Source organism: Pseudomonas sp. C11, assembly GCF_034683865.1.
Lineage (GTDB): Bacteria > Pseudomonadota > Gammaproteobacteria > Pseudomonadales > Pseudomonadaceae > Aquipseudomonas.
In genome coordinates, this window is record NZ_JAWIIP010000013.1 from 1 (window position 1) to 111311 (window position 111311).

Sequence of the window (111311 nt, forward strand, 5' to 3'; positions counted from 1 at the left end):
GGGAATAGCTCAGTTGGTAGAGCACGACCTTGCCAAGGTCGGGGTCGCGAGTTCGAGTCTCGTTTCCCGCTCCAAATAAACGAAAACGCCGCTCAATCGAGCGGCGTTTTCGTTTCTGTCGTTTGCGTTCAGGCCGTTCGTGCCAGATACAGCAGGGCATAGCCCAGCCCGCACAATCCCCAGCCCAGCCAGGGCGAGAACAAGGCGCGCCACAGCCAGTGGCGCGGGGTGAAGCCGACGCCATGGATGAAGGCGCAGGATACGCCCCACATCACCAACATCAGCAGCGAATGGCTGTAGCGCCCCTGGCTGTCGAGCATGGCGCCGGGGTGGATCAACAGCAGCAGCGCCAGCGGTGTGGCCAGCAGCCAGGAGAGCACGCGCATGGGCGCGCGCTCGCTCAGGGCGAAATCACTCATGTTCGCCATCGGTATCGAGATCCTGTGTGGTTTCCAGCCACAGTGCGTTGATGATGCCGAAGCTGCTGGCCAGCAGCACGCCAAGAATCCAGGTGAAGTACCACATCGCGTTTCTCCTCAATACAGGCCGTGGGGGTTGGCTTCGATGCTGCGGTCGTTGAGCTTGCCCCACATCTTCACATAGCCCCAGAGGGTGTAGATGAGGATGATCGGCACGAAGATGCAGGCGACGACGAACATGATGCCCAGGGTCTTGTGGCTCGATACCGCGTCCCACACCGTGAGGCTGGAGGCTGCATCGAGGCTCGACGGGAAAACGAAGGGGAACAGGGCGAAGCCGGCGGTGCAGATGGCGCCGACGATCATCAGGCTGCTGCCGATGAAGGCCAGGCCGGCGCGCCGCCAGGTGCTGGCGAGGATGGCCAGCAGTGCACCGACCACGCCCAGCACCGGGGCGATCAGCGTCAGCGGATAGCGGCCGTAGTTACCGAGCCAGCCGGCATTGTCGGCCAGTACCTGCTTGTTCAGCGGGTTCAGCCCGGCGCCGGTATCGATGGCACTGACCAGGCTCATGCCTTTGATGCCAAGGGCCAACCAGCTACCCGCCAGCAGGAAACCGATCAGGAAGACCAGTGCACTGATATAGGTGGCACGGCGCGAGCGTGCGGCCAGGTCACCTTCGGTGCGCATCATCAGCCAGGCGCCGCCGTGGCTGCAGAGCATGCTCAGGCTGACCACGCCGCAGAGCAGGGCGAAGGGGTTGAGCAGGGCGAAGAAGGAGCCGTGGTAGCTCGAGCGCATCATGTCGTCGAGCTGGAACGGCAGGCCGAGGAACAGGTTGCCGAAGGCCACGCCGAATACCAGTGACGGTACCGCGCCGCCAACGAACAGGGCCCAGTCCCAGGCGCTGCGCCAGCGGGTGTTTTCCAGTTTGCTGCGGTAATCGAAGCCCACCGGGCGGCAGAACAGGGCGAACAGCACCAGCAGCATGGCCCAGTACAGCCCGGAGAAGGCCACCGCGTAGACCATCGGCCAGGCGGCGAACAGCGCGCCGCCGGCGGTGATGAACCACACCTGGTTGCCGTCCCAGTGCGGGGCGATGGTGTTGATGGCGACGCGGCGCTCGTTGTCGGTCTTACCGACGAAGGGCATCAGCGCCATGGCGCCCATGTCGAAGCCATCGGTGAGGGCGAAACCGATCAGCAGCACGCCGATCAGCACCCACCAGACGAGTTTCAGGGTTTCGTAGTCGAACATGACAAAGTCCTCAGGCGTGGGCCGGCTGCTGTTGTTCGAAGTGGTAGCGTCCGCTGTGCAGGCTCGAGGGGCCGAGGCGGGCGAACTTGATCATCAGGTACATCTCCACCACCAGCAGCAGGCTGTAGAAGGCGATCAGCGCGGTCAGCGAACCCCAAATGTCGCCGGTCGACAGGCTGGAGGTGGACAGGTGAACGGGCAACACTTCACCGATCGACCAGGGTTGGCGGCCATGTTCGGCCACGTACCAGCCGGTCTGCGCGGCGATCCACGGCAGCGGCAGGCTCCACAGCGCCCACTTCAGTAACCAGGGCTTGCTCTCTTCGTTCTTCTTCGCCGAGGCCCAGAAGGCGCAGGCGAACAGCAGCAGCATGAGGAAGCCACTGGCGACCATGATGCGGAAGGTCCAGAACAGGCTGAACACGTTGGGGATGGTGTCCAGTGCTGCCTGACGGATCTGCGCTTCGCTGGCATCGACCACATGCTCCGTGTACTTCTTCAGCAGCAGGCCATAGCCCAGATCGCCCTTCACCTGATTGAAGGCGGCGATGGTTTCGGCCGACTTGTCGCCACCACGCAGTTGCTCCAGCAGCGCATAGGCCTGCATGCCCGTGCGGATGCGCGCCTCGTGCTCGACGAGCAGATCCTTGATGCCCTTGACCTCCTTGTCCAGCGAACGGGTGGCGATCAGGCCCAAGGCGTAGGGGATCTTCACCGCATAGTCGGTGCGTTGTTCTTGCTGATCGGGCAGGCCGAACAGGGTGAAGCCGGCCGGTGCCGGATGGGTGTCCCATTCGGCCTCGATGGCGGCCAGCTTGGTCTTCTGCACGTCACCGATCTCGTAACCGGACTCGTCGCCGAGGATGATCACCGAGAGGATCGAAGCCAGGCCGAAGGCCGAGGCGATGGCGAAGGAGCGTCGGGCGAAGCCCTGGTCACGCTTCTTCAGCAGGTAGTAGCTGGAGATGGCCAGGACGAAGATCGAGCCGGTGACGTAGCCAGCCGCCACGGTGTGGACGAACTTGACCTGCGCCACCGGGTTGAACAGCAGCGCGCCGAAGTCAGTCAGCTCCATGCGCATGGTCTCGAAGTTGAACTCGGCACCGACCGGGTTCTGCATCCAGCCGTTGGCGATGAGGATCCACAGTGCCGAGAGATTCGAGCCAATCGCCACCAGCCAGGTGACGGCCAGGTGCTGCACCTTCGACAGGCGATCCCAGCCGAAGAAGAACAGGCCGATGAAGGTGGATTCGAGGAAGAAGGCCATCAACCCTTCGATAGCCAGCGGAGCGCCGAAGATGTCGCCGACATAGTGGCTGTAGTAGGCCCAGTTGGTGCCGAACTGGAATTCCATGGTCAGCCCGGTGGTGACGCCCAGGGCGAAGTTGATGCCGAACAGCTTGCCCCAGAACTTGACCATATCCTTGTAGACCTGTTTGCCGGTCATCACATAGACCGACTCCATGATCGCCAACAGGAAGGCCATGCCCAGGGTCAGCGGCACGAAGATGAAGTGATACATCGCTGTCATGGCGAACTGCAGGCGTGACAGGTCGACGACTGATTCCGAGATCATCTCGGTTTCTCCTCGGTGGGTATTGAAGACGGGGCGGGCTGACCGAACAGGTGCTGTTCAACGCGCTGCTGGCCGTCCTGGGGTACGGTCGGCGCGTTGAACCAGATGGCCTTGATGCCCAGCAGCAGGGTCAGCTTGATCAGCAGGATGACGGCGATTTCGCGTACCAGCGGAATGCGCCAGGGGGAATTTGGGGTGGGCTCGGACATCTCGACACTCCGGTTTTGCCAGTGCTCGTAGTGATTCGGCACCGGCAGAGTGGATGTGTCTTAATGTTACTGGGTACTCGTGGGGGTATATAGGGGCGACTATTGATGCAGGTCAGGGGAATGGCAGTTAGTGGATAAAATCCCGCATCGGTTGGCCTTGGGTGTTCATTCGAAGACGGGCAGGTTAGGCGTCAGCAGCTCGAGACCGGCCGCTTGCCAGGCTTCGATGCCGCCGGACAGGGAGAGCACGTTGCGGTAACCCATTTCCCGTAGCGCGTCGGCAGCCAGGGCCGAGCGGCCGCTGGTCTTGCAATAGAGCACCAGTTTGAGCGTGCGGTCGGCCAGTTGCGGATCGTTGCTCAGTTTGAATTCCAGCAGGCCGCGGGGAATGTTGATGGCGCGGGGGATGTGCGCGCTGGCGAATTCGTCCGCCTCGCGCACATCGATCAGCAGGTCGGCATCACGGATGGCCGCTGTGGCCTGCTGAATGCCAACTTCAGCGATGCGGGCCTTGGCGGCGAGTACCAGATCATGAGCGCTTTTCATGGGTATTTCCTTGCAGGGGCTGTGGTTGAGCGTCTGGCGCTGGAGAGAGCTGCCTGAGTGCCTCGAACTGGCTGATGAACACCTGTCCGCCGAAGCTCTGCAGGAAGTCGGAACGGCGTAGCTGATCCATGACCGGCCCCTTGACCTCGGACAGGTGCAGTTGCACCCCGGCTGCATGCAGGCGCTCGGCTATGTTTTGCAGCGAATCCAGGGCGCTGGCGTCGATCAGGTTGACGCCCGAGCACATCAGCACCAGGTGGCGTACCTGCGGTCGGCTGGCGATCAGCTCGCCAATGCGCTCTTCCAGGTAGCGCGCATTGGGGAAGTACAGGCTCTCGTCGACGCGCAGCGACAGCACGCTGGGGGACTCGATCACGGCGAAGCGCTCGACGTTGCGAAAATGCTCGCTGCCCGGCACCTGGCCGACCACAGCGATGTGTGGCTGGCTGGTGCGCCAGAGAAACAGCAGCAGCGACAAGCCGACGCCGAGCAGGATGCCGGCCTCGACGCCGATCAGCAGCACGCCGAGCAGGGTGGCGACCTGCGCGGCGCCGTCCTGGCGTGAATAACGCCAGGTGTGCCGGAGTGACTTGAGGTCGACCAGACTGAGCACGGCGACGATGATGGTTGCGGCTAGCACGGCTTGTGGCAGGTCGTGCAGCAGGGGCGTCAGCAGCATCACGCTGACGCCGATGCCGAGGGCGGTGAATACGCCAGCCATGGGTGTCTGCGCGCCGGCATCGTAGTTGACCACCGAACGGGCGAAGCCGCCGGTGACCGGGAAACCACCGCTGAACGCCGCGCTGATATTGGCGGCGCCGAGGCCGAGCAGTTCACTGTCCGGCTGGATACGTTGGCGCCGCTTGGCCGCCAGGGTCTGGCCGACCGATACCGATTCGACGAAGCCGACCAGGCTGATCAGCAGCGCCGCGGGCAGCAGCTGCACGGCCAGGTCGAAATCCAGCGTGGGCAGGGTCAGCCCCGGCAAGCCCTGGGGCACCACTCCGACTACCCGGACCCCGGCTTGCTCCAATTGCAGCAGGCCGACAGCGGTAATGGCCACGATGATCGCCAGCACCGGCCCGGCCTTGGCCAGATTGCCCGCCAGTTGTGGCGACAGGCCAAGGCGTTGCAGCAGGGGCTTGAGCTGGGTTCTGGCCCACCACAGCCAGGCCAGGCTGAGGGCGCCGATAAGCAGAGTCGGGCCGTGCGTGGCGGGCAGCGCAGCGAAAAGCTGTGGCAGCAGGTGCGGCAGGTTTTCCCCGGACGCCGAGACGCCGAGCAGGTGCTTGAGCTGGCCGACGGCGATGAGAATGCCGGAGGCGCTGATGAAGCCTGAGACCACCGGATGGCTGAGGAAGTTGGCGATAAAGCCCAGGCGCAGCATGGCCATGGCCGCCAACAGCAAGCCGGACAGCAGGGCCAGGAGCATGGCCGCGCCGGCATATTCGGCGCTGCCACTTGGGAACATGGGCGTGAGCGTGGCAGCCGTCATCAACGACACCACCGCCACCGGGCCAACGGCCAGGGTGCGGCTGGAGCCGAACAGGGCATAGGCCAGCAGCGGCAATATGCTGGCGTAGAGGCCCGTCACCGGTGGCAGACCCGCGAGCATGGCATAGGCCAGGCTCTGCGGAATCAGCATCAGGGTGACGATCAGTGCGGCGAGTCCATCCTGCGCTGCGCTGCCTCGGTCGTAGCGTCTGCCCCAGTCCAGGCAGGGCAGCCAGTGGCTCAGTTTCATTTCTGTTCCTTGCCGAAATCACAGGCAGCGGGCGCCTCGACCACCAGTGGCTGGTGCGGTAGGTGCTTGGGCTCGGCCATCCACTCGCGGCCGCGCAGCATCAGGTCGAAGTAGATGCTCGGCATCATCCGCACCTTGAGATCCCAGGCCATGCGCCGTGGCACCGCCGGATCCAGCGGGAAGGTGGGCAGCAGTTTGCCGCCGTAGCCGAATTCGGCCAGTACCACCTTGCCGCGTTCCACGGTCAGAGGGCAGGAGCCATATCCATCGTAGATCGCCTGTGGGCCCTTGCCGGCCAGAACAGCCAGTACGTTCTCGGCAACCACGGGCGCCTGTTTACGCACCGCTGCAGCAGTCTTCGCATTCGGTGCGGCGCACACGTCGCCCAGACTGAACACGTTGCCGAAGCGCGGGTGGCGCAGGGTTTCGTGATCGGCCTCCACCCAGCCGTCGGCGCCGGCCAAGGGGCTCTGGCGGACGAATTCGGGCGCGCGCTGCGGCGGTACTGCGTGGAGGAAGTCGAAGGACTTTTCCAGCGTCTTGCTTTCGCCGCTTGCATCGGTCTGCTTGAACCAGGCGCGGCGGCCCGGGCCATCGACGGCGATCAGGTTGGTGCTGAAGTTGAGGTGGGCGCCGTAGCGCTCTACGTACTGCATCAGCGGCGGCACGAAGGTCGGTACCCCGAACAAGACGGCGCCGGCTGAACACAGTTCGACATCGATCTGTGGCAGCACACCCTGCTTCAGCCACCAGTCGCAGGACAGGTACAGGGCCTTCTGCGGCGCGCCAGCACACTTGATCGGCATGGGTGGCTGGGTGAACAGTGCGCGGCCCTTGCGCAGGCTCTGCACCAGTTGCCAGGTGTAAGGTGCCAGTTCGAACTGGTAGTTGGATGTCACACCGTTCTTGCCCAGGGTTTCCTTGAGGCCTTCGATACCGTCCCAATGCAGGCTGAGGCCGGGGCAAACGATCAGGGCGCGATAGTTCACCCGGTTACCGTCTTCCAGCACCACGCGCTGCTGATCCGGCTCGAAGCCGGCCACCGCTGCACGGATCCAGTGCGCGCCATGGGGGATGCAGCGCGCCATCGGCCGTTCGGTGCGGGCGCGGTCGAAGATGCCGGCGCCCACCAATGTCCAGCCTGGTTGGTAATAGTGCTGCTCACGGGGTTCGATCACGGCGACGCGCAAGTCGGCATTGCGCTTGAGCAGGCTGGCGGTCACCGCGCAACCGGCGGCGCCACCACCTACCACCACCACATCATAACGTTGGGTCGGTGTGTTGCTCGGTTGCGCCTGGATAAGCGGTGCCTGCTGCCAGCGTTGTTCCAGGCGCGGCGCCAAACCGCTGAGGTCGTAACCCTGTGCGCCTGCCGTGCTCAGCAACACCTGCGGGTCCAGATGGTGGGCTTCGCTCAGCGCCCACAGGCTGGTGGAGCGGGTACCTGTCCGGCAGAACGCCAGCAGTGGGCCACGTATTTCCCCGAGCAGGGCGCTGAAGGAGCTGACATCTTCATCGCTGATCTGCCCGGACGTTACCGGCAGGTAGTGGTAGTCGAGGCCGCTGGCCTTGGCCGCGGCAGCCATTTCGGCGGAGCTGGGTTGGCCTTCACCTTCACCATCTGGACGGTTGTTGATCACGCTGCGAAAGCCGGCAGCGGCGAGCATGCCCATGTCGCCAGGTTGTAACTGAGCAGCCACGGCAATGAAGGGCGTCAGACGCTTGAGTGATTCCATGGTGATGACCTCAGAGGACGTCCAGGGGGATCTTCAGGTAGCGGGTGCCGTTGTCTTCGGCAGGCGGCAGCTTTCCGGCGCGCATGTTGATCTGCACCGAAGGCAGTATCAGGTTGGGCATGCCCAGTGTGGCGTCACGCTGGCGCCGCATGGCGACGAAATCAGCTTCGGCGATGCCCTGGTGAACGTGGATGTTGTGCGCGCGTTCCTCGGCCACCGTGGTCTGATTGCGAAAGTCATCGCGGCCCGGCGCCTTGTAGTCGTGACACATGAACAGACGGGTTTCGCCGGGCAGGGCGAACAGTTTCTGGATCGACTGGTAGAGGATGTGCGCATCGCCGCCGGGGAAGTCGCAGCGCGCGGTGCCGTAGTCGGGCATGAACAGGGTGTCGCCGACGAAGCCCGCATCACCGATCAGGTAGGTCATACAGGCTGGGGTATGGCCGGGCGTATGGATGGCTCGCGCCTGCAATTCGCCGATGTGGAAGGAGTCGCCATCGTGGAACAGGCGGTCGAACTGGCTGCCATCGGTGGCGAATTCGCTGCCGGCGTTGAACAGCTTGCCGAAGGTGTTCTGCACCACGGTGATGTGCTCGCCGATGGCCAGCTTGCCGCCCAGCTCACGCTTGAGATAGGGCGCGGCGGACAGATGATCGGCGTGTACGTGGGTCTCCAGCAACCATTCGACGTGCAGGCCGCGCTCCTTGACGAAGGCGATGATGCGGTCTGCGCCGGCGTGTGAGGTGCGCCCGGAGGCCGGGTCATAGTCAAGCACCGAGTCGACGACCGCGCAGTGCTGCGTGGCAGGATCGATGACGACGTAGCTGTAGGTGTAGGTGGCAGGGTCGAAGAATTCGACGACATCGGGATGCATGGTCAGGCTCCTCTCTTATACCCATGGGGGTATTTTAATTAAGAGTAAGCGTAACTGTTTTTTGGTTCTATGCTTAGATTAAAAATGAATAATAAAAGAGGCCTTGTTCGGGACGGCTATAACCGTCGGGCCAACTTGCCGCGGCGTCTGGCGCGTGAGGGATGGGCCAGATTCGGCGCGCGCGAGCGGCGCGCCGGGAGGGCATCAGGTGTACTTGGTAAAAATCTCGCGTACGCGCTGCAGTGAGGCCTCGGTGTCCTGCTCAGGGTCGAGCATGGCTTCTTCGATCAGGCAGGTCAGCATCAGCCGGTAGGACTTGTCCAGCGCGCTACGCGCCGCCGAGAACTGCTGGGCGATGGCGGCACAGTCCTCGCCGCGCTTGATCATCGCCTGGATGCCACGGATCTGTCCCTCGACCCGGGCCAGGCGCTTGAGCATCGCCTGCTGCTGTTCGAGCATGCGTGCGTGCAGGTCGGTAGTCTCGGTCATTGCGTTTCCTGTGCGAGGGGGTGAGTCAGGGTAAAGGCGCCGCGAAGTTCGCCGACCTTATAACCGCGGGCCTGATCGTGCGGATAATACTGGTCAATGGCCTCTTGTACCTCTGCTTTGATCGAGGTGCCATGACAGGCCATGCAAGGCTCGCCAACGGCAATGGCTTGCATGTAGCGATATTCGCCGTCGACTTCTTCGCCGTAGCGTAATTCCTTGATCGGCGTTCCGGCTGACGCGGCTTCGGCAAAACGCTCGAGCACATTGCGCTCCCAGGCATCAGGGGCATTGTTCGGGTTGCGTACCTTGAGTGAGGTGCGGCCCAGTTGCCAGGCTTGCTGGCTGTGCTCGCTGGCGATCTGTGGCGCCAGCGCCTGGCAGGCCTGTACTGCTGCAATCGGCCCGCCATCGGCGATGGCCTGGCGTACCGTGCCCAGCAAATGCTCGGCGAATGGTGGGATCTGTGCCGCGGCTTCGTCTTGCCAGGGGGCGGCGGCGTGTGCGGCGGTGCAGGCGAACAATGTGGCGAGCAGGATTGGGCGCATGATCAGGTCTCATAAATACTGGTGGGGGTATTTATGCATGAAAATGCAAAGCCTGTCATCGCAGTTGCCTGCGACATTCTGACCAGTGGAATGGTTAGCGGTTGATCAGTGCTTGGCGCCGTCGGTAGACAGCGCCAGCAGCTGTTTTTCCTGATTCCAGTCGAAGGGTTCGTCGTTCTCTTCGGCTTCGAAGCGGCGCTCGTCGAGGGCCTGGTACAGGGCGATTTCCTCGTCGGGCATGAAGTGCAGGCAGTCGCCGCCGAAGAACCACAGCAGGTCGCGTGGCACCAAGTGGGCGATCTGTGGGTAGCGGTGGAATACCTGGCTGATCAGATCCTGGCCTAGGTATTGGCTGGATACCGGGTCGCGCGGCAGTTCGGCGAGCAGTTCGTCGTAGCGCTCGAGGAACAGGGCGTGGCTATCGTCGAGCACCTGTTCGGCTTCGCCCAGGGCGACGAGAATGCCGCGCAGGTGGTTGAGCAGGGCGAGGTGGTGGTCGAGGTGGCTGGCCATGGTGCAGATTCCTGAAGGGTAAAACGGGCGCAGGAGTATAGAGTTCCTGACGCCCGCTGTCCCGTTTGGGTGGCTTTCGTGGGAGAGGGCTTCAGTTGCGACCAAAGAAAATCGCGGCTGAAGCCCCTCCCACGAAGCGCTGGGTTAGCGCACCTTGCCGCGGCTGAGCTTGAGCTCGTCCTTGGCGAAGTCGTCGACGTCGATGACCCGACGGCGCGCCGCTTCGGCTGCTTGCAGATGCTGACCCTGTTCGCTGTCGAGGATGCCGGCGGCAATTGCCGCTTCGATGGCGTCCTGGCCCGGCGCCGGTTGCAGGCTGCCGTCCTTGAGGGCCTGGTGCAGACGCTTGCGTGCGGCCTGGCTGGCCTGCACCAGGTTCAGCGCATGCTGCAGGGCGCCGACCGAATCCTGATCGGCCTGCGGGCGATAGCAGCCTTCCAGCACCGACTCTAGTGCCGGGTCGCCGGCCTGACGGCCGATGATCGCGGCCACTTCGGCGTCCAGCGCATCGCTCGGGCCGTTATGACGACGGCCAAGCGGGAACACCAGCACCTTCAGCAGGCAGCCGAATAGGCGGTTGGGGAAGTTGCTCAGCAGGTCATCCAGCGCTTGCTCGGCCTGGTAGAGGTTTTCTTCCATGGCCCAGCGCAGCATCGGCCTTACGGCTTCCTGATAGTCCAGGTCGTGGTAACGCTTGAGCGCGGCTGAGCCCAGGTAGAGGTGGCTGAGCACGTCACCGAGGCGTGCGGATAGGCGTTCGCGCCGCTTCAGGTCGCCGCCGAGCAGCATCATGCTGCTGTCGGCACACAGGGCGAAGGCCGCCGCCAGGCGATTGAGCGCGCGGTAGTAGGGCTGGCTGAGATCGTCGCCGGGCACCGCGCCCAGGCGGCCCAGGGTCAGGCCGAGCAACAGACTGCTGGCGGCGTTGCCGACGGCGAAGCCGATATGGCTCATCAGCAGCGCATCGAATTCGGCCAGCGCCTGATCCTTGTCGTCGCGGTCGGCCAGGGCCATTTCCTTGAGTACGTACGGATGGCAGCGAATGGCGCCCTGGCCGAAGATCATCAGGTTGCGCGAGAGGATATTGGCGCCCTCGACGGTGATGAAGATCGGCGCCCCCTGCCAGGAGCGGCCCAGGTAGTTGTTCGGGCCCATGATGATGCCCTTGCCGCCGTGCACGTCCATGGCGTGGCCGATGCATTCGCGGCCGCGTTCGGTCAGGTGGTACTTGAGGATTGCCGACAGCACCGAGGGTTTCTCGCCCAAGTCGACGGCGTTGGCGGTGAGAATGCGCGCGCTGTCCATCAGCCAGGCGTTGCCGCCGATGCGCGCCAGCGCTTCCTGAATGCCCTCGAAGGCCGCCAGCGGCACATTGAACTGCTCACGCAGTTGCGCGTACTGACCGGTGACGAGGCTGGTGAACTTGGCGGCGCCAGTGCCGACCGCCGGCAGGGAAATGGAGCGGCCGACCGACAGGCAGTTCATCAGCATCATCCAGCCTTTGCCCAGATACTCCTGGCCTCCGATCAGGTAATCCAGCGGAATGAACACGTCCTTGCCCGAGTTCGGCCCGTTCATGAAGGCGGCGCCCAGCGGCAGGTGGCGACGGCCGATGTCCACACCGGGGGTATCGGTGGGGATCAGCGCCAGGCTGATGCCGAGGTCTTCCTTGTCGCCCAGCAGGTGATCCGGGTCGTAGGCCTTGAAGGCCAGGCCGAGCAAGGTGGCCACCGGGCCGAGGGTGATGTAGCGCTTTTCCCAGTTCAGGCGCAGGCCAATGACTTCTTCGCCGTTGTACTGGCCCTTGCAGATGATCCCGGTGTCCGGCATGGCGCCGGCGTCGGAGCCGGCCAGCGGGCCGGTGAGGGCGAAGCAGGGAATATCTTCACCGCGTGCCAGGCGTGGCAGGTAGTGCTGGCGTTGCTCGTCGGTGCCGTAGTGCAGCAGCAGTTCGGCCGGACCGAGGGAGTTGGGCACCATCACGGTGGAGGCCAGATCGCCGCTGCGGGTCGCCAGTTTCATCGCCACCTGCGAGTGGGCGTAGGCCGAGAAGCCCTTGCCGCCGTACTCCTTGGGAATGATCAGGGCAAAGAAACCGTGCTGCTTGATGTGCTCCCAGGCCTTCTCCGGCAGATCCATCTGCTGGCCGACCTGCCAGTCGCTGATCATGGCGCAGAGTTCTTCGGTGGGGCCGTCAAGGAAGGCTTGTTCCTCTTCGCTCAGCTTGGCCTTGGGGTAGGCCAGCAGCTTGTCCCAGTCGGGCTTGCCGCTGAACAGCTCGCCATCCCACCACACGGTGCCGGCTTCGATGGCGTCGCGTTCGGTGGCGGACATCGGCGGCAGCACGCGCTGGAACCAGGCGAACAGCGGGCTGGTGAACAGTTGCCGGCGCAGGTCGCTCAGCAGAACGAAGGCAGCGACGGCGCCGGTGACGATCCACAGCAGCAGTTGCAACCAGCCCGGTACCGGGCTGAACAATGCCATGGCCACCAGGTAGGCTGCGGTGATGCCGAGGGCAGGTAGGGCAGCGGTGCGGCTATGGGCCAGGTAGGCGACCCCGAGCAGCAGAACCAGCAACCAGATGACGAGCATGTGCATTCCTCCATGATTCGAACGGGCGACGCCCCGAGCATAGCCTTAATTGGCGGCAGGGGCGCTGAGCTAGGCTGGAACGTCGTCAACGTGGTGCAATCGACGGGGTCAGGCTGAAGCGAACTCCAGGAGTACCCGCAATGCGGACCTACCTACGTCCCGGCCGCTTCATTGACAATGACCATTCCGCGGTAAGCGAGTTCGCCGAACCTTGGTGTGGTGCGTCACGGGAACCCAGCAGTCAGGCCATGGCTTGCTGTGCATCGGCCATTGCGGCATGCCGTGCGGGCCGAGCGTTTTATCGACTCAGTCGATAATCAACATCGCCAGGACGGTCTTTTCTCCGCACGTGCGGCTCGGTAGGGTGCATGCCAGCAATACTTGGTGGGGAAACACGTGGTTGCAATCGTGCGTCTTCGCCCTCATCTATAACGATCTCATTCTCGCGCGGGAAACCCCATCTTCATGAGCTCCGCCCTGACCATTCGCCAGTTGACCAAGACCTACGGAAACGGCTTCCAGGCCCTGCACGGCATCGATCTGGACGTCGCCGAAGGTGACTTCTTCGCCTTGCTCGGCCCCAATGGTGCCGGCAAATCCACCACCATCGGCGTGCTCTCCACGCTGGTGAACAAGAGCAGCGGCACGGTCAGCGTGTTCGGTTATGACCTCGACCGTGAACCCTACGCGCTCAAGCGCTGCCTCGGCGTGGTGCCGCAGGAGTTCAACTTCAACCAGTTCGAGAAGGTGTTCGACATCGTCGTCACCCAGGCCGGCTACTACGGCATTCCGCGTTCGATCGCCAAGCAGCGCGCCGAGCAGTACCTGACCCAGCTCGGTCTGTGGGAAAAGCGCAATGTCGCCTCGCGCGAGCTGTCCGGCGGCATGAAACGACGGCTGATGATCGCCCGCGCCCTGGTGCACAAGCCGCGCCTGCTGATCCTCGACGAGCCGACCGCCGGCGTGGACATCGAGCTGCGCCGCTCGATGTGGAGCTTCCTCACCGAGCTGAACAAGCAGGGCACCACCATCATCCTCACCACCCATTACCTTGAGGAGGCCGAGCAACTGTGCCGCAATATCGGCATCATCGACCATGGGCGCATCGTCGAGCTGAGCAGCATGAAGGATCTGCTGAAGAAGCTGCATGTCGAGACCTTCCTGCTCGACCTCAAGGACTCCTACAGCGAGGCGCCGAACCTGACCGGCTACCCGGTGCGCCTGGTCGACCACCACACCCTGGAGGTGCAGGTGGAGAAGAGCCAGGGCCTCAATGCGCTGTTCCAGCAACTGGCACAGCAGCAGGTGCAGGTGCTGAGCCTGCGCAACAAGAGCAATCGCCTGGAGGAGCTGTTCGTCTCCCTGGTGGAAAAGAACCTGGCCAAGGTGGCGCAATGAATACCCCGTACCTCAACAGCGAATTTGCCGCCAACCTGGTGGCCCTGCGTACCATCGTTCACCGCGAAATCCGTCGCTTCGTACGCATCTGGCCGCAGACCCTGCTGCCGCCAGCGATCACCATGGTTCTGTACTTCGTCATCTTCGGTAACCTGATCGGCCGGCAGATCGGCGACATGGGCGGTTTCACCTACATGGAGTACATCGTGCCCGGGCTGATCATGATGTCGGTGATCACCAACAGCTATGGCAACGTGGTGTCGAGCTTCTTCGGCAGCAAGTTCCAGCGCAACGTCGAGGAACTGCTGGTCTCGCCGGTATCGCCGCACACCATCCTCATCGGCTTCGTCGTCGGTGGCGTGCTGCGCGGGCTGGCGGTGGGGGTGATCGTCACCTGCCTGTCGCTGTTCTTCACCCATCTGCAGGTGCATCACCTGGGTATCACCGTGCTGGTGGTGCTGCTGACGGCGACCATCTTCTCCCTCGGCGGCTTCGTCAACGCCGTGTATGCACGCAACTTCGACGATATCTCGATCATTCCCACCTTCGTGCTGACGCCTTTGACCTACCTGGGCGGGGTGTTCTACTCCATCAGTCTGCTGCCGCCGTTCTGGCAGACGGTGTCGCTGGGCAACCCGATCCTGCACATGGTCAACGCGTTCCGCTACGGCATCCTCGGCGTGTCCGATATCCGTATCGGCGTGGCCATCGGTTTCATGCTGCTGGCGACTGCTGCGCTCTATACGCTGTGCATCCGCCTGCTGGTCAGCGGTCGTGGCATGCGCCAGTGATGCTTTTGTGGGAGCGGATTCATCCGCGATTTTCGCGGCGCAAGCCGCGGCTACAGGTTGGCGTCATCCGGGCTACGGTTGACGCTCGCGGCTGAAGCCGCTCCTATGGGGCGTGCTGGCGACCGAAAAATATAGCGAAATAACTTGCGCACCTGTCAGTGACGCAGCGGCCAGTTAGACTCCGCCTCTACCAAGAAAAAGGGGCTGATCATGACCTTGCTGTTACGTGCTCTTCCATGGCTGTTGCTGGGGGCATTCGCCCTGCCAACGAGCGCCGCCGAAGGGCCGATGGTCGAGGTGGTGCCGGTGCGGCAGATGGAGGTGCGCGACGAGCTGATCACCTTCGGCTCACTGCGCTCCGACGAGTCGGTGATGATCCGCCCGGAGGTGGAAGGGCGCCTGGCCACCCTGCATTTTCGTGAAGGTCAGGCGGTAACTGCGGGCGATCTGCTGGTCAGTCTCGACGATGCCATTGCCCGTGCCGAATTCGCTCAGGCCCGCGCCAACCTCGATCTGGCCGAGAAGAACCACCAGCGTGCGCAGATGCTGTTCCAGCGTGGCGCCAGTAACGCCCAGGCGCTGGACGAAGCGCAAAGCCAATTGCAGGCCGCTCGAGCCGCGCAGGCGTTGGCCCAGGCACGGCTCGACAAGACCCAGATCAAGGCGCCCTACGACGGCACGCTCGGCCTGCGCCAGGCCAGCGTCGGCGACTACCTCAGCGCCGGGCAGAACATCGTCAACCTGGAAGTGCTCGACCCGCTCAAGGTCGACTTCCGCATTCCGCAGAAAGCCGTGGCCCAGGTGCGCCTTGGCCAGACCGTGGAAATCGCCCTCGACACCTTTCCAGGCGAGCGCTTTCGCGGCGAAATCTACGCCATCAACCCGCGCCTGGACGAAGCCGGGCGCAGCCAGGCGATCCGCGCGCATATCGGCAACGCTGATCGCCGCCTGCGTCCGGGCCAGTTTGTCCGCGTTTCGGTGATTCTCGAGGTGCGCTCCGATGCACTGGTGATCCCCGAGGAAGCGGTAATGCCGCAGGGCGACAAGCTGCTGGTCAATCTGCTGGTCGATGACAAGGTCGAGCGCCGCGAGGTGAAACTGGGCAAACGCTTCGATGGCCTGGTCGAGGTGCGCGAAGGCCTGCAGGGTGACGAGACCATTATCAGCGCCGGCTGGCAGCGGGTGCGCGAAGGCTTGGACGTGCGCAGCAAGAGCGGGGAGCGCCAGCCGTGACGCTCTCCGATGTCTGCATTCGCAGGCCGGTATTCGCCACCGTCCTGTCGCTGATCGTGGTGCTGTTGGGCCTGATGGCCTATGACCGCCTCAACGTGCGCGAATACCCCAATATCGATGTGCCCATCGTCACCGTGCAGGTCACCTATCCAGGGGCCAGCCCGGAGATCATGGAGTCGCAGGTGGCGCAGCCGGTGGAAGACGTGCTCTCCGGCATCGAGGGCCTGGATTTCGTCGCCTCCATCAGCCGCGCGGAAAACACCCAGATCACCGCGCAGTTTCGCCTCGGCCGCAGCGCCGACGAGGCGGCCAACGATGTGCGCGACCGTCTTGGCCGGATACGCAGCCTGCTGCCAGACGAAGTCGACGAACCCATCGTGCAGAAGGTCGAGGCCGATGCTCAGCCGGTGATCTGGATCGCCTTCCACAGTCAGCAGCACAGTGCCATGGAGATCACCGATGTGCTGGAACGTGTGATCAAGGATCGCCTGCAGACCATCCCCGGCGTTTCCGAAGTGCAGGTACGCGGTGCACGCACCTTCTCCATGCGCATCTGGCTCGACCCGGAGAAGCTCGCCGCGCACAACCTCACCGTGCAGGACGTGGAAGACGCCCTGCGCCGGCAGAACGTGGAGATTCCGGCCGGGCGCATCGAGTCGCGTGAGCGCGAATTCAGCGTGCTGTCGGAGACCGATCTGCGTACGCCGGAGCAGTTCAACGAGCTGATCCTCGACGACTCGCAAGGCTATCTGCTGCGCCTGTCCGATGTTGGTCGCGCGGAGATCGGGCCGCGTGACGAACGTAGCGTCGTGCGCTTCAACGGCCTGCCGGCGGTGACTCTGGGGCTGGTCAAGCAGGCTACCGCCAACCCGCTGGATATTTCCGATGGGCTCCAGGCCGCCTGGCCCGAGATCAAGGCGTTGCTGCCCGATGGCATGAAGATGACCGTGGCCAACGACAACTCGCAGTTCATCCGCGAGTCCATCGACAACGTCTTCACCACCATCTGGGAAGCCGTGGCGCTGGTCATCCTGATCATCTTCATCTTCCTGCGCTCGCTGCGTGCCACGCTGATCCCGCTGGTGACCATTCCGGTGTCGCTGATCGGCGCCTTCGCTCTGATGTCGCTGATGGGGTTCACCATCAACACCCTGACCCTACTGGCCATGGTGCTGGCCATCGGCCTGGTGGTGGATGACGCCATCGTCATGCTGGAGAACATCCATCGCCATATCGAGGCGGGTATGAAGCCCATGCAGGCAGCCTTCAAGGGCAGCCGCGAGATCGCCTTCGCGGTGATCGCCATGACCTTGACGCTGGCCGCCGTGTTCGCCCCCATCGGTTTCATGCAGGGCACCACCGGCAAACTGTTCACCGAGTTCGCCTGGACGCTGGCAGGTTCCGTGCTGGTCTCGGGCTTCGTCGCCCTGACGCTGACGCCGATGATGTGCGCGGTGTTGCTCAGATCGCACCAGCACGAGCCGCGGCATGGCCGGGTGTACAACCTGATCGAAGGCTTCCTGAATGGCCTGACTTACAGCTACAAACGCAGCCTGGAGCGTGCATTGCAGGCCTGGCCGCTGGTGCTGGGCGTGCTGCTGGCGGCTTTCGTGCTCTGCGCCTGGCTGTTCGGCGGCCTGCGTTCCGAGCTGGCACCGACCGAGGATACCGGCACCATCGTCGGCGTGTTCAATGGCCCGGATGGCGCCACCATCGACTACACCGCGCGCTATGCCCGCGAGGTCGAGGCGGCCTACGCGAGCATTCCGGAGGTCAATCGCTATCTGGTGGTGGCGGGGTTCCCCACGGTGGCACAGGGCATTTCCTTCATGAAGTTGGAGGACTGGGGGGATCGTGTGCGCACCCAGTTCGAGATCCGCAATGAACTGCTGCCGAAACTGCAGGACATCGCCGGTATGCGCGTCACGCCAGTCAACCGCCCGCCGCTGGGGCAGAGCGCGCGCAACCAGCCGATCAACTTCGTCATCCGCTCGTCGATGGAATATGCCGAGCTGCAGGGTTACGTCGACCAACTGATGGAGCGTGTACGTGACTATCCGGGGCTGGAAGGGCTCGACAGCGACCTCAAGCTCAACTCGCCGCAGCTCAAGGTCAGCGTCAATCGTGAGCAGGCGGTGGCGGTCGGCACCGATGTGTCGGTGATCGGGCGCAGCCTGGAAAGCCTGTTCGGCAGCCGTCAGGTGACGCGCTTCAAGCAGAACGGTGAGCAGTACGACGTGCTGGTGCAACTGCAGGACATCGACCGCAGCAACCCGCAGGATCTGGATCGCGTCTACGTGCGTGACCGCGATGGCGGCATGGTGCAGTTGTCCAACCTGATCGAGGTGCATGAAACCGTGGCACCGCGCGAGCTCAACCACTTCAACCAGTTGCGCGCGGTGACCATCAGCGCCAACGTAGGTACCGGTTACACCCTGGGCGAGGCCCTGAATCATCTGGAGGCGGCTGCACGCGAGGTGTTCCCGCCGGAGACGCAATACGACTACACCGGCACCTCGCGGGATTTCAAGGAATCCAGCTCGGGCATCCTGCTGATCTTCGCCCTGGCGCTGGCCTTCATCTTCCTGGTGCTGGCCGCGCAGTTCGAGAGCTTCAGCGATCCGCTGATCATTCTGTTCAGCGTGCCCCTGTCGATGGCTGGCGCCTTGCTGGCGCTGACGCTGTTCGGTGGCACCTGGAACATCTATTCGCAGATCGGTCTGGTGACCCTGATTGGCCTGATCACCAAGCACGGCATCCTTATCGTCGAGTTCGCCAACCACCTGCTGCGTGAGGGTAAGGCGTTGCACGAGGCGGTGATCGAGGCCTCGGTGCAGCGCCTGCGGCCGATCCTGATGACCACCGGCGCCATGGTGCTGGGTTCGCTGCCGCTGGCTATCGCCACAGGCGCTGGGGCCGAAAGCCGCCAGCAGATTGGCCTGGTGATCGTCGGAGGGCTGCTGGTCGGTACCTTCTTCACGCTTTATGTGATCCCGACGCTATATCTGCTGCTACGTCGCTGGGCGCCGCTGCGCAAGATCGAGGAAGAACCAGTGGCGGTTTGAATCCTGTAGGAGGCGCTTGAGCGGCGAGCTTTTGCAGCTGTCGTGGCTGCGACTGCAGGGATGCAGCAGGTAGAGCGAAGCAGGATACCCGAGCCGAAAGCCCCTCCCACGGGGCACAGCACGACTGATTGCTGTGGTAGGAGCGAGCTCTGTTCGCGAATCGCTCTAAAGCCAGAAGCTTCGCGAGCAGAGCTCGCTCCTACAGGTGGCCGGCGTCATGCTTCGCGGGTGCGACGTCGCACTCAACCCGCTAAACTCGGCCGGTTTTTCGCCACCCTGGATTGCGCACCATGCAGCACCCCGCCGAACATTCCCCGCTGGGCAAGTCCAGCCAGTACATTGCCGAGTATAGCCCCGAGTTGCTGTTCCCCATTTCGCGCACCACCAAGTGGGCCGAGCTGGGCCTCGACGGCGCCAACCTGCCGTATCAGGGCGTGGACTACTGGAACTGCTACGAGCTGTCCTGGCTGCTGCCGTCCGGCAAGCCAGTGGTGGCCATCGGCGAGTTCGCCATCCCGGCCGATTCGCCGAACATCATCGAGTCGAAGTCCTTCAAGCTCTACCTCAACTCGCTGAATCAGTCGGCCTTCGCCGCCTGGGACGACGTGCAGGCGACTCTGGTGCGAGACCTCTCGGCAGTGGCCGGCAAACCGGTGGCGGTGCGTCTGCGTTCGTTGAGTGAGGTATCTGCTGAGGGCGTGGCGACACTGCCGGGGCAGTGCATCGATGAGCTGGATATCAGCGTCAGCCAGTACGATCACCCGCAACCCGAACTGCTGCGCTGCGATGCTGAGCGGGTGGTGGAGGAGAGCCTGCACAGCCATCTGCTCAAGTCCAACTGCCCGGTCACTGGCCAGCCGGACTGGGGCAGCTTGGTCGTCGAATATCGCGGTGTCGCTCTGGATCACGCCAGCCTGCTGGCCTATCTGGTGAGCTTCCGCCAGCACGCCGATTTTCACGAGCAGTGCGTGGAGCGCATCTTCCTCGACCTGCAGCGCCTGCTACAGCCGCAGTCGCTGACCGTCTACGCGCGCTACGTGCGCCGCGGCGGGCTGGATATCAACCCTTACCGCAGCACTGAGGCGATCACGCTGGAGAATGGACGCCTGGCCCGGCAGTGATCCATGGAAAATGCCGCTGGACAATGCGGCCATTGTAGGAGCCCCGCACGGGGCGAGGCTTTTCCCGTCAGTTCCGGCCTGGTTCGCGGCGGGGCGCCGCTCCTACACCTTCGATGCGTCGAGGCTTGGCCAGGAGGCATTGGCTAGGCGGCGACATTGGGCTTGAAACGCCAGGTCTGAACCGGAGCAGGGCATTCAGATGCCCATGTTGGCCAGGCTCTGCATGATGTTGCGCAGGGTGCCGGCGAGGGTGGGGTGGCTGGCTTCGAAGCGTTCCACCGCCAGATTGACGCCATCGACCAGCGTCGCGTCGGGCGCTGCCGCCGCTTCGCGTGCCAGTTGCACTTCGATTTCCTGCGTCAGCAGGTAAAGCGAGGCGCGTTCTTCTTCACTGAGCGGCGTGTCCTGAGCCAGGTGTTGCTGGAGGGCTTCCAGTTGCTGCTGCAGGTCGCTTGCTGGCATAGATGTTCTCCTTGTCGAATCGGCATAGGCATTGACCCCCGGCACCGCCGGAAGTTTTCAGCCCGTACCTGAAGGTTAATCCAAGCCCGCCGGCTTTGCCTGATCCCGATCAAGCCCTCAGGGCTTTTCGCCCTTGCTTCTGCGCAGGCCGATGTCGCCCAGGCTCGCCTCGATCTCGCCCAGATGATCGACCACCGAGTGCACGCCAAGGCGGTAAAGATGCAGCGTGGCTTCGGCCCGCAAGCGTTCCTGCTCGTTACTGGCCAGTGCCTGCCAGTCGGCTGCAGCATGGCCGCCCAGCAGGCCACTGATTGCCAGGCCGATCGTCCAGCAGCCCGCATTGAGCCCCGCTTGCAACAGCAGCGGATTACCGCTGACCAGGATGCAGCCATCCAGGCGTTCAACCCCCAACTGGCTCAGCGCCTGCCAGCAGCTGTCCGGCGCCGGCCAGGCCCTGGCTTGGCGCGGCAGCACCGGCATGATCGAGCCCGGTAGCGCCTCGGCCAGGCAGGTGCTGGCGTCCGCAGGCAGGCTGTCGAGCCAGGCGCAGGGTATGCCTTGGGCGGCCAGGGCATCGAGCAAGCGTTCGGCGCCCGGTGTCGGCTCGGCATGTTCACTGGCCACTTCGCTCAACGCTTGCAGCAGCAATTGCAGTTGCTCGGCGGTAGCGGGTCTGCCCAGCGAGGCATTCAGGGCTTGTTGCGGGGTGAGCAGAGGGTCGGTGAGCGTCGCCTCGGGATAGCGGCGCTGCAGGGCGACGGGCAGCGTGCGCGCACCGAAGTCGACCAGGCAGCCGGAAAGCTCGAAGAGTAGGGCGGTCGGAGGGCAGAGCATGGCATCGTCCGTGGCAGTGGCACGATCCAAGTTACTGCGCCTGGATGACCGAAAGATGACGGTCAGATGACGCTGAGCTGGGCACGCAGGTGTTCCGGCAAGGCCACGGACTTGCCGCTGGCATGGTCGATCCACACCAGTTTGCAATAGCCCTCTCCGTACAGGCTGAGAGGATCCTCCCGGGTGCTCAGCCGATGTTCGATCACCAGGCTGCTGCGCCCCACGGCGCCGGCCCTCAACTCGACCACCACGGTTGCGGGATGCACCACGGGTTTCAGGTAAGTGTGCTGGGTCTGCAGGATCACCGGGCCACAAGCGGCACCGCCCATCGCCACTCGAGCCTGTTCGAACCAGGCGACGCGAGCTTCCTCGAGGTACTGCATGTAGAGGATGTTGTTGACATGCCCATAGCTGTCCATGTCGCCCCAGCGAACGGGGATATGCGCGGTATGCAGAAGTGTCTTATCGGTCATCACAAATCTTCGCTATGCTGCCCAACCATGGCGCCTGGCTATATACTACGCGGCCTTCGGCCCGTTGGCGGTGGCCACATTATTCCCTCAAGGAGAGATTTCAATGCATGTGATCGGTGCTCGCTGGATCGCGCGCCTTGGCGGCCTGATGGCCCTCGTTGGTCTGAGCCTGTTGCCTGCGATGAGTCAGGCTGCTTCCGAGGACGATCCGTGGGAAGGCTTCAACCGCCCCATCTTCCGCTTCAACGATACGGTCGACACCTATGCACTGAAGCCGATCGCGCAGGGCTACCGTGCGGTCACTCCGCAGTTCGTCGAAGATGGCGTGCATAACGTATTCGGCAACATCGGCGACGTTGGCAACCTGGCCAACAACCTGCTGCAGGGCAAGCTGCACAACGCCGGCGTCGACACCAGCCGCCTGATCTTCAATACCACCTTCGGCTTGCTGGGCTTCTTCGATGTGGCCAAGCACATGGGCTTGCGCAAGAGCGACGAAGACTTTGGCCAGACCCTTGGCGTCTGGGGGCTCGACAGCGGGCCTTATCTGGTCATCCCGTTCCTTGGCCCCAGCACCGTGCGTGACGCCGCTGGTCGAGTACCGGACAGCTTCCTGACGCCTTATCCGCACATCGATCATGTGCCGACGCGCAACGTCACTCGTGGCGTGCAGGTGGTCGACACCCGTGCCAACCTGTTGCAGGCCGAGCGTCTGATCAGTGGCGATAAGTACATCTTCATCCGCAACGCCTACCTGCAGAGCCGCGAGTTCAAGGTCAAGGATGGTGAAGTCGAAGACGACTTCTGATTCCTGCGGGCATGAAAAAGGCGGCTTTTAGCCGCCTTTTTCGTTGCCATTGGTTTCAGCGCATCGACAGGATGGCCAGCCCCAGCGACTGCCGTCCGTCGTCCAGATCGGTCACGCGCACCACCTCGGCCTCGGCGTCCAGCCCGGACAGCTCGTTGTGGTCGGAGGGAATATGAACGCGCACCTTGTCACCCATCTGCAGGCTGACCTGCGCCTCGACTTGCATGCCGGTACTCGATAGATCCAGGCACATCGCGGGTGTTTCACCACCGGCATGGTGCAGTGTGACAGGGGCCTCCAACCGCATGCGGATGAAGTCGCGCTTCTCGCTGTACGCTCGATCATTCTGACTCATGGACGGCCATCCTCTTCTTGTGATCTATCCCGCGGCCCTTATACCCCCCGCCGATTTACCCTGTAAAGCCGCCTAACGACGACCGGCACCGGCTTGAATCGCTCGGCGGATGGGAGTACCGTCTGCCCCTTGAAATTGCCCTGGCCCCCTTCGTGGCGCTGCGCCACGGCTGCAACCCAATTGCTCCGGCGCAGTTTGCCTGGATTACCCATGCACAAAACCAGTGCCACTTTGCTGATCATCGACGACGACGATGTCGTGCGTGCTAGCCTCGCGGCTTATCTCGAAGACAGCGGTTTCGAGGTGCTGCAGGCCTCCAACGGCTTGCAGGGGCTGGAAGTGTTCCAGCAGTTCCATCCCGACCTGATGATCTGTGACCTGCGCATGCCGCAGGTCGATGGACTCGAGCTGATTCGCCGAATCAATGCCCTGGGTATCGAAGTGCCGGTCATCGTCGTGTCCGGTGCCGGCGTGATGAACGATGCCGTCGAGGCCCTGCGCCTGGGCGCTGCCGACTACCTGATCAAGCCGCTGGAAGACCTTGCCGTGCTCGAGCACTCGGTGCGCCGTGCGCTCGATCGCTATCGTCTGCGCCAGGAAAACCAGCGTTATCGCGAGAAGCTCGAAGCCGCCAACCGCGAACTGCAGGCCAGCCTGCATCTGCTGCAGGAAGACCAGAACGCCGGTCGCCAGGTGCAGATGAACATGCTGCCGGTGACGCCCTGGCAGGTCGATGACCTGAACTTCGCCCACCAGATCATTCCTTCGCTGTACCTATCCGGTGATTTCGTCGATTACTTTCGCATCGACGAGCGTCGCATTGCCTTCTATCTGGCCGATGTCTCCGGGCATGGCGCGTCCTCGGCATTCGTCACCGTGCTGCTCAAGTTCATGACCACGCGCTTGCTCTACGAGTGGCGTCGGGGCGGCACGCTGCCGGAGTTCAAACCGTCGGACGTGCTGGGCCATATCAACCGTGGCCTGATCAATTGCAGGCTGGGCAAGCACGTGACCATGCTCGGTGGCGTGATCGACCAGGAAAGCGGCACGCTGACCTACAGCATTGGCGGGCATCTGCCCTTGCCGGTGTTGTTCGAAAACGGCCAGGCACGTTATCTGGAAGGGCGTGGTTTGCCCGTCGGGCTGTTCGAAGAGGCCGAATATGGCGACGCAGTCATGGCGCTGCCGGAGTCGTTCAGCCTGACCCTGCTGTCCGACGGCATTCTCGATCTGCTGCCAGGTGACACGCTCAAAGCCAAGGAACTGGCGTTGCCACAACTGGTTAGCCAGGCTGGTGGGACGCTCGATGGCTTGCGTCAAGTTCTCGGTCTGGCCAATCTGGGCGAGATGCCGGATGATATCGCCTTGCTGGTGTTGAGCAGGAACCTTGCATGAATCCTGGGATAAGCCCCGGTCGTATCCAATTCGCGGAACAGGACGGCACCTTCGTCCTGAAGTTCGTCGGGGAAGTTCGCCTGACGCTCTGTTCGGCGCTGGATGCCACGATTGAAAAGATTTTCACCGCGTTGAATTTTTCGGCCATCGTCATCGACCTGACCGAAACGCGCAGCATCGACAGCACGACCCTCGGCCTGCTGGCCAAGCTGTCGATCCTCTCGCGGCAAAAGGTCGGCTTGCTGCCGACCGTCGTCACCACCCATGACGACATCACGCGCTTGCTGCAATCCATGGGCTTCGATCAGGTGTTCAACATCGTCGAAGGCCCGGCGCCGTGCCTGGAGTGCCTGGATGACCTGCCTTCGCAGGATCAGTCCGAGGAGGTGGTGCGGGCCAAGGTGCTGGAGGCCCACCGCATTCTCATGGGGCTCAATGACTCCAACCGTGCCGCCTTCCATGATCTGGTCAGTGCTCTGGAACGACACTGATCGACACGCTGAACATGAAACATGAAAAAGGGGCGCCCGCATCAGCGGCGCCCCTTTTTCGTTTCGTGCATCAGGAGCGGCACTGCTGCTCCTGCACATCGGTTCAGGCTTTGGCGGTGAGTAGCGCCTCGAGCTTTTCCTGATCGCGGGCAAACAGGCGGATGCCCTCGGCCAGCTTCTCGGTGGCCATGGCGTCCTCGTTCAGTGCCCAGCGGAAGGCGCTTTCATCGAGGCTCTGGCGTGGCTGGCTGGCAGCGCCGGGGGTCAGTTGGCGGCTCAGGGAGCCATCGTCTTCGGCCAGCTTCTGCAGCAGATCGGGGCTGATGGTCAGGCGGTCGCAACCGGCCAGCGCCTCGATCTGGCCGAGATTACGGAAGCTTGCGCCCATCACCACGGTGTCGTAGCCGTTGGCCTTGTAGTAATCGTAGATGCGGCTGACCGACTGCACGCCAGGATCCTCGGTGCCTGCGAAGTCGCGCCCTTCGGCCTTCTTGTACCAGTCATAGATACGGCCGACGAACGGCGAGATGAGGAAGACGCCGGCGTCGGCGCAGGCCTGCGCCTGGGCAAAGGCGAACAGCAGGGTGAGGTTGGTCTGCACGCCGGCTTTTTCCAGTTGCTCAGCAGCGCGGATGCCTTCCCAGGTCGAAGCGATCTTGATCAGCACGCGCTCACGGCCGATGCCGGCCTGTTCATACAGACCGATCAGGCGTTCGGCGCGGCGCAGCGTGGCCTCGGTGTCGAACGACAAACGTGCGTCGACCTCGGTGGAAATACGCCCGGGGATGACCTTGAGAATCTCCTGACCCACGGCGACGGCGAAGTGGTCGCAGGCCAGGCCCAGATCGCCCTGGCCGGCGCCGACGGCCTGGCTCAGCAAATCCGCGTAGCGGGGCAGGGCAGCCGCCTTGAGTAGCAGCGAAGGGTTGGTGGTGGCATCCACCGGTTGCAGACGGGCGATGGCGTCGAGGTCGCCGGTATCGGCGACTACGGTGGTGAACTGCTTGAGTTGTTCCAGCTTGGAGGTCATGACGTGGCCTTGTCGTTGCAGATTGAGCGACCTTACCCGAGGCGCCGCAGGCGCTCAACGGGTAGGGCATTGACACAAGATTTAGCATTTGCTGATGCGTTTTTTCCTGTCTCGTTCGTCTCTATTCAAGAGATTCGAAAAAAACGCTCGAAGTCGGCGGAGTCCGGCTTTGTTACACAGCCAAGGAGCCTGAACATGTCGACCCAGCACAACCCGTCTCGTTCACTGAACTCTGCCGAGCAGGCTCCGGACAGTCTCCAGTGCCGCGCCTTGCTGCAGGCCGTCGGGCTGCGTTTCAGCTTGCCGCGACAAAAGGTGGTGGAGGCCCTGTACGGCGCTGACGAGGAGGAAGGGATTTCCAGCCGCGAACTGCATCGGCAATTGAATCAGGCCGGCGAGCCGCTTTCCCTGGTGAGCGTGCGTCAGGTGCTGCGGCGCATGGAGGAGGGCGGCATGATCCAGGCGACGGGTCGTAGTCGCTACCGCCTGACCGGTGCTGCTCAGTGCCCGCGCAGCAGTTCGGCGGCCTGATCTAGCAGACCGAGCGGATCCTGAACCTTGTGGATGTCCACTGACAGCAACTGACGGAAGCGTCGCGCGCCAGGAAAACCCTGAGCCAGCCCAAGCACGTGGCGGCTGACGTGATGCAGGGTGCCGCCCTCGCGTAGATGTTGTTCGACGTAGGGCTTGAGGGCGAGCAGGGCGTCCATGCGCGTGATGGGCGGCGTATCTGCCCCGAACAGACGGTTGTCCACCTGGGCCAGGAGGAAGGGGTTGTGGTACGCCTCGCGGCCGAGCATCACACCGTCGAAGGTCTGCAGGTGCTGCTCACATTCCTCCAGCGTCTTGATCCCTCCGTTGAGGACGATCTCCAGATCTGGGAAGTCCTGCTTGAGCTGCGCCGCCACGTCGTAGCGCAGTGGCGGAATCTCGCGGTTTTCCTTGGGCGACAGCCCTTCGAGGATGGCGATGCGGGCATGCACGGTGAAGCTGCGGCAGCCAGCTTCGCGCACCTGGCCGACGAAGTCGCACAGCTCGGCATAGCTGTCGCGGCCGTTGATACCGATGCGGTGCTTGACCGTGATCGGAATATTCACGGCGTCCTGCATGGCCTTCACGCAGTCGGCCACCAGCGCCGGATGGCCCATCAGGCAGGCGCCGATCATGTTGTTCTGCACGCGGTCGCTGGGGCAGCCAACGTTCAGGTTCACCTCGTCATAGCCATGCTCTTCGGCCATCTTCGCGCAGGTCGCCAGATCCTGCGGATTGCTGCCGCCCAGTTGCAAGGCGATGGGGTGTTCGCAGTCGCTGTAGCGCAGGAAACGCTCGCGATCACCGTGAATCAGCGCGCCGGTGGTGACCATCTCGGTGTAGAGCAGGGCATGACGCGAAAGCTGGCGCAGGAAGTAGCGGCAGTGACGATCCGTCCAGTCCATCATCGGCGCCACGGAGAAGCGGCGGGACAGGGATGCGGGCTTGCGAGGATCGAGAGGGTTGTTCATGGTGATGTCATGACGAAGGTTGAGAAACGGCGCGAGAGTCTACCAGCAAAGGGGAGATGCCGGCAGGAATAGGCCGCTGTCGGCCCGTGCCAATGAAGCGCCGTCTTGCGACCAAAGAAGGATGGCGGTCGACGGGCTATGATCGGGAACCTGTATGGGAGTTTCTTGAGCTGCCTCGATGACTGCTTTTGCTCCACCTCGGCACAGCAGACGCATGGACAATGGCGCCGTGCTGCATGTCGTCCAACAACCCTGGGCACGACAGGCCGGCGTGTGTCTGCGTGTGACCGCTGGCAGCCATGACGAGCCTGAGGGCTATCCCGGGCTGGCGCACTTTCTCGAACATCTGCTGTTTCTCGGCAGTCACGACTACCCCGTCGACCAGGGGCTAATGGCGTATGTGCGCCGTTGTGGCGGGCTGGTCAATGCCTCGACGCGCGCCCGACATACCGATTTCCTCTGCCAGGTACCGGCAGCCCGCCTGGCGCCAACCTTGCAACGGTTGCAGAGCCTGCTGGCCAGGCCACTTTTCGAGATAGAGGCCCAGCGCCGCGAGCGTGAGGTGCTCCACGCCGAATACCAGGCGCGCAGCCAGGATGCCGACAGCCGTATCGAGCATGCCCTTGGCCAGGCGTTGGCGGCGGGGCATCGTTGTGCCGATTTCCTCGCTGGCGAGCGCGAAAGCCTGCCGGTGGAGCAGGGGGCTTTTCAGCAGGCCTTGCGGCGCTATCACCGCGGGCACTATCAGGCATGCAACATGAGCCTGGTGCTGGTCGGGCCGCAGCCGGTCGAAGAGCTGCTGGCTCTGGGTGAGGCCTGCCTGCTGGCGATGCCGGTGGTGGAGAGCCCCACGGTTCGACCCTGTGCGTCCTTGCTGCCGTTACGCGCGCCTCGCTTGCTGCTGCAGCAGGCGGATACCGGCTTGATCCTGGGGCAGGCGCTGGAGCTGGACGATCTGGGCCTGGAGCCCGCACTGCAACTGTGGCTGGATGCCTTGCACGATCCGGGGCCAGGTAGCCTGCAAGATCAGCTGCGTCGGGCGGGACTGTGCCAGGGGCTGCAGGCGCGGCTGCTGTATCGCCATCGAGGCCAGCGCTTGTTGCGCATCGATTGTCCGGGGGCTAACGCGCAGGGCGCTGCGGCGTTGCAAGCCGAATGGCTTGCCTGGTTGCAGCGGCTGCGTGGGCATGCCGCCTGGCCCGAGCGGCTGCAGGCCTGGTCGCGACTGCAGGCGCTACGCGGCGATGCGCTGGCACCCTTGGCCCTGGCGCAGCACCTGCAGGATCAGCAGCCAGAAGCAGATGCGAGGGTGCTGTTGGCCTTGGACAAACTGCTGGAGCAGCTTGCCAGCGGTACCGGGCTGATCGAACTGCTGGGCTCGCCGGAGCCACAGCCCAACTGGACCGCGGTCGGGCTCGACTTGCCGTTACTTGCCCTGCCTGCTCAGACATTGCCGCCAGCTCGGCTGCAGAGCACCTTGGCTGACGTGGCGGTTTTGCCATCGCCATCGGCGAACCGGCAATCGCTGCCACAGGTGGCCTTGCGCTGGCATCCGGGCCCTGCCCAGGGTGACCCGGCCGCGCTGTATTGGCGGGCACCTATAGTCGCGGATGACGCATCGCTACCGGCACGCCTGGCCATGCTGCAGGCGCGTATCGCGGAGCAGGCCAGCCTGTGCCAGCGCCATGGCGTCGAGCTGCACCTGCAGGTGGAGCCGGATGCCTGGTCGCTGGCGCTCTCCGGCGCGGGTGAGTGGCTGGCAGCTAGCAGTGCATGCCTGTTGCCGCTGCTGCTGGCGCCTCTGTCGGCCGGTGGAGCGCCCGCGCCATCCGGGCAGCTGCTGCGCCAGTTGCTGCAGCAGCTGCCACTCCTGGGGCAGGGCGAGACAGCCAGTTGCCTGCAAGGCTTGGGGGTTGGCCTGGACGGGGCCGCGCAGCGCCAGGTCGAGGCGCTGTTCGTGCAGGTCGATGCGCTGGCGGATGCCGGTATGCCGATACCACTGGCGGAGGCTATGCGCTGGCGTGAGCTGGCCTTGCTAGGCGAGGAGTGGGCGCTGTTGCTGTTTTGTCCATTGCCTGTCGCCGATGCCGCGCATGAGGCCGCCTGGCGCCTGCTGGATCAATGTCTGCAGGAAGCCTTCTACCAGCGCCTGCGTGGCGAACTGCAGTTGGGCTACGCGCTGTTTTCCGGCTTTCGCCAGGTGCGCGGGCAGCGCGGGCTACTGTTCGGTGTGCAGTCGCCGCACTGCGAGGCGAGCGGTCTCTTTGCGCATATTCGCCACTTCCTCGAACAGCAGCCGGCGCGCCTGGCCGAGCTGACGCCGACGGCGTTCGCCAGCGCGCGCGCGGCCCTGCAGCAGTCGCTGGAGCTGCCGCGCAGCCATGTCGAATGGGCCGAGCAGCTGTGGCTGGCGCACCGCGCCGGGCTGCCGGCCGATCATCCCCTGCATCTGGTGCAGGCCGTGGCCAGCCTGGATCAGGCGGCCTTGCAGCGCGCCTGTCGCGACCTGCTGCTGGAGCGCGGCTGGCAGGTACTGGCCAGCGTCCCCAGCACCCGCTGAATCCCTGATTTCTCATGTCACCGGCCTGGAGCCGGCGCAGGTGTGTGCCCGTGCATACGACCTTGGATGGCGTCTGCGCCTTCAGACGTACGACCTGCGCCTATGCCACCTTGGTCGCCGGTGGTAGCGCGACCTTGCGCCTGCAACCGGTAGCGGGCCGGTAGCGCAACGCTTGATGCAGGCCGGCTGCCCTGCGCCAAAGCAGCGCAGATCCGCTGCCAAGGCAGCGTATGGCGGGGCTGGACGCCTTCCGATAATCGCCTCCGACACGACTGCCCCGGCGGTCGCCACTCAAGCGGAGAGCGTTATGCACAACAACAAGATCGCCATCACCCGGTTTCTGCCCCTGACCCTGGCCACCACCGTCGCCCTGGCGACCGCTCAGCAGGCCGCCGCCGAGATCGTCCTGTACGACAAGGACGACACCACGTTTTCCACCGATGGCTACGTCAATGCCTTCTACGTCAACAGCGACGTCGACCGTGACGGCGAGCAGTTCGACCGCCGCCAGTCGCGGGTGAAGATGGGCTTTCTGCCCAACTGGATCGGTTTCAACTTCGGCAAGCAGGTCGACGATCTGAAGCTGGGCGCACGGGCTTCGTTCTGGGTGACCATTAACGACAGCGAAACCAACGGCACCGACACCGCCATCGACGTGCGCCAGTTCTATGGCACCGTCGCCAACCCTGAGTGGGGCGAGGTGCTGGTGGGCAAGGACTTCGGCCTGTTCTCGCGCTCCAACATCTTCCTCGACGAACTGCTGGCCGGTTATGGCAACGTGTCCGACACCCTTGGCCTGGTGGATGGCACGGGCGTGTCCTTCGGCAACATCGGCACCGGCTACCCCTATCCGTTCCCGACCTCGCAGATCACCTACCGCAACAACAACCTGGCCGAAGGCCTGCGTGTCGCGGTCGGCATCATGGATCCGGTGGACACCAACGACGACAGCGCCACCGGCAAGGCCTACCAGGAGAACCCGCGCTTCGAGTCGGAAGTCAGTTACCAGTTCGATGTCGGCGGTTCGACCATCTACACCTGGGTCAATGGCGCCTACCAGACCTCGGAGAACACCGACGACACAGTCGATACCGTCACCTCCAAGGGCCTCGGCTATGGCGTGCAGGCCAAGTTCGGCGGCCTGTCGCTGACCGGCTCGGGCTTCCAGGCCAAGGGTATCAACCCGTTCTTCACCAACAACCTGGGCGAGCCGACCTTGCGTGACATCGACAGCGACGGTTATCTGCTGCAGGGCTCCTACACCTGGGGCAAGAACCGCGTGGCGCTGTCCTACGGCAAGACCGAGGACGACGGCAACGGCCTGGGCGTGGCGGCGGACTACGAGACCCGCGGCATCGCCTACTTCCGCACCATCAACGACAACCTCAAGCTGGTCGCCGAGTACAACCAGTACCAGATCGATGCTGCCGAAGGCAGTGGCCTGAACGAAGACACCAATACCCTCGCGCTGGGTGCGGTGGTCAGCTGGTAATCATTGCAATAACGCGGGCCGGGCAGGGGGTGACCTCTGCCCGGCCTTTTCGTTTGTGGCCGTAGGGCGGGTGCAACCCGCCAGAGGGATAACGGCGGGTTTCACCCGCCCTACAGTTGTCGCCTGATTGATCGCGTACTGCTTCGCGAGTACGCCCTACGGAGCGACTACCCAGTACTCAAGTAGCATGGGGCTGCCTGCGCCTGCTTCGTAGAATTTCCCCATGATCAGCAGGTGCATTGGGGCGTGATATGGCCTTGCAACAGTCCGAGGGCGTTCTTCGCGCCGTTTCCAGTACGAAGGACGTGGAGCAGGCCGCTCAGGAACTGGCGCGCCAGTTGATCCACCCTTATCTCGGCTTCGTGCTGTTCTTCTGCTCTGCTGAATACGACCTCGAAGGCCTCGGCCAGGCGCTGGAGGCGCACTTCGGCGGGGTGAGCCTGGTCGGCTGCACCAGTGCCGGCGAGATCACCCCACAAGGCTACGGCCGTGGCTGTGTGGTGGCGCTGGGCTTCGACCTGCGCTGCTTCTCCATCGCCAGCGCGCTGATCGACGAGATGGAACGCTTCAACCTGCTCGATGCACAGCATCTGGTCGATGGTCTGGTGAAGGACTGTCGCAGCAACGAGCTGGCCTCGATCAAGGGCCACAGCTTCGCCCTGACCCTGCTCGACGGCCTGTCCAGTCGCGAGGAACTGGTGCTCGGCGCACTCAGTGCGGCACTCGGCAGCATCCCGCACTTCGGCGGCTCGGCTGGCGACGACAATCACCTGACCCATACCCACGTCTACCACGACGGGCGTTTCCACAGCGGGGCAGCGGTGGTGGTGCTGTTCAATACCTGGCTGGACTTCGAGGTGTTCAGCACCCACCACATCCAGCCCAGTGGCGAAAAACTGGTGGTCACCCGCGCCGACAGCGCCAGCCGCCGCGTGTACGAGCTCAATGCCGCGCCGGCTGCGCAGGAGTATGCCGAGCTGATCGGCGTGCCACTCGATGCCCTCGATCACCGGGTGTTCGCCGCTTATCCGCTGGCCGTGCGCATCAGCGATCACTACTACGTGCGCTCGATCCAGCAGGTACACGACGACCTCAGCCTGACCTTCTACTGCGCGGTAGAGAACGGCATCGTCCTCACCGCGATGCGTCCCGGCCCTTTGCTGCCCAACCTGCAGCAGCTGTTCACCGGGCTGGAGCAGCGCCTCGGGCCACTGCTGCTGACCATCGGCTGCGACTGCTTCCTGCGGCGCCTGGAAATCGAGAACGAGGGCGGCGTCGAGCCGGTCGCCGAGCTGCTGCGTCAGCAGCGGGTGATCGGTTTCAACACCTACGGAGAGCAGTTCAATGGCATGCACATCAACCAGACTTTCACCGGTGTCGCCATTGGTCGCCCCGCTGGACGCAGCGAGCGCTGAGGTGCAGGCGCGTTGCGCTGCGCTGGAGCTGGAGAACGCCAAGCTCAAGCGCATCAACGCCGCGCTGATCGAGCGGGTCGAGTCGATCCACTCGCGCGGTGACGATGCCTACGCCGCCTTCCAGCATTCGGTGGTACTGGCCGAGCAGGTGCGTGAGCGCACCGATGCGCTGAATCAGGCGATGGCCGAGCTGAAATCCAGCAACCAGTTGCTCAGTGATGCACGCCTGCGCGCCGAGACCGCCCACCACCACCTCATCGACGCCATCGAAAGCATCTCCGACGCCTTCGTGCTGTTCGACGATCGCCAGCGCATCGTGTTGTTCAACAGCCGTTTCAAAGCGTTGTGGGTACGCAGCCGTGCGCGTATTGCCACCGGTACGCGGCTGGAGGAAATCCGCCGCCTGAGCCGCAGCACCGGCCTGGTGGTCGAGGCGCAACTGGGCAAGGAGGGCGAGCCGAGCCTGCTGCGCCTGCACGACGGTCGCTGGCTGCAGGTCAGCGAGCGGCCGACCCGCGAAGGCGGCCTGGTGATCCTCTATACCGACATCACCGAAGTGAAGCAGAGCGAGGCGCTGCGCCGCGAGCAGGCGCTGGCGCAGAAGTCGCGCCTGCTGCAGCGCGCGGTCGACAACCTGTCGCAAGGCATGGCCATGGTCAATGCCGACGGCGCGTTGGAGCTGTGGAACCACCGTTTCCTCGAACTCTGCGGGCTGGCGCCGATCAACGCCCATCGGCCGTTCGCCGAAGTGATGGCGGAAAGCGAGCTGCAGCCGCTGACCCCGGACAGCCGCGACGCCGCTGGCAAACCGCTGCGCCAGGTGGAGGTGCGCCTGTTCGACGGGCGCATGCTTGAAGTGCGCACCCATCCGCTGCCCACCGGCGGCTTCGTCAACACCTTCACCGACATCACCGAGCGGCATCGCCAGGCCCAGGCGCTGAGCGAGAGCGAGCGCTGGATCCGCCTGATCACCGACCATGTGCCTGCGCTGATCGCCTACCTGTCGGCCGATCTGGTCTATGAGTTCACCAACAAGGTCTACGAGGAATGGTACTGCTGGCCGCGCGGCGCCATGCTCGGCCAGAGCCTGCGCGAAGTGCACAGCGAGGAGCATTGCCAGCGCCTGGAGCCTTACGTCGAGCGCGCCCTGTCCGGCGAGAGCGTGACCTTCGAGTTCGCCGAGACCAACCACAGCGGCCAGGAGCGCTACATGCTGCGCTCCTACGTACCCAACCGCCAGGCCAGCGGCGAGGTGATCGGTATATTCGTACTGATCCGCGATATCACCGAGCGCCGCCGCACCGCCGAGGCCCTGCACCAGGCTTATCAGCACCTGGAGCAACGCGTGCGCGAGCGCACTGCCGAGCTGACCACGGTGAACGAACAACTGCGCCGCGAGATTGACGAGCGCACGCAAATGGAAGCGCGCCTGCGCGAGGCCAAGGGCGAGGCCGAGCAGGCCAACCTGTCCAAGACCAAGTTCCTCGCTGCTGTGAGCCATGACCTGCTGCAGCCGCTCAATGCGGCGCGGTTGTTCACCAGCGCGTTGCTGGAGAAGGACGCGCTCAACGGCTGTGCGCCGCTGGTGCGTAACGTCAGTAATTCGCTGGATGACGTGGAGAGTCTGCTCGGTACGCTGGTCGATATTTCCAAACTGGATGCCGGCGTGATCAAGGCCGATATCGCCCCGTTCGCCGTCAGCGAGCTGCTGCACAATCTCGCCGCCGAATACCACCAGATCGCCCGCAGCGAAGGCTTGCGCCTGGATTACCTGGCCAGCTCGGCGCTGGTGCGCAGCGATGTGCAGTTGCTGGCGCGGATCCTGCGCAATTTCCTCAGCAACGCCATTCGTTATACCGCCAGCGGGCGCATCCTGCTCGGCTGTCGGCGGCGCGGCAATAGCCTGTCCATCGAGGTGTGGGATACCGGCATCGGCATCGCTCAGGACAAGCTCGGCGAGATATTCCAGGAGTTCAAGCGCGGCGATAACGTGCAGCGCAAACAGGATCGCGGACTGGGCCTGGGGCTGGCAATCGTCGACAAGATTGCCGGCATGCTCGGCCATCGTATCCGCGTGGCCTCGCAGCAGGGGCGAGGCTCGATGTTCGCCGTCGAGGTACCGCTGACCCGCCGTGCGCCCAGGGCGCGGCTGGAGCAGGCCAGCGCGCCGCCGTTGCTCGAACGGGTCAGTGGTGCGCGGGTATGGGTACTGGATAACGACGCGGCGATCTGCGCCGGCATGCGCACCCTGCTCGAAGGCTGGGGCTGCCAGGTGATCACCGCGCTTTCCGAAGAAGACCTGGCGCGCCAGGTGGACAACTACCACGCCGAGGCCGACCTGCTGATCGCCGATTACCACCTCGACGACGAGCGTAACGGCGTCGATGCCGTGGCGCAGATCAACGCGCGGCGTAGCGCCGCGCTACCGGCCTTGATGATCACCGCCAACTACAGCAACGAACTCAAGCAGCAGATGCGCGAACTCGGCCACAGCCTGCTGCACAAGCCGGTGCGGCCGATGAAGCTCAAGGCCGCGATGAATCACTTGCTCGAACGCGGCTCACCGCACGCTTAGCAGGCCGTTGAAAAACTACCTGCGTTGGCAATACTGCGTTAAAAACAGCCTCAAAATGCTCATTTACAGCGCGTAAACTGCGCTTTTTCGGCTGTTTTTGCCTTGTCTTGCCTGCCTCGCCTACGTTTTTCAATGGCCTGCTAGCCGGCGAAGCCCAGGCGCTGGCGCCAGCGGTTCTCCAGCTTCTCGGTGTCATGATCCATGGGATGGAAGCCCGGGCGGTAGTAGTCGAGGTAGGGGCCGATCAGCTTGGTGAAGAAGCCGTGGCGCAGGCCGAACAGCTTCTTCAGACCAAAGCCCCAGCTGCGCCAGTTGAACAGCTGGCCATCCTTGCGCAGCAGGTGCAGCTGGAACCAGCCGATCACGCCGAGGAACATCACGGTGGTCAGCATCATCACCAGCACGCGGGTGAAATAGCCGCCGTAGACCGTCTGGTAGACGTCGTAGCACACCGCCTTGTGCTCATTCTCCTCGATCGCGTGCCACATCCACAACTGGTACAGCTTAGGATCGTTCATCTGCGTGGTGAGGTCTTCGCGCTTGAGCAGTTGCTCGGCCATGGTCGCGGTGAAGTGCTCCAGCGCGCAGGTGGCCGCCAGACGCTGCTTCTTGGTGCTGAAGCGGGTCGTCCATTCCAGCAGCACCTTGATGCGCAGCTCCAGGCGCTCCAGGTCGATACCGTGCTCATTGGCGTAGTCGTTGTAGGCGGCGTGTTCCTTGGAGTGCATGGCCTCCTGACCGATGAAGGCGCTGATGTCCTTCTTCAACTGCGGTTCACTGACCTGGTCACGCACGGCGCGCACGCTGTCGACGAAGAATTTCTCGCCATAGGGAAACAGCGATGACAGGTTGTTCATGAACTGGCTCATGAAGGGGTCGTCGTAGAACCAGTACTTGGGCGTGGCGGTAAAGCTGAAGTCCATGCGGCGAACCGGGAAGCTGGATTTCGGCTGGGGCAGGGTGGCGCTTGCAGTCATCGTTCGAGTCCTCTTCTGGGAGTCGGGCTCCCGATTGTTGTGCGGCTCTGGGTGACGACACTCGGCTCGCGCAAACGCTGCAACGAGGCGAGTGTGTCTATGAACGATGTAACTATCGGACGTCGACAGCATCGGGCGCTGCCAACTTTAGGCGGGAACTGCGTATGCGCGGCCGGCCCGAGGCGATTCCGGGCCGATGCGTGCCAGCAGGTTATTGCTCGTCGAGGGCGAAGGCGGTGAGGCTGAAAGTGGGGATACCGGCGTCCTGCAGCTTCTGCGAGCCGCCCAGCTCCGGCAGGTCGATGATCGCAGCGGCCTCGAACACCTTTGCGCGCAGGCGGTGCACCAGGTTGGCGGCGGCGATGAGGGTACCGCCAGTGGCGATCAGGTCATCGAAGATCAGCACCGAATCGCCTTCGCACAGGCTGTCGGCGTGCACTTCGAGGAAGGCTTCGCCGTATTCGGTCTGGTAGCCCTCGCTGAGTACGTCGGCCGGCAGCTTGCCCTGCTTGCGGAACAGCACCAGGGGCTTGTTCAGCTCATAGGCGATGATCGAGCCGATCAGGAAACCACGGGCGTCCATGGCGCCGATATGGCTGAACTCGGCTTCCACGTAACGCTGGATGAAGCTGTCGGCGACCAGGCGCAGTGCACGCGGCGACTGAAACAGCGGGGTGATGTCGCGGAACACCACGCCAGGCTTGGGGAAGTCCACCACCGGGCGGATCAGAGTCTTGATGCTGAATTCGTCGAAAATCATGAGATGTCCTGCGTATTTCGGGCAAACGAAAGCGCCGCATGGGCGGCGCTGTCATGAAGGAGGCCGTCGGCGCCGACAGGGCGCCAGACGGGCTTAGATGTCGATATTGCCGCCGGCCAGGGCGCACAACTCGATCGGGTCGAGGATATGCACTTCCTTGCCTTCGGCTTCGAGCAGCTTGTTCTGCTGAAAGCGGGTGAACACGCGCGAGACGGTTTCCACGGCCAGGCCCAGGTAATTGCCGATCTCGTTGCGCGACATGGCCAGGCGGAACTGGTTGGCCGAGAAGCCACGGGCGCGGAAGCGTGCGGAGAGGTTGACCAAGAAGGTGGCGATGCGCTCGTCGGCGGTCTTCTTCGACAGCAGGAGCATCATCTGCTGATCGTCGCGGATCTCGCGGCTCATGATACGCATCAGCTGGCGGCGCAGTTGCGGCAGTTGCAGGGCCAGGTCATCGAGGCGCTCGAAGGGGATCTCGCACACCGAGGTGGTTTCCAGCGCCTGCGCCGAGACCGGATAGCGTTCCCCGTCGACCCCAGACAGGCCAACCAGCTCGCTGGGCAGGTGGAAGCCGGTGATCTGCTCCTCGCCGGAATCGCTCAGACCGAAGGTCTTCAGCGCACCCGAGCGTACGGCGAATACCGAGCCGAAGGCATCGCCCTGGCGGAAGAGGAACTCGCCTTTCTTCAGGGGGCGGCCACGCTTGACGATTTCGTCGAGGGCGTCCATGTCCTCCAGGTTCAGCGAGATAGGCAGGCACAACGCAGCCAGGCTGCAATCCTTGCAATGGGCTTGGTGCTGCGTACGCAGCTTGATGTTCTCTGACATCGGTCGGCTTCCTGAGGGACACGCAATGCGGCTAAGGGTACCGCAGGGTGAGCAGGGCGACCAGATAGGATGCACCTTGATTGAGCACTCAAGTTTTCGCATCAGCTGCCGATTATCGAGCGAGGTTCAAGGAATTCAGGCCATGAGAATCGATAACGGAACTCTGCACACCAGTGTTACCGGTGTTGCCCAGCGACAATATGACCTAGCTCAGACGAAAACCGCATCTGTATCGATTGCTGAGCAGGAGTCTGATTTAGAGGGGCAGACCAGTCAGGACAAGACGAGCATTTCCGACAAGGCTTATGCCGCCCTCGGTGCGGAAAAGGCAAGCTCAAGTGGGTCGACCAGTAGCGCTGAGCAGCTAGAAAAGATGATCAAGCAGCTCAAGCAGCAGATCAAAGAAAAACAGGACGAGCTACAGCGAGTCATGACGGATAGCTCTCTCGATGACGAGGATCGCCTGCAGCAGGCACAGGCGATCCAGGCCGAGTTAGCCATCCTGCAGGCCTCTCTGGTGTACGCCTATAACAGTCTGGCCGAGTTGGAGGCGTAGGGTTCAGATCACCCGCGAAAAGCGTTGCCGCACCTGATCATTGAGGTAACGGTCGAACAGCATGCACAGCGAACGCACCAGTAGACGCCCGGCTGGGCGCACGCGGATAGCGCGCTCGCTCAGCTCGATCAGCCCATCGTCATGCAACTGCTGCAGATCCGCCCAGAGCTCGGCGAAATACGCGCGAAAGTCGATGCCGTAGGCCTGCTCGATACCACGAAAATCCAGTTCGAAATGACAGATCAACTGTTGGATCACGGCACGTCGCAGGCGGTCGTCTGCATTGCAGTGCAAGCCGCGGCGGGTCGCCAACTGGCCATTGCCCAGGCTCTGCTGGTAGTTGTTGATGTCGCTGTCGTTCTGGCTGTACAGATCGCCGATCTGGCTGATGGCCGACACACCGAGGCCGATCAGATCGCAATGACCGTGCGTGGTGTAGCCCTGGAAGTTGCGCTGCAGGGTACCTTCCTCCTGCGCCACGGCCAGCTCGTCGTCCGGCAGGGCGAAGTGATCCATGCCGATGTAACGGTAACCGGCCTTGGCCAGTTGCTCGATGCTGGCCTGCAGCATGGCCAGCTTGTCCGCCGCAGCCGGCAGATCCTCGGTATTGATGCGCCGTTGTGGCATGAAGCGTTCGGGCAGGTGGGCGTAATTGAATACCGAGAGGCGATCAGGCTGCAGGGCGATCACTTCGGCCACGGTGCGGGCGAAGCGCTCCGGCGTCTGCTTGGGCAGGCCGTAGATCAGGTCGATGTTGATTGAGCGGAACTGCAGGGTGCGTGCCGCCTCGATGATGGCGCGGGTTTCCTCCAGAGTTTGCAGGCGGTTCACGGCGCGCTGCACTTCCGGGTCGAGATCCTGCACGCCGAGGCTGACGCGGTTGAAGCCCAATTCGCGCAGCAGGCCCATGGTCGACCAGTCCGCTTCGCGCGGGTCGATCTCGATGCTGTAGTCGCCGGAATCGTCGTCGAGCAGGTTGAAGTGCTGGCGCAGGTGCTGCATCAGGCGGCGCAGTTCGTCGTGGCTGAGAAAGGTCGGCGTACCGCCACCGAAGTGCAGTTGCTCTATGACCTGTTCCTTGCCCACGTAGCGGCTGACGATCTCGATTTCACGCTCGAGCTTTTCCAGATAGGGCAGGGCACGGCCGCGATCCTTGGTGATCACCTTGTTGCAGGCGCAGTAGTAGCAAATGTGCGCACAGAACGGCACGTGAATGTAGAGCGACAGTGGTCGGCCTGCCTTGCGGCTGTCGCGCAGCGCATGCAACAGGTCGAATGGGCCGATGTCGTCGTGAAACTGCACGGCGGTCGGATAGGAGGTGTAGCGCGGGCCGGCGAGATCGTAGCGGCGGATCAGGTCGGCATCCCACTGGATGGCGTCGAGCATGGGAAAGAATCCTGGACAGGCTGTGTGGGCAGTCTAGGGATGCAGACGGGTGGGGGCCTTGACCTGAATCAAGGGGCATTGCAGGTTGCGCCACGCCGGGCCTTGCAGGCAGACGCCTGGTTCAGGTCAAGGCGTGGCAGGCACCCTAGCGCTCGAACAGGGTCTCGAAGGCATCTAGGCTCAGAAGGAATGAGGATTTGGCGTTGCCTTGGCTGTCGCCGTAGCGGTGCTTGTAGTGATGTTCCTGCGCGCCATCCTCGATCAGTCGAGCGACTCCGGCAAAGGGCAGGCGATAGATCCCGGCCAGGTGTTCGACACGTCCGAACTGCGACTGTGTCTGCGTCCAGTCCACCCAGAAATAGATGTCGATGCCTGGGTAGAGCATACGGTAGCGCTCGTAGTCCTTGCGATTGAAGGTGACGGTACGTCGCGGATCCATGCCGTAGCGGCTGGAGAGGAAGAAGGGAGTGTTCTGCACCTTCAGATCCGCCACGCGACCCGCCACGATCAGATCCGGCGCGTAGGGATCATGCTGTTTTTCGGGGTTTTCCTGCGCGGGCACGTTCAAACGGTCGTTGCACAGGGCGACGAAGCGTCGTTCCAGTTCGAGCCCGTGATGACACCACCAGTGCTTGTCTTCGGTGTCGTGAATGATTCCATCGTTACGCTGCGTCATAGAGCCTCCATGCGATCCGTCGTCCATCGACAGGTCAATCCTAGTGCATCGCGGGGCGCCTGACAGTGCGTTCAGTGCCCCATCAGCCAGTGCTGGTGTGGGCCGGGTAGCGTCCAGATACCGAAGAGAATGACCAGCAGGCCACCAGCGACGCGCACCCCTTGGCGACGTAGCAAGGCGGTGATGCGCTCGGCGGCCAGCCCGGTGGCCAGCAAGACGGGCCAGGTGCCAAGGCCGAACGCCAGCATCAGCAGGGCGCTGTCCACTGCATTGCCCTGGCTCGATGCCCAGAGCAGCGTGCTGTAGACCAGCCCGCAGGGCAGCCAGCCCCATAGCGCGCCCAACACCATGGCCTTGGGGATGCTGCTGACCGGCATGAAGCGCCGAGTCAGGGGCTGGATATGCCGCCATATGCCACGCCCCAGCGCTTCGATGCGCGTCAGCCCGCTCCACCAGCCGGCCAGGTACAGGCCCATGGCGATCAGCAGCAGGGCAGCGAGGCTGCGCATGAACACTTCGGCGCTACTGCCAGCCACGGCCCAACCGGCCAGGCCGAGGAGCAGGCCGGCGGCGCTGTAGCTGAGAATGCGTCCGAGGTTGTAGGCCAGTAGAAGACGCAGGCGCTTGCCGCGTTGCTCCGGGGGAATCGCCAGGGTCAGCGCGCCCATCAGCCCGCCGCACATGCCCAGGCAATGGCCGCCGCCCAGCAGGCCGAGAATCAGCGCCGAGACCAGCAGGGGCGCCAGTTCAAGCACCGGGTTTGTCCTGCTTGCCCTGTTCTTCGGCCTGCTCCACGCCTGCCTTGTGCAGCGGATCCTCGTCGTCGAAGAGGATGCTGTGCGCCGGGCTGTCGAGGTCGTCGTACTGGCCGCTGTCCACCGCCCAGAAGAACAGCCAGATGGCGAACGCGACCAGGGCGATGGCGACGGGAATTAGGATGTACAGGGCGGACATACGCTCTCCATGGTGGCTGTAGGAGCGAGCTCTGCTCGCGAAGAAGCTGTTCGGGCTTCGCTTGCTTGCAGATTACCGGCTCAGGCGCAATGCGTTGAGCACCACTAGGAGTGAGCTGAACGACATGCCGACCGCGGCCCAGATGGGGGTGATCCAGCCAAAGGCGGCAAACGGTAGAACCATGCCATTGTACAGCGTCGCCCAGCCCAGGTTCTCGATGATGATCCGGCGCGTGCGCTTGGCCATCTCCAGGCCCTGCACCAGGCTGCTCAGGCGGTTGGAGAGCAGCACCGCATCGGCGCTGGTCTTGGCCAGGTCGGAGGCCGAACCCATGGCCACGCTGATATCGGCCGCAGCCAATACCGGCACATCATTCACACCGTCGCCGAGCATCAGTACCCGGCGGCCTGCGCCATGCAACTGCTTGAGTACGGCCAGCTTGGCATCCGGCGTGAGGCCGCCACGGGCATCCTCGATGCCCAGTTGGCGGGCGACTTCGCCGACCATGGGCGAGCTGTCGCCGGACAGCAGGTGGATATGCCAACCACGGGCGCGTGCGGCGGCGATCAGTTCGGGCGCGTCTTCGCGCAGGCGGTCGTCGAGGACGAACCAGGCCAGCGGGCCCTGTTCGTCGCCCAGCAGCAGCCATTGGCCATGCTCGCTGGTGATGGTCGGTATGGCCTGGTTGCTCAGGGCGCAGACGAAACCCGCTTCCCCGATGCGCAGCAGGCGGCCGTCGACGCGGCCCTGCAGACCCTGACCAGGATGGCTGTCGACCGCTTCGGCAGCCCGTGGTGCCTGGCCGAAGGCGCGGGCGATGGGGTGTTCGGAGCGGTTTTCCAGGGCGGCGGCCAGTGCCAGGCAACTGTCCTGATCGAGTTCGCGCAGCGGATGGATAGCACTGAGGGTCAGGCGGCCTTCGGTGAGCGTGCCGGTCTTGTCCAGCACCAGCGTGTCGATATGGTTGAGTCCTTCGAGCACGTGGCCGCGGGTTAGCAACAGCCCCAGCTTGTGCAGGCTGCCGGTGGCGGTGGTCAGCGCCGTCGGCGTGGCCAGGGCCAGGGCGCAGGGGCAGGTGGCTACCAGCAGCGCGAGCACGACCCAGAAGGCGCGGCTGGAGTCGATTTCCCACCAGATGAAGCCGACCAAAGCGGCGGCCAGCAGGATGAACAGCAGGAACCACTGCGAAACCCGGTCGGCGATCTCCGCCAGGCGCGGTTTCTCGCTCTGCGCACGTTCCAGCAGGCGGACGATGGCAGACAGGCGTGTGGCATCACCCAGGGCCTGCACTTCCAGCGTCAGTGGGCCTTCGACGTTGAGCGTGCCGGCCGTGACGCTGTCGCCGACACTACGCGGCTGCGGCAGGTATTCACCCGTGAGCAGGGATTCGTCGACGCTGGATTGTCCATCGAGGATGCGCCCGTCCGCCGGGATCAGCGAGCCCGGCTGCACCAGCACGCGCTCGCCCTCGCGCAGTTCGCTGAGCAGGATGCGCTGGCTCTGGCCGTCGGCATCCAGGCGCAGGCAGGAGGCCGGCAGCAGCTTGACCAGTTGTGCGGTGGCCGCCGCTGTGCGCTCTCGGGCGCGTCGCTCCAGGTAACGACCGGCGAGCAGGAACAGGGCGAACATGCCGACCGCATCGAAATACAGCTCGCCAACGCCGGTGACGGTCGACCAGATGCCGGCCATGTAGGCGCCGCCAATGGCCAGCGAGACGGAGATGTCCATGGTCAGGTGACGGGTGCGCAGGTCGCGCAGGGCGCCACGGAAGAACTGGCCACAGCAGTAGAAGACGATCGGGGTGGTGAGGAACAGGCTGGTCCAGCGCAGAATCTTGTCCAGCTCGGGCGTCAGGTCGACGTTGAATTCCGGCCAGGTGGCCATGGCGGCCATCATCACCTGCATCCACAGCAGGCCGGCCACGCCCAGTTCGCGCATGCGTCGGCGGTTTTCCGCAGCCAGGCGCTCGGCAGCCTGGTCGGACTGCCAGGGATGGGCGGCATAGCCGATGCGGCGCAGCTCGGCGAGCAGCTTGCTCAGCGGCAGCTGGCTGTCCTGCCAGCGTACCTGCAGGCGGTGGTTGGACAGGTTCAGGTGCGCTTCTGCCACACCCGGCACGCCGCGCAGGTGCTTCTCGATCAGCCAGCCGCACGCCGCGCAACTGATGCCCTCGATCAGCAGTTGGGTCTCGCTCAGCTCGCCCTCGTGCTGGACGAAGGGTCGTTGCACGTCACTGCGATCGTAGAGTGCCAGCTCGTCAGGCAGCGCCTGTGGCAAGGCCTGCGGATTGGCGGAGTTCTCGCTGCGATGGCTGTAGTAATGCTCCAGGCCCCCGGCGACGATGGCTTCGGCGACCGCCTGGCAGCCTGGGCAGCAGAGTTCGCGCTCTTCGCCGAGCACCATGGCATGAAAACGGCTGCCGGTGGGTACCGGCAAGCCGCAGTGATAGCAGGGAGTAGGTGAGGGCATCGGCAGGGTCAGTAGGACGGGTTGTCGCCGATCTTGATGATGCCACCGTCGGTGATGTTCTCTTCCTCGAACAGCCGCCAGTTCTGGCTGCCTTCCTGGCCGAGCAGTTCGACGAAGCGGCGACCGCTGACCTCGTCGACCATCTGCCCACGGTATTGACCGTCAGCGGCCGGTTGCAGGATGACGCGGCGATCACGCTCCGGCTGGGTCGGGGAAATCAGGTTGAGCACGATCTGCTGCGGCCGGCTGTTGCCTTGCAGGCTGAGCAGCGCGGTACCAGTGGCGTTGTCCAGAACCAGCTCACCATGCAGTTGCAGGCGCTCGGCCAGCTTCTCTCGCTCCAGTGACTGGTTGATGCCCTTGCCGACGTCGTAGTAGTCATCGGAAATCAGGCCCGGAGGATTCTTGCTGGCCAGGGTGAGCAGGGCCAGGCCCTGCACCACGGAATAGCCCAGCAGGGCGATGATGAACCAGGGCCAGAACTGCTTGTACCAGGGTTTGACTGGCGATGGTGCTTGCTCGGACATGCTCTTTCCGTTGTCAGCGGACGCTGGGGCCGATAAAGCGGCTGTCGGCGTCGTTCTTGATACTGGGGTCGTCCGCCGATTGTACGTGGAAGACGATGTTATTGGCGCTCGAGGGCAGTTTTTCCGGGGCGATGGACAGCTCCACCGGGAAGGAATACACCTCGCCTGCCAGGGCACGCACCTCGCGCTTGCCTTCGTAGACCAGGCCGTCGAGACCGTCGGCGCTGATCACATAGGTCATGTCGCGTTGCGCCTTGTTCATGATCTTCAGGGTGTAGACGTTCTCGATGTAACCGCGCTCGTTCTCGCGGAACAGCACGCGATCCTTGAGCACATCCAGTTCCACAATCGGGCGATTGGCCACGGCCCAGGCGAACAGACCGATCATGGCCACCAGCGCCACAGCGTAGCCGATCAGGCGCGGGCGCAGCAGGTGGGTCTGGCGGCCGGACAGGTTGTGTTCAGTGGTGTAGCTGATCAGCCCCTTGGGATAGTTCATCTTCTCCATGATGCTGTCGCAGGCGTCGATGCATGCGGCGCAGCCGATGCATTCGATCTGCAGGCCGTCACGGATGTCGATGCCGGTGGGGCAGACCTGCACGCACATCTTGCAGTCGATGCAGTCGCCCAGGCCCTGGGCCTTGTAGTCGGCGTCCTTCTTGCGCGGGCCGCGCGATTCGCCGCGGCGTGGATCGTAGGAGACGATCAGGGTGTCCTGGTCGAACATCACGCTCTGGAAGCGGGCGTAGGGGCACATGTAGATGCACACCTGCTCGCGCAGCCAGCCGGCGTTGCCGTAGGTGGCGAGGGTGAAGAAACCGATCCAGAACACCGCCCAGCCGTTGGAGTCTAAGGCCAGCAGTTCGGGGATCAGCTCGCGAATCGGCGTGAAGTAGCCGACGAAGGTCAGTGCGGTGACCAGCGAGACCCCCAGCCAGATGGCGTGCTTGGCGGCCTTGCGCGCCAGCTTGTTGCCACTCATGGGCTGCTTGTCGAGCTTCATGCGCTGGTTGCGGTCGCCTTCGGTGACCTTTTCCGCCCACATGAACACCCAGGTGAACACGCTTTGCGGGCAGGTGTAGCCACACCAGACGCGCCCGGCGAACACGGTGATGAAGAACAGGCCGAAGGCGCAGATGATCAGCAGCCAGGACAGCAGCATGAAGTCCTGTGGCCAGTAGGTGGCGCCGAAAATGTGGAACTTGCGCTCCGGCAGGTTCCACCAGACGGCCTGGCGGCCTTCCCAGTTCAACCACACGGTGCCGAAGAACAAAACGAAGAGCAGGGCACCGCCGACGCGACGCAGATTGCGGAACAGGCCTGTGAAGGCGCGCGTATAGATCTTCTCGCGGCTGGCGTAGAGATCGACGCCGGCGTTCTTGCTTGAAGGAGGGGTGACGTCCTGGACGGGAATCTGTTCGCTCATCAATGCATACCACGGCAGTTGGTTGGCAGCCCGGGCCGATACGTGCCGGTCAGGGTCGTTTCACAGTGTCTATATGGTACGCCTGAAAGACAACGCCCGGGTGCGACGAGCAGTCGCGACCCGGGCGTTCATTGACCCTTGTCAAAAGAGTCGGTTGTGCTACTGCTCTTTGCTCTGGTGCGAGAGGCTGTACACGTAGGCAGCCAGCAGGTGCACCTTGTCGTTGCCAAGGAATTCTTCCTGGGCCGGCATCTTGCCGTGGCGACCGTAGCGGATGGTCTGCTGCAGTTGCGCGTAGCTGCTGCCGTAGATGAACGCTGCCGGGTTGGTCAGGTTCGGCGCGCCCATGGCAGGGGTACCCTTGCCGTCGGCGCCGTGGCAGGCGAAGCAGGTGCCGGAGAAGACTTTCTGGCCGGCCGCGATGTCGGCTTCCACGCCTTCCGGCAGTTGACGACCGCCCAGTTGAGTCAGCACGTAAGCCGCGACGTTGCGTACGCCGTCTTCGCCGATGGCCGGGCCTTGAGCCGGCATTGCACCTTCACGACCCTTGAGGATGGTGGTCTTGATGGTTTCCGGCTCGCCGCCCCAGCGCCACTCGTTGTCGGTCAGGTTGGGGAAGCCGTAGCTGCCCTTGGCATCGGAGCCGTGGCAGACCGAGCAGTTGGAGGCGAACAGGCGACCACCCATTTTCAGGGCTTGCTCGTCCTTGGCCACTTCCTCGATCGGCATGGCGGCGTACTTGGCGAACAGCGGGCCGTATTGCTCATCGGCGCGCGCCATTTCCTTCTCCCACTGGTGCACACCGGTCCAGCCGGCATGACGCATGGAACCGTCGGCGATCTGTACGCCTGCGGCGAAGGGGGTCTGCTTCTCGCTGTCGACGTAGTCGTAGCCAGGCAGCAGGCCTTTCCAGTTGCCCAGGCCCGGGTACAGGGCCAGGTAGCCGAGGGCGAAGATGATGGTGGCGACGAACAGCATGAACCACCACTTGGGCAGCGGGTTGTCATACTCCTCGATGCCGTCGAAGCTGTGGCCGACGGTCTCGTCGGTCACTTCCTGGCGCTGGCCCTTGCGGGTGCCGAAGATCAGCCAGGTCAGGGCGAAGATGGTGCCCAGGGAGAGGATGGTTACGTACCAACTCCAGAACGTGGTCATTGGTTATTGCTCCTGGAAGAGTCTTGATCGCGCTTGGTTTCGGGATCATCGGCGAAAGGCAGGTTGGCGGCCTCGTCGAAGCTCGACTTGCGCTTGCTGCTGTAAGCCCAGAGCACCACGCTGATGAAAGCGATGAACACCACCGCCGTGCCGATTCCGCGAATAGTCCCGATATCCATGGCGTCTTACCGTTTGTTCTTGATGGAAGTGCCGAGAACCTGCAGGTACGCGACCAGCGCGTCCATTTCGGTCTTGCCTTTCACTGCATCACGGGCACCGGCGATGTCTTCGTCGGTGTAGGGGATGCCGAAGCCACGCATGACTTCCATCTTCTTGGCGGTGTCCTTGCCATCGAGCTTGTTCTCGACCAGCCAGGGGTAGGCCGGCATCTTCGACTCGGGCACGACGTTACGCGGGTTGTACAGGTGGGCGCGATGCCACTCGTCCGAGTAGCGGCCGCCGACGCGGGCCAGATCCGGGCCGGTACGCTTGGAACCCCACAGGAAGGGGTGATCCCAGACGCTTTCGCCAGCGACGGAGTAGTGGCCGTAGCGCTCGGTTTCGGCGCGGAACGGACGGATCATCTGCGAGTGGCAACCAACGCAGCCGTTGGCGATGTAGATGTCACGGCCTTCCAGTTGCAGCGCGGTGTAGGGCTTGAGGCCTTCGACCGGCTCATTGGTGACGTCCTGGAAGAACAGCGGAACGATCTGGGTCAGGCCACCGATGCTGACAGCGATCACCATCAGCAGGGCCATCAGGCCGATATTCTTCTCGATGATTTCGTGTTTCATCAGTGAGCTACTCCGGCGGGAATCTGCGCAGCCGCATCGTATTCAGCCGGCTTGGCGGCACGCACGGTGCGGTAGGTGTTGTAGGCCATCAGCAGCATGCCGGTGACGAAGAAGGCGCCGCCGATCATGCGCACGATGTAGCCCGGGTGGCTGGCCTGCAGGGCTTCAACGAAGGAGTAGGTGAGGGTGCCGTCTTCGTTGACTGCGCGCCACATCAGGCCCTGGGTGATGCCGTTGACCCACATCGAGGCGATGTAGAGCACGGTACCGATGGTAGCCAGCCAGAAGTGAGCGTTGATCAGGCCGATGCTGTGCATCTGCTGGCGACCGAACACCTTGGGAATCAGGTGGTACAGCGAGCCGATGGAGATCATCGCTACCCAGCCGAGGGCGCCAGCGTGCACGTGGCCGATGGTCCAGTCGGTGTAGTGGGACAGGGCGTTGACGGTCTTGATGGCCATCATCGGGCCTTCGAAGGTCGACATGCCGTAGAACGCCAGGGAGACCACGAGGAAGCGCAGTATCGGGTCGGTGCGCAGCTTATGCCAGGCGCCGGACAGGCTCATCATGCCGTTGATCATACCACCCCAGCTCGGAGCCAGCAGGATGACCGACATCGCCATGCCCAGGGACTGTGCCCAATCCGGCAGTGCGGTGTAGTGCAGGTGGTGCGGGCCGGCCCAGATGTACAGGGTGATCAGCGCCCAGAAGTGCACGATGGACAGGCGGTAGGAGTAGATCGGACGCTCGGCCTGCTTGGGTACGAAGTAGTACATCATCCCCAGGAAGCCGGTGGTCAGGAAGAAGCCCACGGCGTTGTGACCATACCACCACTGGATCATGGCGTCGGTGGCACCGGCATACATGGAGTAGGACTTGGTCAGGCTGACCGGTACTTCCATGCTGTTGACGATGTGCAGCATCGCGGTGACCAGGATGAACGCACCGAAGAACCAGTTGCCCACATAAATGTGCTTGGTCTTGCGCTTCATGATGGTGCCGAAGAACACCAGCAGATAGGTGATCCAGACGATACCCAGAAGGATGTCGACCGGCCACTCCAGCTCGGCGTACTCCTTGGAGCTGGTGTAACCCAGCGGCAGGGTGATCACGGCGAGCACGATCACGGCTTGCCAGCCCCAGAAGGTGAATGCAGCCAGACCGTCGGAGACCAGGCGCGTTTGGCAGGTGCGCTGGACGACGTAGTAAGAGGTGGCGAACAGTGCACATCCGCCGAAGGCGAAGATCACTGCGTTGGTGTGCAGCGGGCGCAGACGGCCGAAGCTGGTCCACGGCAGGCCTAGGTTGAGTTCCGGCCACACGAGTTGTGCGGCGATGAACACGCCTAGACCCATCCCAATGACCCCCCAGATCACCGTCATAATGGCGAACTGGCGGACCACCTTATAGTTATAAGCAGTCTGACTGATTGCTGTGCTCATGCTAGGGGTTCCACGGTTAATGGATTTTTATGGGGCAAAAATCGGCGGCAAGTATGGAGAAAGCAAGTAGCCATTGCAACGCAGCATGCCGACACGATCAGGGCTTCAGGGCCTTTCGGGAGCACCTTTCCAGGTGCTCTGCGGTGACCGCTGAGAGCGTTTTGCGCAACCAGTTTGCGCAGCGCCAAGAAGGGATCGCCTTGTAGTTGTCAACGATGGCGACTGAAAGCGAGCTTAGCCCAGATCAAGGAATGTGCAGGGCTATTGGTCGGCTAGTGCGACACTGGGTCGCACAGAGGAGGGCCGGTGGCCGCGGATGCGACCACCGGTGGGGGCGGGGTTACTTCTCTTCGCTGTGGCTCAGCTTGTAGACGTAGGCGGCCAGCAGGTGGGCCTTGTCGTTGCCGAGGAAGTCTTCCTGGGCGGGCATGTTGCCGTTGCGACCATAGCGGATGGTCTGTTGCAGTTGTGCGAAGCTGCTGCCGTAGATGAACGCGGCCGGGTTGGTCAGGTTCGGTGCGCCCATGACCGGAGTGCCCTTGCCGTCGGCGCCGTGGCAGGCGAAGCAGGTGCTGGAGAAGATTTTCTGACCTGCGGCGACATCTGCCACTTCGCCTTCCGGCAGTTCGCGGCCACCCAGTTGGGTCAGCACGTAGGCGGCGACGTTGCGCACGCCGTCCTCGCCGATGGCGGCGCCTTGCGGCGGCATCATGGCATGGCGACCCTTGAGGATGGTGGTCTTGATGGTCTCCGGCTCGCCGCCCCAACGCCAGCTGGTGTCGGCCAGGTTGGGGAAGCCGTAGCTGCCCTTGGCGTCGGAGCCATGGCACACCGCGCAGTTGGAGGCGAACAGACGGCCGCCCATTTTCAGTGCGCGCTCGTCCTTGGCCACTTCCTCGATGGGCATGGCCGCGTACTTGGCGAAGATCGGGCCGTACAGCTCATCGGCACGATCCATCTCGCGCTGCCACTGGTTGACCTGGGTCCAACCGTCCTTGTAGCCGGGCAGTACACCCTTGAAGTTACCCAGGCCCGGATAGAGCAGCAGGTAGGCTGCGCCGAACACCAGGGTGCCGAGGAACAGCATGAACCACCACTTGGGCAGCGGGTTGTCGTACTCCTCGATGCCGTCGAAGGCGTGGCCCATGGTCTGTTCGGTCGGGTTCTTGTGCACCTCGCTCTTGCGGGTGGCGAAGATCAGCCAGAACAGCGCGACCATCGTGCCGACGGTGAGCAGGGTGATGTAGATGCTCCAGAAGGCTGTCATGCTTCATTACTCCAGACATCGGGCTTGTCGTCGGCGAACGGCAGATTGGCCGCTGCGTTGAACTCGTCGCGGCGGTCGCCGCTATAGGCCCAGAAGGTGACTGCGGTGAAGGCGATCAGTACCAGTGCGGTACCCAAGCCGCGCAACGTACCCACATCGATGAACTCGAACATGGCGCTTACCTCTTGTTCTTCACGGCGGTGCCGAGCACCTGGAGGTAGGCGACCAGCGCGTCCATCTCGCTCTTGCCCTTGACCGCGTCGCTGGCACCGGCGATGTCGGCGTCGCTGTAGGGCACGCCGAGGGTGCGCAGGGCGCTCATCTTCTTGGCGGTGTCCTTGCCGTCGAGGATGCCTTCCACCAGCCAGGGGTAGCCGGGCATCTTCGACTCGGGCACGACGTTGCGCGGGTTGTACAGGTGAGCGCGGTGCCACTCGTCCGAGTAACGGCTGCCGACGCGGGCCAGATCCGGGCCGGTACGCTTGGAGCCCCACAGGAAGGGGTGATCCCAGACGCTTTCGCCAGCGACGGAGTAGTGACCGTAGCGTTCGGTCTCGGCGCGGAAGGGGCGGATCATCTGCGAGTGGCAGCCGACGCAGCCTTCGCGGATATAGATGTCGCGGCCTTCCAGTTGCAGGGCGTTGTAGGGCTTGAGGCCTTCGACCGGCTCGTTGGTGACGTCCTGAAAGAACAGCGGAACGATCTGGGTCAGGCCGCCGATGCTGACCGCCAGGATCATCACCAGCGCCATCAGGCCGATGTTCTTCTCGAGAATCTCGTGTTTCATCAGTGGGCTCCTTCTACCGAGAACTGCGCGGCCGCTTCCATTTCCACGGATTTGGCGCTACGCACGGTCAGCCAGACGTTCCAGGCCATCAGCAGCATGCCGCTGAAGAAGATGGCGCCGCCGATCACCCGCACCACGAAGCCGGGGTGGCTGGCTTCCAGCGCCTCGACGAAGGAGTAGGTGAGGGTGCCGTCTTCGTTGACTGCGCGCCACATCAGGCCCTGGGTGATGCCGTTGACCCACATCGAGGCGATGTAGAGCACGGTGCCGATGGTGGCCAGCCAGAAGTGGCCGTTGATCAGGCCGATGCTGTGCATCTGCTCGCGACCGAACACCTTCGGAATCAGGTGATACAGCGAGCCGATCGACACCATGGCAACCCAGCCGAGGGCGCCAGCGTGCACGTGGCCGATGGTCCAGTCGGTGTAGTGGGACAGGGCGTTGACGGTCTTGATGGCCATCATCGGGCCTTCGAAGGTCGACATGCCGTAGAACGCCAGCGACACCACGAGGAAGCGCAGGATCGGGTCGGTACGCAGTTTGTGCCAGGCACCGGAGAGGGTCATCATGCCGTTGATCATGCCGCCCCAGCTCGGGGCCAGGAGGATCAGCGACATCACCATGCCCAGGCTCTGCGCCCAATCCGGCAGCGCGGTGTAGTGCAGGTGGTGCGGGCCGGCCCAGATGTACACCGCGATCAGCGCCCAGAAGTGGACGATGGACAGGCGGTAGGAGTAGACCGGGCGACCGGCCTGCTTGGGCACGAAGTAGTACATCATCCCCAGGAAGCCTGCGGTGAGGAAGAAGCCCACGGCGTTGTGGCCGTACCACCACTGGATCATGGCATCGGTCGCACCCGCATACAGCGAGTAGGACTTGGTCAGGGTGACCGGGATTTCCATGTTGTTGACCAGGTGCAGGATGGCTACGGTGAGGATGAACCCGCCGAAGAACCAGTTACCTACATAGATGTGGCTGACCTTGCGCTGCATCACCGTGCCGAAGAAGACGATGGCGTAGGACACCCACACGATGGTGATCAGGATGTCGATCGGCCATTCCAGTTCGGCGTATTCCTTGGAGCTGGTGTAGCCCAGTGGCAGGCTGATGGCTGCAAGCAGGATCACCAGTTGCCAACCCCAGAAGGTGAAGGCCGCCAGTTTCGGTGCGAACAGCGTGGTCTGGCTGGTGCGTTGCACCGCGTAGTAGCTGGTGGCGAACAGGGCGCAGCCACCGAAGGCGAAGATCACCGCATTGGTATGCAGCGGGCGGAGCCGGCCGAAGCTGGTCCACGGCAGGTTGAAGTTCAGTTCGGGCCAGGCCAGCTGGGCAGCGATGAATACGCCGAGTCCCATGCCGACGATGCCCCAAACCACCGTCATAATGGCGAACTGGCGAACCACCCTGTAGTTGTAGGCGGAACGGGTTGTTGTGTTCATGTCTGGGCTTCCATCCACGGTTATGGCAGAGCGGCCGACATCCGTGGCACCCCTAGGCATGAGCAGGCCATGAACACCACGGATATCGACGCGAGGCAAGCATGAGCAAAGGGCCATTGGGGTTTATTGACGCGGGTCAATGTGAGGAGGGGCTGCCCTGGTTGTGGGACGAACCGTCGCAGGCAGCCTCTGGCACGCTGATCCTGGCGCATGGTGCCGGGGCGCCGATGGACAGCCCGTTCATGCAGGCCATGGCGCAGGGGCTGGCAGCGCGGGGTGTGCGCGTGGTGCGCTTCGAATTCGCCTATATGGCCCAGCGCCGGGTGGATGGGCGCAAACGGCCACCCAATGCGCAGGCGCAACTGCTGCAGCAATGGCGTGATGTGTATGCCCAGGTGCGCCAGCGGGTCGCAGGCTCTGTCGCCATCGGTGGCAAGTCCATGGGCGGGCGCATGGCCAGCCTGTTGGCCGATGAGCTGGGTGCGTCTGCGCTGATCTGCCTGGGCTATCCTTTCTACGCGGCCGGCAAGCCGGAAAAGCCGCGCGTCGCCCATCTCGCTGACCTGCACACGCCGACGCTGATCGTGCAGGGCGAGCGTGATGCCCTGGGCAATCGCCAGGCCGTCGCGGGTTACGAGCTGTCGCCGGCCATCACCGTGCATTGGTTGCAGGCCGCCGATCATGATCTCAAGCCACTCAAGGCGTCCGGCTTCAGTCACGAGCAACATCTGGATGCGGCCGCACAATGCATTGCCGATCATCTGCGCGCTTTGACCTGAATGCGTTTTGCATGACGGGCGCCGACCATCGCAAAGCGAAAGCGGTTGCGCTCGACCCGGCGGTCACGCAATGTGACAGACAGACCGTCGAACAGCCCGCAGCGGCTGCGCTACAGGCGATTTGCCGACATGGCGGATCGCCAGGATGTTGTGCCGAGCAGGTCGTGCCATTAAATGGGGCGGCGTCTGGTGACGGAAAGATCGTAATGCACTATGTTGGTGCTGGTTGATTGAGCTTTTTTGCTAATAGACTGATTTTAAAGGATTAATTGTGCTGGCTCGGGCCTTGCAAAGTGAGCTGCAAGTCCGGGTGACAAGGAGTACGGCATGGCCCGCACCTTTTATGACGAGATGTACGACGCGAGCGGCGCTGTCCGCCCGCACTACCGCGAATTTGCCCGCTGGTTGGCAGAAACGCCGGACGATCTGCTGGCCCAGCGCCGACGAGAAGCCGACCTTCTGTTCCACCGTGCAGGCATTACCTTCACCCTCTACGGGGATGATCAGGGCACCGAGCGCCTGATTCCCTTCGACATCATTCCCCGCTCCATCCCCGCCAGCGAATGGCGCATCGTCGAGCGCGGCTGCATCCAGCGCGTTCAGGCGCTGAACCTGTTCCTCGCAGACCTTTATCACGACCAGCGCATCATCAAGGCGGGGATCATCCCGGCCGAGCAGGTGCTGGCCAACGAGGGCTACCAGATGGCCATGCAGGGCCTCGACCTGCACCGTGACATCTACGCGCACATCGCCGGGGTCGACCTGGTGCGTGACGGCGACGGCAGCTACTACGTGCTGGAAGACAACCTGCGCACGCCCAGCGGTGTCAGCTACATGCTCGAAGACCGCAAGATGATGATGCGCCTGTTCCCCGAGCTGTTCGCCGCGCAGCGCGTGGCGCCAGTGGATCACTACCCGAACCTGCTGCTCGACGCGCTGAAGAGCTCCAGCCCGCTGGACAACCCCACGGTGGTGGTGTTGACGCCGGGTCGCTTCAACAGCGCCTACTTCGAGCATGCCTTCCTCGCCCGTGAAATGGGTGTGGAACTGGTGGAAGGCGCTGACCTGTTCGTGCGTGACGACAAGGTCTACATGCGTACCACTGCAGGCGCCCGTCAGGTGGACGTGATCTATCGCCGCCTCGACGATGCCTTCCTCGATCCGCTGGCGTTCAACCCAGATTCGATGCTCGGCGTCGCCGGCCTGCTCTCGGCCTACCGTTCGCGTAACGTGGTGTTGGCCAACGCCATCGGCACCGGCGTGGCCGACGACAAGTCGATCTACCCCTACGTGGGCGACATGATTCGCTTCTATCTGGACGAGGAGCCGATCCTCAAGAACGTACCGACCTGGCAGTGCCGCAAGCCGGAGGAGCTGTCCCACGTGCTGGCCAATCTGTCCGAACTGGTGGTCAAGGAAACCCAGGGCTCCGGCGGCTACGGCATGCTGGTCGGCCCGGCGGCGAGCAAGGCCGAGATCGAGAACTTCCGCGCCCGCCTGATCGCCAAGCCGGAGGCCTACATCGCCCAGCCGACCTTGTGCCTGTCGACCTGCCCGACCTTCGTCGAGCGCGGCATCGCACCGCGCCATATCGACCTGCGCCCATTCGTTCTCACCGGCCGTGAAACGCGCCTGGTGCCCGGTGGCCTGACCCGCGTGGCACTGCGCGAAGGCTCGCTGGTGGTCAACTCGTCGCAAGGCGGCGGAACCAAGGACACCTGGGTGGTGGAGGACTGAGTATGCTTTCGAGAACTGCCTCCGATCTGTACTGGATGTCGCGCTACCTGGAGCGTGCCGAGAACCTGGCACGTATGCTCGACGTCAGCTATTCGCTGTCCTTGATGCCGCAGGATGGCCGGGGCGACGGCCTCGACGAACTGGCCATGCCGCTGCTGATCACCGGCACCCTGGACGACTACCTGGAGCGCCACGGCCCGCTGCACGGCGAGCGCATGCTGCACTTCTTCGCCCTCGATGCGAGCAACCCAGGCAGCATCTACTGCTGCCTGCAGGCGGCACGCAGCAATGCCCATGCGGTGCGCGGGCGGATCACCGCCGACATGTGGGAGAACATCAACGCCACCTGGCTGGAAATGCGCGGCATCGCCGAGCAGGGGCTGGGGCGTTACGGCATCAGCCGCTTCTGCGAGTGGGTCAAGGAGCGTTCGCACCTGTTCCGTGGCGCCACCTTCGGCACCATCATGCGTGGCGAGGCCTATCGCTTCATTCGCCTGGGTACCTTCATCGAGCGTGCCGACAACACGCTGCGTCTGCTCGATGCCCGTTATGAAATGCTCGGCGAGGAAATCGACGAACTGGAAGAACGCACCGCCCGCAGCTATTACCAGTGGAGTGCCTTGCTGCGTGCGCTGTCCTCGTTCGAGGCCTTCGCCGAGAGCTACCGAGGCTCGCCGCGCACGCGCAAGGTGGCCGAGCTGCTCTTGCTGCGCCCGGACGTGCCGCGCTCGCTGCGCGCCTGCATGGAAGAACTCAACCTGATGCTTTCCGGTCTACCCGGAGAGAACGGTCGCCCGGCGCAACGCCTGGCTGCCGAACTGGATGCCCGCCTGCGCTACACCAGCATCGATGAAGTGCTCGACGAAGGCCTGCATGCCTGGCTCACCGACTTCATTCTGCTGGTACGCCAACTGGGCAACACCATCCACACGTCCTATCTGGAGGTCGCATGAGACTCTCGATCAGCCATGACACCACCTACCATTACGACGATCAGGTGCGCGCGAGCATCCAGTACCTGCGCCTGACTCCGCATGACAGCGAGCGCCAGCAGGTGCTCAGCTGGCAGCTCGACCTGCCACGCCCGGTGCATGCTCAGCTCGACCCTTACGGCAACATCCTGCATGTGCTGACCCTGGACGAGCCGCACGAGTCCATCGTCATCGGCGCCCGTGGCCAGGTGGACATCGATGAAACCTGCGAAGCCGAGCACGAGCGCCAGTCGGCGCTGCCGTTCCTGCGCTTCACTCGCCTGACCCAGGCCGACGACGCCATCCGCGAGTTCGCCGCGCAACAGAGCAAGGCGCGTACCGATCGCAACGGCCTGATCGACCTGATGCACGCACTCAACGCCCATATCGCCTACCAGCCCGGTATCACCGCAGTGGACACCAGCGCTGCCGAGGCCTTCGCCGGTCGCCGTGGTGTCTGCCAGGATCACACCCACGCCTTCCTCGCCTGCGCGCGCAGCCTCGGCGTGCCGGCGCGTTACGTGTCGGGCTATCTCTACACCGACGATGCCGAGCACCTGGCCAGCCATGCCTGGGCTGAGGCCTGGGTCGGCGATGCCTGGTACAGCTTCGACGTGACCAACTGCCTGGCGCGCCCGGAGCGCCACCTCAAGCTGGCCGTTGGTCTGGACTACCTCGATGCCTGCCCGGTACGCGGCATGCGCCGTGGTGGTGGTTGCGAACAGATGCACGCCCAGGTGCAGGTCGCGCCGTTGCTGCAGGTGCGCCAGCAGTAACGCACAGCGGAGCGCGTCAACCGCGCTCCGATTCTTCTGCAGTGGTGCGTGGTTCGATCAGGCGCGCGACCTTGCGAAAGACATCGGCGTAGAGCGCCGAATACCTCACCTCCTGCAGCATGCCCCAGAGCTGATAGCAAACCAGCGACAGTGCGCCTATGGCCAGCGCGTGCAATTGCTCGCTGAGCAGGCCATAGACGATGAACGCAATGCCTGGGCCCACCCAGGTCAGGTGACCGAGAATGCGTTCCAGCTTGCCCGCGCGCGTACTGGCCATGCCGAGTATCAGGGCGCGTTCTTCATCCGTGAAATCGATCTTGTCCATTCGTTGAGACCTTGGTGGTTAGGTTCTGTACGAAAAGTCGTCGAGCGAAGGTCAGGCGAGGCAAAAACAGGTGAGGAAGCGGAGTTTACGAGCTGTAAATGAGCATTCCGAACCTGTTTTTAACGAAGCATCACCGAGCGCAGGCACTTTTCGTACAGAACCTAGAGCGCTGTCTTGCGCTTGGCCATATGTTGCAGGTAGGCGATCAGTCGTTCCAGCTCCGCTGGCGGCAGCACCTGCTCGCTGAACCCTGGCATGCGTCCCTGTGGCCAGTGCCGCAGGCTTTGCGGGTCGCGGATGTACTGGCGCAGGAAGTCACTGGCGAAGTATTCGGTGGGGTTGTGCGGGATGTTCAGATCCGGGCCGAACTCGGCATCACCTGCGCCATTGAGGCGATGGCAGGCCATGCAGTTCTTCTGATAAGTGGCGAAACCGGCTTGCACCTCGGCGCTGGCATCGGCTGCTGGCGGCAGGGCAGGGAAGCGTTGCGCGACCGGCGCCAACTGGCGGATCGTCGCGACCTGAAAGGGCCACTGCTCGGGGCCGATCTGGCTCGTTTGCGGGTTTGTCCAGACCAGATAGAAGGGCCCGGCGCTGGGCTTGCCCTTGGCCAGCGGCGGCCAAGGGTTCTTCGTGTCCTCTACGGCCAGCCAGGCGCGGGCGCCTTGTGTGGCCAGCAGAGTGGCTGCCGGTAGCTCGGCGGCAAAGCCATCCAGCGCCACCGCCTGCAGGTGATCGCCCGGGGCGATACGATCCAGCAGCACGGCTATCGGCACGGCGCGATAGTGCATGGTGCGTTTGTAGGCCACGTCAGCAGGGATTTCGATATCGCGTGCCTGGGGATGGCTCAGCAGTTCTGCACTGCTCCAGGTGTGACGGTGGTCACCCTGCGTCACCTGCAGTTCTGCGCTGTGCGCGCTCGCGGTCAGCAATAGCAGGCTGGCGAGAAGAAATTTCATCGGGCGGGCTCCGTTCAAGAAGCGCCAAGCATCGCTGTAAGGAGCGCGGCGGTCTAGCCTGCGCGAATCGCCTCAACTGACCAGGCGGGTCAGGTTGGGCAGGATCAGAACGACGGCCGTGGCGAAGAGAATGATTCCGGCCTGGCGGATTTTCGGTTGTTTCAACATGGCCGCGTTCCTGCGTTGTTATTGGCTGTTACCGGATCTTGCTGCGTGGCTGGCAGTGCCACGATTTTGGGATCGGGTCGTTGGCGTCGTCCCGGCATGACCCGGCGGCGACCTGAGCGTTCGAACGGCTGAACGCATGATTAACTCTAGGGTGACGTCAGCGTCTTTTTAGACGACTTGGTTGCAAGCAATGACGAGCTTGAATCTTCACGTTATGCCGCGCGATCTGATACGGGCAGTGAGCCCTGCGCCAGACGCATTCCTTGAGCCGAGAGGCGCAGTGACTTCGACATGACCGTTCGTCTGAGCTCAGTGGTCAACGGCACTGAGCGCTTCGGTCATTGAGCCCCAGCCCCTCGGCGCTATGGTAGGCAGGCTCAATATGAACATGCGTGGTCGGGGCAACCTGTTCCGCCTGCGCCGTATTAGTCTCCGAGGACGCCATGACCGAAGCCTATATTTTCGATGCGCTGCGCACGCCCCGTGGCAAGGGCAAGAAGGACGGCGCGCTGTACAGCGTCAAGCCCGTGCAACTGGTTGCCGGCCTGCTGAATGCCCTGCAGGTCCGCAACGAGCTGGATACCAGCCAGGTGGACGACATCGTCCTCGGTTGTGTGACGCCGGTGGGCGATCAGGGCGCCGATATCGCCAAGATCGCTGCCATGGTCGCCGACTGGGACGTGAGCGTCGCCGGTGTGCAGCTCAACCGCTTCTGCGCCTCGGGCCTGGAGGCGGTCAACCTGGGCGCGATGAAGGTGCGCTCGGGCTTCGAGGATCTGGTGGTGGTCGGTGGCGTTGAATCCATGTCGCGTGTGCCCATGGGCTCCGACGGGGGCGCCTGGGTCATGGATCCGCAAACCAACATCCACAGCAATTTCGTCCCGCAGGGCATCGGCGCCGACCTGATCGCCACCCTGGAAGGCTTCAGTCGCGCGGATGTCGATGCCTTTGCCTTGCGCTCGCAGCAGAAGGCGGCACGGGCCAGCGCCGATGGTTCGTTCGCCAAGTCGCTGATTCCGGTGGCCGACCAGAACGGCATCGTGCTGCTCGACCATGACGAATTCATCCGGGGTGACTCCACCCTCGAAGGCCTGGGCAAGCTCAAGCCGAGCTTCGAGATGATGGGGCAGATGGGCTTCGACTCCACTGCGCTGCGCGTCTACAGCCACGTCGAACGTATCGAGCACGTGCACACGCCCGGCAACAGTTCGGGCATCGTCGACGGCGCGGCGCTGATGCTGATCGGCTCCGAAGCCAAGGGCCGGGAGCTGGGCCTGAAGCCGCGCGCGCGCATCGTCGCCACCGCTGTGACCGGCACCGATCCGACCATCATGCTCACCGGGCCGGCTCCGGCCACGCGCAAGGCGCTGGCCAAGGCTGGGCTGTCCGTCGATGACATCGACCTGTTCGAGGTCAACGAGGCCTTCGCCTCGGTGGTGATGAAGTTCATGAAGGACATGGGCGTGAGCGAGAGCAAGGTCAACGTCAACGGCGGCTCCATCGCAATGGGCCATCCGCTGGGTGCCACTGGCTGCGCCATCCTCGGCACGCTGCTCGACGAGCTGGAGAAACGTCAGTTGCGCTATGGCCTGGCCACGCTCTGTGTCGGCGGCGGCATGGGTATAGCGACCATCATCGAACGAGTCTGACCGGTCGGGCGGGTGCAACCCGCCATCCGTGTCGGCGGGTTTCACCCGCCCTACGCAGCTTTGGGAAGAGAAGATAAAAATGACTGACGCCATCCGTTACGAAAAAGGCCAGGACAATATCGTCGTCCTGACCATGGACATGCCCGGCCAGAGCGCCAACACCATGAACGCGGTCTACCGCGAAGCCATGGGCCAGATCGTCGATCGCCTGGAGGCGGAAAAGGATTCGATCACCGGGGTGATCGTCACCTCGGCGAAGAAGACCTTCTTCGCGGGCGGCGACCTCAACGAGCTGATCAAGGTCACCCAGGCCGAGGCCCAGGGTTTCTACGAGATGATCCTCAAGATCAAAAGCCAACTGCGCCGCCTGGAAACCCTCGGTAAGCCAGTGGTCGCCGCCATCAATGGCGCGGCGCTGGGCGGCGGCTGGGAAATCGCCCTGGCCTGTCACCACCGTATCACCCTGAACGAAAGCCACGTACAGCTCGGCTTGCCGGAAGTGACCCTGGGCTTGTTGCCAGGCGGTGGCGGTGTGGTACGCATGGTGCGCCTGCTTGGTCTGGAAAAGGCGCTGCCGTACCTGGCCGAAGGCAAGAAGGTGCGCCCGGAGGCGGCGCTCAAGGCCGGCTTGATTCATGACCTGGCCAGCGACCGTGAGGACATGCTGACCAAGGCCCGCGCCTGGATCGCCGCCAACCCGGCTGCCAAGCAACCGTGGGACGTGCAGGGCTACAAGATCCCCGGCGGCACGCCGAGCTCGCCGAACGTGGCGCAGATGCTGGCCATCGCACCGAGCGTTTTGCGCGACAAGACCAAGGGCTGCTTCCCGGCGCCGGAGAAGATCATGTGCGCGGCGGTCGAGGGTGCGCAGGTCGACTTCGACACTGCGCAGATCATCGAGGCGCGCTACTTCACCGAGCTGACCTGCGGTCAGGTGGCGAAGAACATGATCGGCACCTTCTGGTTCCAGCTCAACGAGATCAATGCCGGTGGTTCGCGTCCGCAAGGCTATGCGAAAACCCAGACGAAAAAGGTCGGTGTGCTCGGCGCCGGCATGATGGGCGCCGGCATCGCCTACGTATCGGCAGCGGCTGGTATCGAGGTGGTACTCAAGGATGTATCCGTCGAGGCGGCGGAGAAGGGCAAGGCCTACTCGGCCAAGCTGCTGGACAAGAAGGTCAGCAAGGGCCACATGACCGCCGAGCAGCGCGAGGCCTTCCTGGCGCTGATCAAGGCCACCGATAGCGAGGCGGATTTCGCCGGTTGCGACCTGATCATCGAAGCGGTGTTCGAGGATCGTGCACTCAAGGGCAAGGTCACTGCCGCTGCAGAAGCCGCTGCGCTGAGTGATGCGGTGATCGCCTCCAACACCTCGACGCTGCCGATCACCGGTCTGGCCACTGCCGTGGCCAAGCCGGAGAAATTCATCGGCCTGCATTTCTTCAGCCCGGTGGACAGGATGCCGCTGGTGGAGATCATCCGTGGCGAGAAGACCTCGGATGAGACCCTGGCGCGCGGCTTCGACTACGTCATGCAGATCAAGAAGACGCCTATCGTGGTCAACGACAGCCGCGGTTTCTTCACCTCACGGGTGTTCGGCACCTTCACCAACGAAGGCCTGGCGATGCTCGGCGAAGGCGTCAGCGCCGCGATGATCGAGAATGAGGCGCGCAAGGCCGGCATGCCGGTCGGGCCGCTGGTGATCAGTGACGAAGTGTCGATGAGCCTGATGAATCATATCCGCCAGCAGACCCTTGCGGATCTGGCGGCCGAGGGCAAAGCCATTCCCGAGCATCCGGCCTTCGCGGTGATTGATCTCATGCTCAATGAGTACAAGCGTCCGGGCAAGGCGGCCGGGAGAGGCTTCTACGATTACCCCGCAGGCGGCAAGAAGCACCTGTGGCCCGAACTCAAGGCGCGTTTCGAGAAAGCCGATGCGCAGATTTCGCCGGAAGACGTGCGCGACCGCATCCTGTTCATCCAGGCCATCGAGACGGTGCGCTGCGTGGAGGAGGGCGTGCTGAAGTCGGTGGCCGATGCCAATATCGGCTCGATCTTCGGCATCGGCTTCGCCGCCTGGACCGGCGGTGCGTTGCAGTTCATCAACCAGTACGGCGTGAAGGACTTCGTCGCCCGTGCACAGTACCTGGCTGAGCAGTATGGCGAACGCTTCCTTCCGCCTGCGCTGCTGCTGGAGAAGGCCGCGCGGGGCGAGAGGTTCTAACGTCTCGCGTTCCTGATGCAACAGGCCGCCTGCCCTCAGGCGGCCTGGCACCAGCCCTGTTGCACGCACACCGCTTCGTGGATGGCGAGTATTTCGCTCTGGCGAGTGGGCATGCGCAGGGTAATCAGGCTGCCATCTTCCAGTTGCAGCGCAGCCTCGGTCTCGAATTGCAGGCCATCTTCGGCGAGACGGACATAGGTGATGCCATAGGCATCCTGGCTGAGTTGGTTGTGCATGATGCGATCTCCTTCGTTACGGCTCAGCGCGCCCGCGCATCGTGTGAGTCGGGCGATGCCGGGCGGCTTTGCTGGGTGCTGTTGAACGCGGATGCAGCGGCGAAGCTGGCGAGTGCGGCGTAGAGGCTCATAGTGATTTCCTGTCGTCAGTGTTGGCGCAAGGCCGATGTGGCGATCTTCACCGAGGCGGCGTCAGTGCAGAAGTGAAAGGCGTTCATGGTGACTATCGAGCCGCGTGATGGCTGTCGCTGCGCGCTTTTTGTCAATTTTTATTGACAACCGTTCATGCGCTTGAACACCCTCTGGGTCTTGCCAGCCGGCCGCTAATTAAGGCTCGGCTATTTCAATGCGCTGGTTGCTGTGTTAAGAAAAACACACGAATCACACCTCACTCCGTGTTCAACTCAGGAAACCTCATGTCACTGCGTATCTGCATCCTGGAAACTGACATTCTGCGCCCCGAGCTGGTCGACCAATACCAAGGGTACGGCCGCATGTTCGAACAATTGTTCGCCAAGCAACCGCTGGCCGCGGAGTTCAGTGTCTACAACGTAGTGGAGGGTAACTACCCGCCCGATAGCGAGCATTTCGATGCTTATCTGGTGACGGGCAGCAAGGCCGACTCCTTCGGTAGCGACCCCTGGATTCAAACGCTCAAGGACTATCTGCTCGATCGCTACAAGCGCGGCCACAAGCTACTGGGTATCTGTTTCGGCCACCAACTGCTGGCGTTGCTGCTGGGTGGCAAGACCGAGCGCGCCGAGCAGGGCTGGGGCGTGGGTGTGCACAACTACCGGATCGCCAGCCAGCCGCAGTGGATGGATCCGCCCCTGGATAACCTGCAGTTGCTGATCAGCCACCAGGATCAGGTCACCCGATTGCCGGAGAATGCCACGCTGCTGGCTACCAGCGATTTCTGTCCGAACGCGGCCTACCACATCGATGATCAGGTGCTGTGCTTCCAGGGGCATCCCGAGTTCATTCATGACTACTCGCGCGCCTTGCTGGATCTGCGCCAGCAGCACCTGGGCGACAAGATCTACCAGAGCGGTATCGACAGCCTGCACCAGGAGCAGCAAGGCAGCACGGTGGCGCAGTGGATGATGCGCTTCGTCGCTCAGGGACGCGATGCCAAGGCCTGATCCTCGCCCGTGAAACGAAAAGCCCGGAGGTTGCTTCCGGGCTTTTTCATTTCTGCAGCATGACAAGCGGTGCCTTGATATCAGGGCAAGGCGGCGCGTTCGCCGATTGGTGTGTCTGCTGGCCGGCCAGGCCGACGCGCTGCTGCAGTTGCTGGCTGCATTCGAGGTGTCGCGCCATCGTCCCTGCGGATCCTTTGCCAATGCCGAACAGTGTCAGGCCGGTGGTGAGCAGCGCCATGGCGATCAGCGGCAGCAAGGTATTGCGTTGGCTCTTCATCATCCAGCTCTCAGCGCAGGGGCAGGTTGCCGAGCAATTGCGGCAACAGTCGAGCGAGTGCCTGCAGAGGCGAGTCGGTGACCTGGACGATTGGCGAAACGCTGATGCCATAGCTCAAGGCCAGGGCAACCAGAATGACGATCAGATAGAGGCCGACGGCAGCCAGTGCTCCGTTGCGTGCGGCATAGGCGAGGCTGGACATGATCTGTGCTCCACGGGAACCGGAAAGGAAGTGGGCACAGCTTCAGTCATGTCGATTCGATTGAATAATGGATATCAGGCAGTTCAACTATCGATTGATTTGATGGTTGGTGTGTGGCTTTGCCCCAAAAGCAATCGAAGTAGGTGAGGCAGGATGAAGACGGGAGCAAGGGGGCGAAATGCCGTGGCCAGCACGGCATTTCCCTTCGGCGGGTCAGCCCAGATGCTGCTTGTCCAGGGCGATGGCGGCGTCCAGCGTTTCCAGCAGCGCCTTGCGCACCTTCAGTTTGGTGTTGCGGTGCGCCGTCATGTTGATCTTCTTGAACTGCTGCGCGACTGCCTGGGTGGTGGCTTGCAGGGCGTCGACCGTCACCACCTTGTCGAGGAAACCGGCTTCCAGCGCCCCCTGAGGGTCGAACATCTCGCCATTGATCACCGAGCGGTGGAAGGCCGACTTGCGCAGGCGATCACGTGCCAGCTCGATGCCCACATGGTGCATGGTCATGCCGATCTGCACCTCGTTCAGGCCGATGCTGAAAGGGCCTTCCACGCCAATGCGGTAGTCCGCCGAGAGCAGAATGAACGCGCCCTTGGCGACGGCGTGGCCAGGGCAGGCGACGATGATCGGGTAAGGATGGGCGAGCATGCGCCGCGCCAGCGTGGATCCGGCGGCAACCAGATCGATGGCATTCTGTGGGCCGGAGGTCATCACCTTCAGATCGTAGCCGCCAGACAGAATGCCCGGCTGGCCGGCGATGACGACGATGGCACGATCCTGCTCGGCGCGATCCAGCGCAGCGTTGAAGGCGGCGATTACATCCGGGGAGATGGCATTGACCTTGCCATTGCTCAGGGTAAGGGTGGCAATGCCGTCGTCGAGTTGATAGCTGATCAGGTCGCTCATGGCTGTTTTCCTTATAGGGGCCTGCGGGCTGGGTGAGGCAGAAGGTACCCAGCCGACACAGCCTGGTAAAGCGCCGTGACTGACCGGTGAGTCAGCGAATCTGCCTATTGCGGCGATGGCCAATGACAATTGGCTGAAGCCCTGTATGGCCTCTAGGGTGTCTCCGTACTTGGAGACCCACCACCATGAATATCCTGATCAGCCTGGCACTCCTCATTGCTTTGTGCGCCTCGGTAGCTCTTAGCCTCGAGCCCCGCTTGCACACACCGGGCGGCGCGCTGTTGCTGTTCGGTGCCGGCCTGTTCGTCTCGGCCGGTTTCCTGCTGTTCGGCCGCCTGCGCCTCGACGAACTGCTCGCCAAACCCGCCTCTGAAGGATCTACCAACCGATAAGCGTATGAATCCTTTAAAAAATATTTGCTTTCACGGAAACCTTCGACTAAATTAGCGCGCCTCGACAGGCTACACGCAAAAACGTCGAGATCCGGTGAAGTGTCCGAGTGGTTGAAGGAGCACGCCTGGAAAGTGTGTATACGGGAAACCGTATCAAGAGTTCGAATCTCTTCTTCACCGCCACTTTCGCGAAACCCCTGTAGGGAGACCTACAGGGGTTTTTGCTTTTCTGGTTCATCAGTTCTCATGCCATGCGTACACAAGGTGCGTATACGCAATTCGAATGGGCGTGGCCTGTGTTACGGCTACGGGGCTAGGCATTATTGCTTGATCGTCTCCCGATGCGACTGCAACAGCCCTGCCCTCAGCAGGGGGCGGGGCGCTGTTGGCCATGCGGCGCTTGCCTAGCTTTAGGTGGGTAGAATGCCTTTCATTGCCAGGCGCGTGCTACGCCGTAGGTCAGGCCGTCGCGGTCGGCTCAGGACTCGACGGTTTGCACGTCCTGTTGCGGACCTATAAGCCTAAGTCATGCGCCTCGATGGAGTGGACATAGGAAAAAAGGCGATGGCTGTTGCCAGTGCGCAGAATGTCTTCAATGACAACAACTACACACCCAGACAGCCAGCAGCTACACCCCGCCCGTAACCCGCCGCATAGCCCCAGGTACTCCAGCAGACGCAGCAGCGCCAGACTAATCGCGTACAACGAGAGTGAGACGGCCACTGGGTCGACAATTGGATCAGTGGTGCTCGGTGTTGCGCTGAGTGGATGATTGTAAATAGCTACATCGACGGCGCTAGCGTATGCGCAAATCACTGGCGCGGATCACTCGATTGCCGCGAGTGCCGCAAGGGCGCTAAGTAGTTCTTCAAAGATGAATACATAGACTGGAGAGACTGCTACAGAAGCGACCAGTGAATACTGGATCGCCCTCATGAGGCAGCGCTATTGCTCAGCGGCTCGCAATTTTAATTCGATGGGTTAGGACTTGAGGTTGGCTTTAGCTTGTTTATTGATTCTTGATCTGGCTGCATGGCAAGTGAGAAGGAAGGCTAATGGCGGAGTCAGGTGCATTGCGATAATGACCAGTATGGATTTGGCTAGAGAAGTTGCTGTAGGGCCAGACCAATAGGCCGCGTCAAATATTTTGTTGTCTGAGACCTGATCTAGAATCCCAAGTACTGCTGTCACGGCCAATATATAAAACGTAAGTTGAGTTATGCCGTATAGGTATACAGGTAGTGTGTGGGTTGAGAATATCTGCTGGTTTCGTAACGAAAAAATAATGAAGGCTAAAGTTAATGCGCTGGTGGCTAGCCTGAAGTAGGCTATTTCAAGCGGTATCACTGATAGATACAAGTGATGTAGGAACGAAACGCTGCCTGCTTTAGCGAGCGTTCCTTTTTGGTTTGAGAGAAAATAATTTACGTCACCCCAAAGTAGGTAAGCTGTAATGGCTGCAAGGAATAGCAATGAGGCGTTGGCCGCGAGAGAAGTAGTGGCGGGCTTAGGACTGACAGCGGCTGACGGTTCGAACGGGCTGGGCATGAAATATACTCAATTGGATAGGGGCGTTCTTCTTGGCTCTAAGGGTAGGTGCCCCATGAGAAAGCAGGGCCGCAATAGATTACGGTATTGCACGAAAGCGCCATGGTGAGAAGGTAGCCGCTTAGTGTGCCCACAAGGCCAATAATAAATCCGCGCTCGGCATTTCGAGCTATATCTGCCTTGGCGTAAATTGCTGCAGTAATTACGCCGAGGATAGCGCCTGCTAGACCCATTGGGAAATCAACGCCAGGGCCATGCAGGTTGGTAAAGAAGTCATTAACTAGTCTAATTAGGGTTGCGGAGGATATTCCAATGGCAATGCCTGTAAGAAAGCCTTTGGGTAACCGAATGGCGCAGCATAGCAGGATAAGGATAGTGGTCACTAAGTAGCCGTATTGAGCTACCCATGCCGGGATGTCCTTGCTGCTATTAAGTAGCAGGGCGGCTGCTGCAAGGTGGGTAATGCCCAGGGCAACGAGCAAATCATATTGCTTTAGTAATCGTCCGTTGATCAATTATAAATTTCCTTTGATTGCTCGGCTTGTATAGGTGTTCGTGTCAGGTTTGGGGAAGCAAGCAGTAGAGCAGTGCGTGTGATGACATTGCTGGAGTAAATTAAGATTTTTATATGAGATGTGGTGCGCTGGTCTTTGGCAAAGCACGCGCCGTCGGAGGTTGGCAAAGTATTGGCAGTCAGCAGGTTGTGCGGATTGTGAGGCGGCGCCAGCAAGTAGCTCGTTGCGCAATCGCGTAAGTGATAGGCTCAAGTATATTGGCCTCTAGAGATAACGGTAGTGCTGACATCCCTGTCTGCACAGAATGGTTATTTAGCGCAATTGCATTGTTTGGCAATTAGCTGGAGGTCTTGTATGTACTGGTTGGTGGCTTTTTCGATGATGGGCTGATTAAGCTGCTGAAAGTGCAGCGTAAACTTTTCCAGTGCTGCGCGACCGACCTGTATTTCCTTTTGCGCCAAAGGTGAAGAGTAGAAAGCGATAAGCTGGTCTAGCTCAGCCTCGGTGAAGCCAGGTCCATAAAATTTTGCCCACGCGGCGACCATGTCGTCTGGTGTCCATGGTGCAACTGTGCTTTCAATAAACTTGTCACCGGCGGCATTGAACCGTTTTTGGAACTCTTCACTGGGAGCCAGCTTGGCCGTTATCTGCCCCATGACCTGCTGAGCTACTTGCTTGTTGTATTCCTTGCCTCGTTCAATCTGCTGCGTCCAAGTGTCTACCAGGCCTTGAGCACGAAGTAGCTCCTCAATTTTCTGAGTTTTGGTGTCTGCAAAGGCTTGAGAGGCGACGACGATGGAGAGGGCTGCAACGAGATAGCGCATGTATGACCTTCCTTAGTGAGCAACAGATTAGCTTGTGTGAGTCGGATGGTAGCTTCCAGTCATGAGCGGAGCCAATGACAAGGCGCGAGACGTGTCGAAATTATAGTGCCGAATGGCGATGAATCGAGCCGGTGAGGGGAGTGAAAGGCACGTGTTGTACGGGTTTTGCACTAATTGGCCCGCAACCAGAGCCTCTCTGACCTACATCGTCACCGCCACTTTCGTAATACAAGAACCCCGAGGATCGAGAGAATCTCGGGGTTTTTGTTTCCGATCGAGCGCTCTGTTCAGTCCGATTCCTTATCGGTCAGTTCTTCATGGAACCCCTCGGCGCCGTGGCGCCAGTAGGCGGCGACGCGCATGGCTTCCTTAGGGTGGCCTTTTTCTATCGCCAGCGCCTTGCGGATGCGTTTCATCAAGCTGGCTTCACCGGCAGCCCAGGCGAAGCCTTCGCCGGCGGGTAGGGGGAGTGCCTGTACTGCAGCCAGCAGCTTTTCGCTGTCGTCGAATTGCTGAACCTTCGTCGTGCCAGGCAAGGTGCGGGGCTGGGTAGCCGAGTCGAGCAAGAGCATGACGTGTACCCGGCTGGTAGGAGGCAGTTCTTCGAGGCGGCGGGTGATGGCCGGCAGGGCGCTGGAGTCGCCGATCAGCAGGTGCCAGTCGTAGTCCATGGGGATGATCATCGAGCCCTTCGGGCCGCCGATGGTGGCTGGCATGCCGGGTTTTGCAGCGGCAGCCCAGTCGCAGGCCTGGCCGTGACCGTGCAGGGCGAATTCGATGGTCAGCTCGCGTTTGGCCGTATCGAAATGGCGCGGGGTGTAGTCGCGCATGACGGTCTCGCCCGCGGTATTGGTGAAGATGAACTTGATGTGGTCGTCGAACGAGGCCGAGTTGAAGTCGGCCAGGTCTTCGCCACTGAAGGTGATGCTGGCGAATCCATCGTCCAGGCGCTCGATGCGCTGGATCAGGACGTTGCGGCGGCGCAATTCGTGACGAACCCGCTGGACGCGGCGCTGTGGGTTGTTGGTGTTCATGGGTGTGCCCTGAGGTGATTAGTTGATAACATCAACAATCCTAAAAGCACATGGTTGATAAAGTCAACGATATGTCCGAAAAGCTTGCTGATGACGTCTTCGAGTCGATCCATTCCCTTATGCACCTGTATCGCGCCCAGCAATACCGGGTTTTGCGCGATGGGCCCCATGACCTCACGCATATGGAATACAAGGTGATGAGCTTTTTCGCTGCTCATCCGGATGCCACCTTGCGTGAGCTGGTGCAGCGCTCCGGGCGTGACAAGGCGCAACTGGCGCGGTTGATCAAGGAGCTGCGTGACAAGGATTTGTTGCAAGGGCAGGTGGATGAGGAAGATCGCCGGATCACCCGCCTGCGACTGACGCCCGATGGCCAGGCCGTGCACGAGACGCTGCGGCGTCAGGGGCAGTTCCTTAACGAAGTCGCCGTGCAGGGGCTCTCCATTGAGGAGCGCGAGCAGTTGCTGGCATTGCTGGAGCGTGTGAGTGCGAACCTGCGCGGCTCATCAGCGGAGTGAGCGGCATGGTCATGATGGACTCAGGTTTCAAGCGGCGGCTACGCAGCCCTGCAACAGACTGAGCAGGGCATCGCGGCGCCGGGATGTGTACAGCGGGTAGTGCGCCAGCCAGGAGGGCAGGTGTTCAAGCAGCTCCAGTGCTGCGACTGCCTTGCTGCCAGAGGGAAGGTAGCCGGCAGACGCGAGTAGCTCGTCGAGCCGTTCACGCAATAGCTGGCGCTGCCCTTCGATATGCTGCCTCTGCTCCGGTGCCAGGCAGTGCAGTTCACGGTTGGCCAGCTGGAAGTGCAGAGGATGGCTGGCGTGCAGTGTCAGCAGATCATCCAGCAGCGCCGCTAGTCTGACCTCTGCCGACTGCTCGGCACGTGGCCGTTCGAACAGTGCCAGCAGGGCCATGTAGTGTTCTTCGATGAATTCCTGCAGCAGCTCTTCCTTGCTTGCGACGTGGTTGTACAGCGAGCCGGCTGACAGTTCCAGATGGCTGGCCAGTTCGCGCAGGCTGACCTGGGCGAAACCGCGTTGGGCAAAGAGTTCGAGCGCACGGTGGCGGTTGCGCTGGAAGCGAGAACTTCGCAGGTCGGGCAGGGTAGTCGTCATCATGCGCTCTCAGCTGCGGATGGGGCGGCCGGGCTGATGCCCGGCCGCGAGCCATTCAGACGCGTTCGAAGATCACCGCGATGCCCTGGCCGCCGCCGATGCACATGGTCGCTAGCGCGTAGCGCCCCTGAACCCGGTGCAGCTCATGGATCGCCTTGGTGGCAATGATGGCACCGGAGGCGCCGATCGGATGGCCGAGAGAGATGCCGGAGCCGTTGGGGTTGACCTTCTCGGGGTCGAAGCCCAGCTCACGGGCGACGGCGCAGGCTTGGGCAGCGAAGGCTTCGTTGGACTCGATCACATCCAGATCGGCAACGCTGAGGCCGGCGCGTTGCAAGGCCAGGCGCGTTGCCGGAACGGGGCCGAGCCCCATCACGGTCGGTTCGACGCCAGCGTGGGCATACGCGACCAGGCGTGCCGTCGGCTTGAGGTTCTGCGCTCGCACTGCATCGCCGCTGGCGAGCAGCAGGGCACCGGCGCCGTCGTTGAGTCCAGAGGCATTGCCGGCGGTCACGCTGCCGCCTTCGGCAAAGGCCGGCTTCATCTTCGCCAGTTGTTCGATGGACACATCGGCGCGTACGTGTTCGTCCACCTCGAAATGGGTCACGCCCTTGCGCGTTTTCAGTTCCACCGGGACGATCTGGCTGGCGAAGCGGCCTTCGGCGATGGCGCGTGCCGCACGCTGCTGGCTGAGCAGGGCGAGGGCGTCCTGGTCTTCACGGCTGATATTGCACTGCTTGGCGATGTTTTCCGCGGTGATGCCCATGTGGATCTCGTGCAGCGGATCCTGCAGCGCGCCGAGCATGAAATCGAGCATCTTGGCATCGCCCATGCGCGCGCCCCAGCGTGCGCTCGGCACCAGGTAGCCCGCCTGGCTCATGCACTCGGCGCCGCCGGCGATGGCTACCTGGGAATCCCCCAGCAGCAGCCCCTGAGCGGCGCTGACGATGGCCTGCAGGCCCGAGCCGCACAGGCGATTGACGGTGAAGGCGGGCGCTTCCTTGGGAATGCCTGCCTGCAGCGCGGCGACGCGGCTTATATAGGCGTCCTTCGGTGTGGTAGGAATGACATGGCCAAACACCACATGCTCGACTCGCGCAGCTTCGCAGCCGGCACGTTCGAGGGCGGCGCGGGTGACCAGGGTCGCCAGTTGCGCTGGCGGGGTATCCTTGAGCGAGCCGCCAAAGGTGCCGATGGCAGTACGAACGGCGCTGACGACGAAGACTTCGGGTGTGTGCATGGCGACCTCCTGGTTGAATGGCGCAAGAGTCTAGGACGCACCTGCCGGCTGTTCCATGCCCGAATTGCGCAGGTGTCGGTGACGGATTTGGATATTGCGATGAAGTGGAAAACGATATGACGGCCATCGGCGATAACGGCAGCTTGCGCAAGCGAGATTCGGTGGCTGCCTATCTGGTCAGTGCCGCCATTCACCGCTTGCAGGATGATCCGCAGCAGGCCGAGCAGTTGCTCTGGGCGGTCGATATCGATCCGGCCTTGCTGGGCGATCCGCTGAACCGTGTGCCGGCTGATGCGGTGGTGCGCCTGTGGCTGCGATTGACCGAGCTATTGGGTGACGAATTCTTCGCCTTCGATTCCGCCGGGTTGCCACGCGGCGCGTTCGCCATGATTTGCCGCAGCCTGTTGCATGAGCCGGATCTGGGCCGCGCACTGCGCCAGTGCCTCAGCGGGCTCAACCTGTTCCTCAAAGACATCCGTGGCGAATTGCTGGTGCGCGGTAAGCGCGCGGCCATCGTGCTGCATACGACCATCAGCGACGTACGCATCCGTGGCGTGGCAGAGGAGATCTACCTCAGCCTGGTGATCGGCGTGGCGTGTTGGCTGGTCGGCAGGCGCATCGATCTCGATCACACCCAGTTCGGCCATCCCCGACCGCCACATGGCGCAGACCCGTTGCTCTGGGGGCCGTGGATCGAGTTCGAGTGTACGCAGACAGCGGTGGAGTTCGACGCGGCCCAGTTGGCGCTACCGGTGGTGCGCAACTTCGCCAGCCTCAAGCAGTTTCTACGCCAGGCCCCCGAAGGGCTGGTGGTGCGCTTTCGCAACCGCGACGGCTTGTCGGCTCAGGTTTATCGCTTGCTCAAGGAGGCCTGTGACATGCAGTGGCCGGCGCAGATCGAGATGGCCGCTCGCCTCGGGCTCAGCGAGTCGGCCTTTCGTCGCCAGCTGGAGCGTGAGGGCTTTTCCTACCAGGCACTCAAGCATGAAGTGCGCAAGGCGCTGGCGTTCGAATACCTCAACGACGCTGCGCTGAGCATCGCCGAGATCGCGGCGCGCTGTGGTTTTCAGGAGCCCAGCGCCTTCCATCGTGCTTTCCGCCAGTGGACTGGCATGAGCCCCGGGCGTTACCGCTCTGCGCTTTGCGGCGAGCCTGCCAACCATTGATTGCGCCCATGGCGACTATCGAAAGCGCTGATTTCTGCTGAGGTCGCCCCCGGCCTAAGCTCACCGGCAACGAAACGCTCAAACCGTTGGAGGTGGCTATGCCGCGCATCGATGTGGTTTCCCTGGTGGGTAGTGCGGTGCCTGCCGAACTCAAGTCCGATGGCCATATGGCTTGCTGGTTGCTGCTGGTCGATGGCCAGCCCAAGGCCGGCCCCTTCGCCTCACGCGAGGCAGCCCTGGCTTGCCAGGCGATCTGGCAGCTCAGTACTGCCGTTCGTGGTGACGCGAGTTCCAGCTTCCTGGCCTGATCGATTTTCCGCGCCTGCTTTGCGCTCCCTTTGGCCCGCCTTGATGGCGGGCTTTTCTTTTATCTGTGCAGGTAAACTGGCGCTTTTCCCGGTCGGGGTAAGTGGGCGTGAAGTGGGACATTTTCTGCGCCGTGGTGGACAACTACGGCGATATCGGCGTGACCTGGCGTCTGGCCCGGCAACTGGTGGCCGAGCACGGATTGGCGGTGCGCCTGTGGGTGGATGACCTCACGGCCTTCGCGCATCTGTGCCCCACGCTTGATCCGCAGTTGGCCATACAGCAGCAGGCTGGGGTGGAGGTGCGGCACTGGCCACGTGCCTGGCAACCCGTCGAGGTGCCCGATGTGGTGATCGAGGCGTTTGCCTGCAATCTGCCTGAACAGCACGTCGAGGCGATGGCATCGCGTGAGCGCCGGCCGTTGTGGCTGAATCTGGAATACCTCAGCGCCGAGGACTGGGTGGCCGGTTGCCATGGATTGCCTTCGCCGCAGCCGGGCGGTTTGCAGAAGTTTTTCTTCTTTCCAGGTTTCGTCGAGGGCACTGGCGGTCTATTGCGTGAGGCCGATCTGCTCGCTGAGCGGGATCGTCTGCAGGCCGATGATGAGGCGCAAGCTGCCTTCCTGTCGCGTCTGGGCGTGGTACGGCAGGAACAGGCGCAACTGATCTCGCTCTTCGCCTATGAAAATGCTGGTCTGGGCGAGTGGCTGGATGTTCTTTCCACCGCTGAACAGCCCATACAACTGCTGGTACCGCAGGGACGCATTCTTGCCGATGTACAGGCCTGGCTCGGGGCGTTGCTGGCACCTGGCGACCTATGTCAGCGTGGCAATCTGCATCTGCAGGTGCTGCCCTTCATGCCGCAGGCCGACTACGACCGGCTGTTGTGGTGCTGTGATTTCAATGCCGTGCGCGGCGAGGACTCTTTCATCCGCGCGCAGTGGGCGGCAAGGCCCTTGCTCTGGCATATCTATCGGCAGGAGGAGGGCGCGCATTGGGACAAGCTCCATGCCTTCCTTGCGCTCTATCGCCAGGGGCTCAGCACTTCAGCCGATGCCGCTTTGGTGAAGTTGTGGACGGCCTGGAACGCCGGAGAGGGCATGGCAGCAGCCTGGAGTGAGGTACAGCGCAACTGGCACGAGCTGCAGAAACATGCCCGGCGCTGGTGCACACAGCAGGCCGCTCGGCCGGATCTTGCCTCGGCACTGGTGCAGTTTCATCGAAATTGGCTATCATAGCGGGCTTAGAATTCTGTACCTCCCGCATATTTCGGATATTCGCATGAAAACTGCACAGGAAATGAGAGTCAACAGCGTGGCCCTGATCGACGGCCAGCCGTGGCTGATTCAGAAGGCCGAGTTCACCAAGTCCGGCCGTAACAGCGCCATCGTCAAGATGAAGCTGAAGAACCTGCTCAATGGCTCCAAGACCGAAACCGTCTACAAAGCCGACGACAAGATGGAGCCGGTGATTCTCGAGCGCAAGGAAGTGACCCTGTCCTACATCAGCGGTGACGACTATGTGTTCATGGATCCGGAGTACAACTCCTACGAACTGCGCGCCGAAGATCTGGAAAGCGTTCTGCCGTTCATCGAAGAAGGCATGAGCGACATCTGCGAAGCCGTGTTCTTCGAAGGCAAAGTGATCTCCGTCGACCTGCCGACCACCATCGTGCGTCAGGTTGTCTACACCGAGAACGCTGCTCGTGGCGACACCTCCGGCAAGGTGATGAAGCCTGCCAAGCTGCGCAACGGTACCGAGATCAAGGTTGCCGAGTTCGTCGATATCGACGACTGGATCGAGATCGACACCCGCGACGCTTCCTACAAGGGTCGCACCCAGGCGCCGGCTTAAGCCCGAGCGTTTCGAAAAACCCGGCCTGCGCGCCGGGTTTTTTGTGGGCGCAGGTTTTGTGTGCTCATTCGTCCGAGCGGGGCAGGCTGGCCTGCAGCGCCTGATCCCAGGGCGGCGGAAAACCGAAGCGCTGCTGCAGAAAACTCAGCAAGAGACGAATACGCGGGCTGCCTTCACGCTCCAGGCGCAAGGCGTAGATGGTGCTGGGCTCGGTCGGTGGCAGGCCGCTCTCGCAGAACAGCGGCACCAGTTCGCCACGTTGCAGATGCTCGCTGCTCATCCAGGTGGGCAGGTGGGCGATACCCAGCCCGGCAATCGCGCTGAACAGCAGAGTTTCGGCGTTGTTGGTGACCATCCGTAGGCGTTTGGGTTTGCACTGCTGCAGTTTGCCGTCGATGGCGAAGCGCCAGGCATAGGGTGGGGCGAGGCTATCCCAGTCGAGGCCGTCATGCTGATCAAGTTCCACCGGGCTAAGCGGGATGCCGCGGCGGCGCAGGTAATCCGGGCTGGCACAGACGATACGCAGCATCGAGGCCAGCGGTGTGGCCACCAGGCGGCTGTCCGGCAAGGGGCCGATGCGTACCACCACGTCCACTTCGCCCAGGTGTTCGCCGTGCAGATCGGTGAAGCTGTCGATCAGGCGCAGTTGCACGTCCAGGCCAGGGTTGGCGGCGAGGAAGTCGGCGATGGCCGGGGCCAGATGGCGGCGACCGAAGGGGGTCGGTGCGTCGATGCGGATCAGGCCTTCCGGGGCGCTGCTCAGCGACACGGCTTCGGCACGGGCCAGGTGCAGCTCGTTGAGGATGCGCCGGGCACGTTCGGCGAAGGCCAGACCGGCGGGGGTGACCCGCACGGCATGGGTGGTGCGGCTGAACAGACTGCTGCCGATGGCGCGCTCCAGGGCATCGATACGCCGCGCTACCGCTGAAGGCGTAAGCGGGTGGCGGCGAGCGGCCGCCGAGAAACTGCCGGTTTCCAGCACATCGAGGAAGAGCTCCAGCTGGTCGGTCAATGCATCCGGGTTCATGTGTGCTCGCCTGTGCGTTTTATGCAAAGCCATTGTGCGCGGTTGTGCGTTTCCATACTAGCCGCAGGCTTCTACCATGCGCACAACCTTGGAGGTGTCATGAGCCTGTTCGATCTGTTGCTGAATCTGTTGCTGGGTGTCGCGCTGGGTACCGTGGGCGGTCTGTTCGGGATCGGCGGTGGCCTGATCGCCATTCCGGTGCTCGGTGTGCTATTCGGGCTCGATCAGCAACTGGCGCAGGGCACGGCGCTGGTGATGGTGGTGCCGAACGTGATGCTGGCCATCTGGCGTTACCACCAGCGTAACCGCATCGATCTGCGGCATGCCCTGTTGCTCGGCGTCACCAGCTTCTTCTGCGCCTGGCTGGCCTCGCTCTACGCCGTGGGGGTGGATGCGCGCACCATGCGCTGGGCCTTCGTTGGCTTCCTGCTGGCGCTGGCGGCCTACAACCTGTTGCGCATGCTGATGCAGCAGGCCGCGCCCAGCGGCGAGTTGCGCTATCCCTGGGGCTGGTTCGGTGTGCTCGGCGGTGTCGCCGGCGCCATGGGTGGATTGTTCGGCGTGGGCGGGGCGGTGGTGGCCACGCCGGTGCTGACCAGCGTGTTCGGCACCACGCAGGTGGTGGCGCAGGGGCTGTCGTTGTCGCTGGCGCTGCCCAGCACCGCCGTGACGCTGTTTACCTATTCGATGCACCAGCACGTCAACTGGTGGATGGGCATACCGCTGGCCATTGGCGGGCTGCTCAGCATCAGCTGGGGCGTGCGCCTGGCGCATGCGCTGCCGGAGCGCCTGCTGCGCAGCCTGTTCTGCGGCTTTCTGCTGGTTTGCGCGGTACTGTTGGCGTTGGAGCTTTAAAGCTCCTCGTCATCGCGAATCAGTACATAGCGGCGCCCCTCGGCGTCGTCTTCCCGATCGTAGACGTAATACATCACCACTTCGCCCAGGCTTGGCTGCGCGGCCACGTAGTCACCGCTCTCAACCGTGAAGAAGGTCTTGCTGCCGGGGGCGGCGAGGCTTTCGACGCGGGCGCTGAAGAACAGCGCCGGGTCTTCCTCTCCGAAATACTCTTCGCGCTGACGGGCGTCCCAGTCGATCGGCGCTTCGAAGGCGCCCAGCAGCAAGACGCGTGCTTCGCCCAGGTCGAGCTCTTCGGCGTCCTCATCCTGTTCGTCCGGGCGATAGACGCTGCACTCGAGTGCGCGCGGGTCTTCCAGCACGGCGTTGCGGGCTTGCGAATCGAGGGGCATGGCGGTCTCCAGAGCGAGTGGGCAGGGCGGCAGTGTCGGTGATCGGGCGAGGTATTGCTACCAAGGAACGAGGAAAATCGGCACTGGGTGCAATTGTTGCTGAACCGGGTGGAGCCAAGAATTCGCGGCAGATCGGGAAAATTTCCCGGTGATAACAATGAACCCACAGAGGTAGCCGCAATGAAACACGCCGGTCTTCGCCAGCCCTTGATCCTCACCGCACTCTGTGCCGCCATGCTGTTGCCATCCGCCGCTGCACTGGCGGTGACCGATGCCGAGATTCTCAAGGACGCCACCACCACCGACCAGATCGTCACCAACGGCCTGGGCCTGCAGGGCCAGCGCTACAGCCCGCTGAGCATCCTCAACGATCAGAACGTCAAGGAGCTGCGCCCGGTCTGGACCATGTCCTTCGGTGGCGAGAAGCAGCGCGGCCAGCAGGCCCAGCCGATGATCAAGGATGGCGTGATGTACGTCACCGCCTCCTACTCGCGGGTGTTCGCCGTCGATGCGCGTACTGGCCGTGAGCTGTGGCAGTACGAGGCGCGCCTGCCGGATGACATTCGTCCGTGCTGCGACGTGATCAACCGTGGCGTGGCGCTGTACGACGACCTGGTGATCTTCGGCACCCTGGACGCCAAGCTGGTCGCCCTGAACAAGGACACTGGCAAGGTGGTCTGGAGCAAGCGCGTGGCCGATCACAAGGCCGGTTACTCCATCACCGCGGCGCCGCTGGTGGTCAATGGCAAGCTGATTACCGGCGTGTCCGGTGGTGAATTCGGTGTGGTCGGCAAGATCGAGGCCTATGACCCGAAAAACGGCGACCTGCTGTGGACTCGCCCGACCGTTGAAGGTCACATGGGCTACGTCTACAAGGACGGCAAGCCGGTGGAGAACGGCATCAGCGGTGGCCAGGCCGGCAAGACCTGGCCGGGCGACCTGTGGAAGACCGGCGGCGCAGCGCCCTGGCTTGGTGGTTACTATGACGCCGACACCAACTTGCTGTTCTTCGGTACCGGCAACCCGGCGCCGTGGAACTCGCACCTGCGCCCGGGCGACAACCTCTATTCGTCCTCGCGCCTGGCGCTCAACCCGGACGACGGCAGCATCAAGTGGCACTTCCAGACCACGCCGCACGATGGCTGGGACTTCGACGGCGTCAACGAACTGATCTCCTTCGACTACCAGGACGACGGCAAGACCGTGAAGGCAGCCGCGACCGCAGACCGTAACGGCTTCTTCTACGTGCTCGACCGTACCAACGGCAAGTTCATCCGTGGCTTCCCCTTCGTCGACAAGATCACCTGGGCCAAGGGCCTGGACAAGAACGGCCGGCCAATCTACGACGACAGCAACCGTCCGGGCTCGCCGAGCGCGAAGGAGAAGGGCACGAGCGTGTTCTCCGCACCGGCCTTCCTCGGTGCGAAGAACTGGATGCCCATGGCCTACAGCCAGGACACCGGCCTGTTCTACGTACCGTCCAACGAGTGGGGCATGGACATCTGGAACGAAGACATCGCCTACAAGAAGGGCGCGGCGTACCTCGGTGCCGGCTTCACCATCAAACCGCTCAATGAGGACTACATCGGTGTGCTGCGCGCCATCGACCCGAAGACCGGCAAGGAGGTCTGGCGCCAGACCAACTATGCGCCGCTGTGGGGCGGCGTGCTGACCACCAAGGGTAACCTGGTGTTCACCGGCAACCCGGAGGGCTACCTGCGTGCCTTCAACGCCAAGACTGGTGAGAAGGTCTGGGAATTCCAGACCGGCTCCGGGGTGATCGGCTCGCCCGTGACCTGGGAAATGGACGGCGAGCAGTACGTCTCGGTGCTGTCCGGTTGGGGTGGTGCGGTGCCGCTGTGGGGCGGCGAAGTGGCCAAGCGCATCAAGAACCTGAATCAGGGCGGCATGCTGTGGACCTTCAAGCTGCCGAAGGAACTGGTAGCCAAGCACTGAGCGTTCAGGTAACTGGCAGCCCCTCTCCCGGTAACGGGCGAGGGGCTGATTGCGTTTTCTCCCCTCGCCGAACGCGGCCGCTAAAACCCTCTTTGCGGAGGGGGTGATCCGCGACAGCGGCAGATTTCCTGAACACGCAAAAACCATGGCCGGGCTTTGTCCGGCCATCGGCGATTCACGACCCTGAACGGTCGCTGACGTTTTTTCTCGGCGGGGAACGCAAGACCGAACGAGCCGGTCTAGCCTTTAGCTTCCATTGCCTCGTACCTCGCTGCCAAACGTCCGTGCCAGACCGGCTCTACTACCAAATGACGAGACGATCTGTGCCATGGGTGCATACCGAGGGCGTAGGGGGCTTTCTAAGATCGAACCATGACCTGCTTCCACCGAATGGGGGCAGGCTCCGACAAAAAAGAGAGGACGCATCATGATTTACGCGAAACCCGGTACCCCAGGCTCCGTCGTGACCCTCAAGCCGCGCTACGGCAACTACATCGGCGGCGAGTTCGTCGCCCCGCTCAGCGGCCAATACTTCACCAACACCAGCCCGGTCGACGCTTCGGTTATCGGTGAATTCCCCCGCTCCAACGCCGCCGACGTCGACAAGGCGCTGGACGCTGCGCATGCCGCCGCCGACGCCTGGGGCCGTACCAGCGTGCAGGAGCGTTCGCACATCCTGCTGAAAATCGCCGACCGCATCGAAGCCAATCTCGAACTGCTGGCCGTGGCCGAAACCTGGGACAACGGCAAGGCCGTGCGTGAAACCCTCAACGCCGACGTGCCGCTGGCGGCCGACCACTTCCGCTACTTCGCCGGCTGCATCCGCGCCCAGGAGGGCAGCACCGCCGAGATCAACGACGGCACCGTGGCCTATCACTTCCACGAGCCGCTGGGCGTAGTCGGGCAGATCATCCCGTGGAACTTCCCGCTGCTGATGGCCGCCTGGAAACTTGCCCCGGCCCTGGCCGCCGGCAACGCCATCGTGCTCAAACCGGCCGAGCAGACCCCGCTGTCGATCACCTTGCTGGTGGAAATCATCGGCGACCTGCTGCCGCCGGGCGTGCTCAACATCGTCCAGGGCTTTGGCCGCGAAGCCGGTGAAGCGCTGGCCACCAGCAAGCGCATCGCCAAGATCGCCTTCACCGGCTCCACCCCGGTCGGTTCGCACATCATGAAATGCGCCGCCGAAAACATCATCCCGAGCACCGTCGAGCTGGGCGGCAAATCGCCGAACATCTTTTTCGCCGACATCATGAACGCCGAGCCGGCCTTCATCGAGAAAGCCGCAGAAGGTCTGGTGCTGGGCTTCTTCAACCAGGGCGAGGTGTGCACCTGCCCGTCGCGCGCACTGGTGCAGGAGTCGATCTACGACGCCTTCATGGTCGAGGTGATGAAGAAGATCAAGCAGATCAAGCGTGGCGACCCGCTGGACACCGACACCATGGTCGGCGCCCAGGCTTCGCAGCAGCAGTTCGACAAGATCCTCAGCTACCTCGAGATCGCTCAGCAGGAAGGCGCCCAGGTGCTCACCGGCGGTGGCGTAGAGAAACTCGAAGGCGACCTGGCCAGCGGTTACTACATCCAGCCGACCCTGCTCAAGGGTACCAACAAGATGCGCGTGTTCCAGGAGGAAATCTTCGGCCCGGTCATCGGCGTCACCACCTTCAAGGACGAAGCCGAAGCCCTGGCGATCGCCAACGACACCGAGTTCGGCCTCGGCGCCGGCGTGTGGAGTCGCGACATGAACGTCGCCTACCGCATGGGCCGCGCGATCAAGGCCGGTCGTGTGTGGACCAACTGCTACCACCTGTACCCGGCGCACGCTGCCTTCGGCGGCTACAAGAAGTCCGGGGTCGGGCGCGAAACCCACAAGATGATGCTCGACCACTACCAGCAGACCAAGAACCTGCTGGTCAGCTACGACATCAATCCGCTGGGTTTCTTCTAAGTCGCAGACCCAAGAGGCCGCACGTTCGCTCCAGCGTGTGGCCTGTCACCCTGGCGATGCCCCAGATCGGCAGCAGACCCTTATCGCAACGCGGCTTCGGCCGCGTTTTTTATGGGCGCATGTTTCAGACCGGGCGATCGCCGGAACCTTCATGGCGCGATCCATTCCTACTAAATGGACGCACCTACCAATGCCAGTGCCGATTCATCCCAAAGTACCATTTGGCCTCTTGCCTGGCGGGGGCTTAATGAGGGTGCCGGAATGCCCCGGTGCCATAACAAGAGGACCGCATCATGTGGACTAAACCCGCCTACACCGATCTGCGCATTGGCTTCGAAGTGACGATGTATTTCGCCAACCGCTGATCGCGCCTGGCCCCGGCTCGTCCGGGGCATCCCGCTGGTGACTTCCATGCATATCCAGATTCTTGGCTCCGCCGCCGGTGGCGGCTTTCCCCAGTGGAACTGCAACTGCCGCAACTGCCGTGGCGTGCGGGCCGGTACCCTGCGTGCGCAGCCGCGCACGCAATCGTCCATCGCCATCTCTGACGACGGCGAGCAATGGATTCTGTGCAATGCCTCGCCGGATATCCGTGCGCAGATCGAAGCCTTTCCGGCGCTGCAGCCGGCGCGCAAGCTGCGCGACACGGCCATCGCCGGCATCGTCCTGCTCGATAGCCAGATCGATCACTGCACCGGGCTGCTGACCCTGCGCGAGGGCTGCCCTCATGAAGTCTGGTGTACCGAGATGGTGCACCAGGATCTGACCAGCGGTTTTCCGTTGTTCAACATGCTCAGCCACTGGAACGGAGGCTTGCAGCACCGGTTGATCGAGCTGGACGCCAAACCTTTCAGCATTCCCGCCTGTCCGGCGCTGAGCATCACCGCCATCGCTCTGCGCAGCAGTGCGCCGCCGTATTCGCCGCATCGGGGCAATCCTCATCCCGGCGACAATATCGGTCTGTTCATCGAAGACAGCCGCAGCGGCCGCAGCCTGTTCTACGCACCTGGCCTGGGCCAGGTGGACGAACACCTGCTGGGCTGGATGCGCCGCGCCGATTGCCTGCTGGTGGATGGCACGCTGTGGCGCGACGACGAAATGCGCGTGTGCGAGGTCGGCGACAAGCTCGGCAGCGAGATGGGCCACCTGTGCCAGAGCGGCCCTGGCGGCATGATCGAGGTGCTCGACGGCCTGCCGTCGACACGCAAGATCCTCATCCATATCAACAACACCAACCCGATTCTCGACCTGGATTCGCCTGAGCGTACCGAACTGGACGCCCGTGGAATCGAGGTCGCGTTCGATGGCATGAGCATCCATTTGTAGGGTGCGCTGCGCCCTGGGGAATCCCGATGAGCCAAGCTGCCATGACACCTGCCGAATTCGAGCAGGCGCTGCGCGCCAAGGGCGCGCTGTACCATATTCATCACCCGTTCCATCGCGCCATGTACGAAGGTCGCGCCACCCGCGAACAGATTCAGGGCTGGGTGGCCAACCGCTTCTACTACCAGGTCAACATTCCACTCAAGGATGCGGCGATCCTCGCCAACTGCCCGGATCGCGAAACGCGTCGCGAGTGGATCCAGCGCATCCTCGACCACGATGGCGCGCCCGGCGAGGAGGGCGGTATCGAGGCCTGGCTGCGCCTGGCCGAATCGGTCGGTCTCGACCGTGAACAGGTGCTGTCGCAGGAGCTGGTGCTGCCCGGCGTGCGTTTCGCCGTGGATGCCTACGTCAACTTCGCTCGCCGTGCGAGCTGGCAGGAAGCGGCCAGTAGTTCGCTGACCGAGCTGTTCGCCCCGCAGATCCACCAGTCGCGTCTGGATGCCTGGCCGCAGCACTACCCATGGATCGACGCCACCGGCTACGACTACTTCCGCAAGCGCCTGAAAGAGGCGCGCCGCGATGTCGAACATGGCCTGCGCATCACCCTCGAGCACTACCGCACCCGCGAAGCGCAGGAGCGCATGTTGCAGATCCTGCAGTTCAAGCTGGACGTGCTGTGGAGCATGCTCGATGCCATGAGCATGGCCTATGAACTGCAGCGTCCGCCGTATCACACGGTGACCGACCAGCGCGTTTGGCATCGAGGGATCGACCTATGAAGGGATCGAATGGAGCGCCCCACATGACCACTCCCAATGCCAGTAGCGTGCCGATGATTCGTCGTGGCTTTCGCCTGCAGTTCGAGCCAGCGCAGGGGGGCCATGTGCTGCTCTACCCGGAGGGCATGATCAAGCTCAATGACAGCGCCGGCGAGATTCTCCAGCAGGTCGATGGCAAGCGTTCGGTGGCCGAGATCATCGGTAATCTGCACCAGCGCTTCCCTGATGTGCCGGGCATCGACGAGGACATCCTGGCCTTTATCGAGGTGGCACATGCACAGTTCTGGATCGAGCTTCGCTAAGCCGGGTGTGCAGGTTGGCCCGCCCCTCTGGTTGTTGGCCGAGCTGACCTACCGCTGCCCGCTGCAATGCCCGTACTGTTCCAACCCGCTGGATTTCGCCAGGCAGGGCGACGAGTTGTCGACCGCCGAATGGATCGAGGTCTTCCGCCAGGCGCGTGAACTGGGTGCGGCGCAGTTGGGCTTCTCCGGTGGCGAGCCGCTGGTACGCCAGGATCTCGCCGAGCTGATCGCAGCGGCGCGCGGCCTGGGCTATTACACCAACCTGATCACCTCCGGCATCGGCCTGACCGAAGCGCGTATTGCCGAGTTCGCCGACGCGGGGCTCGATCACATCCAGATCAGCTTTCAGGCCGCCGACGAGGAGGTGAACAACCTGCTGGCCGGCTCGAAGAAGGCCTTCGCGCAGAAGCTGGCCATGGCCCGCGCGGTCAAGGCGCACGGCTATCCGATGGTGCTCAACTTCGTCACCCATCGGCACAACATCGACAATATCGAGCGCATCATCGAGCTGTGCCTCGAGCTGGAGGCGGATTTCGTCGAGCTTGCCACCTGCCAGTTCTACGGTTGGGCGGAACTCAACCGCGCCGGCTTGCTGCCGACCCGCGCGCAACTGGAGCGCGCCGAGCGCATCACTAATCAGTGGCGCGACAAGCTGGCGGCCGAGAACCATCCGTGCAAGCTGATCTTCGTCACCCCGGATTACTACGAGGAGCGCCCCAAGGCCTGCATGAACGGCTGGGGCAACCTGTTCCTCGACATCACCCCGGACGGCACGGCGCTACCCTGCCACAGCGCGCGGCAGTTGCCGGTGCAGTTTCCCAATGTGCGTGAGCACAGCCTCTCGCACATCTGGCGCGAGTCGTTCGGCTTCAACCGCTTTCGCGGCGACGACTGGATGCCCGAGCCGTGTCGCTCGTGCGACGAGAAGGACAAGGATTTCGGCGGCTGTCGCTGCCAGGCCTTCATGCTCACTGGTGATGCCAGCAATGCCGACCCGGTGTGCAGCAAGTCGGCTCACCATGGTGTGATTCTCGCGGCACGCCAGCAGGCCGATGAGGCGCCGCTGGGGCTGGAGGCGTTGCAGTACCGCAACGACAAGGCCTCGCGGATCATATGCAAGGTGTGACCGATCCCGATTCGATCTGGAGCGCCGAACAGGCCGCGGCCGCCAGCGCCGACTTCGCCGAGCTGCATGCGGCTCATGGTGGCGTGCTGTGGGTGGCGTTCGACCCGCAGCTAGCACGTTGCGGCTTGTTCTTCTGTCGCGACGGCATCGTGTGCGAACTGATTCCGCCAGGGTTTTCCGTGCGCAGCCGTGTTTATGAGTACGGTGGCGGCGCTTGCTGTGCCACGCAGCAGGGCGTTGCTTTCGTCAACGAGCGAGATCAGCAGGTCTATCGCATCGATATCGGCTTGGACGGCGGTGCACACGGCGCACCCTACCTGATCACCAGTCATTCTCACTGCCGCTACGGCGACCTCTCTTTCGTGCCCGCCTGGCAGGCATTGCTGGCCGTGGAGGAAAGCCATGAGGGTGGTGCCGTGGTGCATCGCCTGGTGCGTATCGGCCTGAGCGGCAAGCGCGAGATCCTGGTCGAGGGAGCCGATTTCTATGCAGCACCGGTGGCTGATCCAAATGGCCAGCGCCTGGCCTGGATTGAATGGGATCGCCCTCACCAACCCTGGGTCGCTACACGCCTTTGCCTGCGCGAGTCCGGCGAGCGCGCGCGTGTGATGGCCGGGCAGGGCGGCGACCAGTCTCTACAGCAGCCTCGTTTCGATGCGCAAGGGCGGCTTTGGGTATTGAGCGATCAGGCCGGTTGGTGGCAGCCAAGATGCGTCGATACGGATATGCGGCTGGACGCCGCGCCGTTCGATCACGCGCCCGCGCCATGGCAACTGGGCGGACGAACCTATCTGCCGCTGGAAAACGACGAACTGCTGCTGACCCGTTTCGAGCAGGGAGGCGGCGTGCTGGTCAGGCATCGCGCTGCCAGCACGGAGCAGCGATTGGCGGAGGGCTTTACGCGTTTCCGGTCCCTGGCCGCCGATGCTGAGCACTTCTACTGCATCGCTGGCGCCCCGGATCGCCTGCCGGCTGTGCTTGCCATTCGCCGCCGCGATGGCGCGCTGCGGCTACTGGCAGGTGGAGCGCAGCCGTTGGCTGAAGAACAGCTCTCACGTCCTCAGCCGTTCAGTTGCGCGGTGGCTGATGAGCGCAGCCATGGTTTTTTCTACTCGCCCGTGGCAACCGGAGAGCGTCCAGCGCTGGTGATCTTCCTGCACGGCGGGCCGACTTCGGCCAGCTATCCGGTGTTCGACCCGCGTATCGCCTTCTGGACGTTGCGCGGTTACGCGGTGCTCGATCTCAACTACCGGGGCAGCAGCGGTTATGGGCGGGCTTATCGCCTGCGTCTGGCTGGGCAATGGGGCGAACTGGAAGTCGAAGACATTCGCGCCGCTATCGAGGCGCTGGCCGCGAGGGGGCGAATCGATCCGCTGCGCGTGTTCGTGCGTGGCGGCAGCGCCGGCGGCTTCAGCGCACTGCGAGCGCTGGTCGAACTGCCGCAGCTGCGCGGTGGCGCCAGTCTTTACGGCGTCAGCGACCCGCAGGCGCTGCGCCGGCTGACGCACAAGTTTGAGGCCTATTATCTCGACTGGCTGATCGGCGATCCCGAGCAGGACGCCCAGCGCTACCGGGATCGCACGCCCCTGTTGCAGGCCGAGCGGATCAGGGCGCCGGTGATTTTCTTTCAGGGCGCGCTGGATGCCGTGGTGGTGCCGAGCCAGACCGAAAGCATGGTCGAGGCGTTACGCCAACGCAGTTTGCCGGTCGAATATCACCTGTTCGCCGAAGAACGCCATGGTTTCCGTCAGGCCGCCAATCTGGCCGAAGCCCTGCGCGCCGAGCATGCCTTCTATCAGCGTCTGGGCTGAACGCAGGTCGCATTGCATAAACCGGGCAATGCAGTAGGCTGATCGCCACTCCATAACAAGAAATTTCAGGCCGTTGCATGAGCCACGAATTGAATCAGCTGCGAAAGTTCGTTTCCCCCGAGATCATCTTCGGCGCCGGTTCCCGGCATAACGTCGGCAACTACGCCAAGACCTTCGGCGCACGCAAGGTGCTGATCGTCTCCGATCCCGGTGTGGTCGCCGCTGGCTGGGCCGGTGATGTCGAGGCCAGCCTGCAGGCCCAGGGTATCGCCTACTGCCTGTACACCAAGGTGTCGCCCAATCCGCGCGTGGAAGAGGTGATGGAGGGCGCTGAGCTGTATCGCAGCGAGGGCTGCAACGTCATCGTCGCGGTCGGTGGCGGCAGCCCGATGGACTGCGCCAAGGGCATCGGCATCGTGGTTGCCCATGGCCGCAGCATTCTCGAGTTCGAAGGCGTGGACACCATTCGTGTGCCCAGCCCGCCGCTGATCCTGATCCCGACCACCGCCGGCACGTCGGCCGATGTGTCGCAGTTCGTGATCATCTCCAATCAGCAGGAGCGGATGAAGTTTTCCATCGTCAGCAAGGCGGTGGTGCCGGACGTGTCGCTGATTGATCCAGAAACCACCCTGAGCATGGATCCGTTCCTCTCGGCCTGTACCGGCATCGACGCTATGGTGCACGCCATCGAGGCGTTCGTTTCCACCGGCCACGGCCCGCTGACCGACCCGCACGCGCTGGAAGCCATGCGCCTGATCAACGGCAACCTGGTGCAGATGATCGCCAACCCGGGCGATATCGCCCTGCGCGAGAAGATCATGCTTGGCAGCATGCAGGCCGGCCTGGCTTTTTCCAACGCGATCCTCGGCGCAGTGCATGCCATGAGTCACAGCCTCGGTGGCTTTCTCGATCTGCCCCATGGCCTGTGCAACGCGGTGCTGGTCGAGCATGTGGTGGCGTTCAACTACAGCGCCGCGCCGGAGCGCTTCAAGGTCATTGCCGAGACCCTCGGCATCGATTGTCGCGGGCTCAACCACGCACAGATTCGCCAGCGTCTGGTCGAGCACCTGATCGCTTTCAAGCACGCCATGGGCTTCCGCGAGACGCTTGGCCTGCATGGGGTCAGCACCTCGGACATTCCGTTCCTGTCCAGCCATGCCATGGACGATCCGTGCATCCTCACCAACCCGCGCGAGTCGACCCAGCGCGATGTCGAGGTGGTCTATGGCGAGGCGCTCTGACGACGCGCTGGCCGGGCTGCTTGGGCTGAGCAGTCAGTCTGCGCGCAAGAGTCATTACCCGGAGCTGCTGGCGCGCCTGGAAGAGCTGGAAACCGAGCGTAACCGCTACAAATGGCTGTTCGAGCATGCTGTACATGGCATCTTCCAGGCCAGCCTGCAGCAAGGTGTGCTGGCGGCCAACCCGGCTATGGCGCGCATGCTTGGCTACGACGATCCACAGCAGGTGCTGTGGTCGCTGGGTGATTTGGGGCGGCACTTGTTCGTCGGCGGCTTCGAGGAACTGTTGCTGATTCGCCAGCGCCTCGACGAGGGTGGTGCACTGCTGGGTTACGAGACCTGCCTGCGCCGCAGGGACGGCAGCACTCTCGATGTGCTCATGAACCTGCTGCTCAAGCCAGGGGGCGATGGGGTGTTCGAAGGCTTCGTCGCCGATATCACCGAGCGCAAGCAGAACCAGCAGCGCCTGCAACAGCTCAATGACGAATTGGAGCGTCGCGTGGCGGCGCGCACCTTCGAGCTGCTGGAATCCAACCGAAACCTGCAGCGGCAGATCGAGGAGCGCGAGCGTATCGAGCTGGCCCTGCGCGAAGCGCGCGACGCGGCCGAGGCGGCCAACCGCAGCAAGGACAAATACCTGGCAGCCGCCAGCCACGACTTGTTGCAGCCACTGAATGCCGCGCGCCTGCTGATATCCACCTTGCGTGAGCGCGAGCTGCCCAGTGCCGAGCACAATCTGGTCGAACGCAGCCACCTGGCGCTGGAAGGGGCCGAGGATCTGCTGACCGACCTGCTGGACATTTCCAAGCTGGATCAGGCCGCGATCAAGCCCGATATCGATGTCTATCGGTTGGAAGAGCTTCTCGCGCCGCTGGCTTCGGAGTTCGATGGCGTGGCTGCAGCCAGTGGCTTGCAATTGCGCGCCCGTATTCGCCCCTGTGCGGTGCGTACCGATTTTCGTCTGCTCACGCGCATCCTGCGCAACTTCCTGAGCAATGCCTGTCGCTACACCGAGCGCGGCGGCGTGCTGCTCGGTGCGCGTCGTCGCGGTGCATTCCTCGATATCCAGGTCTGGGATACCGGGCGAGGCATTCTCGAGCAGCAGATGGACCGGATCTTCCTCGAATTCAACCAGCTGGACGTCGGCCGTGCTGCCGAGCGCAAGGGCGTCGGGCTGGGGCTGGCTATCGTCGAGCGCATCGCCCGCATGCTCGGCTATGCGGTGCAGGTGCGTTCGCAACCAGGTCGCGGCTCGCTGTTCGGCATCCGCGTGCCTCTGGCCGAGATGGAGCCGGTGCCGCCAGTCCTGCCGGCGATCAACCGGCCGGCGCTTGGCGACCCGTTACCCGGCCGGCGTCTGCTGGTAATCGATAACGAGACGGCGATCCTGCACAGCATGCAGGCGCTGCTGGGGCAGTGGGGCTGCGAGGTAAGCACGGCGACGGATCAGCAGGCGGCCCTGGAGGTGCTTGGCGATCGCACGCCGGAGCTGATCCTGGCCGATTACCACCTGGACGAGGGCGTCTTGGGCTGTGATGTGATCCGGGCCTTGCGCGCACACTTCGGTTGCGACATTCCGGCTGTGGTCATCAGCGCTGATCGCAGCGATGCCTGCCGGCACGATCTCAATGCCCTCGGCGTTCCGCTGCTGAACAAGCCGGTCAAGCCAGGCAAGTTGCGAGCCGTGATCAGCCAACTGTTGCAGGATGGCTGAATGGTTGTGGCGTCTGCTGAACCTGCTGCGTTATGACGATGTCTATTGGCTACCTCATGACCCCAGGAGATAACCACAATGACAACTCTCATGCGTCCTGCCATGCGTCGTCTGGCCGCTGTCACGGCATTGTTTCACCTGCTGTTGGTGGCGCAGATTCCGGCTGCGAATGCGGCCATGATCGGTACGCCGGAAATCATCGCCGAGCAACAGCATCAGGTGGATCAGAAACAACTGATGGCCATGCTTGATGACCAACAGGTTAAGGACAAACTGGTCGCCATGGGCGTGGATCGCGATCAGGTCGAATCGCGTATTGCCAGCCTGACGCCGGCCGAACTGGCGCAGTTCAACCAACAGCTCGATCAGGCACCTGCCGGTGCAGGTGTGGTGGGCATCATCGTGTTGTTTCTGGTGATCTTCATCATCACTGATATGCTGTGCGCCACCAACATCTTCAGTTTCGTCAAATGTATCAATCGCTGATTCGCCTCTGCTGCATCACATCCATCGCTCTACTCGCTGCCTGTGCCCGCTCTCCGGTGTTGTCACCGGAGGGCGCGAGCCTGCCTGAGCGGGTCGAATTGAGCGACGTTCCCTTCTACGCTCAGGACGCCTACCAGTGCGGGCCGGCGGCCTTGTCCACGATGCTCAACCAGCGTGGCGTGATGACCTCGCCGGGGCTGCTCAAGGATAAGGTCTATATCCCCGGTCGCGAGGGCAGTCTGCAGGTCGAGATGGTCGCCGCCGCGCGTAGCCATGAAATGCTGGTCTATCCGCTCGAGCCCAAGCTGGACGCCGTTCTGGCCGAAGTGGCGGCGGGAAACCCGGTTCTGGTGCTGCAGAACCTGGCTTTCGACTGGTATCCGCAGTGGCATTTTGCAGTGGTGGTGGGCTATGACCGCCGCGAGCGCGAACTCATGCTGCGTTCTGGCACGACGCGCCGTCTGGAAACCAGTTTCAACACCTTTGACCGAACCTGGGCTCGCGGTGGTCGCTGGGCCGTCGTGACGCTGCCACCGGATCGTCTGCCCGCCAAGGCCGACATGAGCACCTGGATGAAGGCGGCCAGCGATCTTGAGCAGACAGGCCAGGCCGCTGCCGCACGTCGTGCCTATCGCACCGCGACTGAGGCCTGGCCGAAGGCATCGCTGCCCTGGTTTGCCCTGAGCAACAGCCGTTATGCCGATGGTGACCACAAGGGCGCTGAGCAGGCGCTGCGTGAAAGCCTGCAGCGTGAACCGAGCTTCGCCGCTGGTTGGTTCAACCTCTCTCAGGTGCTCGCAGAGCAGGGCTGTGCGAGCGAAGCAGTGACGGCGCAAGCCTGTGCGCGCAAGCTGGCGCCTGGCGATGAACGTTTTGCTGCGCCACTGAAATCGACGCCTGGGGCAGGGCAGTGTCGGGTGTTGCCGAGCTGTCCATGATGCAAATGAAAACGGCGCCAGAGGGCGCCGTTTTCGTATCGAAATCCTTGCTCAGACCCCGAGCTTGTCACGCAGGCTGTAATACCAGGCGCCCATGGCTGTGAAGGGCACGCGCAACAGCTGGCCTCCAGGGAAGGGGTAGTGCGGCAGTTCGGCGAAGGCATCGAAACGTTCCGCCTGGCCACGTAGCGCTTCGGCCAGCACCTTGCCGGCCAGGTGCGTATAGGTCACGCCGTGGCCGCTGCAGCCCTGGGAGTAGTAGATGTTGTCGCCGATACGGCCAACCTGCGGCAGGCGCGACAGGGTCAGCAGGAAGTTGCCGGTCCAGGCGAAATCGATCTTCACGTCCTTCAACTGCGGGAAGGTCTTGAGCATTTTCGGCCGGATGATCGCCTCGATATTGGCTGGATCGCGCGCACCGTAGACCACGCCGCCGCCATAGATCAGGCGTTTGTCGCCGGTCAGGCGGTAGTAGTCGAGCAGGTAGTTGCAGTCTTCGACGCAGTAATCCTGCGGCAGCAGGCTGGCAGCCACTTCATCGCTCAGCGGCTCGGTGGTGATTACCTGAGTGCCGCAGGGCATGGACTTGGCGGCCAGCTCCGGCACCAGATTGCCCAGATAGGCATTGCCCGCCACCACCACGAACTTGGCCTTCACTCGGCCTTGTGGCGTATGCACGACCGGGTTGGCGCCGCGCTCGATACGAATTGCCGGGCACTGTTCATGGATCACGCCGCCCAGCGATTCGACGGCAGCGGCCTCGCCCAGCGCCAGATTGAGCGGATGGATGTGACCGCCGCTCATGTCCAGCATGCCGCCGATGTAGTTATCGGTAGCGACTACCTCACGGATACGTGCTGCATCCATCAGCTCCAGTTGGGTATGGCCGTAGCGCTCCCACAGTTTCTTCTGTGCTTCCAGGTGACCCATCTGCTTGGCAGTGAGGGCTGCAAATACGCCACCGTCCTTAAGGTCGCACTGGATGTCGTACTTGGCGATGCGCTCGCGGATGATACGACCACCTTCGAAGGCCATCTGTCCGAGCAGTTGCGCCTGCTTGGGGCCGACGCTGCGTTCGATCACGTCGATGTCGCGGCTGTAGCTGTTGACGATCTGGCCGCCGTTGCGCCCTGACGCACCGAAGCCGACCTTGGCTGCTTCGAGTACCGTGACCTTGAAGCCGTTCTCCAGCAGGAAGAGCGCGGTGGACAGGCCGGTATAGCCAGCACCGATAACGCAGATGTCAGTTTCGACCTCGCCTTGCAGGGCGGGGCGCTGTGGAGCCTGATTGGCCGATGCGGCGTAGTAGGACTGAGGGTATGCCGTGTGCGCCATTTTGAACCTCTGTTCTTTATTTTTTACGAATGGCCTGATGCTACCCGACTTGAAAATGGCCGGCTAGTGGACGTGCAAAATATTCAACGAAGGTCTCAAGATAAAAAATTGGACTATTTCAGTGAGTTAGCGAAAAACTTGTTGACGTCCAAAAAGATTTGCGTAGAATGCGCACCCATCGAAGGCACATAGCTCAGTTGGTTAGAGCACCACCTTGACATGGTGGGGGTCGTTGGTTCGAGTCCAATTGTGCCTACCAAATCGATAAAAAGGGTCGCTCAGGCGACCCTTTTTTGTTCCTGCGATTTAGTGGCTTTGGTTTTTTCGGGCGCTGTTGCAGGAAATTGCCTGATATTCGTATGGATGTCTTGTCAGAGGGCGGGGCTTTCTGGAAGCATCCGCAACCTTACTTCCAGTGACTTGGTTCGGTTCTGGTTGGCCCCTAGCAGGGCTCCTGCCATCGTTAGGCAGATACGCCGCCGAATCGCTTCCTGGCTCATCCCAACCCACGTGACCTTTGGTAGGGGTCACCACTAGGAGAGGAGGCGCCATGCCCATCATTACTCTTCCCGACGGTAGTCAGCGTTCGTTCGATCATCCGGTATCCGTGCTGGAGGTCGCTCAATCCATTGGTGCGGGCCTGGCCAAGGCCACGCTGGCCGGCAAGGTCGACGGCAAGCAGGTGGATGCCTGCGATGTGATCGATCACGACGCCACCCTGCAGATCATTACGCCGAAGGACGAAGAGGGGCTGGAAATCATTCGCCACTCCTGTGCGCACTTGGTTGGGCATGCGGTCAAGCAGCTCTATCCGGATGCCAAGATGGTGATCGGCCCGGTCATCGAAGAAGGCTTCTATTACGATATCGCCATCGGTCGTCCTTTCACGCCTGAGGACATGGCGGCCATCGAACAGCGCATGAAAGAGCTGATCGACAAGGACTACGACGTCATCAAGAAAATGACGCCGCGTGCCGAGGTCATCGAGGTCTTCAAAGCGCGCGGTGAAGAGTACAAGTTGCGCCTGATCGATGACATGCCGGATGCGCAGGCCATGGGGCTGTACTACCACGAAGAATACGTGGACATGTGCCGTGGCCCGCACGTGCCCAATACTCGCTTCCTCAAGGCATTCAAACTGACTCGTATTTCCGGCGCCTACTGGCGCGGCGATTCGAAAAATGAGCAGTTGCAGCGCATCTATGGCACGGCCTGGGCCGACAAGAAGCAGCTGGCTGCTTACATTCAGCGCATCGAAGAGGCTGAAAAGCGCGATCACCGCCGCATCGGTAAGCAGCTCGACCTGTTCCATCTGCAGGAAGAGGCACCGGGCATGGTGTTCTGGCATCCGAACGGTTGGACTGTCTACCAGGTGCTAGAGCAGTACATGCGCCAGGTGCAGCGCGAGCACGGTTATGTCGAAGTGCGTACGCCGCAGGTCGTCGACCGCATCCTCTGGGAGCGCTCGGGGCACTGGTCCAACTACGCCGAGAACATGTTCACCACTGCCTCGGAAAACCGCGACTACGCCGTCAAGCCGATGAACTGCCCGTGCCATGTGCAGATCTTCAATCAGGGGCTGAAGTCCTATCGTGATCTGCCGCTGCGTCTGGCCGAGTTCGGTGCCTGCCACCGTAACGAGCCGTCCGGTGCGTTGCACGGCATCATGCGTGTGCGCGGCTTCGTGCAGGATGATGCGCACATCTTCTGTACCGAAGAGCAGGTAAAGAAGGAGGCGGCAGACTTCATCAAGCTGACGCTGCAGGTTTATCGTGACTTCGGCTTCACTGATGTCTCCATGAAGCTGTCTACTCGCCCTGCCAAGCGCGTGGGCTCCGAGGAGCTTTGGGATCGCGCTGAAGGGGCGCTGGCCGACGCGCTCAATGAATCCGGTCTGGCTTGGGAATATCAGCCTGGCGAAGGTGCGTTCTACGGGCCGAAGATCGAGTTCACTCTCAAGGATTGCCTGGGGCGTAACTGGCAGTGTGGTACGCTGCAGTATGACCCGAACCTGCCGGAGCGGCTGGAGGCCAGCTACATCGCCGAGGACAACAATCGCAAGCGTCCGGTCATGCTGCACCGTGCGATTCTCGGATCCTTCGAGCGCTTCATCGGCATGCTGATCGAACACTATGCTGGTTCTTTCCCGGCCTGGCTCGCGCCGACTCAGGCGGTGATCATGAATATCACCGACAAACAGGCCGATTTTGCCCGTGAAGTCGAGAAAACTCTCAATCAAAGCGGATTCCGTGCCAAGGCCGACTTGAGAAACGAGAAGATCGGCTTTAAAATCCGCGAGCATACCTTGCTCAAGGTTCCCTATCTCTTGGTTATTGGAGATCGGGAAGTCGAGACTCGATCCGTTGCTGTCCGTACTCGCGAAGGCGTCGATCTGGGCTCTCTGCCCATCGAGCAGTTCGCTGAGCAGTTGCAGCAAGCGGTTTCCCGGCGTGGTCGCCAAGATTTGGAGTAATAACTATTAAGCGTGAAATGAGACAGGACAAGCGGGCCGCCCCCAAGGCGCCTATCAACGAGAACATTACCGCTCGTGAAGTGCGCCTGATTGGCGCCGATGGCGAGCAGATTGGTATTGTTTCGATCGATGAGGCATTGCGCGTGGCTGAAGAAGCCAAGCTGGATCTGGTAGAGATCTCAGCTGATGCAGTACCGCCAGTTTGCCGCATCATGGACTACGGCAAGCACCTGTTCGAGAAGAAGAAGCAGGCTGCGATTGCCAAGAAGAATCAGCATCAGCAGCAGATCAAAGAGATCAAGTTTCGTCCAGGGACGGAGGAAGGGGATTATCAGGTAAAACTACGCAACCTGATACGTTTCCTTGAAGATGGGGACAAGGCCAAGGTATCGCTTCGATTCCGCGGTCGTGAGATGGCTCACCAGGAGCTGGGTATGGAGCTGCTCAAGCGGGTCGAACAAGACCTGATCGAGCTTGGCACCGTCGAACAGCATCCTAAGCTGGAAGGACGCCAGCTGATGATGGTCATCGCTCCCAAGAAGCGTAAATAACCTCCCGGGCACTGGCAGGCCTGATGGTTATCAGTTGTTAATGAATGCGGAGTACTAAACATGCCAAAAATGAAAACCAAGAGCGGTGCTGCAAAGCGCTTCCTGAAGACTGCTTCGGGCTATAAGCACAAGCACGCTTTCAAGAGCCACATCCTGACCAAGATGTCCACCAAGCGTAAGCGTCAACTGCGCGGTAGCGAGCTGATGCATCCGTCGGACAAGGCAAAAGTCGAGCGCATGCTGCGCGTTCGTTAATCGGTCAAGATACTTAGAGGTTAATACTCATGGCTCGTGTTAAGCGTGGCGTCATCGCCCGTGCTCGTCACAAGAAAATTCTGAAGCTCGCCAAGGGCTACTACGGCGCACGTTCGCGCGTGTTCCGCGTCGCCAAGCAGGCGGTGATCAAGGCTGGCCAATATGCCTACCGTGACCGTCGTCAGCGCAAGCGTCAGTTCCGCGCTCTGTGGATCGCTCGTATCAACGCTGGCGCTCGCGTCAACGGCCTGTCCTACAGCCGTCTGATCGCTGGTCTGAAAAAGGCCTCGATCGAGATCGACCGTAAGGTTCTGGCTGATCTGGCTGTGAACGAAAAAGCGGCGTTTGCTGCGATTGTCGAGAAGGCCAAGGCCGTTCTGGCTTAAGTCCCCCGACAATCACCGGGTTCGCCCGGTGGCAACGTCAAAGATAGGGGAAGAGCCTTAACAGCTCTTCCCCTATTTCGTATCTGGAGTCTGTAAATGGAAAATCTGGATGCATTGGTCTCCCAAGCGCTCGAGGCCGTGCAACAAAGCGAAGATATCAATGCCCTGGAACAGCTCCGGGTTCAGTACCTCGGCAAGAAGGGCGAACTGACCGCCCTGATGCAGACTCTGGGCAAGCTGTCGGCTGAGGAGCGTCCGCAAGCCGGTGCGTTGATCAACGCCGCCAAGAATCAGGTGCAAGACGCCCTCAACGCCCGCAAATCCGTGCTTGAGCAAGCCTTGCTCGCCGAGAAGCTGGCTTCCGAGCGTATCGATGTGACCCTGCCGGGACGCGGCCAGACCTCTGGTGGTCTGCACCCGGTGACCCGCACGCTCGAGCGTGTCGAACAATTCTTCACCCATATCGGTTTCAGCGTTGCCGAAGGTCCTGAAGTCGAAGACGACTACCACAACTTCGAAGCGCTCAATATCCCCGGCCACCACCCGGCGCGGGCGATGCATGACACCTTCTATTTCAATGCGAACATGTTGCTGCGCACCCACACCTCGCCGGTGCAGGTGCGCACCATGGAATCGCAACAGCCGCCGATCCGCATCGTCTGCCCTGGTCGTGTCTATCGTTGCGACTCCGATATTACCCACTCACCGATGTTTCATCAGGTCGAAGGTCTGTTGGTCGATGAGGACATCAGTTTCGCTGACCTCAAGGGCACCATCGAAGAGTTCCTTCGCGTGTTCTTCGAGAAACCGCTTGGTGTGCGTTTCCGTCCATCCTTCTTCCCCTTCACCGAGCCCTCGGCTGAAGTCGATATGCAGTGCGTGATGTGCTCCGGCAAGGGCTGTCGCGTGTGCAAGCAGACTGGCTGGCTGGAGGTGATGGGCTGCGGCATGGTGCATCCGAACGTGCTGCGCATGAGTGGCATCGATCCGGAGAAATACTCCGGTTTCGCCTTCGGTATGGGGGTCGAGCGCCTTGCCATGCTGCGTTATGGCGTCAATGACTTGCGCCTGTTCTTCGATAACGACCTGCGGTTCCTGGCGCAATTTCGCTAGCAACCGCCCCTCGTGATCGAATTCGTTTAAGGAGAACAGACAACATGAAATTCAGTGAACAGTGGCTGCGCAGCTGGGTAAACCCCGACGTATCCCGCGAGGATCTGGTCGCGCGCCTGTCCATGGTCGGCCTTGAGGTCGATGCCGTGCAGCCGGTTGCCGGGGCTTTCAGTGGTGTGGTGGTCGGTGAGATTCTCAGTGCCGAGCAGCATCCGGATGCCGACAAATTGCGCGTATGCCAGGTGAGCAATGGCGCCGAGACCTTTCAGGTCGTGTGCGGCGCGCCGAATGCACGTGCCGGCATCAAGATTCCGTTCGCCATGATCGGTGCCGAACTGCCGGGCGACTTCAAGATCAAGAAGGCCAAGCTGCGCGGCGTGGAATCCCAGGGCATGCTGTGCTCGGCTTCCGAGCTGCAGATCAGCGAAGACAACAGCGGCCTGATGGAGCTGGCGGTAGACGCCCCGGTAGGCCAGGACATCCGTACCTACCTGAGTCTGGATGATGCCAGCATCGAGATCGGCCTTACCCCTAACCGTGGTGACTGCCTCTCGCTGGCCGGCCTGGCTCGGGAAGTCGGCGCCATGTACAGCGCTTCCGTTTCGCCAGTCGCTATCGACGTCGTTGCGCCTGTGCATGACGAAGTGCGCCCTGTCGAGGTGCACGCGCCCAAGGCCTGCCCGCGTTACCTCGGTCGCGTTGTACGCAACGTTGACCTGTCCTGTCCGACCCCGCTATGGATGGTCGAGCGCCTGCGTCGTTCCGATATCCGCAGTATCGATGCGGCGGTTGACATCACCAACTATGTGATGCTCGAGCTGGGCCAGCCAATGCACGCGTTCGATCTTGCCGAGATCAATGGCGGCATCCGTGTGCGTATGGCTGAAGAGGGCGAAAAGCTGGTGCTGCTCGACGGTCAGGAGGTCACCCTGCGTGCCGATACGCTGGTGATCGCTGATCATGGTCGTGCTCTGGCCATCGCTGGCGTGATGGGTGGTGAGCACAGCGGCGTGAGCGACAAGACCCGCGACCTGTTCCTGGAAAGCGCTTTCTTCGACAACATTGCTGTTGCCGGCAAGGCTCGCTCCTATGGCCTGCACACCGACTCCTCGCATCGCTTCGAGCGTGGTGTGGATTCGCAACTGGCGCGTCAGGCAATGGAGCGCGCGACTTCGCTGCTGCTGGAGATCGTTGGCGGTGAAGCCGGTCCGGTCATCGAAGTCAGCAGCGAGGCCGATCTGCCGAGCGTGGCGCCGATCACCCTGCGCGCCGAGCGTATCAGCCAGATGCTGGGCATGGACATGGACAGCGCTGAAGTCGAGCGTCTGCTCACCGCGCTGGGGCTGGGTGTCAGCGCTCAGGGCACCGGTCAGTGGCTGGTCAGCGTGCCGAGTCATCGTTTCGATATCAGCCTGGAAGTTGATCTGATCGAAGAGTTGGGCCGCCTGTATGGCTACAACCGCTTGCCGGTGCGTTACCCGCAAGCGCGTCTCGCGCCGCAGACCAAGGCTGAGGCGCGTGCCGAGCTGCCTGCGTTGCGCCGCCTGCTGGTTGCTCGTGGCTATCAGGAAGCAATCACCTATAGCTTCATCGATCCCAAGCTGTTCGAGCTGTTCACGCCGGGCGTCGAGCCGTTGCAACTGGCCAACCCGATATCCGCCGACATGGCTGCCATGCGTTCTTCGCTGTGGCCCGGCCTGGTCAGGGCGCTACAGCACAACCTCAACCGTCAGCAATCGCGCGTGCGCCTGTTCGAGAGCGGTCTGCGTTTCGTCGGGCAACTGGAAGGCCTGCAGCAGGAAGCCATGCTCGCTGGTGTGATCACCGGCAGCCGTCTACCTGAAGGCTGGGCCAACAGTCGCGAGAGTATCGACTTCTATGACCTCAAGGCCGACGTCGAAGCGCTGCTGGGGTATGCCGGCGCGGCCGATGCCTTCGGCTTCGTGCCGGGCGAGCATCCGGCTCTGCATCCAGGGCAGACTGCTCGCATCGAACGGGAAGGGCGCCTGGTTGGCTTCATAGGGGCTCTGCATCCTGAGTTGGCCAAGACATTGGGTCTCGATCAGCCGGTATTCCTCTTCGAACTGGTGCTTGCGGAAGTTGCTGCCGGTCGCATGCCGGCGTTCAGCGAGTTGTCGCGCTTCCCTGAAGTGCGCCGCGACCTGGCGCTGCTGGTCGACCGCGAACAACCGGCTGAGGCTGTGCTGGCGGCGATCCGAGAAACTGCAGGTGAATGGCTGACAGACCTCAAGCTATTTGACGTCTATCACGGTAAAGGCATTGATCCGCTTAGAAAAAGCCTTGCCGTCGGCTTGACCTGGCAACATCCATCGCGCACTCTTAACGACGATGAGGTGAGTACTACCACGCAAAATATCCTCACCTGCCTCGAACAAAGGTTCAACGCCACGTTAAGGAAGTAGCGTATGGGGGCTCTGACGAAAGCTGAAATGGCGGAACGTCTGTATGAAGAGCTCGGCCTGAACAAACGGGAAGCCAAGGAGCTGGTGGAGCTGTTTTTTGAAGAGATCCGCCAGGCTCTTGAGCTGAACGAACAGGTCAAGCTGTCCGGGTTCGGCAACTTCGACTTGCGCGACAAGCGCCAGCGACCCGGCCGTAACCCGAAAACAGGGGAAGAGATTCCAATCACGGCCCGCCGTGTGGTCACTTTTCGTCCAGGGCAAAAATTGAAAGCCAGGGTCGAGGCCTATGCTGGAACCAAGTCATAACGACGAACTACCGGCAATTCCCGGCAAGCGTTACTTCACCATCGGTGAAGTGAGTGAGCTCTGCGCGGTCAAGCCTCACGTTCTACGTTACTGGGAACAGGAATTCCCGCAGTTGAACCCGGTAAAGCGGCGGGGTAACCGTCGCTACTACCAGCGTCAGGATGTGCTTATGATTCGGCAAATCCGGGCGCTTCTGTACGATCAGGGTTTCACCATCGGTGGCGCGCGTCAGCGACTTTCTGGTGATGAAGCCAAGGACGACACTACCCAGTACCGTCAATTGATCAAGCAGATGATCGCTGAGCTTGAAGATGTTTTGCAGGTTCTACGTAAATAAGGCGGAAGAAAAAGTTGCCTTATTTCAAAAGCTTAATGTATAGTTCTCTCCGCTTTCGGTCATACGGAAGCATCGTCGGGGCGTAGCGCAGCCCGGTAGCGCACTTGCATGGGGTGCAAGGGGTCGAGTGTTCGAATCACTCCGTCCCGACCAAAAATCCCTAGAAAATCCAATCACTTAGCGGTGGTTGGATTTTTTATGTCCGGTGATTTTTGGGCGTCCCCGAATTTTGCCCCACTTTTTGCCCCACCGGTGTTTTTTGCTGCAATCTGCCGAGTGAGGGGCTATCAACCAACTGTTCCTGTGGGGCTTCGATTCTGCTGGCCGACGGAGCGATGCTTGACTTCAGCTTTGCCGAGGCCGCCTGCGCTCATCGAGCACGCAAATCTACGAGATGACGGGCTCTAGAAATCCCTGGCCGATGCACTTTGGAGCAAACCTCCGGCACTGGTGCCTGAGGGCTGGACTCATAAGGTGAAGTGCCGCTCTAGCGAGCTGTTGAGTGCGCCACTCTTCTTTCTGATAGCTACCAAACGCATCCACTTGAGTTGCATTGAGCCTCGGCAAAACCGGAAGCTTGAGTGAGTCCTGGCCCCTCGTGCCATGACAGCCTTCCAACAGGAGTTACTATGACCCGTCTCCGCTTTATCCCCAGTCAACTGACACGTTTCCCACATACGAACGAAGCGCTACTCGCCATTGCCCTTTGGCCTGTGCTGTTCGCGGTCGGCTGCTGGCAAACGCCACAGATCGCCCAGTTCCTGAGCGCTCAAGGGCTTGAGATCAGCTCGTTGCAGGTTTTTCTGGCAGGCTTTGGGGCCTACCTGTTTTTGCTCGGTAAGCACCGAATATTCAACCGCCGCCATTTCGTGCGCCACGCACTCGAGATTGCCTGGCACCGCCGGTTGTGCGAGGTTGAGCAGGAGATAGTTGCCGCAGGCCAGGCTGGTACCGATGCGCACAAGGCTGTGATGAGCGAGATAGTGCAGCTTCGCAAGGGACTGGGTTTCCTGATCGACGCGGACAACTTCTATCGCAAGCTGAGAATCTTGATCAATGTGATGAGCTGGCTGCGCAGCAAGCTCAAATAACTCAAGTCTTCCGCCGGCACAACACAGTCTGGGTTCGCAGCACTGAACCCGGCTTCTACCGTACCTGATCAGGCAGCTCAATCACGACCATGACAACCGAGCTAAACACTCACGACATCAGACGACTCACCCGTCTCGCACTGCCTGCTGACGATGGATACATCTACCGACTAGGCGTCGCGCTGTATGGCTTTGCTTCGCTGAGCAGCTTTATGGCCGAAGTCGCCCACCATATGGATCCGCGCGTAGATCGTACGGAGCTTCAAGCAAAAAACGGCGGCGAAATATTAGACGGTTTCCGCGCTAGCCTTAAAAAGGCCAGGAAAACACTGTCGGCGGTGGGGCCTATTGGCAGGGTCGCCGCCGACATGTTCGAGGCGCTGAACACTAGGCGATCAGACATCGTGCATGCCGACCCGATCACAGACGAGGCCAACCAGCAAATACTGCACCGTCGATTGGACAAGAAAAATCGATACTTCGACGTCACCAATGGACTGTTGGACGAGTTCATCAGCAAGCTTGATGAGGTGAGCCTCAAGCTCTACGACATCCGCGATATCGTGAAGCCGGAGCTCGGCAACTGATCACCGAGAACAGCAGAACGAAGGTCGTTCGGGAATGCAACCAGCTGCCATAACTCGCCCCGTCACCACCTACCGACTGCAGCGGTAGGTTTGGACTGACGTAACTGCAACCTGGCAACGAAGAAATGAGAATTAAAACTGAAGGGAGGTGCAGCTACCACCGAGGTACGTTCAAATTAACGGCGCGGAAGGGATCGCATGTGCATGCACACGGTCTCCCACTGCCCGAACCGGAAACGGTTGTACTGGCGAACCAGGACAACTTTTCCATGATTGTTCATGGCGTATTCTCCATCTGATCTCAGCGGGCCGCTGATAGCCTTTACACCACGTGCAAAGCGAGCAGATGAATGACAGGCAGGAAGGAGAGTCCTTGGGTGGTAGCTGCAGGCGCAATGCTATCAGTGCAGTCTGGGCCTGGAAAGCCCAGCGAAAGGGTAAAACGATTCACTCTCGGCGCATTCTCAGCAAATGAGTCCCTGGAGTAGTCGTCGATCTGAAAAAAACGCTGCAAGCGGCCACGCAAGTCGTCCCCATGCCCTGGCTCAAGATATAAGCGAGCGCTACCCCATCATCTTGTCGTAATGCTCCTGAAATTCCGTTCTGACAAACACCTGGCGGAAGCGCTCGACGTAGACCGCCGGGTCGATCTCACCAAAATCGGTGATGTTCACGGCATCAGCATGGGACTCGCGGTTGATGTAGCGGTACAACGAGCGGAACTGGGGATCTTCGTCGCTCAGGTCTTCGAGCGCCTTGGCAAGCCTGTCCTGGCGGTGCACGAACGTGAAGTAGTACTCTAGAATATTTCGCATCATGTTCGGGATGACGGTGGCCGAGGTGCGGCCACTCAAGGCGTCCTTGATAGCCTGCCAGAAAGACTGGTAGTCGTTCTGGATCTCCTTGGGCTGCATCGCAATCACTGCGCTGTAATCGGCCTTGGTGATCCGGAATAGGGCCAACTGGCCTTCCTGTTGTCCACCGCTACCCCGGCCACGTCCTCCGTCTTCGTTCATGAGCTTGACCATCTCGTGAAAGAAAAACAGGTTGTGGGTCAGGATGATCACCTGCTTGAAGCGGGTACTCGGGCTGATTACATGGCGCTTTATCAGGGAGGCAATGTCATACACGTAATTGTGGGACAAGCTTGAAATAGGATCATCGATCACGATGATGCGGTCGCTGATCAACCTTCCCGCCGTCGCGTTCAGCTCTCCATTGCAGACTTCCAGAAAGTACAAAAATGAGATGAGTGTTTTCTCGCCCTCACTCAGCGTTCTGAACACACCCGCGCGTTGCTCGGGGCGCTGCAACCTGTATTGAGGAACATCTCCTTCCTCCTTGGTCAACTCAAAACCTTTGAGGCCGAGTATGCGCAACCAGTGGTTGATGTTATCAACCGACTGGTCGATATTCGTGATGGCTGCCCTGGACTGGGCGATGATTTCGAGTTCAGCCCTGGCCTTGACCCGTAGCGCCTCAATGTTGTCCTTGGCTTTTTGCTGAGCCAAGGCTAGCTCCTGATCCTCTTGAGCATAATGATCCAGCAATGCGCTTGCTGAAGTCCTGAGCACGCCCCAGAACCGCTCTTTGATCTGGGCCAGATGAATCTGCTTGTTCTTGATCTTGAGGTTGAAGGCGTCGATTTTTTCTTGCTCGACCGCAATGCAGTCATTCAAGGCTTCAATCAACCCAACGCTAGACTCGAGCTCAACCACAATCGACGGGCTTGCTACCTTTTTTTCGATAGTCTGAGCGTTGCGCTGAAGGGCTGCAGTTAGGTTAGCGATAGCCAGTTGAAACGATGGTTTCTGGTAGCTCGGGCTACTCAGGCGCTGCAGCGTTTGCTCGACAGCGCCGGCGTAACTGCGTTGCAGGTTCGTCAGGTCACGTATGCGCTGCTCGTAGGTTTTATCGAAGATCTTGGCAATCTCTCCATGAAAACCTTCCGGTAGTGGCTGCTGACAGAAGGGGCATAAATCGCCATCGATGGAAGGGAAAGTCAGCGCATGCTGAATCCAGTCCGAATGGCCGAGCGCGTGTATGAGGCCTGCCAAATAGGAGTTATCTGTGCCCGTGATGATCTCCCTGAAAACAGGATTGGGCTCAAGCTCGGAGCCCGGGAACCCAACAAGCGAAATAGAGGGCAACTGTGCGTCCGTTGCCGCCTGAAGCTCAGCGGCCTCCGCCATCAACTCGGCAGTGGTGACGGTATCCGGTGCTTCAGGCGTAGCCTGGATCCTCTCCAGCAGACGATCCTTGGTATTCACACCTTGAAAACAGTAAGCCAAGGGTGAACCATCGAATGGTGTTTTGAGCTTCCACAGGCCGTCTTTCAGTGCCTGCTTCCCTGTCTCTCGGGCCGTCTTACTCGCTTTGCCCTTGGCCATCTCCTCCTCTTGCTGCGTTGACAGCAACTTGATTGCGGCCTGCGCTGCATTCAGAGCATTCTCGGCCTCGATGTTGCCGGCGTTGAGTGTAAACACCCCAGGTTGAGCTACGTCTTCGTGGAAGTTCATCTCCATGAAGGTGTGGTTGTAGACCAATATTTCACGCTCAGGATCAGCAGGCACCATGCTGCACCCCCGATAGCGCGCCTCACTTGGCGTTTGCAGGTAGTTGCCAATCGTGCTTTTACCCGTGCCATTTTGCCCGTAGAGCATGCTCACGCGCTTGAGAGGGCCAATGAGGGTCGGGGCGTTAGGGGAATAGCTTGATACGCCGTGTATAAGCAGATTCTCAATCACAAGGGCTGTTCGTGGCACACAGAAAATCCGAGATTAAGCCCCCTACCAAAAAATGCAATGTGCCACCGCAGAACTCATTCTGCCGCCAGCCCGCCAACACCGGCTCGGAGCCGGTGCTGTTTTATGCGTGGGTTATGTACTCAGTCCTCAGAGGATGCTTCTTTCCCAAGCTCCTTCTCGAAGCCATTAGCGATAAGCCTATCCATGGTCTCACGCTCTGTTAATTGCCAGTGAGCTGCCAGCTCTTTGAGCCTTTTATGATTTTCAAGCAGGATGCCCAAGTTCTTGTCCTTCCTTCCCATGGCTACACTTTTCTCTTTGCCCTCATGACGTTTCAGCTTTTTAATAACGGAGTGCTTCGAGATCCCGTTCTCAGTGAGTTGATCAAAGATTTCCAGAATATCTTCGTGCTTACTTGGTATCCGATCAAACCTGAAGAGGCCTTGGCAGTTCTGAATAATATAATTCCATGCGAGCTGCCTGCGTCTTTTTATATGTTCTTCTTCCTCAATAAGCCAGTTGAGTTCTTGGTCGGTTTTAAGATTGTTTTCCCATTTGGTTTTTAGATCTGCCAAGAGCGCTAGTTTTGTATGAGCGCTTGCGTCCATGTAGTCGAAGATCGATTGGATAGCGATGAAGCCGGATGCATTAGGGAGTCGTTGGATATCATGTTGATCGAATTGAGGTAGCTTTCCCTTAATCCATTTCATAACTCGAGATTGTTTCATCCAGTCCAAATGTTCTGGATGTGCTGTGCGCCTATGAAAAAGATTAATTATCTCAGAGGCAGTGCGGCCCTCCTCTCGCTCAGAGAGCTTGCGCATGAACCTGCCGATATCTTTAATAGCTTGCTCAGTGTGCCCGAAATTTTCCTTATCAAAGTTGGTTTCTTTCGTGAACTTCAAGTGAAGCCATGCAAAGTTGTAGAAGCGTATGTTGCTCTCTGGGAAATTAAATAACTCCTCGACGAAGCTCTTTCTGTTTTTTCGTGCGCTTGAGGAACCAATAATTAATTCATTATATTCCGTTGGAATATCAATCTTGGTTGTAGTTCCTTGTGGGTATATGTAATCGTCGCTCATAGCGTGAAACCTCGGCAGCATCTACGTTGAACCTAGGCATAACCTAGGTAGCTTCTAGGGGGCGATCAGAAGAATTTTTTAGCCTGAAACCTACGAAAAACGCAGGAAAGGGCCTAACGCAGCGAGTCATCGCCCGAATCTGAGAGCTCTTGCAGGGCTCTGCCTTCAGGATCGAATCGCACACGACCGATGCTGTGCTCCTTCAGAAGCGCAATGGTCGTGGATTGCCTAAGGTGTGGTGTTGGTCAGCGGACTTTACTAAGTCACCTATGTAGCTCCGCTTCCGCAGAGATAGGGCTTTGCTGTCAAACCACTCTTTGAATGGCAGATGCTGCTCTTTGGGGATGGGGCAGAGCAGCCGGATGTCAATATAGGTCAGTACAGGTGATGATGTCTAGCAGTGACTAGCGATGGGGGGCGTGTGCCTGTCTCATTATTTTTTACAAGTCCTGCCAATCCTCTGAACGTAATACAGGAGCACGTTCATGAGGATCATCCGTCTTAAAGAAGTCACCAACTCGACTGGCCTTGCTCGGTCGACTGTCTACAAGTACATCGCAGAAGGCACTTTCCCTAAACCAGTTCCGCTTGGCGACCGCTGCGTCGGATGGGTTGAGGGGGAGGTGCATGACTGGATCATGGCCAAGATTGAGGCTCGTGATCTGACTGTGGTAAGTGGGCAGACTATCGTTTGTTGAAAGCGTGAATTGAGGCCACGATCGGCTCGATAGCCGGTCGTGGCATTTATGCTGCTTGATAGCCAAATATTCTCAGCCAACTCCCTTTGTTTTATCCGCACAAAATCTCTCGGCTGGTGGGGGAGTCGTTTCTCTGATTTCCCTGTCTGGTCGAGGCATGGCTAAGCGACAGGATGCTTGTTCTAGTTATATACCTCATCAACCATACCCATAACACCATGATCCATAGTTACCAGCGCTGGCTGCACATGGGCATGACAGGGCACTGTTGCTGACCACACAGCAACAGCGCCAGCAGGCTTCCAGCAGTAAAAAAATAAAGATCTCGCACCTGGTATGTATTTCACAACCCAGGTGCAACACCATGAACCATCGTCAGACATCCAAAACCATCTCGCAGTCCGATGTCGCACTCCAAATCGAAGACTTGGTTTGCGCGGTAGAGCGCAGCGAAGGGCTCGTGCAGTCGGTGACTGCCAGCGGCACGGTCATGCGTACCAAGCTCGCCCGGTACTTCGAAAACCTCGCTCAGATGCTGGAGTTGGTCAGCCATAACGATGACTACCACTACGGATCGTACCTGCGACTGTTCCAACAGGCGTGTTACGACGTCGGTGTGGAGCACAGTCCACTGGCAGGGATCATTTCCTTCGATGAAGAAATGTCCCAGTACCGTGACTACAGCGACACGCTTAATCGCTTGGCTGAGCGTATCCGCCAACTGACTCGTGAGAGCAGCTACCGTCGTCGTCTGCATGACTCGACGTATCAATGGCGTCAGCAGTCCCGTGAAGTGGCTGAATATGTTGACCAGGTACTGGATCGCTACGCCACGACCCTGGTGATCAGGGTCAATCTGTACTACCGCTCCGCTGCTAAGGCGAGGCTGAGGGTGGAGCATGTGTTTGCGGATTTGCACCGGCTGATCCGCTCGCGTGAGCGCAATCCGATCTTCGACCATGAGACTGGCTACATCTGTCGTGTAGAGCAGGGAAAGCGTCGTGGGTACCACATCCATGCGGCCTTTTTCTTCAATGGCGCTATGGTGCGCGGCGATATCTACAAGGCGCAGCAGATCGGTGCTATGTGGGAGCAGATCACCCGTAGTAGGGGGAGCTACGACAGCTGCAATCACGATAAGGCCCAGTACGGCGATAAGTGTGGGATTGGCATGATCCACCGCCGTGACGAGCAGGCTCGCGGCAATGTGCATTATGCGATGAAGTACCTGGTCAAGCGGTTTCAGCGCCTGAGCCTGCGGCCGAAGGGGGCGAAGTGCCTGCGCAAGGGGCAAGCAAAGACCGATTTTCAGGCTTGCTAAAGCGCTATCTGCAATGCGTTCAAGTTCATGCGATTTCAAACTGTTTAGCCGGGATGATTTTTTAATCGTGGGCTGTTAAGTGCTGAGAGACGCGGCTTGATCGCACGTATGGAAGAAGCTTGGTGTGGTGCTCTGGGGTTATCAATCAATCGATCAGGTCGGTTGGGTGGTGCACATGCCTGGAAACGCCGAGTACAGGATAGGCCGACATGCATCCCCGGGCTGGCTTGATCTGCTTCCAGAGCTTGTCTTCAGAGCAAGTTACCTTTGCAACTGTTACACCAAATCACCCGAGCGCCACAGCGGAGCTTCGGCTCAAGCAGATTATGAGTCGTAGCTCATTCGGGGTGGCAAAGCGCCACTTTTGTATGGACGGCATAATATTTTGCCGACAGACTGCTCAGCAGAACGCTGGCAGTCAGTGAAGGAGATGAGGTTTATGGATACCTATCACATCCCATTGGGCAGTCACCTCTACTCGCCTAGGTTTGGTTATGACCATCATGGAATCTACGTTGGGCTCGGGAAAGTGATTCATCACTCGGGTTGGAGTGAAGCATTCAAAAAAGGCCCTATTGAGTGCACGAGCATTGAAGATTTTTGTGCTGGGAATGGCTTCAAGATCAAGCTTTACGACTCAATAGTCTACTCACCACCTGAGATCGTCATGCGTGCACGCCGCAGGCTCAGAGCTGGTAATACCAAATACAATTTACTTTTTAGCAACTGTGAGCATTTCGCAACCTGGTGCGTGACAGGTATGGAATCTAGTGAGCAGGTGCAGGAGGCCGCCAAAAAAACTATCTCTGCTGGAGTAGCGACCTTTGCTGCGCGCAAGGCTACTCAGAAAACAACTGAGCATGTCATCGCACGGGCTGTTGGTAGGGCTGCCGTAGGGGGTTATGCCGGAGCCAAGGTGGGCACCCTGGCAGGAGGGGCTACTGTCGCTCTCACAGGCGCTGCAGGTGTGGCCATTGCACCAGCTTTGCCACTCGTCATAGCTGGTGCGGCGTTCGGTTCCTTACTTGGTTTTATCTTGGATGACTGAGTGCGCGAGCAATCCCTTCTACAAATATCGGCCGATACAGCTTTCAGTTTCTGAATCGCCCCGGATTTCCTGGGTACTCCAGGCTTTGGATATAGCGCTTTTCATGCTCCATTGGCGACCTATGAGGACGATACTGGCGAGGTGGACTTGATCTGCAACCTGGATGGCATTGTGCTGCTTTTGGAGATCAAATCAGCGTATATCCGTTTGACCAGTCCTGGCTCCATCGTGCGCAACACGTTGCGCAAGGTGGCCTGGCAGTTACGGCGTGGGTAATAGAAATTGATGAATGTGGAAGATGAAATGACGCGGCGTTTGATCCTGGTGGACTACGAGAATATCGGTAAAGTCGACCTGTCGCTGCTTGATAACTCTTATCGGGCCATTATCTTTGTGGGGGCCAAGCAGAACACGCCCAAAGCCTCGCGTAAGCCGTCTACTGCGCATCGCTTTTCACGGGTGGACTTCCAAAAAATTGAGGGGGTGGGTAAGAACGCGCTGGATTTTCATATCGCCTTTCAGTTAGGACGCACCTTTGAGACCGCGCCGGAAACGCAATGCATCGTCCTTTCCAAGGATAAAGGCTTCGACCCGCTGCTGGCCTACCTGAACAAGAACGGTTTGGTGTGTCAGCGTATTGCTGCGCTTGAGGAGTTGCTGCTGGAGGAGTTGCCTGAATCAGAAGCGCAAGCGCTGGAAAACGCCTGCAAGCGCTGCGGCAAGGCAAGCTGCGTGGAGCACCTGGGTGGTCAGTGGTGTAGCTACTGCGGCAATTTCTCCAGCCCGCCTGATCCACAACAGATGCCATCGTGCCAAGCGAAGTATCGCGAAAAGAAGAAGGACAGTTACGGCTATGAGCCGCTGATGGGTACGTGTGCCTGGTGTCACCAGCGTACCGACATGAGCGGCGGCATCTACGACGACGGTGAGTGGATGTGCTCGGACTGTATCAGCGGATACGCTAGATAATTTGGATTTCGACCTTCGACTTCACGCAGTAAGGGATTAGCCGTCGATGAAGCTCACTACCAACTGGTTGAAACCACCCTATGCAAGTGGTGGTATTGATCACCTCGGTACTCAGGCGCCTTGCGTAATGATCTATGGGCAGCTACTGCCTGGCATTACCAATGTCACTGATCGGGCGCGCTACTACTCGTTCTATCCCTGGTTGGTCTGGTCATATGATCAGCGTTATGCTAAGGATGATTACAACCACTTCGTCGAGCGGTTTCGGCGTGCTGATTGCCTGTTTACCCTAATTGCCGAGCGGCATGCACAGGGAACCGACCACAGTAACGAGCGACACGGCATTGCTATGGTCGGTCGCACCAAGCTGGTTCCCTCGCTCGCCAATCTGAAGGCCGGCGAGCAACTACGGCTATCACTCTACGCGACGACCGAGGACGCTCCCCAGCGCTACTTCATGAATCGGCTGGGTGGTCTCTCGCAGTACTATGCGGGCACTCTGGCTGACCTACAACTGATGGAGGCTTCCGGTCGATCTTGGAGCCTCTATAGCAGCCAGTATGGGGCACCGCTTGCGCAGAGCGTTGAGTCGTCGGTGCCGAGTGAGCGGTTCTGGCAGGTTGTCGAGAACGACTCGGTGACGCTTGATGATCTAGACGATCTGAGCGCCTTCTGTGCCTGCAATATCTCCGAAAGCTTGGGCGAGCATCGGCAGCTCATTGATATTTTTTTCGATACTAGCAACCGCTATTCAGAGGAAGGCACCCAGCGACGTCAAAGCCTGGGGCTGATACTGCAAATGGTGGAAGCCCTGAAGGGGCGGAGTCCGACCGAGGAGGCGTTCCGAGGCTGCGTCTATAGTGCCGCTCTGCCAAATGGCAAGGCGTGGGAAATTCCTGATGCCTTGCAGCTTACTCGTGCGCATTGGGCCATCTATGTGCGCAATGACCTAATGTCGGTGGCTTTCCAGACGATCCTAGCGATCAGTCTGCAGGAACTGCAACCGCAATCGGCAGCGCAGCGGCGAGTATTTCACAGCGTCGAAGCGTTCGCTGACTGGTTTGGCAGTTCGGCAGCGGTTGCCGGAGTTCTGAGTGATCTGGGAGCAGATAGTTTCGGCGATCTGGTCGCTAGTAGCAGGACGAATGGCCCAGCACTGACTAGCTGGACAAAAGGTGCGCATGAGATCCAGCTGGCGCGGCAGTTAATTGATGGCTGGCATCCGGGCGTGGAAGTTGCCAGGCTGCTTTCAGGTAGTTTGAGCCTGCTGGCAATGCTTGTTGCTCGAGATGATCTTGGACAACAGCCGTATTCAGGGTTGGCGATCACTCTTGAGGGACTCAGGGACTACCCGATCAACCTAGTCAGCTTCCGTAGTCGAAGTGCCGACTGGCAGACGATGCCTCT

At 61.6% G+C, this 111311-nt stretch carries 110 protein-coding genes and 3 tRNA genes (1 of these 113 running past the window's edge); 58 read left to right on the forward strand and 55 right to left on the reverse strand.

The window, feature by feature from the left end; translation table 11 throughout:
* Positions 1 to 128: 128 nt before the first annotated feature.
* The 13 genes from VC352_RS19440 to VC352_RS19500 form a co-directional block, all read right to left on the reverse strand.
* The gene (locus tag VC352_RS19440; RefSeq protein ID WP_416340212.1) at positions 129 to 428 is read right to left on the reverse strand and encodes a cyd operon YbgE family protein; all 300 of its coding nucleotides are present in this window, start codon (positions 426 to 428) and stop codon (positions 129 to 131) included.
* Positions 412 to 525, reverse strand: a complete 114-nt coding sequence (gene cydX, locus VC352_RS19445; protein ID WP_322981163.1) for a cytochrome bd-I oxidase subunit CydX — start codon at positions 523 to 525, stop codon at positions 412 to 414. The genes VC352_RS19440 and cydX overlap by 17 nt, the downstream gene beginning before the upstream one ends.
* 11 nt (positions 526 to 536) lie before the next feature.
* Entirely contained in the window at positions 537 to 1676 is a 1140-nt protein-coding gene (cydB, locus tag VC352_RS19450; RefSeq protein ID WP_322981164.1) for a cytochrome d ubiquinol oxidase subunit II, read from the reverse strand.
* 10 nt (positions 1677 to 1686) lie between these two features.
* Positions 1687 to 3252, reverse strand: coding sequence for a cytochrome ubiquinol oxidase subunit I (locus tag VC352_RS19455; protein WP_322981165.1), 1566 nt, complete (start codon positions 3250 to 3252; stop codon positions 1687 to 1689).
* A complete protein-coding gene (cydP, locus tag VC352_RS19460) occupies positions 3249 to 3461 on the reverse strand; it encodes a cytochrome oxidase putative small subunit CydP (RefSeq protein WP_322981166.1) in 213 nt (70 codons plus the stop codon). The genes VC352_RS19455 and cydP overlap by 4 nt, the downstream gene beginning before the upstream one ends.
* Before the next feature lie 165 nt (positions 3462 to 3626).
* On the reverse strand, positions 3627 to 4007 hold the full coding sequence (locus VC352_RS19465) for a rhodanese-like domain-containing protein (RefSeq protein ID WP_322981167.1): 381 nt from the start codon (positions 4005 to 4007) through the stop codon (positions 3627 to 3629).
* Positions 3991 to 5751 carry a SulP family inorganic anion transporter gene (locus tag VC352_RS19470; RefSeq protein WP_322981168.1) on the reverse strand — a complete coding sequence of 587 codons (1761 nt, stop codon included), beginning with the start codon at positions 5749 to 5751 and terminating at the stop codon, positions 3991 to 3993. Before VC352_RS19470 ends, VC352_RS19465 begins: the two co-directional genes overlap by 17 nt.
* The gene (locus tag VC352_RS19475; protein ID WP_322981169.1) at positions 5748 to 7487 is read right to left on the reverse strand and encodes a bifunctional protein tyrosine phosphatase family protein/NAD(P)/FAD-dependent oxidoreductase; all 1740 of its coding nucleotides are present in this window, start codon (positions 7485 to 7487) and stop codon (positions 5748 to 5750) included. Before VC352_RS19475 ends, VC352_RS19470 begins: the two co-directional genes overlap by 4 nt.
* 10 nt (positions 7488 to 7497) lie before the next feature.
* Positions 7498 to 8361 (reverse strand): MBL fold metallo-hydrolase, encoded by an 864-nt coding sequence (locus tag VC352_RS19480; protein ID WP_322981170.1) that lies wholly within the window; start codon positions 8359 to 8361, stop codon positions 7498 to 7500.
* Between the two features lie 204 nt (positions 8362 to 8565).
* Positions 8566 to 8850 (reverse strand): metal-sensing transcriptional repressor, encoded by a 285-nt coding sequence (locus VC352_RS19485; protein ID WP_322981171.1) that lies wholly within the window; start codon positions 8848 to 8850, stop codon positions 8566 to 8568.
* Positions 8847 to 9395: a DUF3365 domain-containing protein gene (locus tag VC352_RS19490; RefSeq protein WP_322981172.1), complete on the reverse strand. Its 549-nt coding sequence runs from the start codon at positions 9393 to 9395 to the stop codon at positions 8847 to 8849. Before VC352_RS19490 ends, VC352_RS19485 begins: the two co-directional genes overlap by 4 nt.
* A 105-nt stretch (positions 9396 to 9500) precedes the next feature.
* Complete coding sequence (locus VC352_RS19495; protein WP_322981173.1) at positions 9501 to 9908, reverse strand: PA2817 family protein; 408 nt, start codon at positions 9906 to 9908, stop codon at positions 9501 to 9503.
* 144 nt (positions 9909 to 10052) lie between these two features.
* Entirely contained in the window at positions 10053 to 12500 is a 2448-nt protein-coding gene (locus VC352_RS19500) for an acyl-CoA dehydrogenase (RefSeq protein WP_322981174.1), read from the reverse strand.
* 465 nt (positions 12501 to 12965) lie between these two features.
* On the opposite strand from VC352_RS19500, the gene VC352_RS19510 reads away from it, so the two are divergent.
* From VC352_RS19510 to queF, 5 genes are all read left to right on the forward strand, one after another.
* Positions 12966 to 13898: an ABC transporter ATP-binding protein gene (locus VC352_RS19510; protein ID WP_322981175.1), complete on the forward strand. Its 933-nt coding sequence runs from the start codon at positions 12966 to 12968 to the stop codon at positions 13896 to 13898.
* A complete protein-coding gene (locus tag VC352_RS19515) occupies positions 13895 to 14689 on the forward strand; it encodes an ABC transporter permease (protein WP_322981176.1) in 795 nt (264 codons plus the stop codon). Before VC352_RS19510 ends, VC352_RS19515 begins: the two co-directional genes overlap by 4 nt.
* A 210-nt stretch (positions 14690 to 14899) precedes the next feature.
* Complete coding sequence (locus tag VC352_RS19520; protein WP_322981177.1) at positions 14900 to 15922, forward strand: efflux RND transporter periplasmic adaptor subunit; 1023 nt, start codon at positions 14900 to 14902, stop codon at positions 15920 to 15922.
* Complete coding sequence (locus VC352_RS19525) at positions 15919 to 18987, forward strand: efflux RND transporter permease subunit (protein ID WP_322981178.1); 3069 nt, start codon at positions 15919 to 15921, stop codon at positions 18985 to 18987. Before VC352_RS19520 ends, VC352_RS19525 begins: the two co-directional genes overlap by 4 nt.
* Before the next feature lie 290 nt (positions 18988 to 19277).
* Positions 19278 to 20108, forward strand: a complete 831-nt coding sequence (gene queF, locus VC352_RS19530) for an NADPH-dependent 7-cyano-7-deazaguanine reductase QueF (protein WP_322981179.1) — start codon at positions 19278 to 19280, stop codon at positions 20106 to 20108.
* A 195-nt stretch (positions 20109 to 20303) separates the two neighbouring features.
* Here queF and VC352_RS19535 read toward each other — a convergent pair whose 3' ends face one another.
* The 3 genes from VC352_RS19535 to VC352_RS19545 form a co-directional block, all read right to left on the reverse strand.
* A complete protein-coding gene (locus tag VC352_RS19535) occupies positions 20304 to 20570 on the reverse strand; it encodes a DUF4404 family protein (protein WP_037050680.1) in 267 nt (88 codons plus the stop codon).
* A gap of 117 nt (positions 20571 to 20687) precedes the next feature.
* The gene (locus tag VC352_RS19540; RefSeq protein WP_322981180.1) at positions 20688 to 21404 is read right to left on the reverse strand and encodes an HAD family phosphatase; all 717 of its coding nucleotides are present in this window, start codon (positions 21402 to 21404) and stop codon (positions 20688 to 20690) included.
* A 62-nt stretch (positions 21405 to 21466) separates the two neighbouring features.
* Positions 21467 to 21877 (reverse strand): thioesterase family protein, encoded by a 411-nt coding sequence (locus tag VC352_RS19545; RefSeq protein WP_322981181.1) that lies wholly within the window; start codon positions 21875 to 21877, stop codon positions 21467 to 21469.
* Between the two features lie 103 nt (positions 21878 to 21980).
* Here VC352_RS19545 and VC352_RS19550 point away from each other — a divergent pair, with 103 nt between their 5' ends.
* Positions 21981 to 22685, forward strand: a complete 705-nt coding sequence (locus VC352_RS19550) for a VacJ family lipoprotein (RefSeq protein WP_322981182.1) — start codon at positions 21981 to 21983, stop codon at positions 22683 to 22685.
* Positions 22686 to 22740: 55 nt separating this feature from the next.
* On the opposite strand, the gene VC352_RS19555 is transcribed toward VC352_RS19550, so the two are convergent.
* A complete protein-coding gene (locus VC352_RS19555) occupies positions 22741 to 23040 on the reverse strand; it encodes a PilZ domain-containing protein (RefSeq protein ID WP_322981183.1) in 300 nt (99 codons plus the stop codon).
* Positions 23041 to 23250: 210 nt separating this feature from the next.
* Here VC352_RS19555 and rssB point away from each other — a divergent pair, with 210 nt between their 5' ends.
* Both rssB and rssC read left to right on the forward strand, forming a co-directional pair.
* Positions 23251 to 24435, forward strand: coding sequence for a two-component system response regulator RssB (gene rssB, locus VC352_RS19560; protein ID WP_322981184.1), 1185 nt, complete (start codon positions 23251 to 23253; stop codon positions 24433 to 24435).
* 8 nt (positions 24436 to 24443) lie between these two features.
* Positions 24444 to 24926, forward strand: coding sequence for an anti-sigma factor antagonist RssC (gene rssC, locus VC352_RS19565; protein ID WP_322981280.1), 483 nt, complete (start codon positions 24444 to 24446; stop codon positions 24924 to 24926).
* Positions 24927 to 25029: 103 nt separating this feature from the next.
* Here rssC and tal read toward each other — a convergent pair whose 3' ends face one another.
* The gene (gene tal / locus VC352_RS19570; protein WP_322981185.1) at positions 25030 to 25956 is read right to left on the reverse strand and encodes a transaldolase; all 927 of its coding nucleotides are present in this window, start codon (positions 25954 to 25956) and stop codon (positions 25030 to 25032) included.
* Between the two features lie 195 nt (positions 25957 to 26151).
* Here tal and VC352_RS19575 point away from each other — a divergent pair, with 195 nt between their 5' ends.
* Complete coding sequence (locus VC352_RS19575; protein ID WP_322981186.1) at positions 26152 to 26487, forward strand: transcriptional repressor; 336 nt, start codon at positions 26152 to 26154, stop codon at positions 26485 to 26487.
* Here VC352_RS19575 and dusA read toward each other — a convergent pair.
* On the reverse strand, positions 26457 to 27458 hold the full coding sequence (dusA, locus tag VC352_RS19580) for a tRNA dihydrouridine(20/20a) synthase DusA (RefSeq protein WP_322981187.1): 1002 nt from the start codon (positions 27456 to 27458) through the stop codon (positions 26457 to 26459). The two genes, VC352_RS19575 and dusA, sit on opposite strands and share 31 nt — an antisense overlap.
* A gap of 214 nt (positions 27459 to 27672) precedes the next feature.
* On the opposite strand from dusA, the gene pqqF reads away from it, so the two are divergent.
* The 4 genes from pqqF (at position 27673) to nahK (ending at position 35500) form a co-directional block, all read left to right on the forward strand.
* On the forward strand, positions 27673 to 30018 hold the full coding sequence (pqqF, locus tag VC352_RS19585) for a pyrroloquinoline quinone biosynthesis protein PqqF (RefSeq protein ID WP_322981188.1): 2346 nt from the start codon (positions 27673 to 27675) through the stop codon (positions 30016 to 30018).
* A 307-nt stretch (positions 30019 to 30325) separates the two neighbouring features.
* Complete coding sequence (locus VC352_RS19590) at positions 30326 to 31510, forward strand: porin (RefSeq protein WP_322981189.1); 1185 nt, start codon at positions 30326 to 30328, stop codon at positions 31508 to 31510.
* Between the two features lie 251 nt (positions 31511 to 31761).
* Positions 31762 to 32925: a nitric oxide-sensing protein NosP gene (gene nosP / locus VC352_RS19595; RefSeq protein WP_322981190.1), complete on the forward strand. Its 1164-nt coding sequence runs from the start codon at positions 31762 to 31764 to the stop codon at positions 32923 to 32925.
* Complete coding sequence (nahK, locus tag VC352_RS19600) at positions 32855 to 35500, forward strand: hybrid sensor histidine kinase/response regulator NahK/ErcS' (protein WP_322981191.1); 2646 nt, start codon at positions 32855 to 32857, stop codon at positions 35498 to 35500. Before nosP ends, nahK begins: the two co-directional genes overlap by 71 nt.
* Before the next feature lie 140 nt (positions 35501 to 35640).
* Here nahK and VC352_RS19605 read toward each other — a convergent pair whose 3' ends face one another.
* The 3 genes from VC352_RS19605 to fnr form a co-directional block, all read right to left on the reverse strand.
* The gene (locus tag VC352_RS19605) at positions 35641 to 36477 is read right to left on the reverse strand and encodes a metal-dependent hydrolase (protein WP_322981192.1); all 837 of its coding nucleotides are present in this window, start codon (positions 36475 to 36477) and stop codon (positions 35641 to 35643) included.
* A 211-nt stretch (positions 36478 to 36688) separates the two neighbouring features.
* Entirely contained in the window at positions 36689 to 37237 is a 549-nt protein-coding gene (locus tag VC352_RS19610) for an adenine phosphoribosyltransferase (RefSeq protein WP_322981193.1), read from the reverse strand.
* Between the two features lie 93 nt (positions 37238 to 37330).
* Positions 37331 to 38065: a fumarate/nitrate reduction transcriptional regulator Fnr gene (gene fnr, locus VC352_RS19615; RefSeq protein ID WP_322981194.1), complete on the reverse strand. Its 735-nt coding sequence runs from the start codon at positions 38063 to 38065 to the stop codon at positions 37331 to 37333.
* A 142-nt stretch (positions 38066 to 38207) separates the two neighbouring features.
* Here fnr and VC352_RS19620 point away from each other — a divergent pair, with 142 nt between their 5' ends.
* On the forward strand, positions 38208 to 38621 hold the full coding sequence (locus VC352_RS19620) for a FlxA-like family protein (RefSeq protein WP_322981195.1): 414 nt from the start codon (positions 38208 to 38210) through the stop codon (positions 38619 to 38621).
* Between the two features lie 3 nt (positions 38622 to 38624).
* Here the strand turns inward: VC352_RS19620 and hemN are convergent, their stop codons facing one another.
* The 15 genes from hemN to ccoN (VC352_RS19695) all read right to left on the reverse strand — a co-directional run bounded on the left by hemN (position 38625) and on the right by ccoN (VC352_RS19695) (position 52943).
* Entirely contained in the window at positions 38625 to 40007 is a 1383-nt protein-coding gene (gene hemN / locus VC352_RS19625; protein WP_322981196.1) for an oxygen-independent coproporphyrinogen III oxidase, read from the reverse strand.
* 145 nt (positions 40008 to 40152) lie between these two features.
* Positions 40153 to 40683, reverse strand: a complete 531-nt coding sequence (locus VC352_RS19630; protein WP_322981197.1) for a hypothetical protein — start codon at positions 40681 to 40683, stop codon at positions 40153 to 40155.
* A 71-nt stretch (positions 40684 to 40754) separates the two neighbouring features.
* Entirely contained in the window at positions 40755 to 41438 is a 684-nt protein-coding gene (locus tag VC352_RS19635) for a sulfite exporter TauE/SafE family protein (RefSeq protein ID WP_322981198.1), read from the reverse strand.
* Positions 41431 to 41637 carry a cbb3-type cytochrome oxidase assembly protein CcoS gene (ccoS, locus tag VC352_RS19640; protein WP_322981199.1) on the reverse strand — a complete coding sequence of 69 codons (207 nt, stop codon included), beginning with the start codon at positions 41635 to 41637 and terminating at the stop codon, positions 41431 to 41433. Before ccoS ends, VC352_RS19635 begins: the two co-directional genes overlap by 8 nt.
* 72 nt (positions 41638 to 41709) lie before the next feature.
* Entirely contained in the window at positions 41710 to 44106 is a 2397-nt protein-coding gene (locus tag VC352_RS19645) for a heavy metal translocating P-type ATPase (RefSeq protein WP_322981200.1), read from the reverse strand.
* Between the two features lie 8 nt (positions 44107 to 44114).
* Positions 44115 to 44633 carry a FixH family protein gene (locus VC352_RS19650; protein WP_322981201.1) on the reverse strand — a complete coding sequence of 173 codons (519 nt, stop codon included), beginning with the start codon at positions 44631 to 44633 and terminating at the stop codon, positions 44115 to 44117.
* A 13-nt stretch (positions 44634 to 44646) separates the two neighbouring features.
* Positions 44647 to 46059: a cytochrome c oxidase accessory protein CcoG gene (gene ccoG, locus VC352_RS19655; protein ID WP_322981202.1), complete on the reverse strand. Its 1413-nt coding sequence runs from the start codon at positions 46057 to 46059 to the stop codon at positions 44647 to 44649.
* Between the two features lie 159 nt (positions 46060 to 46218).
* The gene (gene ccoP, locus VC352_RS19660; protein WP_322981203.1) at positions 46219 to 47214 is read right to left on the reverse strand and encodes a cytochrome-c oxidase, cbb3-type subunit III; all 996 of its coding nucleotides are present in this window, start codon (positions 47212 to 47214) and stop codon (positions 46219 to 46221) included.
* Complete coding sequence (locus VC352_RS19665) at positions 47211 to 47393, reverse strand: cbb3-type cytochrome oxidase subunit 3 (protein ID WP_159972978.1); 183 nt, start codon at positions 47391 to 47393, stop codon at positions 47211 to 47213. The genes ccoP (VC352_RS19660) and VC352_RS19665 overlap by 4 nt, the downstream gene beginning before the upstream one ends.
* 6 nt (positions 47394 to 47399) lie before the next feature.
* Positions 47400 to 48008 carry a cytochrome-c oxidase, cbb3-type subunit II gene (ccoO, locus tag VC352_RS19670; protein WP_322981204.1) on the reverse strand — a complete coding sequence of 203 codons (609 nt, stop codon included), beginning with the start codon at positions 48006 to 48008 and terminating at the stop codon, positions 47400 to 47402.
* Positions 48008 to 49450: a cytochrome-c oxidase, cbb3-type subunit I gene (gene ccoN / locus VC352_RS19675; RefSeq protein WP_322981205.1), complete on the reverse strand. Its 1443-nt coding sequence runs from the start codon at positions 49448 to 49450 to the stop codon at positions 48008 to 48010. The genes ccoO (VC352_RS19670) and ccoN (VC352_RS19675) overlap by 1 nt, the downstream gene beginning before the upstream one ends.
* A gap of 340 nt (positions 49451 to 49790) precedes the next feature.
* Positions 49791 to 50717 (reverse strand): cytochrome-c oxidase, cbb3-type subunit III, encoded by a 927-nt coding sequence (gene ccoP / locus VC352_RS19680; RefSeq protein ID WP_322981206.1) that lies wholly within the window; start codon positions 50715 to 50717, stop codon positions 49791 to 49793.
* On the reverse strand, positions 50714 to 50890 hold the full coding sequence (locus VC352_RS19685) for a cbb3-type cytochrome c oxidase subunit 3 (protein WP_322981207.1): 177 nt from the start codon (positions 50888 to 50890) through the stop codon (positions 50714 to 50716). Before VC352_RS19685 ends, ccoP (VC352_RS19680) begins: the two co-directional genes overlap by 4 nt.
* A 5-nt stretch (positions 50891 to 50895) precedes the next feature.
* Positions 50896 to 51504: a cytochrome-c oxidase, cbb3-type subunit II gene (gene ccoO, locus VC352_RS19690; RefSeq protein WP_322981208.1), complete on the reverse strand. Its 609-nt coding sequence runs from the start codon at positions 51502 to 51504 to the stop codon at positions 50896 to 50898.
* Positions 51504 to 52943, reverse strand: a complete 1440-nt coding sequence (gene ccoN, locus VC352_RS19695) for a cytochrome-c oxidase, cbb3-type subunit I (RefSeq protein ID WP_322981209.1) — start codon at positions 52941 to 52943, stop codon at positions 51504 to 51506. Before ccoN (VC352_RS19695) ends, ccoO (VC352_RS19690) begins: the two co-directional genes overlap by 1 nt.
* Positions 52944 to 53044: 101 nt before the next feature.
* On the opposite strand from ccoN (VC352_RS19695), the gene VC352_RS19700 reads away from it, so the two are divergent.
* The 4 genes from VC352_RS19700 to VC352_RS19715 all read left to right on the forward strand — a co-directional run bounded on the left by VC352_RS19700 (position 53045) and on the right by VC352_RS19715 (position 57206).
* Complete coding sequence (locus tag VC352_RS19700; RefSeq protein WP_322981210.1) at positions 53045 to 53722, forward strand: alpha/beta family hydrolase; 678 nt, start codon at positions 53045 to 53047, stop codon at positions 53720 to 53722.
* A gap of 327 nt (positions 53723 to 54049) precedes the next feature.
* A complete protein-coding gene (locus VC352_RS19705) occupies positions 54050 to 55459 on the forward strand; it encodes a circularly permuted type 2 ATP-grasp protein (RefSeq protein ID WP_322981211.1) in 1410 nt (469 codons plus the stop codon).
* A gap of 2 nt (positions 55460 to 55461) precedes the next feature.
* Positions 55462 to 56412 (forward strand): alpha-E domain-containing protein, encoded by a 951-nt coding sequence (locus VC352_RS19710; RefSeq protein ID WP_017677196.1) that lies wholly within the window; start codon positions 55462 to 55464, stop codon positions 56410 to 56412.
* Positions 56409 to 57206, forward strand: coding sequence for a transglutaminase family protein (locus VC352_RS19715; RefSeq protein WP_322981212.1), 798 nt, complete (start codon positions 56409 to 56411; stop codon positions 57204 to 57206). Before VC352_RS19710 ends, VC352_RS19715 begins: the two co-directional genes overlap by 4 nt.
* 16 nt (positions 57207 to 57222) lie before the next feature.
* On the opposite strand, the gene VC352_RS19720 is transcribed toward VC352_RS19715, so the two are convergent.
* Together VC352_RS19720 and VC352_RS19725 are read right to left on the reverse strand one after the other, a co-directional pair.
* Positions 57223 to 57531 (reverse strand): hypothetical protein, encoded by a 309-nt coding sequence (locus VC352_RS19720; RefSeq protein WP_322981213.1) that lies wholly within the window; start codon positions 57529 to 57531, stop codon positions 57223 to 57225.
* 161 nt (positions 57532 to 57692) lie between these two features.
* On the reverse strand, positions 57693 to 58490 hold the full coding sequence (locus VC352_RS19725; RefSeq protein WP_322981214.1) for a cytochrome c: 798 nt from the start codon (positions 58488 to 58490) through the stop codon (positions 57693 to 57695).
* 611 nt (positions 58491 to 59101) lie between these two features.
* Here VC352_RS19725 and VC352_RS19730 point away from each other — a divergent pair.
* The gene (locus VC352_RS19730; protein WP_322981215.1) at positions 59102 to 60307 is read left to right on the forward strand and encodes an acetyl-CoA C-acetyltransferase; all 1206 of its coding nucleotides are present in this window, start codon (positions 59102 to 59104) and stop codon (positions 60305 to 60307) included.
* A gap of 79 nt (positions 60308 to 60386) precedes the next feature.
* Positions 60387 to 62531, forward strand: a complete 2145-nt coding sequence (locus VC352_RS19735) for a 3-hydroxyacyl-CoA dehydrogenase NAD-binding domain-containing protein (protein WP_322981216.1) — start codon at positions 60387 to 60389, stop codon at positions 62529 to 62531.
* A gap of 35 nt (positions 62532 to 62566) precedes the next feature.
* Here VC352_RS19735 and ptrC read toward each other — a convergent pair whose 3' ends face one another.
* Complete coding sequence (gene ptrC / locus VC352_RS19740) at positions 62567 to 62767, reverse strand: type III secretion system co-regulatory protein PtrC (protein ID WP_322981217.1); 201 nt, start codon at positions 62765 to 62767, stop codon at positions 62567 to 62569.
* A gap of 23 nt (positions 62768 to 62790) precedes the next feature.
* Positions 62791 to 62898: a PA2485 family small membrane protein gene (locus VC352_RS19745; protein WP_322981218.1), complete on the reverse strand. Its 108-nt coding sequence runs from the start codon at positions 62896 to 62898 to the stop codon at positions 62791 to 62793.
* A gap of 285 nt (positions 62899 to 63183) precedes the next feature.
* On the opposite strand from VC352_RS19745, the gene VC352_RS19750 reads away from it, so the two are divergent.
* Entirely contained in the window at positions 63184 to 63909 is a 726-nt protein-coding gene (locus VC352_RS19750; protein WP_322981219.1) for an amidotransferase, read from the forward strand.
* Between the two features lie 46 nt (positions 63910 to 63955).
* Here VC352_RS19750 and VC352_RS19755 read toward each other — a convergent pair whose 3' ends face one another.
* The 3 genes from VC352_RS19755 to VC352_RS19765 all read right to left on the reverse strand — a co-directional run bounded on the left by VC352_RS19755 (position 63956) and on the right by VC352_RS19765 (position 65291).
* The gene (locus VC352_RS19755; protein ID WP_322981220.1) at positions 63956 to 64186 is read right to left on the reverse strand and encodes a hypothetical protein; all 231 of its coding nucleotides are present in this window, start codon (positions 64184 to 64186) and stop codon (positions 63956 to 63958) included.
* A 10-nt stretch (positions 64187 to 64196) separates the two neighbouring features.
* Positions 64197 to 64388 (reverse strand): hypothetical protein, encoded by a 192-nt coding sequence (locus VC352_RS19760; RefSeq protein WP_322981221.1) that lies wholly within the window; start codon positions 64386 to 64388, stop codon positions 64197 to 64199.
* Positions 64389 to 64601: 213 nt separating this feature from the next.
* Complete coding sequence (locus tag VC352_RS19765) at positions 64602 to 65291, reverse strand: crotonase/enoyl-CoA hydratase family protein (protein ID WP_322981222.1); 690 nt, start codon at positions 65289 to 65291, stop codon at positions 64602 to 64604.
* A 185-nt stretch (positions 65292 to 65476) separates the two neighbouring features.
* Here VC352_RS19765 and VC352_RS19770 point away from each other — a divergent pair, with 185 nt between their 5' ends.
* Positions 65477 to 65683: a hypothetical protein gene (locus VC352_RS19770; protein ID WP_322981223.1), complete on the forward strand. Its 207-nt coding sequence runs from the start codon at positions 65477 to 65479 to the stop codon at positions 65681 to 65683.
* 93 nt (positions 65684 to 65776) lie between these two features.
* Positions 65777 to 65866, forward strand: a tRNA-Ser gene (locus VC352_RS19775).
* A 798-nt stretch (positions 65867 to 66664) separates the two neighbouring features.
* Here VC352_RS19775 and VC352_RS19780 read toward each other — a convergent pair.
* From VC352_RS19780 to VC352_RS19795, 4 genes are all read right to left on the reverse strand, one after another.
* Positions 66665 to 67231, reverse strand: coding sequence for a hypothetical protein (locus VC352_RS19780; RefSeq protein WP_322981224.1), 567 nt, complete (start codon positions 67229 to 67231; stop codon positions 66665 to 66667).
* Between the two features lie 38 nt (positions 67232 to 67269).
* The gene (locus tag VC352_RS19785; RefSeq protein WP_322981225.1) at positions 67270 to 67746 is read right to left on the reverse strand and encodes a hypothetical protein; all 477 of its coding nucleotides are present in this window, start codon (positions 67744 to 67746) and stop codon (positions 67270 to 67272) included.
* A 308-nt stretch (positions 67747 to 68054) separates the two neighbouring features.
* Entirely contained in the window at positions 68055 to 68570 is a 516-nt protein-coding gene (locus VC352_RS19790) for a DUF2059 domain-containing protein (protein ID WP_322981226.1), read from the reverse strand.
* Positions 68571 to 68857: 287 nt separating this feature from the next.
* Entirely contained in the window at positions 68858 to 69604 is a 747-nt protein-coding gene (locus tag VC352_RS19795) for a siderophore-interacting protein (RefSeq protein WP_322981227.1), read from the reverse strand.
* Positions 69605 to 69675: 71 nt separating this feature from the next.
* Between VC352_RS19795 and VC352_RS19800 the strand changes: the two genes are divergently transcribed.
* Entirely contained in the window at positions 69676 to 70122 is a 447-nt protein-coding gene (locus VC352_RS19800; RefSeq protein ID WP_322981228.1) for a MarR family winged helix-turn-helix transcriptional regulator, read from the forward strand.
* Positions 70123 to 70149: 27 nt separating this feature from the next.
* Here the strand turns inward: VC352_RS19800 and VC352_RS19805 are convergent, their stop codons facing one another.
* A complete protein-coding gene (locus tag VC352_RS19805) occupies positions 70150 to 70722 on the reverse strand; it encodes a helix-turn-helix domain-containing protein (RefSeq protein ID WP_322981229.1) in 573 nt (190 codons plus the stop codon).
* A 52-nt stretch (positions 70723 to 70774) separates the two neighbouring features.
* Positions 70775 to 71959 (reverse strand): acetyl-CoA C-acyltransferase family protein, encoded by a 1185-nt coding sequence (locus tag VC352_RS19810; RefSeq protein WP_322981230.1) that lies wholly within the window; start codon positions 71957 to 71959, stop codon positions 70775 to 70777.
* A 143-nt stretch (positions 71960 to 72102) separates the two neighbouring features.
* On the opposite strand from VC352_RS19810, the gene VC352_RS19815 reads away from it, so the two are divergent.
* The 4 genes from VC352_RS19815 (at position 72103) to efp (ending at position 75284) form a co-directional block, all read left to right on the forward strand.
* Complete coding sequence (locus VC352_RS19815) at positions 72103 to 73125, forward strand: AraC family transcriptional regulator (RefSeq protein WP_322981281.1); 1023 nt, start codon at positions 72103 to 72105, stop codon at positions 73123 to 73125.
* A gap of 98 nt (positions 73126 to 73223) precedes the next feature.
* Positions 73224 to 73433 (forward strand): hypothetical protein, encoded by a 210-nt coding sequence (locus VC352_RS19820; RefSeq protein ID WP_322981231.1) that lies wholly within the window; start codon positions 73224 to 73226, stop codon positions 73431 to 73433.
* A gap of 101 nt (positions 73434 to 73534) precedes the next feature.
* Complete coding sequence (gene earP / locus VC352_RS19825) at positions 73535 to 74668, forward strand: elongation factor P maturation arginine rhamnosyltransferase EarP (protein ID WP_322981232.1); 1134 nt, start codon at positions 73535 to 73537, stop codon at positions 74666 to 74668.
* A 43-nt stretch (positions 74669 to 74711) separates the two neighbouring features.
* Positions 74712 to 75284: an elongation factor P gene (efp, locus tag VC352_RS19830; protein WP_322981233.1), complete on the forward strand. Its 573-nt coding sequence runs from the start codon at positions 74712 to 74714 to the stop codon at positions 75282 to 75284.
* Positions 75285 to 75348: 64 nt separating this feature from the next.
* Here the strand turns inward: efp and VC352_RS19835 are convergent, their stop codons facing one another.
* Entirely contained in the window at positions 75349 to 76311 is a 963-nt protein-coding gene (locus VC352_RS19835; protein ID WP_322981234.1) for a LysR family transcriptional regulator, read from the reverse strand.
* A 99-nt stretch (positions 76312 to 76410) separates the two neighbouring features.
* On the opposite strand from VC352_RS19835, the gene VC352_RS19840 reads away from it, so the two are divergent.
* Positions 76411 to 77166, forward strand: coding sequence for a sulfite exporter TauE/SafE family protein (locus tag VC352_RS19840; protein WP_322981235.1), 756 nt, complete (start codon positions 76411 to 76413; stop codon positions 77164 to 77166).
* Here the strand turns inward: VC352_RS19840 and VC352_RS19845 are convergent.
* The gene (locus VC352_RS19845; protein WP_322981236.1) at positions 77163 to 77558 is read right to left on the reverse strand and encodes a hypothetical protein; all 396 of its coding nucleotides are present in this window, start codon (positions 77556 to 77558) and stop codon (positions 77163 to 77165) included. The genes VC352_RS19840 and VC352_RS19845 overlap by 4 nt on opposite strands.
* A 180-nt stretch (positions 77559 to 77738) precedes the next feature.
* On the opposite strand from VC352_RS19845, the gene VC352_RS19850 reads away from it, so the two are divergent.
* The 12 genes from VC352_RS19850 (at position 77739) to VC352_RS19905 (ending at position 91182) form a co-directional block, all read left to right on the forward strand.
* On the forward strand, positions 77739 to 79514 hold the full coding sequence (locus tag VC352_RS19850; RefSeq protein WP_322981237.1) for a methanol/ethanol family PQQ-dependent dehydrogenase: 1776 nt from the start codon (positions 77739 to 77741) through the stop codon (positions 79512 to 79514).
* Between the two features lie 427 nt (positions 79515 to 79941).
* The gene (locus VC352_RS19855) at positions 79942 to 81462 is read left to right on the forward strand and encodes an aldehyde dehydrogenase family protein (protein WP_322981238.1); all 1521 of its coding nucleotides are present in this window, start codon (positions 79942 to 79944) and stop codon (positions 81460 to 81462) included.
* A 293-nt stretch (positions 81463 to 81755) separates the two neighbouring features.
* On the forward strand, positions 81756 to 81827 hold the full coding sequence (gene pqqA, locus VC352_RS19860; RefSeq protein ID WP_003243383.1) for a pyrroloquinoline quinone precursor peptide PqqA: 72 nt from the start codon (positions 81756 to 81758) through the stop codon (positions 81825 to 81827).
* 46 nt (positions 81828 to 81873) lie between these two features.
* Positions 81874 to 82788, forward strand: a complete 915-nt coding sequence (pqqB, locus tag VC352_RS19865) for a pyrroloquinoline quinone biosynthesis protein PqqB (protein WP_322981239.1) — start codon at positions 81874 to 81876, stop codon at positions 82786 to 82788.
* 26 nt (positions 82789 to 82814) lie between these two features.
* Positions 82815 to 83567: a pyrroloquinoline-quinone synthase PqqC gene (gene pqqC, locus VC352_RS19870; RefSeq protein WP_322981240.1), complete on the forward strand. Its 753-nt coding sequence runs from the start codon at positions 82815 to 82817 to the stop codon at positions 83565 to 83567.
* A 23-nt stretch (positions 83568 to 83590) separates the two neighbouring features.
* A complete protein-coding gene (gene pqqD, locus VC352_RS19875) occupies positions 83591 to 83869 on the forward strand; it encodes a pyrroloquinoline quinone biosynthesis peptide chaperone PqqD (protein ID WP_322981241.1) in 279 nt (92 codons plus the stop codon).
* Complete coding sequence (gene pqqE, locus VC352_RS19880) at positions 83841 to 84995, forward strand: pyrroloquinoline quinone biosynthesis protein PqqE (RefSeq protein WP_322981242.1); 1155 nt, start codon at positions 83841 to 83843, stop codon at positions 84993 to 84995. Before pqqD ends, pqqE begins: the two co-directional genes overlap by 29 nt.
* Complete coding sequence (locus VC352_RS19885; RefSeq protein ID WP_322981243.1) at positions 84983 to 86806, forward strand: S9 family peptidase; 1824 nt, start codon at positions 84983 to 84985, stop codon at positions 86804 to 86806. The genes pqqE and VC352_RS19885 overlap by 13 nt, the downstream gene beginning before the upstream one ends.
* A gap of 77 nt (positions 86807 to 86883) precedes the next feature.
* On the forward strand, positions 86884 to 88047 hold the full coding sequence (gene ercA, locus VC352_RS19890; RefSeq protein ID WP_013716030.1) for an alcohol dehydrogenase-like regulatory protein ErcA: 1164 nt from the start codon (positions 86884 to 86886) through the stop codon (positions 88045 to 88047).
* Positions 88031 to 89758, forward strand: coding sequence for a NahK/ErcS family hybrid sensor histidine kinase/response regulator (locus tag VC352_RS19895; RefSeq protein ID WP_322981244.1), 1728 nt, complete (start codon positions 88031 to 88033; stop codon positions 89756 to 89758). The genes ercA and VC352_RS19895 overlap by 17 nt, the downstream gene beginning before the upstream one ends.
* 78 nt (positions 89759 to 89836) lie before the next feature.
* Positions 89837 to 90244 (forward strand): PA2779 family protein, encoded by a 408-nt coding sequence (locus VC352_RS19900; protein ID WP_416340213.1) that lies wholly within the window; start codon positions 89837 to 89839, stop codon positions 90242 to 90244.
* Positions 90229 to 91182 carry a PA2778 family cysteine peptidase gene (locus tag VC352_RS19905; RefSeq protein WP_322981245.1) on the forward strand — a complete coding sequence of 318 codons (954 nt, stop codon included), beginning with the start codon at positions 90229 to 90231 and terminating at the stop codon, positions 91180 to 91182. The genes VC352_RS19900 and VC352_RS19905 overlap by 16 nt, the downstream gene beginning before the upstream one ends.
* Before the next feature lie 51 nt (positions 91183 to 91233).
* Here VC352_RS19905 and VC352_RS19910 read toward each other — a convergent pair whose 3' ends face one another.
* The gene (locus VC352_RS19910) at positions 91234 to 92517 is read right to left on the reverse strand and encodes an FAD-binding oxidoreductase (RefSeq protein ID WP_322981246.1); all 1284 of its coding nucleotides are present in this window, start codon (positions 92515 to 92517) and stop codon (positions 91234 to 91236) included.
* A gap of 182 nt (positions 92518 to 92699) precedes the next feature.
* On the opposite strand from VC352_RS19910, the gene VC352_RS19915 reads away from it, so the two are divergent.
* The 12 genes from VC352_RS19915 to VC352_RS19970 all read left to right on the forward strand — a co-directional run bounded on the left by VC352_RS19915 (position 92700) and on the right by VC352_RS19970 (position 102039).
* Positions 92700 to 92776, forward strand: a tRNA-Val gene (locus VC352_RS19915).
* A 291-nt stretch (positions 92777 to 93067) separates the two neighbouring features.
* The gene (gene thrS / locus VC352_RS19920) at positions 93068 to 94990 is read left to right on the forward strand and encodes a threonine--tRNA ligase (RefSeq protein ID WP_322981247.1); all 1923 of its coding nucleotides are present in this window, start codon (positions 93068 to 93070) and stop codon (positions 94988 to 94990) included.
* Positions 94990 to 95541 (forward strand): translation initiation factor IF-3, encoded by a 552-nt coding sequence (infC, locus tag VC352_RS19925; protein ID WP_322981283.1) that lies wholly within the window; start codon positions 94990 to 94992, stop codon positions 95539 to 95541. The genes thrS and infC overlap by 1 nt, the downstream gene beginning before the upstream one ends.
* 60 nt (positions 95542 to 95601) lie before the next feature.
* Positions 95602 to 95796 (forward strand): 50S ribosomal protein L35, encoded by a 195-nt coding sequence (rpmI, locus tag VC352_RS19930; RefSeq protein WP_044401775.1) that lies wholly within the window; start codon positions 95602 to 95604, stop codon positions 95794 to 95796.
* 29 nt (positions 95797 to 95825) lie between these two features.
* Positions 95826 to 96182: a 50S ribosomal protein L20 gene (gene rplT, locus VC352_RS19935; protein WP_003243409.1), complete on the forward strand. Its 357-nt coding sequence runs from the start codon at positions 95826 to 95828 to the stop codon at positions 96180 to 96182.
* A 96-nt stretch (positions 96183 to 96278) separates the two neighbouring features.
* Positions 96279 to 97295, forward strand: a complete 1017-nt coding sequence (gene pheS / locus VC352_RS19940; RefSeq protein WP_017363281.1) for a phenylalanine--tRNA ligase subunit alpha — start codon at positions 96279 to 96281, stop codon at positions 97293 to 97295.
* Positions 97296 to 97339: 44 nt separating this feature from the next.
* Positions 97340 to 99718 (forward strand): phenylalanine--tRNA ligase subunit beta, encoded by a 2379-nt coding sequence (pheT, locus tag VC352_RS19945; protein ID WP_322981248.1) that lies wholly within the window; start codon positions 97340 to 97342, stop codon positions 99716 to 99718.
* A 3-nt stretch (positions 99719 to 99721) separates the two neighbouring features.
* Positions 99722 to 100024 (forward strand): integration host factor subunit alpha, encoded by a 303-nt coding sequence (gene ihfA / locus VC352_RS19950; protein ID WP_003243414.1) that lies wholly within the window; start codon positions 99722 to 99724, stop codon positions 100022 to 100024.
* Positions 100005 to 100361, forward strand: coding sequence for a MerR family transcriptional regulator (locus tag VC352_RS19955; RefSeq protein WP_160347875.1), 357 nt, complete (start codon positions 100005 to 100007; stop codon positions 100359 to 100361). Before ihfA ends, VC352_RS19955 begins: the two co-directional genes overlap by 20 nt.
* A 76-nt stretch (positions 100362 to 100437) precedes the next feature.
* A tRNA-Pro gene (locus tag VC352_RS19960) sits at positions 100438 to 100514 on the forward strand.
* Positions 100515 to 100990: 476 nt separating this feature from the next.
* Positions 100991 to 101452 carry a hypothetical protein gene (locus VC352_RS19965; protein ID WP_322981249.1) on the forward strand — a complete coding sequence of 154 codons (462 nt, stop codon included), beginning with the start codon at positions 100991 to 100993 and terminating at the stop codon, positions 101450 to 101452.
* A gap of 212 nt (positions 101453 to 101664) precedes the next feature.
* Positions 101665 to 102039: a hypothetical protein gene (locus VC352_RS19970; RefSeq protein ID WP_322981250.1), complete on the forward strand. Its 375-nt coding sequence runs from the start codon at positions 101665 to 101667 to the stop codon at positions 102037 to 102039.
* Positions 102040 to 102602: 563 nt separating this feature from the next.
* Here the strand turns inward: VC352_RS19970 and VC352_RS19975 are convergent.
* On the reverse strand, positions 102603 to 104786 hold the full coding sequence (locus VC352_RS19975; protein WP_322981251.1) for an AAA family ATPase: 2184 nt from the start codon (positions 104784 to 104786) through the stop codon (positions 102603 to 102605).
* 140 nt (positions 104787 to 104926) lie between these two features.
* The gene (locus VC352_RS19980) at positions 104927 to 105868 is read right to left on the reverse strand and encodes a hypothetical protein (protein ID WP_322981252.1); all 942 of its coding nucleotides are present in this window, start codon (positions 105866 to 105868) and stop codon (positions 104927 to 104929) included.
* Positions 105869 to 106353: 485 nt separating this feature from the next.
* Between VC352_RS19980 and VC352_RS19985 the strand changes: the two genes are divergently transcribed.
* The 5 genes from VC352_RS19985 to VC352_RS20005 all read left to right on the forward strand — a co-directional run.
* A complete protein-coding gene (locus VC352_RS19985) occupies positions 106354 to 106566 on the forward strand; it encodes an AlpA family transcriptional regulator (protein ID WP_322981253.1) in 213 nt (70 codons plus the stop codon).
* Positions 106567 to 106930: 364 nt separating this feature from the next.
* Positions 106931 to 107887, forward strand: a complete 957-nt coding sequence (locus VC352_RS19990) for a YagK/YfjJ domain-containing protein (protein WP_322981254.1) — start codon at positions 106931 to 106933, stop codon at positions 107885 to 107887.
* A gap of 439 nt (positions 107888 to 108326) precedes the next feature.
* Positions 108327 to 108935, forward strand: a complete 609-nt coding sequence (locus VC352_RS19995; RefSeq protein ID WP_158704716.1) for a lecithin retinol acyltransferase family protein — start codon at positions 108327 to 108329, stop codon at positions 108933 to 108935.
* 285 nt (positions 108936 to 109220) lie between these two features.
* The gene (locus VC352_RS20000) at positions 109221 to 109904 is read left to right on the forward strand and encodes a PIN domain-containing protein (protein WP_322981255.1); all 684 of its coding nucleotides are present in this window, start codon (positions 109221 to 109223) and stop codon (positions 109902 to 109904) included.
* 46 nt (positions 109905 to 109950) lie between these two features.
* A protein-coding gene (locus VC352_RS20005; RefSeq protein WP_322981256.1) for a hypothetical protein crosses the window boundary here: on the forward strand, positions 109951 to 111311 show its 5' portion. Its footprint extends 283 nt past the window's final position; 1361 of the gene's 1644 nt are visible here — the first part of the coding sequence; the start codon lies at positions 109951 to 109953; the stop codon falls past the right edge of the window.

What these genes read in the sequence shown, in the direction of transcription:
- VC352_RS19440 (WP_416340212.1), bottom strand. Translation starts at nt 428, where the DNA reads ATGGCGAACATGAGTGATTTCGCCCTGAGCGAGCGCGCGCCCATGCGC.
- cydX (WP_322981163.1), bottom strand. Translation starts at nt 525, where the DNA reads ATGTGGTACTTCACCTGGATTCTTGGCGTGCTGCTGGCCAGCAGCTTC.
- cydB (WP_322981164.1), bottom strand. Translation starts at nt 1,676, where the DNA reads ATGTTCGACTACGAAACCCTGAAACTCGTCTGGTGGGTGCTGATCGGC.
- VC352_RS19455 (WP_322981165.1), bottom strand. Translation starts at nt 3,252, where the DNA reads ATGATCTCGGAATCAGTCGTCGACCTGTCACGCCTGCAGTTCGCCATG.
- cydP (WP_322981166.1), bottom strand. Translation starts at nt 3,461, where the DNA reads ATGTCCGAGCCCACCCCAAATTCCCCCTGGCGCATTCCGCTGGTACGC.
- VC352_RS19465 (WP_322981167.1), bottom strand. Translation starts at nt 4,007, where the DNA reads ATGAAAAGCGCTCATGATCTGGTACTCGCCGCCAAGGCCCGCATCGCT.
- VC352_RS19470 (WP_322981168.1), bottom strand. Translation starts at nt 5,751, where the DNA reads ATGAAACTGAGCCACTGGCTGCCCTGCCTGGACTGGGGCAGACGCTAC.
- VC352_RS19475 (WP_322981169.1), bottom strand. Translation starts at nt 7,487, where the DNA reads ATGGAATCACTCAAGCGTCTGACGCCCTTCATTGCCGTGGCTGCTCAG.
- VC352_RS19480 (WP_322981170.1), bottom strand. Translation starts at nt 8,361, where the DNA reads ATGCATCCCGATGTCGTCGAATTCTTCGACCCTGCCACCTACACCTAC.
- VC352_RS19485 (WP_322981171.1), bottom strand. Translation starts at nt 8,850, where the DNA reads ATGACCGAGACTACCGACCTGCACGCACGCATGCTCGAACAGCAGCAG.
- VC352_RS19490 (WP_322981172.1), bottom strand. Translation starts at nt 9,395, where the DNA reads ATGCGCCCAATCCTGCTCGCCACATTGTTCGCCTGCACCGCCGCACAC.
- VC352_RS19495 (WP_322981173.1), bottom strand. Translation starts at nt 9,908, where the DNA reads ATGGCCAGCCACCTCGACCACCACCTCGCCCTGCTCAACCACCTGCGC.
- VC352_RS19500 (WP_322981174.1), bottom strand. Translation starts at nt 12,500, where the DNA reads ATGCTCGTCATCTGGTTGCTGGTTCTGCTGCTCGGGGTCGCCTACCTG.
- VC352_RS19510 (WP_322981175.1), top strand. Translation starts at nt 12,966, where the DNA reads ATGAGCTCCGCCCTGACCATTCGCCAGTTGACCAAGACCTACGGAAAC.
- VC352_RS19515 (WP_322981176.1), top strand. Translation starts at nt 13,895, where the DNA reads ATGAATACCCCGTACCTCAACAGCGAATTTGCCGCCAACCTGGTGGCC.
- VC352_RS19520 (WP_322981177.1), top strand. Translation starts at nt 14,900, where the DNA reads ATGACCTTGCTGTTACGTGCTCTTCCATGGCTGTTGCTGGGGGCATTC.
- queF (WP_322981179.1), top strand. Translation starts at nt 19,278, where the DNA reads ATGCAGCACCCCGCCGAACATTCCCCGCTGGGCAAGTCCAGCCAGTAC.
- VC352_RS19535 (WP_037050680.1), bottom strand. Translation starts at nt 20,570, where the DNA reads ATGCCAGCAAGCGACCTGCAGCAGCAACTGGAAGCCCTCCAGCAACAC.
- VC352_RS19540 (WP_322981180.1), bottom strand. Translation starts at nt 21,404, where the DNA reads ATGCTCTGCCCTCCGACCGCCCTACTCTTCGAGCTTTCCGGCTGCCTG.
- VC352_RS19545 (WP_322981181.1), bottom strand. Translation starts at nt 21,877, where the DNA reads ATGACCGATAAGACACTTCTGCATACCGCGCATATCCCCGTTCGCTGG.
- VC352_RS19550 (WP_322981182.1), top strand. Translation starts at nt 21,981, where the DNA reads ATGCATGTGATCGGTGCTCGCTGGATCGCGCGCCTTGGCGGCCTGATG.
- VC352_RS19555 (WP_322981183.1), bottom strand. Translation starts at nt 23,040, where the DNA reads ATGAGTCAGAATGATCGAGCGTACAGCGAGAAGCGCGACTTCATCCGC.
- rssB (WP_322981184.1), top strand. Translation starts at nt 23,251, where the DNA reads ATGCACAAAACCAGTGCCACTTTGCTGATCATCGACGACGACGATGTC.
- tal (WP_322981185.1), bottom strand. Translation starts at nt 25,956, where the DNA reads ATGACCTCCAAGCTGGAACAACTCAAGCAGTTCACCACCGTAGTCGCC.
- VC352_RS19575 (WP_322981186.1), top strand. Translation starts at nt 26,152, where the DNA reads ATGTCGACCCAGCACAACCCGTCTCGTTCACTGAACTCTGCCGAGCAG.
- dusA (WP_322981187.1), bottom strand. Translation starts at nt 27,458, where the DNA reads ATGAACAACCCTCTCGATCCTCGCAAGCCCGCATCCCTGTCCCGCCGC.
- pqqF (WP_322981188.1), top strand. Translation starts at nt 27,673, where the DNA reads ATGGACAATGGCGCCGTGCTGCATGTCGTCCAACAACCCTGGGCACGA.
- VC352_RS19590 (WP_322981189.1), top strand. Translation starts at nt 30,326, where the DNA reads ATGCACAACAACAAGATCGCCATCACCCGGTTTCTGCCCCTGACCCTG.
- nosP (WP_322981190.1), top strand. Translation starts at nt 31,762, where the DNA reads ATGGCCTTGCAACAGTCCGAGGGCGTTCTTCGCGCCGTTTCCAGTACG.
- nahK (WP_322981191.1), top strand. Translation starts at nt 32,855, where the DNA reads ATGGCATGCACATCAACCAGACTTTCACCGGTGTCGCCATTGGTCGCC.
- VC352_RS19605 (WP_322981192.1), bottom strand. Translation starts at nt 36,477, where the DNA reads ATGACTGCAAGCGCCACCCTGCCCCAGCCGAAATCCAGCTTCCCGGTT.
- VC352_RS19610 (WP_322981193.1), bottom strand. Translation starts at nt 37,237, where the DNA reads ATGATTTTCGACGAATTCAGCATCAAGACTCTGATCCGCCCGGTGGTG.
- fnr (WP_322981194.1), bottom strand. Translation starts at nt 38,065, where the DNA reads ATGTCAGAGAACATCAAGCTGCGTACGCAGCACCAAGCCCATTGCAAG.
- VC352_RS19620 (WP_322981195.1), top strand. Translation starts at nt 38,208, where the DNA reads ATGAGAATCGATAACGGAACTCTGCACACCAGTGTTACCGGTGTTGCC.
- hemN (WP_322981196.1), bottom strand. Translation starts at nt 40,007, where the DNA reads ATGCTCGACGCCATCCAGTGGGATGCCGACCTGATCCGCCGCTACGAT.
- VC352_RS19630 (WP_322981197.1), bottom strand. Translation starts at nt 40,683, where the DNA reads ATGACGCAGCGTAACGATGGAATCATTCACGACACCGAAGACAAGCAC.
- ccoS (WP_322981199.1), bottom strand. Translation starts at nt 41,637, where the DNA reads ATGTCCGCCCTGTACATCCTAATTCCCGTCGCCATCGCCCTGGTCGCG.
- VC352_RS19645 (WP_322981200.1), bottom strand. Translation starts at nt 44,106, where the DNA reads ATGCCCTCACCTACTCCCTGCTATCACTGCGGCTTGCCGGTACCCACC.
- VC352_RS19650 (WP_322981201.1), bottom strand. Translation starts at nt 44,633, where the DNA reads ATGTCCGAGCAAGCACCATCGCCAGTCAAACCCTGGTACAAGCAGTTC.
- ccoG (WP_322981202.1), bottom strand. Translation starts at nt 46,059, where the DNA reads ATGAGCGAACAGATTCCCGTCCAGGACGTCACCCCTCCTTCAAGCAAG.
- ccoP (WP_322981203.1), bottom strand. Translation starts at nt 47,214, where the DNA reads ATGACCACGTTCTGGAGTTGGTACGTAACCATCCTCTCCCTGGGCACC.
- VC352_RS19665 (WP_159972978.1), bottom strand. Translation starts at nt 47,393, where the DNA reads ATGGATATCGGGACTATTCGCGGAATCGGCACGGCGGTGGTGTTCATC.
- ccoO (WP_322981204.1), bottom strand. Translation starts at nt 48,008, where the DNA reads ATGAAACACGAAATCATCGAGAAGAATATCGGCCTGATGGCCCTGCTG.
- ccoN (WP_322981205.1), bottom strand. Translation starts at nt 49,450, where the DNA reads ATGAGCACAGCAATCAGTCAGACTGCTTATAACTATAAGGTGGTCCGC.
- ccoP (WP_322981206.1), bottom strand. Translation starts at nt 50,717, where the DNA reads ATGACAGCCTTCTGGAGCATCTACATCACCCTGCTCACCGTCGGCACG.
- VC352_RS19685 (WP_322981207.1), bottom strand. Translation starts at nt 50,890, where the DNA reads ATGTTCGAGTTCATCGATGTGGGTACGTTGCGCGGCTTGGGTACCGCA.
- ccoO (WP_322981208.1), bottom strand. Translation starts at nt 51,504, where the DNA reads ATGAAACACGAGATTCTCGAGAAGAACATCGGCCTGATGGCGCTGGTG.
- ccoN (WP_322981209.1), bottom strand. Translation starts at nt 52,943, where the DNA reads ATGAACACAACAACCCGTTCCGCCTACAACTACAGGGTGGTTCGCCAG.
- VC352_RS19700 (WP_322981210.1), top strand. Translation starts at nt 53,045, where the DNA reads ATGAGCAAAGGGCCATTGGGGTTTATTGACGCGGGTCAATGTGAGGAG.
- VC352_RS19705 (WP_322981211.1), top strand. Translation starts at nt 54,050, where the DNA reads ATGGCCCGCACCTTTTATGACGAGATGTACGACGCGAGCGGCGCTGTC.
- VC352_RS19710 (WP_017677196.1), top strand. Translation starts at nt 55,462, where the DNA reads ATGCTTTCGAGAACTGCCTCCGATCTGTACTGGATGTCGCGCTACCTG.
- VC352_RS19715 (WP_322981212.1), top strand. Translation starts at nt 56,409, where the DNA reads ATGAGACTCTCGATCAGCCATGACACCACCTACCATTACGACGATCAG.
- VC352_RS19720 (WP_322981213.1), bottom strand. Translation starts at nt 57,531, where the DNA reads ATGGACAAGATCGATTTCACGGATGAAGAACGCGCCCTGATACTCGGC.
- VC352_RS19725 (WP_322981214.1), bottom strand. Translation starts at nt 58,490, where the DNA reads ATGAAATTTCTTCTCGCCAGCCTGCTATTGCTGACCGCGAGCGCGCAC.
- VC352_RS19730 (WP_322981215.1), top strand. Translation starts at nt 59,102, where the DNA reads ATGACCGAAGCCTATATTTTCGATGCGCTGCGCACGCCCCGTGGCAAG.
- VC352_RS19735 (WP_322981216.1), top strand. Translation starts at nt 60,387, where the DNA reads ATGACTGACGCCATCCGTTACGAAAAAGGCCAGGACAATATCGTCGTC.
- ptrC (WP_322981217.1), bottom strand. Translation starts at nt 62,767, where the DNA reads ATGCACAACCAACTCAGCCAGGATGCCTATGGCATCACCTATGTCCGT.
- VC352_RS19745 (WP_322981218.1), bottom strand. Translation starts at nt 62,898, where the DNA reads ATGAGCCTCTACGCCGCACTCGCCAGCTTCGCCGCTGCATCCGCGTTC.
- VC352_RS19750 (WP_322981219.1), top strand. Translation starts at nt 63,184, where the DNA reads ATGTCACTGCGTATCTGCATCCTGGAAACTGACATTCTGCGCCCCGAG.
- VC352_RS19755 (WP_322981220.1), bottom strand. Translation starts at nt 64,186, where the DNA reads ATGAAGAGCCAACGCAATACCTTGCTGCCGCTGATCGCCATGGCGCTG.
- VC352_RS19760 (WP_322981221.1), bottom strand. Translation starts at nt 64,388, where the DNA reads ATGTCCAGCCTCGCCTATGCCGCACGCAACGGAGCACTGGCTGCCGTC.
- VC352_RS19765 (WP_322981222.1), bottom strand. Translation starts at nt 65,291, where the DNA reads ATGAGCGACCTGATCAGCTATCAACTCGACGACGGCATTGCCACCCTT.
- VC352_RS19770 (WP_322981223.1), top strand. Translation starts at nt 65,477, where the DNA reads ATGAATATCCTGATCAGCCTGGCACTCCTCATTGCTTTGTGCGCCTCG.
- VC352_RS19780 (WP_322981224.1), bottom strand. Translation starts at nt 67,231, where the DNA reads ATGCCCAGCCCGTTCGAACCGTCAGCCGCTGTCAGTCCTAAGCCCGCC.
- VC352_RS19790 (WP_322981226.1), bottom strand. Translation starts at nt 68,570, where the DNA reads ATGCGCTATCTCGTTGCAGCCCTCTCCATCGTCGTCGCCTCTCAAGCC.
- VC352_RS19795 (WP_322981227.1), bottom strand. Translation starts at nt 69,604, where the DNA reads ATGAACACCAACAACCCACAGCGCCGCGTCCAGCGGGTTCGTCACGAA.
- VC352_RS19800 (WP_322981228.1), top strand. Translation starts at nt 69,676, where the DNA reads ATGTCCGAAAAGCTTGCTGATGACGTCTTCGAGTCGATCCATTCCCTT.
- VC352_RS19805 (WP_322981229.1), bottom strand. Translation starts at nt 70,722, where the DNA reads ATGATGACGACTACCCTGCCCGACCTGCGAAGTTCTCGCTTCCAGCGC.
- VC352_RS19810 (WP_322981230.1), bottom strand. Translation starts at nt 71,959, where the DNA reads ATGCACACACCCGAAGTCTTCGTCGTCAGCGCCGTTCGTACTGCCATC.
- VC352_RS19820 (WP_322981231.1), top strand. Translation starts at nt 73,224, where the DNA reads ATGCCGCGCATCGATGTGGTTTCCCTGGTGGGTAGTGCGGTGCCTGCC.
- efp (WP_322981233.1), top strand. Translation starts at nt 74,712, where the DNA reads ATGAAAACTGCACAGGAAATGAGAGTCAACAGCGTGGCCCTGATCGAC.
- VC352_RS19835 (WP_322981234.1), bottom strand. Translation starts at nt 76,311, where the DNA reads ATGAACCCGGATGCATTGACCGACCAGCTGGAGCTCTTCCTCGATGTG.
- VC352_RS19840 (WP_322981235.1), top strand. Translation starts at nt 76,411, where the DNA reads ATGAGCCTGTTCGATCTGTTGCTGAATCTGTTGCTGGGTGTCGCGCTG.
- VC352_RS19845 (WP_322981236.1), bottom strand. Translation starts at nt 77,558, where the DNA reads ATGCCCCTCGATTCGCAAGCCCGCAACGCCGTGCTGGAAGACCCGCGC.
- VC352_RS19850 (WP_322981237.1), top strand. Translation starts at nt 77,739, where the DNA reads ATGAAACACGCCGGTCTTCGCCAGCCCTTGATCCTCACCGCACTCTGT.
- VC352_RS19855 (WP_322981238.1), top strand. Translation starts at nt 79,942, where the DNA reads ATGATTTACGCGAAACCCGGTACCCCAGGCTCCGTCGTGACCCTCAAG.
- pqqB (WP_322981239.1), top strand. Translation starts at nt 81,874, where the DNA reads ATGCATATCCAGATTCTTGGCTCCGCCGCCGGTGGCGGCTTTCCCCAG.
- pqqC (WP_322981240.1), top strand. Translation starts at nt 82,815, where the DNA reads ATGAGCCAAGCTGCCATGACACCTGCCGAATTCGAGCAGGCGCTGCGC.
- pqqD (WP_322981241.1), top strand. Translation starts at nt 83,591, where the DNA reads ATGACCACTCCCAATGCCAGTAGCGTGCCGATGATTCGTCGTGGCTTT.
- pqqE (WP_322981242.1), top strand. Translation starts at nt 83,841, where the DNA reads ATGCACAGTTCTGGATCGAGCTTCGCTAAGCCGGGTGTGCAGGTTGGC.
- VC352_RS19885 (WP_322981243.1), top strand. Translation starts at nt 84,983, where the DNA reads ATGCAAGGTGTGACCGATCCCGATTCGATCTGGAGCGCCGAACAGGCC.
- ercA (WP_013716030.1), top strand. Translation starts at nt 86,884, where the DNA reads ATGAGCCACGAATTGAATCAGCTGCGAAAGTTCGTTTCCCCCGAGATC.
- VC352_RS19895 (WP_322981244.1), top strand. Translation starts at nt 88,031, where the DNA reads ATGGCGAGGCGCTCTGACGACGCGCTGGCCGGGCTGCTTGGGCTGAGC.
- VC352_RS19900 (WP_416340213.1), top strand. Translation starts at nt 89,837, where the DNA reads ATGACAACTCTCATGCGTCCTGCCATGCGTCGTCTGGCCGCTGTCACG.
- VC352_RS19905 (WP_322981245.1), top strand. Translation starts at nt 90,229, where the DNA reads ATGTATCAATCGCTGATTCGCCTCTGCTGCATCACATCCATCGCTCTA.
- VC352_RS19910 (WP_322981246.1), bottom strand. Translation starts at nt 92,517, where the DNA reads ATGGCGCACACGGCATACCCTCAGTCCTACTACGCCGCATCGGCCAAT.
- thrS (WP_322981247.1), top strand. Translation starts at nt 93,068, where the DNA reads ATGCCCATCATTACTCTTCCCGACGGTAGTCAGCGTTCGTTCGATCAT.
- rpmI (WP_044401775.1), top strand. Translation starts at nt 95,602, where the DNA reads ATGCCAAAAATGAAAACCAAGAGCGGTGCTGCAAAGCGCTTCCTGAAG.
- rplT (WP_003243409.1), top strand. Translation starts at nt 95,826, where the DNA reads ATGGCTCGTGTTAAGCGTGGCGTCATCGCCCGTGCTCGTCACAAGAAA.
- pheS (WP_017363281.1), top strand. Translation starts at nt 96,279, where the DNA reads ATGGAAAATCTGGATGCATTGGTCTCCCAAGCGCTCGAGGCCGTGCAA.
- pheT (WP_322981248.1), top strand. Translation starts at nt 97,340, where the DNA reads ATGAAATTCAGTGAACAGTGGCTGCGCAGCTGGGTAAACCCCGACGTA.
- ihfA (WP_003243414.1), top strand. Translation starts at nt 99,722, where the DNA reads ATGGGGGCTCTGACGAAAGCTGAAATGGCGGAACGTCTGTATGAAGAG.
- VC352_RS19955 (WP_160347875.1), top strand. Translation starts at nt 100,005, where the DNA reads ATGCTGGAACCAAGTCATAACGACGAACTACCGGCAATTCCCGGCAAG.
- VC352_RS19965 (WP_322981249.1), top strand. Translation starts at nt 100,991, where the DNA reads ATGACCCGTCTCCGCTTTATCCCCAGTCAACTGACACGTTTCCCACAT.
- VC352_RS19970 (WP_322981250.1), top strand. Translation starts at nt 101,665, where the DNA reads ATGGCCGAAGTCGCCCACCATATGGATCCGCGCGTAGATCGTACGGAG.
- VC352_RS19980 (WP_322981252.1), bottom strand. Translation starts at nt 105,868, where the DNA reads ATGAGCGACGATTACATATACCCACAAGGAACTACAACCAAGATTGAT.
- VC352_RS19985 (WP_322981253.1), top strand. Translation starts at nt 106,354, where the DNA reads ATGAGGATCATCCGTCTTAAAGAAGTCACCAACTCGACTGGCCTTGCT.
- VC352_RS19990 (WP_322981254.1), top strand. Translation starts at nt 106,931, where the DNA reads ATGAACCATCGTCAGACATCCAAAACCATCTCGCAGTCCGATGTCGCA.
- VC352_RS19995 (WP_158704716.1), top strand. Translation starts at nt 108,327, where the DNA reads ATGGATACCTATCACATCCCATTGGGCAGTCACCTCTACTCGCCTAGG.
- VC352_RS20000 (WP_322981255.1), top strand. Translation starts at nt 109,221, where the DNA reads ATGAATGTGGAAGATGAAATGACGCGGCGTTTGATCCTGGTGGACTAC.